Source organism: Salmonella sp. NW645, assembly GCF_051703725.1.
Classification (GTDB): domain Bacteria; phylum Pseudomonadota; class Gammaproteobacteria; order Enterobacterales; family Enterobacteriaceae; genus Salmonella; species Salmonella enterica.
In genome coordinates this window covers 633,423-715,230 of record NZ_JAMMKR010000002.1, presented here as the reverse complement: position 1 = coordinate 715,230, position 81,808 = coordinate 633,423, and the positions used below count along the sequence as shown (strand labels likewise).

Genomic DNA, 81,808 nt, shown 5'->3' with positions numbered 1-81,808 from the left:
AAGTTTGATGCTCAAAGAATTAAACTTCGTAATGAATTACGTGTTCACTCTTGAGACTTGGTATTCATTTTTCGTCCGAGGACGTTAAGAATCCGTATCTTCGAGTGCCCACACAGATTGTCTGATAAATTGTTAAAGAGCAGGTGCGACGCGGCTTTCAGCTCACCGTCGCGAGGTGGCGTATATTACGCTTTCCTCTTTCAGAGTCAACCCTGAATTTCAGGATTTTTCTCTTCAACCGGCCGGCTGTTTGTGTGAAGTGATTCACATCCGCCGTGTCGATGGAGGCGCATTATAGGGAGTCGGTTCAGGAAGACAAGCGGAAAAATGCATTTTTGTTTTAACCGCTCATCTTTTATCCATAACGCTTATTTTTGCTGCTTTTTTATCGCTGATGGCAGGTCAGCAAGGCTGTTTAACACCCAGTCCGCCGCGTTTTCTGCTTCTGCCGTGACCGGTTTGCCCGTACGCACCAGCACTTTTGTCCCGACATTTGCCGCCGCTGCCGCCTGCATATCTTCCAGCTTGTCTCCCACCATATAAGAAGCCGCCATATCGATATGCAGGAAATCACGCGCCGAGATAAGCATTCCTGGATGCGGCTTGCGGCAATCACATACCTGACGGAACTCTTCTATGCTGCCCTGCGGATGGTGAGGACAATAATAGATGCCGTCCAAATCAACATCGCGATCCGCCAACGACCAGTCCATCCATTCGGTTAACGTTTCAAACTGCGCCTCAGTGAATTTGCCGCGCGCGATTCCGGACTGGTTCGTCACCACCACCAGCGCATAGCCCATTTTTTTTAGCTCGCGCATCGCGTCAATAACGCCGTCTATAAACTCAAATGCATCGATTTCATGTACGTAGCCGTGATCCACATTAATGGTGCCGTCACGGTCGAGAAAAATTGCGGGTACAGACTTTGCCACCTTTTATAGCTCCTGAGTAAAGCAAGTGGCGTTAGTATCGCATGTTTCAGCAGGCAAGAAAGTGCTCATCGTATAAAGCCTGATTGATTTAGACGTCTGGATGCCTTAACATCCATTCTGTTGACGGCGTTGACCGTATTAGGCAGACGAAAATGCCTCCGCTCATTTCATTACGATAATAAAGAATCAATGATTAAACTTTCGAATATTACCAAAGTGTTCCAGCAGGGGACGCGCACCATTCAGGCGCTAAATAATGTCAGCCTGCACGTCCCTGCCGGGCAGATTTATGGCGTCATTGGCGCCTCCGGCGCCGGTAAAAGTACGCTTATCCGCTGCGTTAATTTACTTGAACGCCCAACCGAAGGTAGCGTTCAGGTCGGCGGTCAGGAGCTGACAACGCTTTCAGAGTCTGAGTTGACCAAAGCTCGCCGTCAAATCGGCATGATTTTCCAACATTTTAACCTGCTCTCTTCCCGTACCGTGTTTGGCAACGTCGCGTTGCCGCTGGAACTGGATAACACACCAAAGGAAGAGGTCAAACGCCGTGTCACAGAGCTGCTGGATTTAGTCGGTCTTGGCGACAAGCACGACAGCTATCCGGCAAATCTTTCCGGCGGTCAGAAACAGCGTGTCGCGATTGCCCGCGCGTTAGCCAGTAATCCAAAAGTATTGCTGTGCGATGAAGCCACCAGCGCGCTTGATCCTGCGACGACCCGTTCGATTCTGGAATTGCTGAAAGATATCAACCGTCGTCTGGGGTTGACGATTCTGCTTATCACTCATGAAATGGATGTCGTGAAACGTATCTGCGACTGCGTTGCCGTTATCAGTAATGGCGAGCTTATTGAGCAGGATACGGTCAGCGAAGTCTTCTCGCATCCTAAAACGCCGCTGGCGCAGAAGTTTATTCAGTCCACTCTGCATCTGGACATTCCGGAAGATTACCAGGCGCGTTTGAAAGCGTCGCCGGAAACTGACAGCGTGCCGATGCTGCGCATGGAATTCACCGGGCAGTCTGTGGATGCCCCGCTGCTTTCTGAAACCGCGCGTCGTTTCAACGTGAACAATAATATTATCAGCGCGCAGATGGATTACGCGGGCGGTGTGAAGTTCGGCATTATGCTAACGGAAATGCACGGCACACAAGAAGAGACGCAAGCCGCAATTGCCTGGCTGCAGGATCACCATGTGAAAGTAGAGGTACTGGGTTATGTCTGAGGCAATGATGTGGTTACTGGTTCGTGGCGTTTGGGAAACGTTGGCGATGACCTTTGTCTCCGGTTTCTTCGGTTTCGTGATTGGCCTGCCGGTTGGCGTATTGCTGTATGTTACGCGCCCGGGGCAGATTATGGAGAACGCCAGGCTGTATCGCTCCCTCTCTGCGGTGGTCAATATTTTCCGCTCGATTCCCTTTATCATTCTGCTGGTGTGGATGATTCCTTTTACCCGAATAATTGTCGGCACCTCCATTGGTTTGCAGGCTGCGATTGTACCGCTGACCGTCGGCGCCGCGCCTTTTATCGCCCGTATGGTGGAAAATGCGTTGTTAGAGATCCCTGCCGGGCTGATTGAAGCCTCGCGAGCGATGGGCGCCACGCCGCTGCAAATTGTACGTAAAATCCTTTTACCGGAAGCGCTGCCTGGTCTGGTAAATGCGGCAACCATTACACTGATCACCCTGGTCGGTTACTCCGCAATGGGCGGCGCCGTCGGCGCAGGCGGCCTCGGTCAAATCGGCTATCAGTACGGTTATATTGGATACAATGCTACCGTGATGAATACGGTGCTGGTATTACTTGTCGTTCTGGTTTATTTAATTCAGTTATCCGGCGATCGCATCGTCAGGGCTGTCACGCATAAGTAACGTTAAACACAACACAAATACTCATTAAGGAAATAAGCATGGCGTTCAAATTCAAAACCTTTGCGGCAGTGGGTGCTCTGATTGGTTCTCTGGCACTTGCGGGTTGCGGTCAGGATGAAAAAGATCCGAACCATATTAAAGTCGGCGTAATCGTTGGCGCAGAGCAGCAAGTTGCCGAAGTCGCGCAGAAAGTCGCGAAAGAAAAATACGGCCTGGACGTGGAATTGGTGACCTTTAATGATTATGTTCTGCCTAATGAAGCGCTGAGCAAAGGCGATATCGATGCCAATGCCTTCCAGCACAAACCGTATCTGGATCAGCAAATCAAAGATCGCGGCTACAAACTGGTTTCTGTAGGTAAGACTTTTGTCTATCCCATTGCAGGATATTCCAAAAAAATCAAATCACTGGATGAGCTCAAGGACGGTTCCCAGGTCGCTGTGCCTAACGACCCGACCAACCTTGGTCGTTCCCTGCTGCTGCTGCAAAAAGTAGGGCTGATTAAACTGAAAGACGGCGTCGGTCTGCTTCCTACCTCGCTGGATATCGTCGAAAACCCGAAAAATCTGAAAATTGTTGAGCTGGAAGCGCCGCAGTTGCCGCGTTCGCTGGATGACGCGCAGATCGCGTTAGCGGTCATCAATACGACTTACGCCAGCCAGATTGGCCTGACGCCAGCGAAAGACGGTATCTTCGTTGAAGATAAAGATTCTCCGTACGTTAACCTGATCGTGACGCGTGAAGATAACAAAGACGCCGAGAATGTGAAAAAATTCGTTCAGGCTTACCAGTCTGATGAAGTGTACGAAGCCGCAAATAAAGTTTTTAATGGCGGCGCGGTGAAAGGCTGGTAAGTTTTAGGCTGATTCCACAATCTGTAATATTATTCAGGACGGGCTATTGCCCGTCTTGTCATTTATGCAAGCTCCTGATTCAATATCTGGCAATTAGAACATTCATTGAGGAAATATTATGCGTGCTTTACCGATCTGTTTATTGGCACTCATGCTGGGCGGTTGTTCCATGCTAAGCAGATCCCCTGTTGAACCCGTTCAAAGCACCGCAACCCCGCCAAAAGCGGAGCCGGAGAAACCTAAAGCGCCGCGTGCCGCTCCCGTCAGGATTTACACCAATGCTGAAGACTTAGTCGGCAAACCTTTCCGCGATCTTGGCGAGGTTAGCGGCGAATCCTGCCAGGCGACAAATCAAGACTCTCCGCCTAACATTCCAACTGCGCGCAAGCGTATGCAGATTAATGCATCTAAAATGAAAGCCAACGCCGTCCTGCTGCACAGCTGTGAAATTACCAGCGGCACGCCAGGCTGCTATCGTCAGGCGGTTTGTATCGGGTCCGCCCTGAATATTTCGGCGAAATGAGCAGCTTTCAGTTTGAACAAATCGGCGTTATTCGCTCCCCCTATAAAGAAAAATTCGCCGTTCCGCGCCAGCCCGGTCTGGTCAAAAGCGCCTGCGGCGAACTGCATCTGATAGCGCCTTACAACCAGGCCGATGCCGTTCGCGGCCTGGAGGCGTTCAGCCATTTGTGGGTGCTTTTCGTTTTTCATCAGACGATAGACGGCGGCTGGCGGCCAACAGTTCGTCCGCCCCGTCTTGGCGGTAACGCCAGAATGGGCGTTTTTGCCACGCGCTCCACGTTCCGCCCCAATCCGATTGGCATGTCGCTCGTTGCGCTAAAAGGTATCGAGTGCCGGAAAGAGAGCGTAATTCTGAAATTAGGCAGTCTGGATCTGGTGGATGGCACGCCGGTGGTGGATATCAAACCGTATTTACCGTTTGCCGAGGCCTTACCGGACGCCGCCGCCAGCTATGCGCAACAGGCGCCGATAGCTGAAATGCCCGTGAGTTTTACCGCTGAGGTGGCTCAACAGCTTACGACGCTGGAAAGGCGTTATCCGCAGCTACGGACATTTATTTGCGATGTGCTGGCGCAAGATCCTCGCCCGGCTTATCGTAAGGGTGAAGAGACGGGCAAAACCTATGCCGTCTGGCTGCATGATTTTAACGTGCGCTGGCGTGTGGTTAGCACTGGATTTGAAGTGTTTGCGCTGGAACCACGGTAATTTCACTCCCTTCTCTTTTGACATCTCTTGCACGCTGGTAAACTAAATCACTTTTTTTGTATCAGGCTCACATTGAGCCTGTTCGATCGTTCAACTGGAACCGTAACAACATGCGTACTAGCCAATACCTGCTCTCCACTCTGAAGGAGACACCTGCCGACGCCGAGGTTATCAGCCACCAGCTGATGCTGCGCGCCGGGATGATCCGCAAGCTCGCCTCCGGGTTATATACCTGGCTGCCGACCGGCCTGCGCGTCCTGAAAAAAGTCGAAAACATCGTGCGTGAAGAGATGAACAACGCCGGTGCTATCGAGGTGTCGATGCCAGTCGTTCAGCCAGCCGACCTGTGGCAAGAGAGTGGTCGTTGGGAACAGTACGGTCCGGAACTGCTGCGTTTTGTCGACCGTGGCGAGCGTCCGTTCGTACTCGGCCCGACCCACGAAGAAGTTATCACCGATCTGGTGCGTAATGAACTCAGCTCTTATAAGCAGTTGCCGCTGAACTTCTTCCAAATCCAGACCAAATTCCGTGATGAAGTGCGTCCGCGCTTTGGCGTGATGCGTTCGCGCGAATTCCTGATGAAAGATGCTTACTCTTTCCACACCTCTCAGGAGTCGTTGCAGGAAACCTATGACGCCATGTACGCCGCGTATAGCCGTATCTTCAGCCGTATGGGGCTGGATTTCCGCGCGGTACAGGCCGATACCGGTTCTATCGGCGGCAACGCCTCGCATGAATTCCAGGTGCTGGCGCAAAGCGGCGAAGACGATATCGTTTTCTCTGATGTTTCTGATTACGCGGCTAACATTGAACTGGCAGAAGCTATCGCGCCGCAAACGCCGCGCGCAGCGGCGACGCAGGAAATGACTCTGGTCGATACGCCAAATGCCAAAACCATCGCGGAGCTGGTGGAACAATTCAACCTGCCAATTGAAAAAACGGTAAAAACGCTGCTGGTGAAAGCGGTGAAAGACAGCAAGTCTCCGCTGGTGGCTCTGCTGGTTCGCGGCGATCATGAACTGAATGAAGTTAAAGCGGAAAAACTGCCACACGTTGCCAGCCCGCTGACCTTCGCTACCGAAGAAGAGATTCGCGCCGTAATTAATGCCGGCCCTGGCTCCCTCGGCCCGGTCAATATGCCGATTCCGGTCATCATCGATCGTACCGTTGCCGCCATGAGCGATTTTGCCGCTGGCGCCAACATCGACGGTAAACACTACTTTGGTATTAACTGGGATCGCGATGTGGCGACGCCTGTTGTTGCCGACATCCGTAACGTAGTCGCCGGCGATCCGAGTCCGGATGGTCAGGGAACGTTGCTTATCAAACGCGGTATCGAAGTGGGTCACATCTTCCAGTTAGGTACCAAGTACTCAGAAGCGCTGAAAGCCTCCGTTCAGGGTGAAGATGGCCGTAACCAGATCCTGACAATGGGCTGCTATGGTATCGGCGTAACACGTGTCGTTGCCGCGGCTATCGAGCAGAACTTTGACGAGCGCGGCATTGTATGGCCTGACGCCATTGCGCCTTTCCAGGTCGCTATTCTGCCGATGAATATGCACAAATCCTTCCGTGTGCAGGAGCTGGCGGAAAAGCTGTACAGCGAATTGCGCGCGCAGGGCATTGAAGTGCTGATGGACGACCGTAAAGAGCGCCCGGGCGTGATGTTTGCCGATATGGAGCTGATTGGTATTCCACATACTATCGTGATTGGCGATCGCAACCTGGATAACGACGATATTGAGTATAAATACCGTCGCAGCGGTGAAAAATCGCTGATTAAAACCGGCGATATCGTTGATTATCTGGTCAAGGCGATTAAAGGCTAAACGACATTTTGTTGGGGTTGCCCGGCGCCATCCGGCAGATATGTAAAGGCCTCGCACCCTGCGAGGCCTTTTATTAGTGAGTGCAATCTTTACCCGGCGCAAACTTCGCATTTTTATCGGCTATTAGCGTTTTTACCGGCTCGCCCGTGTCCGGGTTCGCGGCAAACACAAAATGCCCTTCTACCGTCAGCAGCACCGGTTTTTCCGCTTCACCTTTCGCCGCCAGATAGCCGCGCTCAAGCTGGGCGTTACTGGCGACCGGCAGCCGTTTTCCGGTCGCGCAATCGGTAAAGGTCGCCGCATCGGCCCTGTATACATACATACCACGCAGCGGCATTGGCGTTACCGGCAGGCTGGCGGTAACAGGCACCAGCGTATAATTAAGCTGCGAAGCCACCGGATTGCCTTCTCTGTCGAGCATCTCCAGCGCATTGCCCTTCGCGCGATAATACGATTTCTCGCCATTGCTGTCGGTTAACACCAGTTTATCCGCCGTCCGCGCCCAGGTACCGTATGACGCAAAAGAGGAAGGTTCTTCGCGCACGCCCTGATAGCGCTCGTTCATCACCCATGTGCCGTCTTTTTCCAGAAATAGTGACGTTTCAATACCTTCACAATCCGCACAGGGCAGCACGCCGCGCCAGCTTTGCTGCATGGGTTTTAATTCCGTCGCCTGCGCAGGTTGCAGGGCGTCAACTTCCGCACGGTTATTACACCCTATCAATGCAAATAGCGTACAGGCTGCCGCTACTGACAATATTGCTGTTCTCACCATAAAATCCTTATGAAATTGCTATTCCTGCCCGTCAATCCAGTGGACGACGAACTTTGCCGCGAAGCGCCTTTACAGAAGATTTTTGCGCCTTTGAGGACAAACGGCGCTCTTTCGAGGCACGCGTCGGACGGGTTGCGCGACGGCTTTTCTGCTCCGCGGTTAATTCTTTTATGACGGCAACCAGCCTGGCGATAGCCGCTTCCCGGTTGAGCTCCTGGCTCCGGAACTCCTGCGCCTTAATGATAATGACGCCATCATCGCTTATCAGATGGTGGCTGGCCGTCAGCAAACGCTGTTTATAATACTCTGGCAGGCCAGAGGCCCGAATGTCAAAGCGCAAATGAATCGCGCTAGAGGTCTTATTTACGTGCTGACCACCCGCGCCCTGCGCGCGAATGGCCGTAATTTCCAGCTCATTATCGGCTATGGAGACCGTCCGGGAGATGGCAATCATGAGGGCTGTTGCCAGGCGGTTAGCTGTATTTCCAGATTATTCCGAGCATCAGAAAGCCAGATTGCGCCGTCCTGAATCGTCGCCTGTAGCGTCATGGTACGATCGGCAAATTCACTGAGCTGCGCCAGTTGCCCGTCATCCAGATACCAGACGGACAGGTTAGCGAACTGCGCGCACTTGCTTTGATGCTGCTGCCACCAGATTTGCGCCGCCCGGGAGTTATAAGCAAAGAGCGCGACGTCGCTCGCCTGAGTACAGGCTTTCTTAATACGGCGCTCATCCGGCAGCCCCAGCTCTATCCAGAGATCGATGCCCAGATGATCGTTGCGCAGCCAGGCCTCCGGCTCATCTTCCGCGCTGAGCCCGCGTGTAAACTGCAACCGTTCATCAGCATATTTTATCCATGCCAACAGGCGCAGCATCATGCGCTCCTGCGTTTCAGAAGGGTGACGCGCCAGCGTCAATGCCGCATCCAGAAACCGGTTGCGATCAAGGTCAGCCACATTGACGACGGCTTTATAAATTGTCGCTTTAAGCGCCATGAGAAAACTCCTTTCGAATCAGGCACCCATTGTAGCGAAAACCGCGCTAAAAGGCTGTTAACGAATCTTTTACCCACTCGCGTCAGGCGCTGATATTGCGCAAATGAGTATGGTATAGTCACCTTGCTAAACAAGATTTAACTTCGTAGGCTTAGACTTGCATCCACGGTTAAGTCAGAATGCTGACAGGAGGGCATGTGGAAAAATATTGTGAGTTAGTACGCAAGCGGTATGCGGAAATCGCCAGCGGAGACTTAGGGTATGTCCCGGATGCGCTGGGTTGTGTATTGAAAGTGCTTAATGAAGTGGCGGCAGATAGCGCCCTTTCAGAGTCGGTCAGGGAAAAGGCAGCTTATGCTGCCGCGAACTTACTGGTGAGCGATTATGTCAATGAATGAAACGTATCAACCCATTAATTGCGATGACTACGATAGTCTTGAGCTTGCCTGCATGCATCATTTAATACTGACGCTAACGTTAAAAGATGGCGAGGTTTTGCAGGCAAAAGCGAACGATTTGATCTTACGTAAAAACGTAGAGTATCTGCTTGCCGAGATTTCCGGCGAGTCTTGTGAACTTCGTCTCGATAAAATCGCCAGTTTCAGCCACCCGGAAATTGGTACCGTGGTAGTTAGCGAATCCTGAGTATTTTGTTGCCGGATGGCGGTGCAAGCACCTTATCCGGCCTACGTTCCATGCGATACGTAGGCCTGATAAGCGCAGCGCCATCAGGCATGCCAAACCAGACTCACCCCTTCTTTATCTTCTGCAGCTCCCTCACGCGTCACAAAAACACCCGCAGCCGCAATCAGCGTTTCGCCGTAAAACAACAGCGGCGTGGTATCTCGTCGCCAGGGCGGGATCCCCTGCTCCTGCCAGATTTTCTTTAATTTACGTCCACCGTGACGTCCCACAATGTGTAGCAACCCTGGCGCCTTAAACCGAATGCTGACGGATTCTTCCTCTCGCGGTCGGCGCAGTTCGCCGCCAGGAACGAGCTGTACCGTCCCTAAGCCGGCAGGCAGCGCCAGCGGTGTTTGCCAGACGGGCCAGGCGACCGTCGTTTCGTGTTGTCCGGCCACGGATTTAATCCACCACAGTTGCGACTGATAACGGCGAATCTCGTGATCGCCAAAGCGTAAACAGGGAGAGGCATCGTCGCGCGCCAGCGCCACCTCCTGCCAGATACGTTCCAGCGCGTCGCGAGAGGGCATCGGCGCATTACGCATCGCCAGCCAGCGACGCAAAATCGCCGCCCGCCGTACATCGCTCATCGACATTAATGGAGAGAGCCGCAATGTTCCCTCCGTCGTGATACAGTCCGTAAGATCGCTGGCCAGAAGCTCGTCCAGCAGCCTTTCTTGCTCGGCGCAGAGCGTCGCGCTACGGGCTACCGCCGCAGGAAAATGCGGCCAGCGCTGCTGCAAGAGCGGAAGCGCGCGCAGGCGTAAAAAATTGCGATCGTAGGCGTCATCCTGATTGCTTTCATCTTCAATCCAGCATAAGCCATGATGCACAGCCCACTGTTCCAGCGTCTTCCGCGTTTCTCTCAACAGCGGGCGAAGAAGCAGAGTTCCGGCAAAAGGCGAGCGTTCTCCCATCGCGGAAAGTCCGGCCGGACCGCTGCCGCGCTTTAACGCCAGCAGGAATGTTTCACACTGATCGTCAAGGTGCTGCGCGGTTGCCAGCACTTCGCCAGGCAATAGTGTCTGTGCGAACGCCCGGTAGCGCGCTTCACGCGCATGGGCCTCGATACCCAGGCCATTATCCGCCAGCGTCACCCGCTCCACTACCAGCGGAACCTGCCAGCGTTCGCATACGGTTTCGCAATGCCGCACCCAGCTATCAGCATGAGGGCTTAAACCGTGATGAATATGGATAGCACGCAGCGTGACGTGAGGATGGCGTTCTCGCCACAACACCAGTTGATGCAACAGCACCGTAGAATCCAGGCCGCCGCTAAAGGCAGCCAGAATACGGCGAGAAGAGAGTAACGAGGTATTCAACGTGAGAGTGGTCATGATCCATGCTTATAGTGACTTAGCCCGGCAACGTTACCTGGCGAGCGTCTTAATGACAAGCCTTACTGCTCATACAGCTCAAGCGGTAAACCGTCCGGATCGTTGAAAAAAGTAAAGCGCTTCCCGGTATACGGATCGATGCGTATCGGTTCGCACTTAACCTGATGCTTTTCCAGATGCGCAACGGCGTTTTCCACATTTTCCACGCTGAAAGCCAGATGGCGCAGGCCGCAGGCTTCAGGTCGGCTTGGACGCGCCGGAGGGAAGGGAAAAGAGAAAAGCTCAATTACATACTGCCCGTTTAGCGCCAAATCGCCCTTCCACGAGTCACGCTCTTCCCGCCAGGCTTCGCTTAGCAGATCGAACCCCAGAATATCGCAGTAAAACGCCTTGCTCACCGCATAGTCTGTCGCAATGATCGCGATGTGATGAACCTGTTTTAATCCCAGCATAGCGTCTCCTTTATTGATTATCAGTACGTTACTCGTCACATTCCCGTCAGGCAAGCTAACAGGCGTGTTTTAAGACTCGTACCTGGTACACCCCGTCTTCATTCCGTTTCGCGCCGTGAATATCCGTTTCAAAACCGGGATAATGCTGGCCAATCGAGCAGAGCATTAGCAGAAAATCGAGCACGGCCCGACTCTGTTGCGTGATCCTCTCGCCGGGCATCAACAGCGGAACGCCTGGCGGATAAGGCAGGATCATATTCGCGGAAACGCGCCCTGGCAGTTGATCGAGCGCCACGGTTTCCACCTCGCCTTTGATCTGACGCTGCCAGGCCTGGTGCGGGGTCATGATCATCTCCGGTAAAACCTCGAACGCCCGCAACATCAGCCCCGGAAGATCGTGCTGGCGGATCAGTTTATGGATCCCCTGCGCCAGATCCTGAATGCGCATATTGCGATAAAAATCCGGATCTTCCGCATACAAATCCGGCAACATATTTTTGACGCGCAGGTTAAGATCGTAGGCCCGTTTAAATTCCGTCAGCCCGCGCAGCAGCCCCATCGCACGGGTCTTATCAATCCCTATGCTGAACAAAAACAGCAGATTATACGGCCCGGTTTTTTCCACCACTACGCCTCGCTCATCGAGGAACTTCGCCACCAGCGCGGCGGGTATCCCCTCTTCGCTCATGTTGCCCTGTTCATCCATCCCCGGCGTCAGGATTGTCACCTTAACCGGATCGAGGAACATATGATCGTCATCAGCATCGGTGAAGCCATGCCAGGTTTCTCCCGGCGTGACCGGCCAGCATTCGGCCTCATCAACCTCTTCCGGCTGCCAGATATCAAAGAACCAGCTATCGGACTCTTCACGTAACCGCTGTACCTCTTTACGAAAATGGAGCGCCCGCTCCACCGAACGATTAATCAATCTTTTCCCTGGATTGCCGCGCAGCATCGCCGCCGCGGTCTCGATAGAGGCGACAATGGGATAGCTCGGCGATGTGGAAGTGTGCATCATAAACGCTTCGTTAAACGTCTCTTCGTCATATTCCCCTTTGATATGAATAAGCGACGCCTGCGAAAAAGCCGCCAGCATTTTATGGGTGGATTGCGTTTCGAAAATCACTTTTCCGGGCACCCGATCGCCGCTCATCCCGCTTTTCCCCTGGTAGATCGGATGGAAATGGGTATAGGGTACCCAGGCGGAATCAAAATGGATCGAGGGAACGTCCAGCATCTGCTTGATCCAGTTAGTGTTATACAGCAGACCATCGTAAGTAGAATTGGTGATAACCGCATGAACCGGCCATTGCGCCTGCGCGGTTTCCGCCACCTTACGCGCAATGCTGTCGCGGGTAAATTCACGCTTAGGAATACCGCCGAGAATACCGAGCGCATTGCGCGTCGGCTTCAACCAGAGAGGCACCACATCGCTCATCATCAGCAAATGCGCCAGCGATTTATGGCAATTACGATCAATAAGTAGCGTACTTCCCGCAGGCGCGGCATACATACCGACAATTTTATTCGAGGTCGACGTACCGTTCGTCACCATATAACTCTGCTCGGCGCCAAAAGTACGGGCGATATACTCTTCCGCTTCCAGATGCGGCCCGGTGTGATCCAGCAGCGATCCCAGTTCAGTCACCGAAATCGACACATCAGCTTTTAAGGTATTGCCGCCAAAAAAGTCATAAAACAGACAGCCTGGCGGGCTTTTCTGATACGCCGTTCCTGCCATATGACCCGGCGTACAAAAGGTATATTTTCCTTCTTTGGCGTAGGTAAACAGCGCTTTGGTAAACGGCGGCGTAATATTATCGAGATATTCGTTTGTATATTGATGAATGCGCGTCGCGATATCTTCAGCCAGCCCCAATGCATACTCAAAAAACCACAGCGCCATGCGCATATCGTGAACGCTAACGTCCAGCGTGGAGTTGGTATTGATAAAGGCGTAGAGAGGAAGGTATTCATTTAGCTGGTTGATTTCGCTACAAAGGTCGAGACTGTATTCATCCCAGTCAAAAATAACGCCGCAGATGCGCGGGTTATGTTCAATAAACTTCAACAAGTCAACGCTATTTTGCGGCCAGATAATTTGAAATCCCAGGGATTGTAATGCACGCTCAAGCTCCTTGATGGGTTCATCTTTATAATAAACCCCGTGCGGCCCCATAATGGCGATGATGTTCATGCTTTCTCCTGAAAAAACCTGAGATAAGCATAGTAACAATCCTGCCGATGCAAAGCACCGACAGGATTTATCTTATTACAATGCGTTCCATGCATCGGTCCAGGCAATCCCTACGCCGGGCTCATAGTAGGCAGGCGCAACATTACACCATGAGCCTTCCGGGAACGGTTTGCACTGGTACAATGCGCCATTATTGTTGACGATGTCGCCCAGATTCCATTTCTGGCTGCTGCTCCAGGCAGGGTAGCTGGTGGTCTTATCTTCGTCATCCGCAGCGGCGGCCTTCGCTTTCACATTCAGCGTATAAACCGCAGTGCTGGAGAGCGTACCGTCGCTAACGGTCAGATTCACCACATACTGGGTGTTCTGAGTGACATCCGGCGCGTTGAAAATCACAACGGCTTTATCCTGGCCGCTCAGCGTTTTGCCATCCTGCGACATCCAGGTATAGGTGAGCTTGTCGCCATTCGCGTCGGTCGATCCTTCCGCGCTGAGTGAAACCGGGCTACCAGCTTCCACCGCCCCGACCGGCCCGGCAATGCGCGCGACTGGCGCCACGTTTTCATCCGTCACTGGCGCCGGAGTTGGCGTGACATCCGGTTCAGTGGTTCCGTTATCATCGACGACATTAACGTTGAAATAATGCTGTACACATTTCGTGTAGTCACCCTCTTTAAAGGCGGTATACGGCGTCTGATATCCCACTAACTGGCAGGAATAGGTTTTACCGTCCGCAGTATCGGCGCTCCAGCCCCAGTCTTGTTCCCAATAGATCGGTAACGCGCCAGCGCCGCCTTCATCGAACTGCTTCATCTTTTTACAGCCCAACACTTCGTCAGCCGGCACCGGCACTTTCAGGTAGTTGGCAAACTCTTTGTAGTAGGCGATACGGTTAAGCGACTGCGCATTCTCATCTGCGCCGCCGCACTCCACGCCGCCATTGATGATTTGAATGGTGACGCCGAAACCTGATACCAGGCCGTTTGCTTTATCGCGATCGTTTGGCTGCCAGGTACCGTCAATCACATGTAGCATAGACGGCTTCGGCGGCTGCGGATACACAAAGAAGAAGACGGCGCTCGCCAGGTTCATCCAGGTATCCGCCACCAGCTCGGGTTTATCCAGCAGAGGGCGAACGTCACCATACATCGCGTCAGAGAAAGGCCCATAGTTGTAGTTATAAGAAAGCTGTTTTGCCCCGCGACCAAAATAGCTGAGGAAATCGCCGTCCTTATCTTTACCGCACGGCCAGGTCTGGCCCTGCCATACATCCGGGTTACATTCGCCGTTGTAGCCGCCTTTCTGCCCTTCTGTCCAGCCGACTTCGCGCAGATAGACCAGCGCCTGACGCCATTCCGGAATGTCACGCCAGCTTTCGTGACCGCCCGTCTCCTGGGCAAAATGCGCAAACATAGTAGCCAGGGTTTTACGGCAGATAGCGTCGCTATCGCGTCCATCGGTGTAGGTACCACAAACCGCCGGGAATTTACCTATCGCTTTCAGGAAGTTAGAGTAAGTATATTCCGGCGCGCGCATCGGGAACAGATAATCCCAGTCGGCCTCTTTCAGAATACTTTCAACGCGTTTTACGTTTGCCGGGTTAGCGGCGCGCCCCGGTTCGATTTGTTCGACCGCGCTGTTATCCAACGTCTGGATAGAGGATTTCACTGCCTCCATTAACGGAAAATCCGTCAGCGCTTTCTCTTTCGCCGCCAGATCGCTGGCGTTAATGGTCATTGGCTCACTACTGCTAAGCAGCGGCGCGGCCTGCGCACCGGATAAGCTCAACATGATTCCTGCCGCCACGGCGCTGAGCGCCAGTGTTTTTTGCAATCCCATAATTTTCTCCTTGAAGGGTAGTTCACTGCCTGCCCTGGCCACACGCCTGGCAGTTGCTACAGTGTCAGGGAGAACATGCCGTTGCGTTTAATCACATCAACTCATCGGCGTCTCATTTTTCCTCGTCCAAAAAAAGAGGCCGGATTATCCGGCCTCCTGGGAAAAATGAGGTAAATGATTAGGCGTAACCGTAGCTCATCAAACGCTGGTAACGACGGTTTTTTAAATCATCGGTGCTTAACACATCGAGATCGGCTAAATCTTCCAGCAGCTGCGCTTTTAGCGACGCCGCCATCGCTTCCGGATTACGGTGCGCGCCGCCCAGCGGCTCCGGAATGATGGAATCGATTAGCTTCAGCTCTTTCAGACGCGGCGCGATGATGCCCATCGCTTCAGCAGCCAATGGCGCTTTGTCGGCGCTCTTCCACAAAATAGAGGCGCAACCTTCCGGGGAGATAACGGAATAGGTGCTGTATTGCAGCATATTCACTTTATCACCCACGCCAATCGCCAATGCGCCGCCGGAGCCGCCTTCGCCAATCACGGTGCAGATGACCGGTACGTTCAGACGAGACATCTCACGCAGGTTGCGGGCGATAGCTTCAGACTGACCACGCTCTTCCGCGCCCACGCCTGGGTAAGCGCCCGGGGTGTCGATGAAGGTGATAATCGGCATGTTGAAGCGTTCAGCCATTTCCATCAGGCGCAGCGCTTTGCGGTAGCCTTCCGGCGCTGGCATGCCAAAGTTACGACGAATTTTTTCTTTGGTTTCACGACCCTTCTGATGACCAATGATCATCACCGGTCGCCCTTCCAGACGCGCGATACCGCCGACGATGGCTTTGTCATCCGCATAGGCGCGATCGCCCGCCAGCTCATCAAACTCATCAAACGCCAGACGGACATAATCCAGGGTGTACGGACGCTGCGGATGGCGCGCCAGTTGGGCTACCTGCCATGCGCCGAGATCGGCGAAGATTTTGCGCGTCAGTTCTACGCTTTTTTCGCGCAGGCGATGGACTTCTTCATCGATATTAATATCCAGTTTCTCATCCTGGCGGCTTACCGCAGTCAGAGAATCGATTTTCGCTTCCAGCTCTGCTATCGGCTGTTCAAAATCAAGGAAATTCAGACTCATAGTATTCCTGTATTAGTCAAACTCCAGTTCCACCTGCTCCGAACCAATGAGGCCACGCAGATCGTTAAGTAAACGATCGCTCGGAGAGACACGCCACGTTGCGCCAAAACGCAGCCGCGCACGCGCATCCGCCCTCTGATAGTAGAGATGTACTGGAATGGTCCCCGAGCGGTGGGGTTCCAGAGACTGACGGAGTCGGTTTAAAAGCTGGTCATCAATTTGCCTGTCCGTCAGCGAGATAGCAAGCCCGCGAGCGTATTTTTCGCGAGCTTCGTCAATATCCATCACTTCGCGGGCGGTCATTTTAAGCCCCCCGCTGAAGTCATCAAAGCTGACCTGTCCGCTGACGATAAGTATGCGGTCTTTTTCCAGCAACTGCTGGTATTTATCCAGCGCGTCGGTAAATAACATCACTTCCAGACGCCCGGAACGGTCATCCAGCGTACAGATGCCGATACGATTGCCGCGCTTGGTGACCATAACCCTTGCGGCAATCACGAGCCCCGCAGCCGTGGTGACTTTACCACGTTCTGTCGGATGCATGTCTTTGAGCCTTACCCCGCCGACATAGCGCTCAATTTCTTTTAAATACTGATTGATAGGGTGGCCCGTCAGGTACAGCCCCAACGTTTCACGTTCCCCATCTAACACCACCTGCTCCGGCCACGGCTGGCAGCTGGCATAGGATTGTTCGATTTGCTCCGGCTCTTCCGCCAGTACGCCGAACATATCCGCCTGACCGATAGCTTCCGCTTTGGCGTGCTGGTCGGCGGCTTTCAGCGCATCGCCCAATGAGTTCATCAGCGCGGCGCGGTGCGGCCCCAGGCGGTCGAACGCCCCGGACATGATCAGCTTTTCCAGCACCCGGCGGTTGAGCTTTTTGGTGTCGGTCCGCGCGCACAGATCAAACAGTTCGCGGAAATAGCCGCCCTGATTACGCGCGTCGATGATCGCTTCGATCGGCCCTTCGCCGACGCCTTTGATCGCGCCGATGCCGTAGACGATCTCGCCCTCATCGTTAACGTGGAAATGGTACAATCCGGAGTTAATATCCGGCGGCAGAATTTTCAGTCCCATCCGCCAGCACTCGTCCACCAGGCCGACGACCTTCTCGGTGTTGTCCATATCGGCAGTCATCACCGCCGCCATAAATTCAGCCGGATAGTGCGCCTTTAGCCATAGCGTCTGATAAGAAACCAGCGCATAAGCGGCGGAGTGCGATTTGTTAAACCCGTAACCGGCGAATTTCTCCACCAGGTCAAAGATTTTCATCGCCAGTTCGCCGTCGATACCGTTCTTTTTCGCGCCCTCTTCAAAAACGGAACGCTGTTTGGCCATCTCTTCCGGCTTTTTCTTACCCATCGCACGACGCAGCATATCCGCGCCGCCGAGAGTATACCCGGAAAGTACCTGGGCAATCTGCATCACCTGTTCCTGATACAGAATGATGCCGTAGGTCGGCTCCAGTACCGGCTTCAGGCTTTCATGCTGCCACTGAACGTCCGGGTAAGAGAGTTCTTCACGACCGTGCTTACGGTCGATAAAGTTATCTACCATCCCGGACTGCAACGGACCGGGACGGAACAGAGCCACCAGCGCGATCATATCTTCAAAGCAGTCCGGCTGCAGACGTTTGATCAGATCTTTCATGCCGCGCGATTCAAGCTGGAAGACCGCCGTGGTTTCCGAGCGCTGCAGCATGTCGAAGCTTTTCTTGTCATCCAGCGGAATGGCGGCGATATCCAGCGGCGGCTCGCCGTTTTTCTCGCGCCGCTTGTTGATCATCTCCAGCGCCCAGTTGATGATGGTCAGCGTACGCAAACCGAGGAAGTCGAACTTCACCAGCCCGGCATATTCCACGTCGCTTTTATCAAACTGGGTAACCGGATGCTTGCCCTCTTCATCGCAGTACAGCGGCGCAAAGTCGGTAATTTTGGTCGGCGCGATGACCACGCCGCCAGCGTGTTTACCGGCGTTACGCGTGACGCCTTCAAGCTTACGCGCCATATCGATCAGCGCTCTGACCTCTTCATCCGCCTCGTAAATTTCCGGCAGTTGCGGTTCCGCTTCAAAGGCTTTTGCCAGCGTCATGCCCGGATCGGGCGGCACCAGCTTCGAGATACGATCGACAAAACCGTACGGATGCCCCAGCACTCGGCCCACATCGCGGATAACGGCTTTCGCCGCCATCGTACCGAAGGTGATAATTTGCGATACCGCATCACGCCCGTACATGTCTGCGACGTGCTCAATCACCTGGTCGCGTTTCTCCATACAGAAGTCAACGTCGAAGTCAGGCATCGAGACACGTTCCGGGTTCAGGAAACGTTCGAACAGCAGGTCAAATTCCAGCGGATCAAGGTCGGTAATTTTCAGCGCGTAGGCCACCAGCGAACCGGCCCCGGAGCCACGTCCCGGCCCTACCGGCACGCCGTTATCTTTTGACCACTGGATAAACTCCATCACGATGAGGAAGTAGCCAGGGAACCCCATCTGGTTGATAACTTGTAGTTCAATATCCAGACGCTCGTCATATTCCGGGCGACGCTTTTTGCGCTCTTCTTCGTCCGGAAACAGGAAAGCCAGACGTTCTTCGAGCCCCTCTTTCGATTTTTTGACCAGATAATCTTCGGTGGTCATATCGCCGGTCGGGAACTGCGGCAGGAAATATTCACCCAGACGCACCGTTACGTTGCAGCGTTTGGCAATCTCCACCGTATTTTCCAGCGCCTCCGGAATATCGGCGAACAGTTCGCACATCTCATCGATGCTGCGCATATATTGCTGCGGCGAGTAATTGCGCGGACGCTTAGGATCGTCAAGCGTGAAACCGTCGTGGATCGCGACACGAATTTCATGGGCGTCAAAATCATCGCTTTCAAGAAAACGGACATCGTTTGTCGCGACAACCGGCAAACCACGTGCCTCAGCCAATTCAACCGCAGCATGGAGATAGGTCTCTTCATCCTGTCTGCCGGTACGGATCAGTTCCAGAAAGTAGCGATCGGGAAAATGCGCTTCATAGAAAGCAACGCACTCCTCCACCAGCGCCTGGTTGCCGCGTAGCAGACAGCGGCCTACGTCGCCCATGCGCCCGCCGGAAAGCAGGATCAAACCTTCTTTAAGCTCTACCAGCCAGTCGCGCTCGATAATCGGGCCTGCCGCGCCGTAGCCGCGCTGATACGCTTTCGAGATCAGCAACGTCAGGTTCTGGTATCCCGTATTATTCGCCGCCAGTACCGTCAGATGAGTCAGCTCATCTCCCAGCAGTTCGTTGTGAACGTTAAAGTCCGCCCCGACGATGGGTTTAATGCCCGCGCCATGACCCGCTCCGTAGAACTTCACCAGACCGCAGAGGTTGGTAAAATCGGTGATCGCCAGCGCAGGCATACCTAATGAGGCCGCCTTTTTCACCAGCGGCCCGGTCTTCGCCAGCCCATCGATCATAGAGTAGTCGCTGTGCACCCGCAGGTGAACGAAACGTGGTTCAGACATCTTTAGATTTCTCGATACAAGAATCAGGACACAAGTCCCAGAGCGCGTTTAACAGGCGCAAAACTGCGTCGGTGGTGCGCCGTCGCGCCATACTGTGCCAACTTTTCCAGATGAAAAGCGGTTGGATAGCCTTTGTGCTGCGCAAAGCCATACTGAGGAAAAACGATATCCAGCGCCGCCATTTCTGCGTCGCGGGTGACTTTCGCCAGAATAGACGCCGCGCTAATCTCCGCCACGCGGCTGTCGCCTTTCACCACGGCCATTGACGGCACAGGCAGCGCCGGACAGCGATTGCCGTCGATCAGCACATATTCTGGCGCAATATGCAGACCAGCGACAGCGCGCTGCATGGCGAGCATGGTGGCGTGCAAAATATTCAGCTCATCAATTTCATGCGCTTCCGCGCGTCCCAGACTCCAGCTTAACGCCTTTTCTTTAATCTCGTCATACAATGACAGACGACGCTTTTCAGACAATTTTTTGGAATCATTCAGACCGACGATCGGACGAGCCGGATCGAGGATCACGGCGGCGGTCACTACGGCGCCCACCAGCGGGCCACGGCCCACTTCATCCACACCCGCCACTAAATGGGTGTGTGGATAAACAAATTCGATCATTGTGCTAACTCCAGGACGGCATCTGCCGCCTGCTCATCGGCATTACAGCGGATCTGCTGATGCAGTTCACGGAAGGTGTCGTGCATCGCATGGCTGGTTTTACCGTTCGCCAGTAGCGGCAACAGCGCTTCGGCGAGTTTTTGCGGTTCGCACTCTTCCTGCAACAGCTCTTTGACTAATTCTCTTCCCGCCAGCAGGTTAGGCAAAGACACATACTCCGTTTTCACCAGACGTTTCGCCAGCCAGAAAGTGAAGGGCTTCATACGATATCCCACTACCATCGGGCATTTTGCCAGCATACACTCCAGCGCCGCCGTGCCTGAGGCCAGCAGAGCCGCGTCGCTGGCGATCATCGCCTCGCGCGCCATGCCGTCCAGCAAATGAACGGCGAGATCCGGCGCAACCTCCGCTTTAATTTTTTCAAACTGCTCGCGGCGTTTCGCGTTCACCAGCGGCACTACCACTTCCAGATCGGGATAGCGCTGTCGCAGCAATTGTGCGGTTTTCAGGAAGTCGGCGCTGAGCATTTCCACTTCCGCGCCACGGCTGCCAGGCAGTAGCGCCAGACAATGGGCGTCATGCGGGATACCCAGCACGTCGCGCGCCGCATTTTTATCCGGGTCCAGCGGCATGGCATCCGCCATGGTGTGACCGATAAAGCGGCACGGGACGTTAAATTTATCGTAAAACGCTTTTTCGAAAGGCAGAAAAGCCAACACCATATGGGTGGATCTGCCTATTTTGAAAACGCGTTTCTGTCGCCAGGCCCAAACAGACGGGCTGACATAATGAATGGTCTTAATCCCTTGTTTTTTCAGATTACCTTCGAGGGTAATGTTGAAATCAGGGGCATCAATCCCGACAAAGACATCGGGCTTGAGTTCGGTAAAACGACGGGTCAGATCGGCGCGGATATGCAACAAACGGCGTAAACGACCGAGCACTTCAACAATGCCCATGACCGCCAGCTCTTCCATTTCGTACCAGGCTTCACACCCTTCGGCCTGCATACGCGGCCCCGCAACGCCCACAAAGCGGGCGTTGGGTACGCGCGCTTTCAGCGCACGAATTAAGCCTGCGCCAAGAATATCGCCGGACGTTTCACCGGCGACCAGGGCAATCGTTAAAGGACGCTGTGCCGCCATTAACGAATCGGACCGCGCGTTGAACGCTCAAAGAACTCGGTAAACGCCTTCACTTCCGGATGCTTTTCAGCAAGTTCAGCGATTTCCAGCTTCGCTTCGTCGAGCGTTTTACCACTGCGGTACAACAGTTTGTAGGCATTACGAATCGCCACCAGCCCTTCACGGCTAAAGCCGCGACGCTTCAGCCCTTCGATATTTACCCCGAACGGCGTCGCATGGTTACCCTGCGCAATCACATACGGAGGGACATCCTGCGCCACGCCGGAGCAGCCGCCGACCATCACATGCGCACCGATAATGCAGAATTGATGAACTGCCGTCATACCGCCGATGATCGCAAAATCATCGACTGATACGTGCCCCGCCAGCGTGGCGTTGTTGGCGAGGATACAGCGATTACCTACCGTACAATCATGTGCGACATGCGCATTGATCATCAGCAGGTTATCGCTACCCACCTTCGTCAACCCACCGCCCTGCACTGTACCACGATGAATGGTGACGCTTTCGCGGATGCGGTTACGATCGCCAATTTCCACACGGGTCGGCTCACCCGCATATTTCAGATCCTGGTTCACTTCACCGATAGAGGCAAACTGATAAATCTCGTTGTCGCGGCCGATTTTGGTTTGACCATTCACGACCACATGAGACTTCAGTACGGTTCCCTCACCAATTTCGACCTGCGGCCCAACAATACAAAAGGGACCAATGTGGGCATTAGCGCCAATTACAGCGCCGTCTTCCACAATGGCGGTAGGATGAATAAAGGCGGATTTATCAATCACGAATCAGGCCTCCCGGCTACGAGCACACATCATGGTTGCTTCGCACACAACTTTACCGTCGACCAGCGCAACCCCTTTAAAGCGGGTCAGGCCACGGCGCGTTTTCTCGAAAGTGACTTCCATGATCATCTGATCGCCTGGCACCACCGGACGCTTAAAGCGCGCTTCATCAATACCCGCGAAATAATACAGTTCGCCAGGTTCCAGTTTACCAACGCTTTTAAACGCCAGAATACCGGTTGCCTGCGCCATCGCTTCCAGAATCAACACGCCTGGCAAAATCGGTTTGCCCGGGAAATGCCCCTGGAAAAACGGCTCGTTGACGGAGACATTTTTCACCGCACGCAGAAAACGACCTTCTTCAAAGTCCAGCACGCGATCGACCAGTAAAAACGGAAAACGGTGCGGCAGAAGCTCTAAAATCTCTTCAATCTGCAGAGTATGAGTGTTAGTAGTCAAAATACTCTTCCTGTCCAAATATACAAAAAGGCAATAATAACACGGCCTGCCGCAATCGTATGAATGTGACAGGCCGGAAAAGAATGGCAACTACAAGGCGGAACGTTAGTCTTGTTGATTAACCTTGCGCTCAATCGCTTTGAGACGCTTGCTCATATCATCAATGTTCATCACCAGTGCAGCAGTTTTACGCCATACTTTGTTGGGTTGCAGCGGAATGCCTGAGGAGTAGACGCCCGGTTCCGTGATGGGACGCATCACCATACCCATGCCAGTTACCGTGACTTTGTCGCATATTTCCATATGCCCATTGATCACGCTGGCGCCGCCAATCATGCAGTAACGGCCAATCTTCAGGCTACCCGCCATAATGACGCCACCGGCAACTGCCGTATTGTCGCCAATCACGACGTTATGTGCAATCTGGCACTGATTATCAATAATCACGCCATTGCCAATAACAGTATCATCCAACGCGCCACGGTCAATGGTGGTACAGGCGCCGATCTCGACACGATCGCCAATAATGACCCGGCCCAGTTGTGGGATCTTCACCCAGTTGCCACGATCGTTAGCGTAGCCAAAACCGTCCGCGCCGATCACCGTACTGGACTGGATCAGGCAATTCTCACCGATCTGAATGTCGTGGTAAATCGTTACGTTCGCCCACAAGCGTGAACCCGCCCCGATTTTGGTATTTTTTCCGACGAAACAGCCTGCGCCGATAACCACGTTATCGCCCAGTTGTACGCCAGATTCAATCACCGCATTCGCGCCGACTGAAACATTGCTACCCAGCGTTGCCGTCGCATCAATCACGGCGCTTGGCGCGATATTCTGCGCGGGCTGCGGCGTAGTATCTAAAATTTGCGCCATGCGCGCGTAGGTCAGGTAGGGATTTTTAACTACCAGCGCCGCGCTCTTAGCAAAAGGAAGATCGTCCTGCGTCATGACAACCGCAGAAGCCTGGCATAAACCTAAGTGTTCACGGTACTTAGGATTTACCATAAACGTAATGTGGCCTGTTGTTGCAGATTGCATGGACGCAACGCCGGTGATGACGATATCGCCATCACCGTGTAATTCTGCATCCAACTGTTCTGCTAAGTCAGCCAGTCGAATTGAAGGCATTACTTATTTAACCTGTTTCAGTACGTCAGCGGTGATGTCTTTCACATCGCTGCTGTTGTAAGCAACGGTGTTTGCGTCTACCACCAGATCGATACTCTGGTCGTTAGCCACTTTTTTCACTGCAGTCTGGATACGAGTCACCAGTTTGTTGCGTTCTTCGTTGGAACGACGAGCGCGATCTTTCTCAAAAGCCTGCGCTTTTTGCGCGAAAGTCTGGCGCTGAGACATCACGTCTTTTTCCAGCTTAGTACGATCGCTACCTGCTTTCATGGATTGCAGACGCTGCATTTTAGATTGCAGATCGGTTTCCATTTTTTGCAGTTCAGCCGCACGGCCTTTAAATTCGTTTTCCAGTGTATTGGATACACCCGTCTTCTGCGCAACCTGTTGGAACAGATTACCCATGTTGACGATTGCAATTTTGTCAGCAGCCTGTGCGGACGTTACCATCGCCAAACCAAGACCTGCAGCTAATAACCACTTTTTCACAATAAACTCCTTACCATCCCATTTGCACCCGAAGGTACAGCTCTTTGCGTGGCCTGGCGATCCCTGGGGGCATCGCCAAAAGTCATCGCTACACTACCAATGCATTCCTTTGCAGTGAACAATTACCAGGTTTTACCAATGTTAAACTGGAACTGCTCGGCTTTGTCTCCATCGTACTTTTTAAACGGCTGGGCGTAGGAGAAGACCAACGGCCCCAATGGGGACATCCATTGTAATGCGATACCCGCGGACATACGGATGTTGCTCGGATCGCTGTAGTCCGGATAACCAGAATACTGGCTGGAATCCCAGTTAGTATCCCAGACGGTCCCCATATCCCAGAAGAAAGAAGTACGGACCGAATTAGCATATTTCTCGCTGATAAACGGCGTCGGCGTGATAAATTCCAGGCTGGCGACCGCCATCGCGTTCCCCCCTACCGCATCATCCGACTTACACATATCTTTTGCGCCGTCCTGCGTCGCGCAATCGTAGTCTTCATCAGCATCGTAATTTTTAGGGTTATAGGGATAATAGACCGCCTTAGGACCAATGGTATTGGACTGGAAGCCACGAACGGTACTGGAACCACCGGCATAGAAGTTCTCATAGAACGGCATTTCTTTACCGCCTAAACCATCGCCATAACCAAAGCGGGTACGGCCCAGAATGACCCACTTATGATCGTTATCGATCGGTACATAGGTCGCGGTATCCAACGTCGCTTTATAGTATTCGTTATCCGATCCCGGAATCGTCACCTTACCCGTCAGGTTGATACGCGTACCTTCCGTCGGGAAGTAACCACGGTCTAGTTTGTTGTAGGTCCAGCCGTAGTTAAAGGTGAAGTCATCAGTGCTAAAACTATTATCCTGATCATTAGTACTCGGATACTGACCCATTGATGCCAGATAACGCCACATTGCAACCTGCGGTTCCATATTGGACAGGGAGTTATGCACATACCCTAAACCAGCACGCAACGTGTTGTACTCGTTGATGGGGAAGCCAAGCGTCACATCCGTACCGTAACTCTTGTTGGTATAGTCGGATAGATCCGCATCGTCCGCCTGGAAGTCGTTATAGAAGATACGACCACCGAGGCTCACGCCGTCAACGGTAAAGTATGGGTTAGTAACGGACAGTTCGCTGTAGGTCTGGTAGTCGTTTTTGGTGCCGTTAATCCCCACGGAATAACCGGTACCTAACCAGTTGTCCTGCTGAACGCCGGCCTGGAAGCTCACGCCGCTTTCTGTACCGTAACCGATACCGAAGTTGAAGCTACCGGTATTACGCTCTTTCACCTTGTACACCACATCAACCTGATCCGGGCTACCCGGAACGCGCTGCGTGTCGGTGTCGACGGTTTCAAAGAAGCCGAGACGGTTCAGACGCTCTTTACCCTGGTCAACCAGGTCGCTGCCCAGCCACGCCCCTTCCATCTGGCGCATTTCACGGCGCAGAACGGAATCTTTTGAGGTATCGTTGCCTTCAAAGCGGATCTTACGCACGTAGAAACGGTTGCCCGCATCGACGTTCACGCGCAGTTTTACGGTTTTGTCAGCATCGTTAATTTCAGGCTGTGACTGCACGCGCGGATAGGCGTAACCATAGCGACCCAGAAGCTTTTTGATGTCATCTTCCATTTTGGTCACTTTGGTGCCGTTATAGAGCTCGCCCGGTTCAATTTTCGTCAGGTTCTCAATTTCAGCGGAATGTCCGGCCAGGTTACCGCTTACCTGAACCCCGGAAAGCTTGTACTGATCGCCTTCGGTGATATTGACGGTGATGTAGATCCCTTTCTTATCCGGCGTCAGACTCACTTGCGTGGAGTCAATATTGAAACGCGCGTAGCCGCGATCCAGATAGTAGCTGCGCAAGGTTTCAAGGTCGCCCGCCAGCTTCTGTTTCTGGTATTTACGATCGCCGACGACGTTCCACCACGGCACTTCGTCACGCAACTGGAAATGAGAAATGAGTTCTTCGGTGCTAAAGGCATGGTTACCGACGATGTTGATCTGTTGGATCTTCGCCGATACGCCCTCCTGGAACACCAGTTTAAGATCAACACGGTTGCGCGGCAGCGGCGTGACGACCGCCTTAACGCTGGCGCTGTATTTACCTACGCTATAGTAAAAGTCTTCCAGACCTTTTTCGATATCAGACAGCGTGGTGCGATCCAGAGACTCGCCAACACGTACGCCAGACGCTTCGAGGTTTTGCTTGAGCATGTCATCTTTCACCGACTTGTTCCCGGAGAAAGTGATGCTGGCAATGGTCGGACGTTCTTTTACCTGAACCAGAAGGGTATTACCATCGCGCAGGACGCGGACGTCCTCAAAGTTGCCGGTGGCGAACAGAGCGCGAATGGTGTTACTGATATCTTCATCATTAACCGTGTCGCCTGTGCGCACCGGCATACTGAGGAGAGCCGCACCAACGGCGACTCGCTGCAGGCCTTCGAAATGAATGTCCTTCACTACGAACCCTTCAGCACCGTATACGGTGGCGCTGCTGAACAGCAGCGACGCTATGAGCAACTTTTTCATCGCCATCGTTATTATGCGTTCTTCCTAACTAACTCTCTTACAACCGAGAGAAATCATTGAAAAGTGCAAGCCCCATTAACAACACCAGCAAAATCGAGCCAATGCGATAACTAAAGTCTTGAACCCGCTCGGATACCGGCCCGCCCTTAAGCTTTTCAATCGCCAGGAACAGCAGATGACCCCCGTCAAGAACGGGCAGCGGAAACAGGTTGATTATCCCTAAGTTCACGCTGATTAGCGCAAGGAACATCAGGTAATAAATCACCCCGAACTCCGCTGACATCCCAGCCCCCTGAGCGATAGAAATCGGCCCACTGAGGTTGTTCAGTTTCACATCACCGGTTATCAATTTACCCAGCATACTGACCGTCAGCTTCATCAACTGCCACGTCTTATCCGTGGCTTCGAGGATGGCGCTAAAAGGCCCATACTGGCGTATAGTCTTGTACTCTTCCGGCAGAGGAATAATTTTAGGCACCACGCCTGCAAACCCTTCCGCCTTTCCGTTAACCGATTTCGTATCCGGCGTTAACGTCAACGACAAGGCGCTCCCCTGCCTTTCAATCTCTAACGCTAACGGCTTACCGGGATTATCGCGTACAAACGTCACGAATTTCATCCACTGCGTTAACGGCTGACCATCGACTTTAACGATCCTGTCGCCCGCTTGCAAACCCGCTTTACTGGCTGCGGAATTCGCCTGCACTTCTGACAGTACCGGTTCAATCTGTGGCCCGCGGGGCCGAATCCCTAAAGAAGATACAGGATCTTGCTTATCAGGCTCAAATGCCCAGTGACGTAAATCAAGCGTTTTGTCCTGCCGCTGGTCGCTGCCAAACGGCGCGACGCTCACCGTCGTCTGCTGATCGCCAATTTTGGACACCAGTTGTAAACGCACGGCATCCCAATCAGGGGTTTCGATACCATCAACGGCTTTAAGTTCCGTACCAGGCGCAATTTGCGCCTGCGCAGCAATCGAGTTGGGCGTTATTTCGCCAATGACCGGACGAACGCCAGGGACGCCGATGATAAAGACCAGCCAGTAAGCAAAGATAGCAAAAATGAAGTTCGCAACCGGACCTGCGGCAATAATTGCAGCGCGCTGGCCCACCGTTTTGTTATTGAAGGCGTGACGACGCAATTCCGGCGCTACCGGTTCGGCGCGTTCATCCAGCATTTTGACGTAGCCGCCCAGCGGGATCAGGGCGATGACATACTCGGTGCCGTACCGATCGGTACGACGCCAGAGCGCTTTGCCAAAGCCGATGGAAAAGCGCTCAACTCGCACACCGCAGCGCCGGGCAACCCAGAAATGACCAAATTCATGCACAGTGATCAGCACGCCCAGTGCGATGATGAATGCAGCCAGATTCCAGAGAATACTCAGCATAAAACCTTCCGTTAGAGCGTCCTGAACACCAGTAACAACAGGCAAGCAAAGACCGGTACGGCAGCCGTCAGGCTGTCAATTCGGTCCAGAATGCCGCCATGGCCTGGAATCAAGTGGCCGCTATCCTTAATTCCTGCTTCGCGCTTAAACATACTCTCGGTGAGGTCGCCCAGTACAGAAGCCAGAGCCGCCACCACAGAGCAAATCAGCAAGATAACAGGCGCAACATTCAGATTCGCCCACATACCGTAACCCCATGAGATCACGGCAGCCGTAGCAAGCCCGCCGATAAACCCTTGCCAGGTTTTACCCGGGGAAACCTTCGGCGCCAGCTTATGTTTGCCAAACAATTTACCAAACATATACGCGCCAGAGTCCGCTCCCCAGACCAGGATCATGACATAGAGTAGCCATATTGCGCCACTGTAATGATTCTCGTCATAGTGCCAGGCGCGCAGCGCCAGCATGCCCCAGAAAAATGGCACGATAGTTAACAAACCGAAAATGAGACGCAATGTTTTTGAGTTGCGCCAGATTGCCGCCGAACCGGGATAAAATAGCACCAGCAGTAGCGCGACAACCCACCATCCTAACGATGCCCAAAGCGACATCTCAACCAGTGGTTGACGAATGTTGTGATGATACTCAGGCAACAAAAATAGCATCAGCGCCAATAACAGACCACACAGCACCGCCAGCCAAACCCGCTGTGAACGCGCGGCGAAACCGCTTAACTGTCCCCATTCCCACGCGGCCAGCATACAGACAACCAGCGTAATAATGGCGAACCCCACCGGCGGCAATAAAAAAAGCGCAGCGATGACCGCGGGTATTAACACAAAAGCAGAAATCAGGCGATACTTCAGCAAAAGCAACCCCCATCAGGCTTTGTCATCACCAGGCTCGGTACCGCCGAAACGACGCTCTCGATTAGCAAAGGCATGCAGCGCACCTTCAAAGTCTTGTTCATCGAAATCGGGCCAAAGAACATCCGTAAAGTAAAGTTCGGCATAGGCAATTTGCCAAAGCAAAAAGTTACTAATGCGATGCTCTCCCCCAGTCCTAATTACTAAATCCACAGGCGCCAGCTCATGCATACAGATTTGCTGGCCTAGTCTCTCTTCATCAATCTGATCGGGGCGCAGCACTCCAGCCTGCACCTGTTCCGCCAGTTGTCGGACTCCCTGGACAATATCCCAACGTCCGCCGTAATTCGCAGCGATATTCAGCGTTAGACCCGTATTATGGGCGGTAAGCGCTTCTGATTTGCGAATACGTTCTTGTAAACGTGAGTTGAATCGGCTGATATCGCCGATAATACGCAGGCGAACGTTATGGCGGTGCAGGCTTTTGACTTCGCTATCCAGCGCCCACACAAACAGCTCCATTAACGCGCTCACTTCCTGCGCCGGTCGGTTCCAGTTTTCACTACTAAAGGCATACAGCGTTAACGCATCAATACCGTTATTGGCAGCAAAAGAGACCGCTCGCCGGACGGACTTCGCCCCGGCTTTATGCCCAAAGGCCCGGATCTTCCCTTGCTTTTTCGCCCAGCGACCATTGCCATCCATAATTATTGCAACATGACGGCAGCCATGCGCTGGCAAATTTTCGCTTACTGGTTGAGTTGCAGACAACATAACGCGTTTTTTGTCCCTGAAAGGATTTAGCGGTACTCAGGAATACTGAAGCCTTTATACACATTCTCTTCGGTCCGCTTCGCGGATGGCTGCGCGTCATCGCCCCTGTCGTGCGCTGTCTGCGCACGCCGGGAACGTATTCACCTGCCGTCCCGATGCGTCCTGAATGATTTTGTGTATCCACAAAAAAGCCGTGTAAAACCACGGCTAACCTGACCGAAAAAAGCCAAAAACCTGCGATCAGGTGGCGCAGACTATATCACCGAAGCCCAACGCTAACAAATAGCACGATCTTCTGTCGCGGGATAATCGTCAGCGTGAGAGCCGTATCACTTGTTTTCTGGCTACTTCACGCGCGATGGCGTCAACCTGCAATACGTCCTCAACGCTTGCCGGTTCCTGTAAATCCATCCTCTCCAGCACCGCTAAATTGAGCCCGGCGATATCGGTAAAACGAATCTGTTGCGCCAGAAACGCGGCAACGGTGATTTCGTTTGCCGCATTGAGCGCCGTCGTTGCCGCCTGACCTTGCTCAAACGCCTCCATCGCCAGCTTCAGGCATGGATAACGCTGATAATCTGGCGCGCTAAACGTCAGCGCGCTGAGTTTGCAAAAATCGAGCGGCTGCGCGCCGGACGCGACGCGATTCGGCCATGCCATCGTATGCGCAATAGGCGTACGCATGTCAGGTTCTCCAAGCTGCGCCAGGACGCTGCCGTCCTGATAACGCACCATCGAATGAATGACCGATTGCGGATGGATCAACACTTCCATCTGACGTGCGCTGGCATTAAATAACCAACGCGCTTCAATGTATTCCAGACCTTTATTCATCATGGTGGCGGAGTCGACGGAGATTTTCCGCCCCATCGACCAGTTCGGATGACGACATGCCTGATCCGGCGTCATCGCTGCCAGATCGCACATTGGCGTTTCACGAAACGGGCCACCAGACCCGGTAAGCAAAATCGACGTTACACCATTTTGCTCAAGGTCAGCGTATCCCAGATTATGCTGAATAGATTGCGGCAAACTCTGAAAAATCGCGTTATGTTCGCTATCGACGGGTAAAAGCCGGGCGTTGCTGCGTTTTACTTCGTCCATAAACAGCCGCCCGCAGGTCACCAGCGATTCTTTATTCGCCAGCAGAATCGTCTTCCCTGCGCGAATCGCCGCCAGGGTCGGCAGTAAACCAGCCGCGCCCACAATGGCCGCCATCACATGCCCGACCTCATCAAGCGCCGCCATCTCACAGGCAGCCTGCTGACCGCTCAGAACCTCGGTGCGGCTGCCATGCTGCTGAAGCATTATTTTGAGCTGTTCTGCGCTCGACGTATCGTCCATCACGGCATAACGCGGCGAGAATTCCAGGCACTGCTCCGCCATGCGGGCGACATTTTTACCCGCCACCAGCGCGATAACGCGGAAGCTATCAGGATTATGGCGCACTACGTCCAGTGTGCTGCAACCAATAGAGCCGGTCGAGCCCAGAATGGTTAATTGCTTCATGAAACGTCCAGAAGTGTTGAAACGGAATAAAAAGCAAAACGCCGCACAGGAGACCTGATAATGTCTTCTGCGCGGCGCTTTGTACACCACTCATCCGCCAGGTTTAGCGGTGGAATGAGTTTATATCTGCGTACAGATCAATCAGAACTGCATCAGTTCTGCTTCTTTATCTGCCAACGCCGCATCCACTTTCTTAATTGCCGCGTCGGTCATTTTCTGTACTTCTTCCTGAGAGCGACGATCGTCATCTTCACTGATCGCTTTATCTTTCAGCAGAGCTTTTACTTTATCGTTCGCATCACGGCGGACGTTACGAACGGCGACACGCGCCTGCTCCGCTTCGCCACGGACAATTTTCGTCAGATCTTTACGACGTTCTTCGGTCAGCGGCGGCAGCGGAACGCGAATGTCGGTGCCCGCAGAGCTTGGATTCAAACCGAGGTCTGACGCCATGATCGCTTTTTCAACGGCTGGCCCCATAGAACGGTCAAACACGTTAATTTTTAAGGTACGGGAGTCTTCTACCGTTACGCTTGCCAACTGGCGCAGCGGGGTCGGAGTGCCATAGTATTCTACGACAATACCATCCAGCAGGCTGGGAGAAGCACGACCCGTGCGCACTTTGCTGATTTGGGTTTTGAACGCTTCAACGCATTTTTCCATGCGTACTTCAGCATCTTTTCTGATATCGCTAATCACGTTACGAATCCTTGAAAACTAGTCTCAGTCAGACCAGACGGTCACACAATACAAAGATGTGCTAAGTATAGTCTCGTTTAATTTCTGCCAGGTAATAAGACCCGTCAATAGAACAGAATCTTACCCGTATTTGGCGCTCACGGGAATTATTCCGTGATTAACGTCCCTTCTTTTTCGCCCATCACCACACGACGCAGCGCGCCCGGTTTGTTCATGTTGAAAACACGAATCGGCAGTTTGTGGTCACGAGCCAGCGTGAACGCCGCCAGATCCATCACTTTCAGCTCTTTATCCAGCACTTCGCTGTAGGTCAGCTGATCGTACATGGTCGCGGAAGGATCTTTTGCCGGATCGGCAGTGAATACGCCATCCACTTTGGTCGCTTTCAGTACGACATCCGCTTCAATTTCGATCCCGCGCAGACAGGCCGCAGAGTCGGTAGTGAAGAACGGGTTACCCGTACCTGCAGACAGAATCACAACACGGTTATTACGCAGCAGGCTAATAGCCTCGGCCCAACTGTAGTTGTCGCATACGCCGTTTAAAGGAATTGCCGACATCAGGCGGGCGTTCACATAGGCGCGGTGAAGCGCATCACGCATTGCCAGGCCGTTCATGACGGTGGCCAACATGCCCATGTGGTCGCCCACAACGCGGTTCATCCCCGCTTTTGCCAGACCTGCGCCACGGAACAGGTTACCACCGCCAATCACCACACCAACCTGAATACCCAGTTCAACCAGTTCTTTGATCTCCTGAGCCATACGATCCAGTATGCTTGCATCAATACCGAAGCCTTCCGTACCCTGCAGAGCTTCGCCGCTTAATTTAAGCAGAATGCGTTTATAGACGGGTTTTGCATTGGTAGCCATGTTTCTTTCCTGAGACTGTCAACGATTGATATGAGTTAATTCCGGCGACATTGTACGTCGCATTTCAGCGCAGACGCCAGGCGTCGGCTGATTTTACAAGAGAGGCGCAAAAAGAAGCCGCCCTCAGGCGGCTCCTCAGGAAAATCAGGACTGCTTAGACATCGCAGCAACTTCTGCTGCAAAGTCAGTCTCGACTTTCTCAATGCCTTCGCCCACTTCAAAGCGGATGAAGCCAGTCACGTCAGCGTTGTGCTCTTTCAGCAGTTGGCCAACAGATTTGCTCGGTTCCATGACGAAAGGCTGACCAGTCAGAGAAACTTCGCCGGTGAATTTCTTCATGCGGCCTTCAACCATTTTCTCTGCGATTTCTTTCGGCTTACCGGACTGCATCGCGATGTCCAGCTGTACCTGGTACTCTTTCTCTACCACGTCAGCAGACACGTCTTCCGGCTTAACGAATTCCGGCTTGCTTGCCGCAACGTGCATCGCCAGCTGTTTAACCAGCTCTTCGTCAGCGCCTTTAGCAGCAACCAGAACGCCGATGCGCGCACCGTGCTGGTAAGAACCCAGAACGTCGCCTTCCAGGGAAGCTACGCGACGAATGTTGATGTTCTCGCCAATTTTCGCTACCAGAGCAACGCGCTCTTCTTCGAACTGCGCTTTCAGGACTTCTACGTCAGTGATTTTGCCAGCAACAGCGGCGTCCAGCACTTTGTCAGCAAATGCCTGGAAGCCAGCATCTTTAGCCACGAAGTCAGTCTGGCAGTTAACTTCCAGAATGAAAGCGACGTTACCGTCGATTTTGGTTTTGATTACGCCGTCAGCAGCCACGTTGCCTGCTTTTTTCGCCGCTTTGATAGCGCCGGACTTACGCATGTTTTCGATTGCCAGCTCAATGTCGCCATTCGCTTCAGTCAGCGCTTTTTTGCAATCCATCATGCCTGCGCCAGTACGCTCACGCAGCTCTTTTACCAGGGATGCGGTAATTTCAGCCATTCTAAAATCCTCGAAAGATTTGATCTGCCCGGCATCAAACCGCACAGATATAAAAGTGAAAAAGGGGGCCATATACAGGCCCCCTAACCAAACGTGATACTACCTGGTCTATAAGGGCTCTCCCCTTCATATTTCGAGCCGCAGGTGCGTTGCCTTCACTCGCTCATCCCGGTCACTTACTGATGTAAGCTCCCGGGAATTCTCGAGCTTGCCGCCTTCCTGCAACTCGAACTATTTTAGGGAGTTATCAAGCCTTATTACTCGGCTTCTACGAAGCTTTCTTCCGCCTGGGAAGCCAGATCCTGAGAACGGCCTTCACGAACGGTTGCAGCGACAGCGCCCAGGTACAGGCTAACAGCACGGATTGCGTCATCGTTACCCGGGATAACGAAGTCAACGCCGTCCGGATCAGAGTTGGTATCAACGATAGCAAATACCGGGATACCCAGGTTGTTCGCTTCTTTGATAGCAATGTGCTCGTGGTCAGCATCGATAACGAACAGAGCGTCCGGCAGACCGCCCATGTCTTTGATACCGCCCAGGCTGTTTTCCAGTTTCTCAAGCTCACGAGTACGCATCAGCGCTTCTTTCTTGGTCAGCTTTTCGAAAGTACCGTCCTGAGACTGAGTTTCCAGGTCTTTCAGACGTTTGATGGACTGACGAACTGTTTTCCAGTTAGTCAGCATACCGCCCAGCCAGCGATGGTTCACGAAGAACTGGTCGCAGCTGTTAGCAGCTTCTTTCACCGCTTCGCTTGCAGCGCGTTTAGTACCAACGAAAAGGATTTTACCTTTACGAGCAGAGATCTTGTTCAGTTCAGCCAGAGCTTCGTTGAACATCGGTACAGTTTTCTCAAGGTTGATGATGTGAACTTTGTTACGCGCGCCGAAGATGAACGGCTTCATTTTCGGGTTCCAGTAACGGGTCTGGTGACCAAAGTGAACACCAGCCTTGAGCATATCGCGCATGGAAACAGTTGCCATGATTTAAAACCTCTATAGATTAAGTTGGGGTTATGCCTCCACGTATCCCATATTACCGACCCCAAAGGGCACCCCGGAATATGTGCCGATACGTGTGTGTTGTTACACAAAGTGAGATTGGTCGCTCCCGTCCATCGTGTGTAGTCTTCGAATGGATCGGAAGTCCGGCGCGCTTTATACCACAAATACGCCACCGACACCAATAATTGTTGGCACTCAGTGCTGAATTGAACGATGAATTTCGTGTTACAAGCAGGCGGCAAATTTTTGCATCCCCTGGAGCTTACGGCCAGTAAGTGACTGGGGTGAAAAAATGTCGCCAACGCACTTGTGGCACGAAAGGCGAAGTTCAGAATGATTCTCAATTTGGCAGGGTACACCCCTGACTGATACCATTGTCAGCACTTACACAATTATTGCCGAAATCATCGGCACTGATGGACAGAATTCATGGCTATCTCAATCAAGACATCTGAAGACATCGAAAAAATGCGCGTCGCGGGCCGTCTGGCAGCCGAAGTGCTGGAAATGATCGAACCGTATATCAAACCGGGCGTCACCACCGGCGAACTGGACCGTATCTGTAACGATTACATCGTTAACGAACAACACGCGATCTCCGCCTGCCTCGGCTACCACGGCTATCCGAAATCCGTCTGTATCTCTATTAATGAAGTGGTGTGCCACGGCATTCCGGATGACGCTAAACATCTGAAAGATGGTGATATCGTCAACATCGACGTGACCGTGATTAAAGATGAATTCCACGGCGATACCTCGAAGATGTTTATCGTCGGCAAACCGACCATTCTGGGCGAGCGTCTGTGCCGCGTCACGCAAGAGAGCCTGTATCTGGGCATCAAAATGGTGAAACCGGGCATCCGCCTGCGCACCATTGGCGCCGCCATCCAGAAATATGCCGAAGGCGAAGGTTTCTCCGTGGTACGTGAATACTGCGGACACGGTATTGGTCGCGGCTTCCATGAAGAACCGCAGGTGCTGCATTATGATGCAGACGATGGCGGCGTCGTGTTGCAGCCTGGCATGACCTTTACCATTGAACCGATGCTGAACGCCGGGGATTACCGTATCCGCACCATGAAAGACGGCTGGACGGTAAAAACCAAAGACCGCAGCTTGTCTGCTCAGTACGAGCATACTATTGTGGTAACGGAAAACGGCTGTGAAATTCTGACGCTGCGTAAAGATGACACCATCCCGGCGATCATCACACACGACGAATAATGTTTTGCCTGATGGCGATGCCTTCGCATCTTATCAGGCCTACAAATTACACCTTTACTCAAAATCATTCGAGTTGCCTCAAGGCGGCAAGAGAGTGAATCTTCAGGAGCGTACATAAGTACGTGACTGGAGTGAACGAGCGCAGCCAACGTAGAAGCAACTTGAAGGATGAAGAGTAAATACGTAGGCCGGATAAGGCGTTCACGCCATTATCCGGCTTTTTAATGGGTGGCGCATATGAATACTCTTCCTGAACAGCACGCGAATACCGCACTCCCCACCCTCCCTGACCAGCCGCAAAACCCTGGCGTCTGGCCGCGCGCTGAACTGACCGTCGCCGGTATCAAAGCCCGCATCGACATCTTTCAACACTGGCTGGGCGAGGCATTTGACAGCGGCATTTGTGCTGAACAGCTTATTGAAGCCCGAACCGAATTTATCGACCAGTTGTTGCAACGCCTGTGGATTGAGGCCGGTTTCGGTCAGATTGCCGATCTGGCGCTGGTCGCCGTCGGCGGCTATGGACGCGGCGAACTGCATCCGCTTTCCGATATTGATCTGCTCATTTTAAGCCGCAAAAAGCTGCCCGATGAACAGGCACAAAAGGTCGGCGAGCTGCTGACTTTATTATGGGACGTCAAGCTGGATGTCGGGCATAGCGTACGTACGCTGGAAGAGTGTCTGCTGGAAGGTCTGTCTGATTTAACCGTTGCGACAAACCTCATCGAAACGCGCCTGCTGATCGGTGATGTTGCTCTGTTTCTGGCACTGCAAAAACATATTTTCAGCGAAGGTTTTTGGCCGTCCGACAAATTTTACGCCGCCAAAGTAGAAGAGCAGAACCAGCGCCACCAGCGCTATCACGGTACCAGCTATAATCTGGAGCCGGATATTAAAAGCAGCCCCGGCGGCCTGCGCGATATCCATACATTGCAGTGGGTCGCCCGACGTCACTTCGGCGCTACCTCGCTCGATGAGATGGTGGGATTCGGCTTTTTAACCCCCGCAGAGCGCGCGGAACTCAACGAGTGCCTGCATATCCTGTGGCGCATTCGCTTTGCGCTACATCTGGTGGTCAGCCGCTACGATAACCGCCTGCTGTTCGACCGCCAGTTAAGCGTCGCTCAACGCCTTAACTACAGCGGCGAGGGCAATGATCCGGTTGAGCGGATGATGAAAGACTACTTCCGGGTTACGCGCCGGGTGAGCGAACTTAATCAGATGCTGCTTCAGCTATTTGACGAGGCGATTCTGGCGCTGCCTGCGGATGAAAAACCACGTCCTGTTGACGATGAGTTTCAACTGCGCGGCACGCTCATTGATCTGCGTGACGACACGCTGTTTATCCGCGAACCGCAAGCGATCCTGCGCATGTTTTATATGATGGTGCGCAATAGCGCGATCACCGGCATCTACTCTACGACGTTACGCCACTTGCGCCACGCCCGCCGCCACCTGAGCCAACCGCTGTGTTACATCCCGGAGGCGCGCACTCTGTTTCTTAGTATGCTGCGCCATCCCGGCGCGGTCAGCCGCGGCCTGCTGCCTATGCATCGCCACAGCGTACTGTGGGCTTATATGCCGCAGTGGTCGCACATCGTCGGACAAATGCAGTTTGACCTGTTCCACGCATACACGGTGGATGAACACACCATCCGCGTAATGCTCAAACTGGAGAGCTTCGCGAAAGAAGAGACGCGCCAGCGCCATCCGCTATGCGTCGATCTCTGGCCGCGGCTTCCCCATCCGGAACTGATCCTGATCGCCGCGCTGTTCCACGATATTGCGAAAGGACGCGGCGGCGACCATTCGGTACTGGGCGCGCAGGATGTACTCACCTTCGCCGAACTGCACGGTTTGAACTCACGCGAAACGCAACTGGTCGCCTGGCTGGTGCGCCAACACCTGCTGATGTCAGTCACCGCCCAGCGCCGCGACATCCAGGATCCGGAAGTCATCAAGCAGTTTGCCGAAGAGGTGCAAACCGAAACACGGCTGCGTTTTCTGGTCTGCCTGACCGTCGCGGACATCTGCGCGACCAACGAAACCTTGTGGAATAGCTGGAAACAGAGCCTGCTGCGCGAGCTGTACTTCGCCACTGAAAAACAGCTCAGACGTGGAATGCAAAATACGCCGGATATGCGTGAGCGCGTGCGTCACCATCAGCTTCAGGCGCTGGCGCTGCTGCGAATGGACAATATTGATGAAGCCGCGCTGCACAAAATCTGGACCCGCTGTCGCGCTAACTATTTTGTTCGTCATAGTCCAAATCAGCTCGCCTGGCACGCACGCCATTTATTGCAGCACGATCTGAGCCAACCGTTAGTGTTGCTCAGTCCGCAAGCCACGCGCGGCGGAACCGAAATTTTTATCTGGAGTCCGGACAGACCCTATCTGTTTGCCGCCGTCTGCGCCGAGCTGGACAGGCGTAATTTAAGCGTCCATGACGCGCAGATCTTTACCACTCGCGACGGCATGGCAATGGATACGTTTATCGTTCTGGAACCAGACGGCAGCCCGCTGGCGGCGGATCGCCATGACGTTATTCGCACCGGTCTTGAACAGACCATTACGCAGCGTAGCTGGCAGCCGCCGCAGCCGCGTCGGCAACCGGCAAAGTTACGGCACTTTACGGTCGAAACGGAAGTCAATTTTTTGCCCACCCATACCGACAGAAAATCATTCATGGAATTGATCGCGCTCGATCAACCTGGTCTGCTGGCCAGGGTCGGACAAATTTTTGCCGATCTGGGAATTTCGCTTCATGGCGCCCGAATTACAACCATTGGTGAACGAGTAGAAGATTTATTCATAATCGCCACAGCGGATCGGCGCGCACTTAATAATGTGCTGCAACTTGAGGTGCAACAACGGTTGACAGCGGCCCTCAATCCAAACGATAAAGGGTAGTGTGTTTATTTATATGAAAGAGTTTAACAATGCAGCAGTTACAGAACGTTATTGAGACCGCTTTTGAGCGCCGCGCCGATATTACGCCGGTTAATGTAGATACCGTGACCCGAGAGGCGGTAAACCAGGTCATTTCTCTACTTGATTCCGGCGCGCTGCGTGTCGCAGAAAAAATCGACGGTCAGTGGGTCACTCACCAGTGGTTGAAGAAAGCGGTTCTGCTCTCTTTCCGTATTAACGATAACCAGGTTATCGACGGTGCGGAAAGCCGCTACTTCGATAAAGTCCCGATGAAATTCGCTGATTACGACGAAGCGCGTTTTCAGAAAGAAGGCTTCCGCGTCGTTCCGCCTGCAGCCGTTCGTCAGGGCGCATTTATCGCCCGCAACACCGTGCTGATGCCGTCTTACGTTAACATCGGCGCCTACGTTGACGAAGGCACCATGGTTGATACCTGGGCGACGGTGGGTTCCTGCGCGCAGATTGGTAAAAATGTTCACCTTTCCGGCGGCGTGGGTATCGGCGGCGTACTGGAGCCGCTGCAGGCTAACCCGACCATCATTGAAGACAACTGCTTTATTGGCGCGCGTTCTGAAGTCGTGGAAGGCGTCATTGTCGAAGAAGGTTCCGTCATTTCCATGGGGGTATACCTCGGCCAGAGCACCAAAATCTACGATCGCGAAACCGGTGAAGTTCACTATGGCCGCGTACCGGCGGGCTCCGTGGTCGTTTCCGGCAACCTGCCGTCAAAAGACGGTAAGTACAGTTTGTACTGCGCGGTGATCGTGAAAAAAGTCGACGCCAAAACGCGTGGCAAAGTGGGCATTAACGAATTACTGCGCACTATTGATTAAGCGAGTGAAAAGCGGGGGCGACAGCCCCCCTTTGCATTACGGCGAATGCGGTAACACGGTTTCCGGCGCAATCTTTGCCGCAAATGCCGAAGCCAACGCAGTCAAAACGACATAACCGGCAACCAAAGTCCAACTGTTATCATAGACTGCGCTTAACGCTTTAGCGATAAACGGCGTGAATCCCCCTGCCACAACCGCCCCCAACTGAGCGCCAATTGATGAACCGCTGTAGCGTACAGGCGGATGAAACAGTCCGGCGAAAAAAGAAGGTTGCACGGCATTCAGTGAATTATGACCAATGTTAATAAGCAGAACGTAGCCCATTGTCATCAGTATGAGCGAACGGCTTTCCAGCAGCCAGAAAAAGGGAAAAGCCATTGCCGCGACAAAAAGCGCGCCGAAAATATACACCTGACGGCAGCCACGCCGATCCGACATGATGCCAAATAGCACGTGCATGGGATACGCCAGCAGACAGGTGAACATTACAATGTACAGAATAGTCAGGCTGGCAATCCCAAGCTGCGTCGTCGCCCAGGAAACCGCGAAGACGGTGGCAAGAAAAAAGGGAACGCTTTCCGCAAAACGTAGAATTATAATCAGCAAAATGCTGCGCCATTGCTCTCGTACCACTTTGACCACCGGCCTTTCTTCTTTTTGCTGCCTATGATTAATGGCCTGCTGCTTTTTAAACGCACGGAAGACAGGCGTCTCATCCAGACGATGACGCATATATAATCCAGGCAGCACCAAAAGCGCACTGAGCAGAAAAGGAATACGCCATCCCCACAATAACAACGCCTCCTTCGGTAATTGGGTCACGACTATAAATGCGCCTGTCGCCAATAATTGTCCCGTGAGTCCTCCTGTTTGCGATAGCGCGCTTAACCGCCCCCGGTGCTTTCCAGCAGCATATTCCACGACCATTAACATGGCGCCTCCCCATTCGCCTCCAACCATAAATCCCTGCAGAAAACGCAGAATAACCAGTAAGGCAGGCGCCAGCGCGCCAATACTGGCGTAAGAAGGCAGGCAACCGATGAGAAACGTGACCGCGCCCATCCCCCCTAACGTGATTAATAACGTGTTTTTACGCCCAAGCGTATCTCCCCTGTTGCCAAAAAATAGCGCGCCCAGCGGCCGGGAAATAAATCCCACGCCGAAACTGGCAAAAGAAGATAACGTTGCAGTCAATGGGCTGGCGCCAGGGAAAAAAAGCGGGCCAAATACCAGCGCGCTTGCCAGGCCGTATAATAGAAAATCATAATATTCAATGGAGTTTCCTATCCAGGCGGAAATCACCACCCGGCGAATAGTAGCATTATACGTTCCGGACATAGACTCCGCCTCTCAAGGTTATCGACCACTACCTCCGGTCAATTTTCCACACTGACCTCAAACGCTTTCTCTATAAACGGAATATCGCGTTGAATTACTTAAACTATCAATAACCACCGCCCTTTTACTCATGACGTTGCCGAGACGTCTTCTGCGATCAACCGCGCTTTTTTTGTATCCATTGGTGGCGAAAAACCAACTTTTCGTTAATTATTCAAAAGTTATAGTGTGATGAAGGATACCGCTATGTATGACAATCTAAAAAGTCTGGGCATTACCAATCCTGAGGAAATCGATCGTTACAGCCTGCGGCAAGAAGCCAATAACGATATCCTGAAAATCTATTTTCAAAAGGATAGAGGTGAATTCTTTGCTAAAAGCGTGAAGTTTAAGTATCCACGCCAGCGTAAAACGGTGGTGGCCGATGGCATCGGTCAGGGTTATAAAGAAGTACAGGAGATTAGCCCTAACCTACGCTATGTGATTGACGAGCTGGACCAAATCTGCCAGCGCGACCGCTCAGAACTCGATCTCAAACGTAAGATCCTCGACGACTTGCGCCACCTGGAAAGCGTCGTCGCGAATAAGATCAGTGAAATCGAAGCCGATCTGGACAAGCTTACCCGCAAATAAAAAAGCTGCCGGGGCTTCATTTCGGGCCCCTCTCACTCTGCTGCTCCCTCTCATCCACCTCACGGCTACCACCATTTTTCATCACTATGCCTCACAGCGGCTCAATACATATCATTTCGTTATCCTGCTGTATTTATTAATAAAAATAAAAAGCTATGTTCATCCTCCCTATTTATGGAGGTTATATGACTCAGGAAATCACGCTAACATGTTATTCGCTGCCTGCGGCCCCCGGACTGGATAACATCAAATTTGAAAAGGGGCGCGAGCACGACCGCCAGGTGCTGGGATTTATTCTGCCAGCGAATACGCAGCTGCAAATCCGCCAGCCAAATAACAACGCCGGTAACGCCAGACTCCGTCTGCTGTGCAATGACTCAGCGTGTGAGAAATCGCTTACGCTGAACGGCAACTGGCAAACGATCAGCACAACGGTCGATTCCGTTCCCTTTATTGATACCCTCTTTTTTGCGCAGGGCGGCGAGTTTTCGGTGATCTACCGACAGCCAACCAGCAATAAAAATTTGCCACACTGGCGTAAGGGGCAATCCGAAGACGCTTTTTTCCAGACCTGGGAAGAACAGGCGTCGCCTTTTGCCCTGCTGGAACTGGACCGCGTGCGTTTTCTGCTGCCCTGGGCGGATCGCGCTAATGTCATCAACGCCGGTATCACCGCGCTGGATGCGTACTATACGCGAGTGATCGACGCCTATAATGACTGGACTGGTCTCAGCGATAGCCCTGCTTCGCCGCTTAATCAAAATGTCGCTAACCGCTATTTTATTAAAGCGGATAAACACGGCGTCGGCGCGGCTTATTATCTCCCCTGGTGGTGCGCGCAAACGGCTGCAACATTAAGCCAGGGGTGGATCGATAATGTCGCCACGCAGTGGACGATTCTGCATGAAATCGGTCACGGCTATCAGGGCGTCTTTATGAATGACGTCGACCTGCCAGTCGGTGAGGTGTGGAACAACATTTACGCCGCGTTTTTCCAGCAGCTTAATCTGAACCAGGGGAACCATCTTTATACCGACGGCTGGCTCTACAATTACGGACGGCAGTCTGAGCAGGAATTGCAATTCATTACCTATCTGCGGAATCGCACGCCGGTTAGCGCCTGGGGCGTCCGCCCCCGCCTGCAATTTCTGATGCTGATGTTATTTAAAGGCGGAACAGAAGCCTTCCGGGTGTTTAACCAGAACTACCGCGAGCTGGGTGCTGACGAAAACTTTTTGCCCTGCGAGCATCGCCTGACCGATCTGCTGGCGGACGCCATCGCCACAGCCTCAGGTTATGACGTCGCGCCGTTTATTCAGCTGTGCGGCTTACCGGTCGATGCGTTCACCCGCGAGCAGATCGCCGCACAGGCGGTAAAACCCGTCTGGCCGCTTTACGATCTGCTGCCGGAGCGCGAATGGGAAAGCGCGCGCCAACAGTTAGGGCTGGACTCTTTTGTCTGGCTGGTTGAAAACGCCGAGCTGGCGGCGCTGAACAAAACGGGAACGCTCACGCTAACGCTGAATATCGATCAGCCGGAGCAACTTTATGGACGCGTCTTAACGCTACACGACAACGCCGGCAGCACATATACATTGCCCGTCAACGACAGTACGCTCACGTTAACTCCCCTGCCCATTGGCATTTACCATCTCACCCTGCCCAAAGGGCGATCGCAGAAATACCGCCCGGACACGGACTATGTGGTTATCCGCGAAGGGGAAAACGCACTTACCGTTAATTTCACCGCCTTGCAGGACAGCGCCGCGCATAACGAGCAGTTGATTTTCCTCGGCTACGGTGACATGCCCTTCGCCCGTTTAGCCGTGGATCATGAGGCCAGACAATTAGTTCTGGATATCACGAACGCCACGCCGCACAGCTACTTCGCGAATACGTTATACGCCAGCATAACGGTGTTAACCGCCAGCGGCGAAAAGGTTTTTGAACGTAAGATGAACGGAACAAACTGCGCCACCGGAAAAATTGTGGTGCCGTTTAGCGACCACTACCACCTTTATCTTTATCATGCCGAGCCTGGCCGCCTGAAAGCCTCGCCGGGCTATCTGACATTGGTCTCGTCGACGAAATATCAGTTACTGCGTCTTGATAGCGAAGGGCTTTATCATTTTTCGCTCAACAACGATCCTGTCGCAGATCTCCAGGCTATGTTCAGCCATCGCGCAGATGCTATCCGCGCCTGCCCTTTATTAATGGCGCAACCTTATGCCGCTTGCAAAAACGATCTCTGGCTGATGCTCTCCCACATTGAAGAGCCGACCCGTAGCGCGTTAATGCGCGACAGCGTTGATGTGCTGCCGGCGGATAACAGCGAGCCGGGCGAAGGCATCGGTAAAGGCGTGACGTTGCAGTTACGCGGACAAGGCGACAGAACGTTTTGCCAGCTTGCTTACGATAATCGGCAACAGCGCATGACAATAGAAACACAGGCCGATCAGCCTCATCCTTACTATACCGCGACATACAGCACGCTCACGGTGAAGGAGGAGTCCGGCGAGGTTATCTATAGCCGTCATTATGATGGCATCACCCACTATCCAGCCGATAGCGATACGGTTGTTTTGCAAGCGGGAATGTACATTGAGCTCTTCCATGACGAACCTTACCGTTGCAGCGCCATCAATGAAACGACCGGGCAAAACGTCACGCTGAAAAAACACAACCGCTGGCGCGTGGTGAGCGATGGGCTGGAGGTCGACTCACCGGAACAAACGGAAGAGAAAAATACCTCCGATGCTGCCGCATTATATGGCGATAAATTCAGCTGGCAGCTTATTGGCAAGGAAGAAAATGGTTTTGCCAGTATGGAAATAGACATCCGTGCGCAACAATTTATCTTTACCGCATACCCAATTGCGCCGCATAGCGACTTCGCAACGGAATATGCGGCAGTGACGATTTATAATACGCGCGGTACGGTGGTTTACCGTCAGTCGATAAAAGGTTCGGTGCAGCTTGGCGGCTATACTGACGTCTGCGGGCTGGATGAGGATTATACGATTGAGGTCTTTCATGCCGAGGGCGCAGACCAGTCGGTTATCCGCAACCCGCTCAATGGCGAAAGCTGGCCGCAGCCGCAACACGTGATCTGGCAGGTCACGGCGCGGGGATTGCAGCGCCTGACCACGAATTAACCCCACCCCATCACAGCGTCTTCGGGCGCTGTGAGATTACGTTGTCGAATGGCGGTTTTGCCTAATCCGGCCTACTACTTCGCCCAAGTCCCCTGGTCTGGTCAGCGAAGCGCCGCCGGACTTAACGCTGTTCATCCAGTTGTAGCGCCACATACAGCAACAGCCGATCGTCAAAATTTCCCAAATCCAGCCCGGTCAGTTCCGAAATACGATTTAGCCGATATTCCAGCGTGTTACGATGAATAAACAGCGCCTTAGAGGTCGCCAGCGGCTGGACATTATGGCGAAACCACGCCGTCAGCGTCCGACGTAATAATCCGTTGTTATCCATCGCTTTGAGTTTTACCAGCGGGCGCGCCAGCTCATTGGCCTGCCAGCCGCCACGCAGGCTATCTAACAGAACCGGCAGCATCAAATCCTGATAAAAATAGCTGCGGCTTTCTGGCATCCGCTGTTTGCCGACCATCATCGTGGTGCGCGCCGTGCGGTATGAGCGTGCAATACTGCCCGGCCCGGTAAAGTAATTGCCCAGCGCCACGCGAAAACGTAGCTGACCATTCTCTTTCATTCGCGAGATAAGCTGCTCTACGCGCTTACGATGATCTTCAGCATCCCAACGACCAAACGAGTTTAAAGCGGGTTTGAGCACCACCATCTCGGTGAGAGACACAATGGCTATCAGGTTGTTACGCTCCGGCGTGGTAAGCGCATTCTGCAACTGCTGAAGTTCCGCCATTGCGCTATCGACGCCAAGCTGGCCGCTATCGACTTCCACCACCGCCGCCACACGTGGCTGGTTCAAATCGATCCCCAAACGCTGCGCCCATTCCACCAGCGCCGGCGTATTTTCTTCGGCCTGAATCAGGTTCATCACCAGCTCTTCGCGCAAACGGCTATCCTGCGCCAAAAGGTGCATTAACCGCGACTGCTCCAGCATCATTTCGGCAGTCATACACACCAGTTCGCCATATTTACGCAGATGCTCTGGTTCGCCGGTGAGACCGATCACGCCGACAATTTCGCCCTCAAGGCGTAAGGGAAGATTAATCCCCTGACGTACCCCGTGCAGGTGTCGCGCCACGGCGTCGTCGATATCCACAACCCGGCCCTGCGACAGCACTAACAGCGCGCCTTCGTGCAATTCACCAATACGTTCCCGATCGCCGCTGCCGATAATACGCCCGCGGGCATCCATTACGTTGATATTGGTATCGATGATGCGCATAGTGCGCGCCACGATATCCTGCGCCATTTTGGTATCAAGATGCCAGCCAGCCATAAATCCCTCCTGTGAGCAGAGCACAAGCATAAGGAAGATGACAAGTCTCGACATTGTGCAAATGCACAAAACGGTGCAAATAAGTATGGAGTTGTGGGGGGTTTCACAGAAAAGTGTTGCCCCCTTCCATGGCGGAAGGGGACAAAGGTGATTACTGCATCAGCAAATAAATAGAACTATCACCACGCTGAATATTCAGCGCCAGCACCGACGGCTTGCTGTCGAGAATTTTACGCAGCTCGGCGATATTTTTCACCGGCTGCTGGTTAGCGCCGATAATGACATCGCCTTTTTTGAGGCCAATTTGCGCGGCGGGTGAATTCGCTTTCACGCTGCTCACCACAACGCCTTTATCCTGGCCTTTATTGCTCATTTCAGCGCCTTCAATCCCGCTGAAGATGGTGCTGGAATCAACCTGACTCTGGCTGCTCTGCTGCAGTTCCAGATTAACCGTAATCGCTTTACCTTCACGCAGCAGACCGAGGCTGATTTTGCTGCCGACCGGCATAGTGCCGACCTGAGCGCGCAGCGCCGCAAAGCTGCTGATCGGTTTACCGTTCAGCGAGGTAATGACATCCCCGGCTTTGATACCCGCTTTCGCCGCGGACGAATTCGGCATCACCTGGCTGACGAACGCGCCACGCTGGGCGTCGACTTTCATCGCTTTCGCCAATTCGGAATTCAGCTCAGTCCCCATGATCCCCAGTTCGCCGCGTTTCACCTGGCCGTATTCCACCATCTGCGACGTCAGGTTTTTCACCATGTTACTGGGGATAGCGAAGCCGATACCGATGTTGCCGCCGTCCGGCGCCAGAATCGCGGTGTTAATACCGATCAGCTCACCGTTCAGGTTCACCAGCGCGCCGCCGGAGTTACCGCGGTTAATCGCGGCGTCGGTCTGAATAAAGTTCTCGTAATTTTCTACGTTCAGGCCGCTACGCCCCAGCGCCGAAACGATACCTGACGTCACCGTTTCGCCCAGACCAAACGGGTTACCAATAGCGACGGTATAATCCCCCACGCGCAGCGCGTCGGAGTCCGCCAGCTTAATCGCCGTCAGGTTCTTCGGATTCTGAATTTGAATCAGCGCGATATCAGAACGTGGATCTTTGCCCACCACTTTAGCATCGAATTTACGTCCATCGCTAAGCTGTACTTTAATCACGCTGGCGTTATCAACCACGTGGTTGTTGGTAACGACGTAGCCCTTTGCGGCGTCAATAATTACGCCGGAGCCCAGCGCCATGAATTTCTGTTGTTGACCGCCGTTGCCGCCGTTACCGCCGCCCTGGCAGAACGGAGAATTCTGGAACGGAGAACCGTCCTGGCAGAACGGGGAGTCATCGCCAAAGAACTGCTGGAAATTACGCGGCATACGCGGCGTATTCACCGTGGTGCTACCTTCTACATTAATACTGACCACCGATGGCATCACTTTTTCGAGCATCGGTGCCAGGCTTGGCATCTGCTGGGCAGTCATTGCTGAAGAGGACGTTTCAGCCGCCGTGGCAGACAGAGGCGACAATGCCAAACCTAAACTCAGAGCCAGTGCACTCATTGCTAATGTGGTTTTTTTCATGTGTTTCAATCTCGATTAACAGGTAACGCAAAATTGCTGTGTACGTCAGATTCATTTTATAACGCGAAGTTCCGGAACAAAGTTTCTGGAAAAAGTAAAAATTTATTGTCCATCTTTACAAAAGTCCATTTACTGTTCGACCGCCATCAAACGCCGATATTCATCCCATGCGTAAAGGTCAGTCATCCCGCTGATATAATCCTGAATCAACCGACAGCGATAATAATATTCCAGTACCGGGTACTCCGCCGAATCCGTAGGTAATTTACTGACGACTTCCACGTAGGCCAAACGATGGCGCGTAGAAAGTTTCTGAAATAAGCGCGATTCTATGGGGAAGCGTTTCAACCGTTCTTTTTCCACCAGCTCGCGAAAGTCGTTAAGCGACAAACTTAATAGCGGCTGATAGATATCTAATAACCCGCTGATCACCCGGTATCCCTGTAGTTCAAGCTGTTCTACATCCGGATGGCTAAACACATGTTCAACCGCCACATTCTTATAGAGTTCAAGCAGGCGGCTAAAACCGCTGGCATCTTCCAGCAACGCCTGATTGAAGGTACCGGCAAAAATCTGCGGCAAATTATCAATAAAACGCTGAGCGGCATAGGGCACCAGTTTATTTAATGTATTTACCCGTAAATACATAAAAAACTGATCTTCGGTACTGCGGCTTAATGTATTGGCGCGTGATTTTTCCCACGCATTTCCTACCACCAGCTCAAACAGCGAATCCTTCTCATGGTGGCCCCACGCGTGATATAAATGGTGGTAAAGCTGCTCAACGCTAAAGATTCTTTTCTCTACCGCGTCTTCAAGATCGGCAACACAATAAGAAATATCATCTGCGGCTTCCATAATCCACGTTAATGGAAAGCGACTGTAAGGCGCTAACTGCAGTTCTTTACGTAACCTCGCAATATACTTCTCTTCAGAAAGATAATAGCCCGGTTTCTTCATTAAATAGCGATGGGAATCCGGCACCGGCCCTCGCCACCATGCCGGACGGGTATATTTTAAAATTCCGCCAACCTGCGCCCAGGTAAGATTCATCCGCATGAGCGTATGTACCAGACGAATTCCCTGTGCATTGCCTTCAAAATGGCAGATATCCTGACGTACCTTGCGGCGAATATCGTTCAGATTTTCTTCGCCTTCCTGTAACCGTAGCGAGGAAACCACACAGCGATCATGCGTGAGCGGCTGACTTTCCGCATCTTCCGGATGCAGCCGCTGACGAAACCAGTCATTGATCGCCGCCTCGCCAAAATGACCGAACGGCGGATTACCGATGTCGTGCATCAGGCAGGCCATTTCCACAATACTTTCAAAGGGACCGGTCAGCGCATCCAGACCGTACTCCTCCAGTCGGTTTTGCTCTTTCAGGCGGCTTAAAATCTCTTTCGCGATATAACGCCCTACCTGCTGCACCTCCATCGAATGCGTCAGGCGAGTACGCACCGCGGCATTGCGCTCCAGCGGGAAAACCTGCGTTTTTTGCTGCAAACGGCGTATAGCCGGAGAGTTGATAATCCGCCCGCGATCGCTTTCAAAAATCCGCAGGATCTCATGTTCCGTCTTTACGCCCTGCGGTGAACGATAACGACGATGCCAGTTAATTTTATTTCGGAAATCGATCGATGCCATATCCTCTCCCCGCCTGAGAAATGCGCTTCCCCATAAGCGCATGATAAACTATGCCCTCAAAACTGACTTATCGCGAGTAAATCTATGAAAATCGGCATCATTGGCGCAATGGAAGAAGAAGTTACGCTGCTGCGTGACAAAATTGACAACCGTCAGACGATTACTCTGGGCGGCTGCGAAATTTACACCGGCCAGTTGAACGGCACCGAAGTGGCGTTGCTGAAATCTGGTATCGGTAAAGTCGCGGCGGCGCTGGGCGCAACGTTGCTTCTGGAGCACTGCAAACCGGACGTGATCATCAATACCGGTTCCGCAGGCGGTCTGGCGTCCACGCTGAAGGTCGGCGATATCGTCGTCTCTGACGAAGCGCGTTACCACGACGCTGATGTGACCGCTTTCGGCTATGAATACGGGCAATTACCGGGCTGTCCGGCCGGATTTAAGGCCGATGATAAACTGATCGCCGCCGCGGAATCCTGCATCAGAGAGCTGAATCTGAACGCGGTACGCGGCCTTATTGTTAGCGGCGACGCGTTTATTAACGGCTCCGTCGGGCTGGCAAAAATTCGGCATAACTTCCCCGACGCGGTCGCCGTAGAGATGGAAGCCACCGCTATCGCACACGTCTGCTATAACTTCAACGTGCCGTTCGTGGTGGTACGCGCTATTTCTGACGTGGCCGATCAGCAATCGCACCTCAGCTTTGACGAATTCCTCGCGGTGGCGGCGAAACAGTCGACTCTGATGGTCGAGACGCTGGTACAGAAACTGGCGCATGGCTAAGCAAATGTTCAGGGCGCTGGTCGCCCTGCTGCTTACGCTCCCGGTGTGGCTTTACGCTGCGCCGCGCGTCATTACCCTCTCTCCCGCCAATACGGAGCTCGCTTTTGCCGCCGGGATTACGCCCGTTGGCGTCAGCAGCTATTCCGACTACCCGCCCGAAGCGCAAAAAATAGAACAGGTCTCTACCTGGCAGGGAATGAATCTGGAACGCATTGTGGCGCTGAAGCCGGATCTGGTCGTCGCCTGGCGCGGCGGTAATGCGGAACGCCAGGTAAACCAACTGACGTCATTAGGTATTAAGGTCATGTGGGTGGACGCGGTAACCATCGAACAGATCGCCGACACGCTCCGTCAACTGGCCGCCTGGAGCCCGCAGCCGGAAAAGGCTCAGCAGGCAGCGCAGACATTGCTAAACGAGTACGCCGCGCTCAACGCCGAGTATGCCGGTAAAGCTAAAAAGCGCGTCTTTCTTCAGTTTGGCATGAATCCTCTGTTTACCAGTGGTAAAGGGTCTATTCAACATCAGGTTTTGACGACCTGCGGCGGAGAAAACGTCTTTGCTGACAGCCGCGTGCCGTGGCCGCAAGTCAGCCGTGAGCAGGTGCTGGCAAGGCATCCCCAGGCTATTATCGTGGCCGGAAAAGCGGGCGAAATTCTCAAAATTGAACAATACTGGGGAAACCTGCTAAAAATTCCGGTTATTCCGCTTAACAGCGACTGGTTTGAACGCGCAAGCCCGCGTATTATCCTCGCCGCAAAACAACTCTGTAATGCGCTTTCACAGGTGAATTAGAGCCTGTCTTACCAGGCTCCCAGTGGGGATTCGACAATGCTCGTCTATTGGCTGGATATTGTAGGCACGGCTGTATTTGCTATCTCTGGCGTGTTGCTGGCCGGGAAATTACGTATGGACCCGTTCGGCGTCCTGGTGCTCGGCGTCGTTACTGCCGTCGGCGGCGGGACAATCCGCGATATGGCGCTGGATAACGGCCCGGTATTCTGGGTTAAAGATCCTACCGATTTGGTCGTCGCCATGGTCACCAGTATGCTGACCATCCTGCTGGTTCGCCAGCCAAGACGTCTGCCGAAATGGATGTTGCCGGTACTGGATGCGGTCGGGCTGGCGGTGTTTGTCGGCATTGGGGTGAATAAAGCCTTCCTCGCTGAAACGGGGCCATTAGTGGCAGTCTGTATGGGCGTGATTACCGGCGTCGGCGGCGGGATTATTCGCGATGTTCTGGCACGCGAGATTCCCATGATCCTACGCACCGAAATCTATGCCACGGCCTGTATTATCGGCGGGATTGTTCACGCCACCGCGTTTTATACGTTTTCAGTACCGCTGGAAAGCGCCAGCATGATGGGTATGGTCGTCACGCTGTTCATTCGGCTGGCGGCCATTCGCTGGCATTTGAAATTGCCGACGTTTGCACTGGATGAAAACGGACGTTGATATTGTTTTGCCCGATGGCGCTACGCTTATCGGGCCTACAGGAAAGATGTTGTAGGCCGGATAAGACGCTCGCGTCGCCATCCGGCACAACGAACAGCAATCAAATGCTGAAGGAAGAGCCACACCCGCAGGTACTTTTCGCATTCGGGTTGGTTACAATGAAGCGGGAACCTTCCAGACCTTCGGTATAATCCACCGAACCACCCACCAGATACTGCAAACTCATCGGGTCAACCACCAGGCCAACGCCCTGTTTTTCGATGGTCATATCCCCTTCGTTCACCTGATCGTCAAAGGTAAAACCATACTGGAAGCCGCTGCAACCACCGCCGGTGATATACACGCGCAGTTTCAGATTCGGATTATCTTCGTCAGCGATAAGACTTTTTACTTTATTCGCTGCTGCGTCGGTAAACTGCAGCGGCAGCGCTACGTCATCACTCATATTTTGCTCCAAACGACATCGGTAATTGGATAAATTTTCACCCAATATTGGCAGTCATTATCTAATACCCTGGTAATTCGTTCAAGTATTCTCGCCCGCAGGCGCATTCTGGTTTTTCGCCGCCTGTTCCGCATCCTGCTTCGCCAGAGTGCGCGCCAGGATGGTTGAGTATAACGGTTTCCCGCCCAAAAACTGGGCTAATAGTGTCGCGCCAAGACAGGTGATAATCATTGGCAAAATGAGCTGGTAGTTATCGGTCATCTCCAGCACCAGCACAATCCCCGTCAGCGGGGCGCGCACCGACGCCGCCATCAGCGCCCCCATCCCGGCAATCGCAAAGGTACCGGCCTCCAGGTGATACTGCGGAAAAAGCACTGCCGCCGCCATACCGAAGGCCGTACCAAGCAGCGTTCCCAGCGCCAGCATCGGGGCGAAAATGCCCCCCGGCGCGCCGGAAGAAAAGCAAAGCAGCGTCGTGACCACCCGGGTAATAAAGATGAACAGCAGTAGCCCGACGCTAAAATTACCTGCCGCGGCGATAGGAATAAGGTTAAATCCGCCGCCTGCCGCTTCCGGCTCAATCAACCCCAGAATACCGCACAGGCCGCCGATCGCGCCGCCCATAAGCACCCATTTTTTAATTTCGCCGCCATGAAAGCGCTGAAACATATCCTGGGTACGCAGCACCAACGAATTAAATACCGGCCCGACGCAGCCAAAAATAATACCGAGGATAAGGTATAACCACAGCGTGTTAACCGGCGCATCAGACAGTTTGCCGACTTCAATAATCGGCGCTTCGCCGTTAAATATGCGGAACACAATGCTCGACATGATGACGCCGGTAAACACCGCTTTAATCGAAATCAGGTTGTAGCGAAACTGCGGGCGCATCTCTTCAATAATAAACAGGATACCTGCCAGCGGCGCGTTAAACGCCGCAGAGAGCCCCGCCGCCGCGCCGGTCGCCAGCAACGTATGCCGCGCTTCGGCGCTGCGCATACGAAAAACATCCAGCACCATGCGCCCCAGGTTGCCCCCGATTTGTACCGTTGGCCCTTCGCGCCCTAATACCATTCCTGCGCCCAACGTCCCCATCCCGCCGATAAACTTCACCGGCAACACGCGCCACCAGCGCACCGGACGTAACTCCTCCAGCGCGCCTTCAATTTCCGGGATACCCGAGCCGCCGGCTTCCGGCGCAAATTTTCGTACCAAAAAGTAGCCGACCATCGCCAGTAACGCCGAAAGGATAAAGGCCAGCGGCCAAAGCAAAAACGCATGGTCCGCGACCTGAACCAGCGCGCCAATGCGCATGTTTTGTACCCAGGAAACCGCCTTTTCAAAGGCGACGCCAACCAGTCCGGTAAGCGTGCCGACAACGGCCGCCATGAACAGGATGGCCAGCGGCGTTTTATCCCGCTGCATTAACCGGCGAATCTGATCTCTGCGCCGTAAGCGCACAATTTGCTGAGCTAAAAAGGTGGAAGTGTCTGTTTTCATCAGAAGATCATTAATTGGTAATACAAATCTAAAGTCGGCATTCTACTCGCCAACGCCGTGAAAATCCCCTGCAAATCGTATTGTTTCAAATGCGTAAAACTTTCATAACCTTCTCTGAATAACTTAGAATAGCGGGTATTCACTTTTTCTACGAACCAGGAATCTTTCCATGAGTAAGTCTGAAAATCTCTATAGCGCGGCCCGCGAGCTGATCCCCGGCGGTGTGAACTCCCCTGTTCGCGCCTTCACTGGCGTGGGCGGCACCCCGCTGTTTATCGAAAAAGCGGACGGCGCGTATCTGTACGATGTCGATGGCAAAGCGTATATCGACTATGTCGGTTCCTGGGGGCCAATGGTACTGGGGCATAACCACCCGGCTATCCGCAATGCGGTGATCGAAGCTGCGGAGCGCGGTTTAAGCTTCGGCGCGCCAACCGAAATGGAAGTGAAAATGGCGGAACTGGTCACCAACCTGGTGCCGACCATGGACATGGTGCGCATGGTGAACTCCGGTACCGAAGCGACCATGAGCGCTATTCGCCTGGCGCGTGGTTTTACTGGCCGCGATAAGATTATCAAATTCGAAGGCTGCTACCACGGCCACGCAGACTGTCTGCTGGTCAAAGCCGGTTCTGGCGCGCTGACGCTCGGTCAGCCGAACTCACCGGGCGTGCCGGCAGATTTCGCGAAACATACGCTGACCTGCACTTATAACGATCTGGCGTCAGTGCGCGCGGCGTTTGAACAATATCCGCAGGAAATCGCCTGTATCATCGTCGAGCCGGTGGCGGGCAATATGAACTGCGTCCCGCCGCTGCCGGAATTCCTGCCAGGTCTGCGCGCCTTGTGCGATGAGTTCGGCGCGCTGCTGATTATCGACGAAGTGATGACCGGTTTTCGCGTAGCGCTGGCCGGAGCCCAGGATTACTACGGCGTCGTGCCGGACCTGACCTGTCTGGGTAAAATCATCGGCGGCGGGATGCCGGTAGGCGCGTTTGGCGGTCGTCGCGATGTAATGGATGCGCTGGCGCCGACGGGCCCGGTTTACCAGGCGGGCACCCTTTCCGGCAACCCGATTGCGATGGCGGCCGGTTTCGCCTGCCTGAATGAAGTCGCCCAGCCCGGCATTCATGAAACGCTGGATGAGCTCACCACCCGTCTGGCGGAAGGTTTGCTGGAAGCTGCCGAAGAAGCGAATATTCCGCTGGTCGTCAACCACGTCGGCGGCATGTTCGGGATTTTCTTCACCGACGCTGAGAGCGTAACCTGCTATCAGGACGTGATGGCGTGCGACGTTGAACGCTTTAAGCGTTTCTTCCACCTGATGCTGGAGGAAGGCGTGTATCTGGCGCCATCGGCGTTTGAGGCGGGTTTTATGTCGGTCGCACACAGCATGGACGACATTAATAGTACTATTGACGCCGCGCGCCGGGTGTTTGCGAAATTGTAAAGGATGAATTGCCGGGTGACGATTACCCGGCCTACATTCTACGCCGTAGGCCGGATAAGGCATTTATGCCGCCATCCGGCAAACTCAGCGGCTCTGTTTACGTAGCAAATAGATAAAGTACGGCGCGCCAATAAAGCTTGAAAGCAGTCCCGCCGGGATCTGATACGGAAATAGCGCCATCCTGCCGCACCAGTCGGCAAAGACCAGTAAAACGCCCCCTGCCAGCGCCGAGATGACCATATGCGGCATCGTCCGGCGAAAACCGAGCATCCGCGCAATATGCGGCGCCATCAGTCCAACGAAACTCAGCGGCCCAATGGTCATCGTCGCAGTTGCCGTCAAACAAGCCGCCAACGCCAGCAGCGCGATACGCGACGGCGTAAGCGCCATGCCCACCGCGCGCGCGGCATCGCCGCCCAGTGGCAAAATCGTTAACCAGCGGCGACACAACGGCACAATTGCCAGCAAAATCACCATCACGATCGCGGTTCGCGTAACCTGCCCGCCAGTGGCGTTATAGGTAGATCCTGCGATCCAGGTCAACACTTCCGCCATCCGCGGGTCGCCGCTCGCCTGGAGCATCATTAGCAGCATGGTAAACGCGGTGCTGAGCGCCATCCCCGCCAGCAACATCCGTTGTGGCGAGAAACCGCCGCGTCCGGCGGCTAACATAATAATCAGCAGTGTCGCCGCCGCGCCCAGGCTTCCGGCGGGCAGTAGCCAACCGAAGGCATTCCCCGGCACCAAAAACAGCATCAACACCACGCCAAACGCGGCTCCGGAACTGATCCCCAGCACTTCCGGACTGGCCATTGGATTACCGGTCAGACGCTGAATAATGCAGCCCGCCACCGCCAGCATGACGCCCGCCATTAACGCCGCCAGTATCCGCGGCCAGCGCCACGGCATCAGTTCCTCAAGCAGCGTTCCGCTCGCCCACGTCCAGCCGTGCGCGTCGCGACCAAAAGAGAGCGCGACCCATGTTGCCAGTAGCAGGAGCGCGCCACCGGCAACGGCAAAAGCGAGGACATGCCGACGTTCCGCCGCCACACGATCGCTGGCGTTCATATCCGGCGTGCTCATGCTTTTAAGCCGCGGCAGCAGCCACAGGAGCAGCGGCGCGCCGATTAGCGCCGTCACTGAACCGGTGGAAACTTCCATCCATACGCGGGTGAGCCAAAGGATAATCTGATCGGATAGCCACAAAATAAGCGCCCCAATGAGCGGCGCCAGCATCAGGCGCGCCAGCAGACGTCTTGCGCCAAGCATTTTCGCCAGCAGCGGCGCAAACAGGCCGATAAAACCGATAATGCCCACCGCGTTGACCAGCAGCGCGCTCAACACAATCGCCAGCGACAGCGCCGCCAGACGCGCTAAAGACAGCGCCAGCCCCAGATTACGCGCAACGCCGTCATCCAGCCCCATCAGCGTCATCGGGCGTAACAACAATAACGTGAGCATCACACCGCCCAGCAACTGCGGCCACAGACGCTGCACGCCGCTCCAGTCGGTTTGCGTCAGCGTTCCGGTGCTCCATAAAAACATGCTTTGCAACTGATCGTGGTGGAAAATCACCAGTAACTGGTTGATTGCGCCACAATAGAGGCTAACCACCAGCCCGGCGAGGATCAGGGTCACTGGCGACAGACGTTTGCCCCACGCCACGCCGAACACCAGCGCGCCGACGATACAGGCTCCCGTCAGGGCGGCAAACTGCGTCGCCAGCGCGCCGGGAATCGCCCATAGCGTAGTCACCGTGATCCCCAATTGCGCGCCGGTCGCCACGCCCAGCGTGGTCGGTTCCGCCAGCGGGTTACGCAATACTTGCTGGAACAGGACGCCTACCAGCCCAAGCCCCGCGCCCACCAGCAGCGAAATCGCCAGTCTTGGCAACAGGCTGTAATGAAAAATCATCTGCTCAATGATGTCGATATCCGGTGACCAGATAGCCTGTTGCCACTGACTGCGCGGTAGCGCAACGGAGAAGTTACCCCATGTTAGCCAGCAAGCGGCAACAAACAGCGCCAATAACAGCAACGCCGGATGGCGGCTTCGCCTTATCCGGCCTACAAAGCGCCCGAACCGTAGGTCGGATAAGGCGCTTTTCGCGCCGCCCTCCGGTATTTCACGTTTTCTGCTCACGCTTTGCCTCCCAACACGTTATCCAGGATGCGGACAAAATGCATCGTGGAGAGGGTCGCGCCATAGAACCAAACGGCGGGCACCCGGTGAAAGCGCCCGGCGCGGACAAACGGCATGGCCTGCCACAGCGGCGTTGCCATCAGCGCGTTCATATCGGTGCTATTCCCGTGATCGAAGCAGATCACATCCGCTTCTTTATACATCGCCAGCCGATCGATGCTGACCGCCGTACTGCCCCAAAAGTTGGTTTCACCCTGCCAGGCATTGACAATGCCATACTCGTCCAGCACCTCCTGGAACAGGCAATTCGGGCCGAGCACCAGCATATGCCGTGGATCGATAAGCGTCGTCATCAGTAACGGACGCCCCCCGCGGCGGATAAAATGCGGCTTCTGGCTGGCGATGAAGCGATCGTATTGCGCCAGATGTTTTTCTGCCGCAGCTTCCAGATTCAGCGTCTGCGCCAGTTCAACCAGCGAGCGTCGGGCCACCGCCAGCGGCTTTTTGCCGTCGCTAAAATCGAACCCGCGCCCCGGCGCGATCCGCGCCAATTTTTCCGGCGAGGGTCCGTAACCTGCCGACCAGACCATAAACGACGGCTTCATCTCTGTCAGCAGTTCGAGATTGGGTTCAGTACGAAGACCCACATCAATCACCGAATCCGGCAACGGCGGTTCGCTAACCCACAGCTTATAATTTGGCACGTCCGCCACGCCATAAGGCGTAATACCGAGCGCCAGCAGCAGCTCAACCGGCAGCCACTCCAGCGCCACAATCCGGCGGGGATCGATAGCGGCAGCCTGCGCCGTATTCATTTGCCACAGCAGCGGCGAGAGCGCCATCGCCGTTAATAAACGGCGGCGAGTAAGAGGATATAAATCACGCATTAATACACAAAACTCACAGGTGCCGCGCCCGCTGGATGCGGAAGGATACCCATCGGGATACCGTAAATCTGCTCCAGCGTGTCACTGCGCATCAGTTCCGCAGGCGTTCCTTGCGCAATCATTTCACCGCCGCGTAGCGCGACTAAATAATCACAGTAGCGGGCCGCCATGTTGATATCGTGCAGCACCGCAACCACCGTCAGCCCGCGCTGCTGGCTTAAACGATGCACCAGCGCCAGCACGTCAACCTGATGGGCGATATCCAGCGCTGACGTCGGCTCATCCAGCAGCAGACAACGGCTGTCCTGCGCGACCAGCATGGCAATCCACGCGCGCTGGCGCTCGCCGCCGGAAAGACTGTCTACCAGACGATGCGCCAGCAGTTTTAAGCCGACCAGCGTAATCGCCTCGTCTACTTTTTCCCGGTCCGCGACGCCAAAGCGCCCCAGCGCGCCGTGCCACGGATAGCGGCCAATCGCTACCAGTTCGCGCACCGTCATTCCTTCCGCCTGCGGCAATTGTTGAGGCAGATAGGCAACTTTGCGGGCAAACGCCTTGCTGCTCCAGCTCGCCAGCGGCTGATTGTCGAGCAGAATATCCCCTTCGGAAGGCGGCTGATGGCGGCCCAGCATTTTTAACAGCGTGGATTTACCGGAACCATTATGGCCGATAAGTCCGGTGACGCGACCTGCGGGAAACGTTAACGAGAGAGGGTGTAAAAGCGTGCGGCCCGGCACACGAAAGGCGACGCTTCGCAGCGCAAAGGTGGTATCGGAATGAATGTGGTTTTCCTGCATCGCAGCCAACTTGTAAAACGGGCACGGCAAGCCGTGCCCAAAAAGAAATTAGAAACGGAAGGTTGCCGTTGCAACGACCTGACGTTCTGCGCCCCAGAAACAGCCGTAGGTCTGGAAGCAGCTGGCGACGTATTCGCGGTCGAGCAGATTATTAACGTTAACCGCAATGCTGGAGCCCGCCATACCAAAACGCGCCAGATCGTACTTGACGACCGCATCCATCACCGCTGCGCTGCCTACCTTGAAGCTATTGGCCGGATCGCCGTAACTGGAACCAATAAAACGACCGCCTGTTCCCAGCGTTAAACCTGACAACGGACCGTCGTTGAAGGTGTAATCGCCCCACAACGACGCCATGTGTTCAGGCACCTGCTCTGGCGTATTCCCTTTCAGATTAGTGTCTTTCGTGTATTCAGCATCAGTATAAGTGTAAGACGCCGTCATATTGATGTTAGCCGTCAATGCTGCTTTGGCTTCCAGCTCTACACCTCGCGCACGAATTTCGCCTGCCGGCACCTGCGCTAATGGGTTGGTTGGATCGGCGGTCAGGTTATTGGTTTTGGTCAGCTGATAAACGGCACCCGTAACAACAACCGGCATGTCTTTCGGTACATATTTCACCCCTGCTTCATATTGCTCGCCTTTTGACGGCTTGTAAGAAACGCGTGGGGTGCTCCACAAATCGAAGGCGCTTGGCTCGAAAGATTGGCTATAGCTGAAGTAAGGTGAAATTCCATTATCGAATACGTAGTTTACGCCACCGCGCCAGGTGAACTGGTGGTCATTACGTTCAATATATCCTTCTGTCGGCGTAGTGGAATTCTGACGCACCGTTGTCGCTTGTTTAGACCAGTCATAGCGGCCGCCGAGAGTAAATACCCACTTATTCCATTCCGCCTGATCCTGAACATAGAGGCCTGTTTGTTTACTTTCGTTCATCTGGTACGGCTCAGCGCCGCCGAAAGCAAAGTATTCAGGATGGTAATTGTTATAGAGATCGATTGACGGCGCGCTACCAAACGTCGCGTTAATATCATTACGCATACGCATGAAATCGACACCCGTCAGCAACGTATGATCAATATCGCCGGTCGCGAATTTACTTTCCAGTTGTGTATCTACGCTGAAATTCTGTAAACGCTCGTTGTCAACGATAGTACCGCGGTTAAGCGTATGGCCGTCCGCCGCAATCCCCGTGCCATAGACGCTTTTTTGCGCGGTTTTCATTTCGACAAAACGTAAATTCTGGCGCACGGTAAAAGTGTCGTTGAAGCCATGCTCGAAACTGTATCCCACCATTTTCTCGTTACGAGAATAGGTGTTGTTTGACGCCCCTTCATTGAAATCTGTTGGCAAGCGTTTACCATTCGGTAACGGTTCAACCGTTCCCTCTTTCGGCAGCCAGCCGTAGTAGCCGGTCTCTGGTTCGTTCTGGAAATAAGAAAGGAACGTAAAATTCGTTTTCTCATCAGGACGCCAGGTAAAAGAGGGCGCAATCGCATAGCGCTGCGACTCAGAACTCTTTTGCTGTTCGTTTGTCGAACGCGCCAGTCCCGTCAGACGATATGAGAACTCACCGTTGTCATCCAGGGAATCACTAAAATCAAAACCGGTCTGGAACAAATTGTCCGTCCCCATTTTGAATTGAATTTCTTTCAGCGGCTCAGTAGTCGGCCGCTTGCTAACCATCGAAATGATACCGCCCGGGTTGCTCTTACCGTAGAGAACGGACGTTGGGCCACGCATCAACTCAACACGCTCAAGCATGTAGGGATCAATAACCGCATCGTTGTAGAAGTTACCCTGCAATTTCAGGCCATCCAGATAGTTATTCTGGCTCAGGCCGACGGAAGAGAAGCCACGGATAATCACGAAGTCATAGGTATTGGAAGCGCCGCGGCTGCTTACCGTTACGCCCGGCGTGTAACCCAACGCTTCTTTTACTGACTGGAATTGATGCATCTGCATCTCTTCGTTAGTGACCACCGAAACCGACTGTGGCGTTTTTTCGATAGGTGTATCAGTTTTGGTGGTAGTGGCGGAACGCTTCGCGGCGATGGTCGGAGCCGGTCCCCAGGCGCTTTCCTGCGCGGCAGGCGCTGCGGTTACGGTAATGGTTTCTTCTTTCGGTTGAACCGCCGCCTGTGCATAGACAGACATGCCGCTAACCGCTGTGGCTACTACAACTGCGATTTTACGCAGTGAGGAGTTTGGCTGAGCAGTTTTAAGACGCGCCATTGGTATATCTCTGATGAAAGTGAATGATAACGTAAACGATAATTATTATTATAACCGCAGCATGATAGGCGAAATATCGTCGCAATGGCAAGCGATACGCGGCCCTACGAAAACTAAGGGGTTAAGAAACAACCAGATGAAAAGGAAGGGTTAATAAATTAGACTGAAATGTTATTTATAGGGGATTTGCCGGATGGCGACGTAAGCATCTTATTCGGCCTACGTCGCGCGTAATGGAGTCGTAACGGTGTAGACCGGGTAACCACAGCGCCACCCGGCACTATTACCGTGATTAATTGCCGCCGAACATCTCCTTAATCCAGCCGGCAACGCCGTCGCTCTTCTCTTCTTTCGGCGGCTGTTGCTGCGCAGGCTGTTGCGGCTGAGACGACTGATCGAACGGATTGCCTGACGGCTGCTGTTGCTGCATCATCTCGCCCTGCTGGCACAGCGTATTTGGATCGTCCGTCCAGACCGGCAGAGTGCGCATACCGCCGCTACAGACAAAATTACCGTCGTAATCAACGCCCATATCCACCACATCTTCCGGCGGCGTCAGAACTAAAGGCGTCGGCGTCTGGTTCGCCAGATAGCGCTGGTAAATCGCCATCGCGCCGCTGGCACCGTACAATTTCGTCGGCTGGTTGTTATCACGGCCTACCCAGGTGATAGTCACCTGGCTGCCGTCGATACCGGCAAACCAGGTATCGACATTGTTGTTTGTCGTCCCGGTTTTACCCGCCAGATGCAGACCCGGATATTTCGCGCCAAGCTGACGCCCCGTACCACGCTGGACGACCTGCTGCATTGTCCATAGCGTCAGGTAAGCCGCCTGTGCCGGTACGGCGCGTTCAGCTTGCGGATAACTTTGGTACAGCACCTTACCATCTTCCGCAATAACCGAACGCAGCGCTGATAACGGCGCGCGATTTCCGCCGCTGGCGATAGTCTGGAACGCTTGCGCCACTTCGATCGGCGTCAGGTTCAGCGCCCCTAACAGCATCGCCGGAACCGGATTGAGCTGATCTTTCGGCACGCCGAGCTTCGTCCAGGTATCGGTTACCGCCGGTAAACCTAACGCCATCCCCAGATTGACCGTCGGTACGTTCATTGAGCGAGTTAACGCATCCACCAGCATCACTTTCCCGCTTTCGCTGTAGCGACGATCGTCGTTCTGCGGCGACCAGACCTGACCATTCGGCTGGCGCAGAGAAATCGGCGCATCGGCAATCCAGGTGTTCAGACGGTATAAGTTCGGCTGACTTAACGCGGTCAGATAGGTCGCCGGTTTCGCCAGCGACCCGATGGAACGGCGCGCCTGCATGGCACGGTTATAGCCGGCATACTGCGGCTCCGCCCCGCCAACCATCGCGCGCACCTCGCCGCTAAAGCGATCCACTACCACCATCGCGGTTTCCAGATCGCTCAATTTACGCTGTTTCTTCAACGCCGGAATGCCTTCGACAACGGCTTTTTCTGCGGCATCCTGCGCCACGGAGTCAAAGGTGGTGAAGATCTTCACGCCGGAGAGATCTTTAATTTTATCCCCCAGCTTCGCCTGCAGTTCCTGACGAACCATCTGCATAAACGCTGGCTGCGGTGAAATAACGCCGCCGCGCGGCTGTACGCCAAGCGGACGCGCGCTCAGCATGTCATAGAGTTCCTGATCGATGATTTTCTGCTGCTGTAACAGGCGTAACACCAGGTTACGACGCTCCAGCGCCAGTTTCGGGTTGCGCCACGGGTTATAAATCGACGCCCCTTTAACCATCCCAACCAGTAACGCCTGCTGATCGAGGCTCAGTTCCTCTACCGGACGACCAAAGTAATACAGGCTCGCCAGCGGAAAACCGCGAATTTCATTGTCCCCGCTTTGACCGAGGTAGACCTCGTTCATGTACAGCTCAAGAATACGATCTTTACTGTAACGGGCATCCATGATCAGCGCCATGTAGGCTTCATTCGCTTTACGCCAGTATGATCTTTCGCTGGAGAGGAACAGGTTCTTCACCAGCTGCTGGGTTAGCGTACTGGCCCCCTGCACCGTGCGTCCCGCCGTCAGGTTGGCCAGCACCGCACGCCCGATAGAGTAAAGACTAATGCCATCATGCTCATAGAAATGACGGTCTTCCGTCGCCAACAGCGTATCGACCAGCAGATCCGGGAAACCGCTGCGCGGGACGAATAAACGCTGCTCGCCATTTGGCGAAGAAAGCATGGTGATAAGCCGCGGATCGAGACGGAAGAAGCCAAACTGGCGGTTGTTATCCAGATTGACGATGGTTTCCAGACGCCCGTCACTGAACGTCAGCCGCGCGCGCACCTGCCCTTCTTTGCTGTCCGGGAAGTCAAACGGACGACGGATCATCTCAATGCTATTGGCCTGCACGGTAAATTCGCCGGGACGGGTCATCTTCGTCACCAGACGATACTGCGTCGCTTCCAGCAATTTCACCATCTCGTTTTTGCTGACAGGCATGTCTGGCTCAAGGTTCACCATCCGGCCATATACCGCCGCCGGAAGCTGCCAGACCTTGCCATCAATACGGCTGCGGATTTTTTGATCCAGATAGACGCCGTAAATGGCGAACAGCACCACAAAAACGATAAACAGTTTTAGTAATAGCCACAGCCAGCCGCGCTTGCCACGAGGCTTACGCCCTTTGCCCTTACCTTTACGCGGCATCGGTTCTTCATCCTCATAGTCATCATCATAATCGTCGTCATGCTGCCGACGACGGCTCACCTTTTGTTTCACAGGACGTGACGGTTTCCCCTTACGTCCAATCGGCTCGCGGTCATTCCCCGCCATGCTTTTTCTCCGCAACATACAGGCGCAAAGGCCCGATTCTCTATTCTTCCGCCAGACGACAGAAGAAGAAATCTCTCAATTTACCCTTTTGCCGGATGGCGATTAACGCCTTATCCGGCCTGGAGGCAACGTATAACACGTCACGAATACTTCTTCGTGCGCCGCGTTGGGGCCGTATTCGCCGGATCGTCCGGCCAGACATGTTTGGGGTAACGACCCTTCATCTCTTTTTGCACTTCGCGATACGCCCCCTGCCAGAAAGCGCTTAAATCGCGCGTAATCTGTAGCGGTCGCTGCGCAGGCGAAAGCAGTTCCAGCACCAGCGGCACGCGGCCCTGAGCGATGGTTGGGGTCTTCGCTTCGCCAAACATTTCCTGCATTCTGACCGCCAGAGCGGGCGGGTTATCTTCATGATAACGAATCGTTATTCGGCTTCCCGTCGGCACAGTGTAATGCCCAGGCAGTTCACTATCCAGACGTTGCAGCATGGCATAGTCAAGCAGTCCCCGTAACGCCTGAGTCACATTCAGAGATTTCAGACTCCGTAACGACTGTACGCCTGTCATGTGCGGCAGCAACCAGTTTTCCAGAGTCGCCAGCAGCGACGCCTCATCCACGGCAGGCCAGTCATATTCCGGCAGCCATTTCGCCGCACAGTGCAGACGCAGACGGAACTGCTCCGCTTCCGGCGTCCAGTTAAGGACGGCCAGACCTTTATCGCGGATGCCGTTCAGCATCGCCTGATGAAGCTCCTCTTCAGACGGCTTCGCCAGTGGCTGAACGTTAACCGTCAACTGTCCAATACGCATTCTGCGCCACGCTTTCAACGTTCCCTGCGCTTCGTCCCATTCAACCGTGTCAGACTGGCGCAGTAAATCAGGACACGCCTGAATCAGCGAGGCAATATCCAGCGGCTGCGCCAACAATATTCGGGCGTCCGGCGAGGCGCTACCTTGCAGCAACAGCGGCGCGATCAGCCATTCATGACGTCCCAACGCGTCATCCGCATCTAGCATCGCGCCCATACCATTGGCTAACTGATAGCGCCCTTCCTGACCACGACGCCGCGCGATGCGGTCGCTAAACGCTCTGGCCAATAGCGGCATAATAAGCGCGCTATCCGGCTCGCCATTACGCACCTGCAGCCGTTTTAAAAGCTGCTGGCTACGCTGCTGCCAGCCCGGCTGTCGCCGCGAAAATAGCACGCTTAAATCCGTACCGCCGCCGCGCGGCGGGTCCTCAAGGATGGCCGCGAGCATGGCGGCGGTGGCGGCGCTATCGCCCTCGCCGGCGTTGACTAACATCGCCGCCAGGCGCGGATCGTTACCCATTGCCGCCATTTTCCGCCCCCGCGCGCTTAACCGCTCGCCCTCCAGCGCGCCTAACATCAATAATAAACGGCGGGCGGCCTGAAGATTCACCTCCGGCGGCCTGTCCAGCCAGAAAAGCGATGCCGGATCGTGACATCCCCACTGCAACACCTCCATCAACAAACCGGAGAGGTCGCTGTGTAAGATTTCCGGATCGCTTTGCGCCGCCGCCCGCTCCGCCTGTTCTTTTGCCAGCAGATGTAAACAGATACCCGGCGCCAGTCGTCCGGCGCGCCCCGCGCGCTGCGTCATTGACGCCTGACTGATACGCTGCGTAACCAGCCGCGTCAGTCCCGTTCGCGCATCGAATCGCGCCACGCGCTCCTGAGCGCTATCGACGACCAGACGAATCCCTTCAATCGTCAAACTGGTTTCGGCAATGTTAGTCGCCAACACCACTTTACGCATCCCGGCGGGTGCGGGAACAATCGCTTTGCGTTGCGCTTCCAGAGACAATGCGCCATACAGCGGACAAAGCAGGACATCACTCCCTACCCGCGACGCCAGATGTTCATGAACGCGCTGTATTTCGCCTACGCCGGGTAAAAATAGCAGCAGCGAACCGTTTTCATGGCGCAGCAGTTCCGCTGTCGCCATCGCGACGGCTTCATCAAAACGCAAATGCGCCGCGAGCGGCTGATAACGTCGCTCTACCGGGAACGCGCGCCCCTCCGAGACGATCGTCGGCGCATCAGGCAGTCTCTGACAGAGCCTGTCGTTATCCAGCGTCGCAGACATGATTAACAGCCTGAGATCGTCACGAAGCCCTTGCTGGATATCCAGCAACAGCGCCAACGCTAAATCCGCCTGTAAACTGCGCTCATGAAACTCATCCAGTATCACCAGCCCCACGCCGCGTAATTCGGGATCGCGCTGAATCATTCTGGTCAATACGCCTTCTGTCACTACTTCCAGCCGGGTACGCGGCCCCACGCAGCTTTGCGCGCGCATCCGGTAACCTACCGTTTCGCCAGGCTTTTCATTCAACGCTTCCGCCAGACGCTGCGCGACATTACGCGCCGCCAGACGACGCGGTTCAAGCAGGAGGATTTTTCCAGCAACCGGACCTTGTTGCAGGAGTTGCAACGGCAGCCAGGTGGATTTCCCCGCCCCGGTAGGCGCGGACAACAAAACCTGCGGCGCGGTTTTTAGGGCTGTCAACAATTCAGGCAATACGGCGGCAACGGGCAATGACGTCACAAACGGCTCCACGGGGTTAACTTTCTTTGCGCCGCATTGTAGCATCGTGTTAATCCATAACCGAGTATCCCTATGTCTGAGCCAAAACGGCTGTTTTTTGCGATTGACTTACCCGACGACGCGCGCACGCAAATTATCGCCTGGCGCGCCGCTCATTTTGCGTCTGAAGACGGACGCCCCGTCGCAGCGGCGAACCTGCACCTGACGCTGGCCTTTTTAGGCGACATCAGTAACGATAAGCAGCGCGCGCTTGCGCAACTGGCCGGACGAATTCGCCAGCCGGGCTTTACGCTACATCTGGATGACGCCGGTCAGTGGCTGCGTTCACGCGTGGTGTGGCTGGGGATGCGCCAGCCGCCGCGCGGGTTGTTGCAGTTGGCTAATATGCTGCGCGCGCAGGCCGCCCGCAGCGGTTGTTACCAAAGCCCGCAGCCTTTTCACCCGCATATTACGCTGCTGCGCGACGCCAGCCATACGGTGGCTATCCCGCAGCCGGGCTTTTGCTGGTCATTTCCGGTTACGTCATTTGCGCTTTACGCCTCTTCGTATGGGCAAGGCCGTACCCGCTATGCCGAGCTGCAGCGCTGGACGCTGGGCGAATAATAATGAAGGAATGTCGATGCTATTCTCCCCCCCTTTACAACGCGCTACGTTGATTCAGCGCTATAAACGTTTTTTAGCCGATGTGATCACCCCTGACGGTACGACGCTTACGCTGCACTGTCCTAATACCGGCGCAATGACCGGCTGCGCCACGCCAGGCGATACCGTTTGGTATTCGACATCAGAAAATACTAAACGCAAATATCCGCATACCTGGGAATTGACTGAAACGCAATCCGGCGCATTCATTTGCGTGAATACGCTGCGGGCGAACCAGCTAACGAAAGAAGCGATTCAGGAGAATCGCCTGCCGGCGCTGGCGGGGTACAATATTCTGAAAAGTGAAGTCAAATATGGCGCCGAGCGCAGCCGTATAGATTTTATGTTACAGGCAGATTTCCGCCCGGACTGCTATATTGAAGTGAAATCGGTCACGTTAGCGGAAAAAGAAAACGGTTATTTTCCCGACGCCATCACCGAACGAGGGCAAAAACATCTTCGGGAGTTGATGGGCGTTGCGGCGGCAGGTCATCGCGCGGTGGTGGTGTTCGCGGTGCTGCACTCCGCCATTACACGTTTTTCACCCGCACGTCATATCGATATAAAATACGCGCAGCTATTGAGCGAGGCTCAGAATAAAGGCGTGGAAGTTTTAGCTTATAAAGCAGAACTTTCAGCCCAAAAAATGGAACTGAACGAACCAGTACCCATAACGTTGTAGTGGAATAACAGCCTGATTATTAAGTATTCTGGCCGCGTGCGTAAATACGCTTTTCCTCACAGGGTTGTCAAGTGTTACGTTTAGATAATTGCTATCCGGAAAAGCATCTGCTATTTATAGCGACCTGATTTTCCCCCGAACATGGGGATCGATAGTGCGTGTTAAGGAGAAGCAACATGCAAGAAGGGCAAAACCGTAAAACATCGTCCCTGAGTATTCTCGCCATCGCTGGGGTGGAGCCGTACCAGGAGAAACCGGGCGAAGAGTATATGAACGAAGCCCAGCTATCGCACTTCAAGCGTATTCTTGAAGCATGGCGTAATCAACTCCGGGATGAAGTCGATCGCACTGTGACGCACATGCAGGACGAAGCCGCCAACTTCCCCGATCCGGTCGATCGCGCCGCGCAGGAAGAGGAGTTTAGCCTGGAGTTACGTAATCGTGACCGTGAGCGCAAACTGATCAAAAAGATCGAGAAGACGCTGAAGAAAGTGGAAGATGAAGACTTCGGTTATTGCGAGTCCTGCGGGGTGGAGATTGGTATCCGCCGCCTGGAAGCGCGTCCAACAGCCGATCTGTGCATCGACTGCAAAACGCTGGCTGAAATTCGCGAAAAACAGATGGCGGGTTAATCCCGTTCGTTTCTACCCTATTTATGACAGGCGGGAGTTTTCCCGCCTTATTCTTTATTGCCCGCAGCATGACTGACTCACACTATATTGGCCGTTTCGCGCCGTCGCCATCCGGCGAACTGCATTTCGGCTCGTTAATCGCCGCCCTCGGCAGCTATCTACAAGCCCGTGCGCAACGCGGAATTTGGCGCGTTCGTATAGAGGATATCGACCCCCCACGTGAAGTTCCCGGTGCCGCAGCGACCATTCTGCGCCAGCTGGAACATTACGGCCTGCACTGGGATGGCGAGGTCTTATGGCAATCACAGCGTCATGAGGCTTATCGCGAGGCGCTGGCCTGGCTTCACGAGCAGGGACTGAGCTACTACTGCACTTGCCCCCGCTCGCGCATTCAACGTCTGGGCGGTATTTACGACGGCCATTGCCGGACGTTATACCACGGGCCGGAGAATGCCGCCGTCAGGATTAAACAGCAGCATCCGGTGATGCGTTTCCATGATGCCTTGCGCGGCGATATTCAGGCTGACCCACAGCTGGCGAGCGAAGATTTTATTATCCACCGCCGCGACGGACTGTTTGCTTATAATCTGGCCGTGGTGGTCGACGATCATTTTCAGGGGGTGACGGAGATCGTCCGCGGCGCAGATTTAATCGAACCCACTGTCCGACAACTTTCGCTGTATAAACAGTTTGGCTGGCGTGCGCCAGGTTACGTGCACCTTCCGCTGGCGCTCAACGAACAAGGCGCTAAACTTTCCAAGCAAAATCATGCCCCTGCGCTTGCGACAGGCGATCCGCGCCCGGTACTGGTCCAGGCATTGCGCTTTTTAGGCCAACGCGCCGTCGTAGCGTGGCAGGAGATGTCTGTTGAGGAGTTGCTGCGCTTTGCGGTGGAGCACTGGAGGCTTGCAGCCGTACCCACATCGGCTAATGTAAATCCGGCATTCTCAAATGCGTCTCGCTGAGCTATGATTAGCCGCTATTTTTGCTCATCGTCTTTCGCATTGCTGCGGCGTTAATGATGCTTACAGCCCAGGTCGCGTTGTTCTCTTACGCCCGTCTGCCGTAATGCGAAAGACATAGAGTAAGTTGATCTTATTAATGTATGACACTACCGAGGTGCGCTATTTTTACCCGAGTCGCTAATTTTTGCCGTAAGGTGTTAAGCCGCGAGGAGAGCGAGGCAGAACAAGCCGTCGCCCGTCCACATATGACGATTATCCCGCGTGAACAGCACGCTATCTCCCGCAAAGATATCAGTGAAAATGCCCTCAAGGTACTGTACAGGCTGAACAAAGCGGGCTATGAAGCCTACCTGGTCGGCGGCGGCGTCCGCGATCTCCTGCTCGGCAAAAAGCCGAAGGATTTCGACGTGACCACCAACGCAACACCGGATCAGGTACGGAAATTATTCCGCAATTGCCGTCTGGTGGGGCGTCGTTTCCGCCTGGCTCACGTGATGTTTGGCCCGGAAATTATCGAAGTGGCAACGTTTCGTGGTCATCATGAAGGCAGTGAAAGCGACCGTACGACCTCCCAGCGTGGGCAAAACGGTATGCTGCTGCGCGATAATATTTTCGGCTCTATCGAAGAAGATGCCCAGCGCCGCGATTTCACCATCAACAGCCTTTACTACAGCGTGGCGGATTTTACCGTGCGCGATTACGTCGGCGGGATGCAGGATCTGCAAGAAGGCGTGATTCGCCTGATCGGCAATCCGGAAACGCGCTACCGCGAAGATCCGGTTCGAATGCTGCGCGCCGTGCGTTTCGCTGCGAAGCTCAATATGCGTATCAGCCCTGAAACGGCTGAGCCAATCCCGCGTCTGGCAACCTTGCTAAACGACATTCCTCCCGCGCGCCTGTTCGAAGAGTCGCTGAAGCTGTTGCAGGCGGGGAACGGTTTTGAAACCTATCAACAACTGCGGGAATACCACCTCTTCCAGCCGTTGTTTCCTACCATTACGCGTTATTTCACCGAAAACGGCGACAGCGCAATGGAACGCATCATTGCGCTGGTGTTGAAGAATACGGATAACCGCATCCGTAACGAAATGCGCGTTAATCCGGCATTTTTGTTTGCCGCCATGTTCTGGTATCCGCTGCTGGAAATGGCGCAAAAAATCGCTCAGGAGAGCGGTCTGGCCTATTACGACGCTTTCGCGCTGGCCATGAATGACGTGCTGGATGAAGCCTGCCGTTCGCTGGCGATCCCGAAACGCCTTACCACGCTTACCCGTGATATTTGGCAGCTTCAGTTACGGATGTCCCGTCGTCAGGGCAAACGCGCCTGGAAGCTGATGGAACATCCCAAATTCCGCGCCGCGTTTGATTTGCTGGAGCTGCGCGCTCAGGTGGAAAATAATACTGAGCTGCAACGTCTGGCGCAGTGGTGGGCCGAGTTTCAGGCTTCCGCGCCGCCGGAACAAAAAGGAATGCTCAACGAGCTGGACGACGAGCCTGCTCCACGCCGCCGCCGTTCACGTCCGCGCAAACGCGCGCCGCGCCGCGAGGGCACCGTATGACGATCGCGTATATCGCGCTTGGCAGTAATCTGGCCTCTCCTCTGGAGCAGGTCAATGCCGCCCTGAAGGCTATCGCCAACATTCCCGATAGCCGTATCGTCGCGGTTTCTTCGTTTTACCGCACGCCGCCGCTTGGCCCACAGGATCAGCCCGATTACCTGAACGCCGCGGTGGCGCTGGATACCGCCCTCATCCCCGAAGAATTGCTTAACCATACCCAGCGCATTGAGCTGCAACAGGGCCGGGTGCGCAAAGCGGAACGCTGGGGGCCGCGCACGCTGGACCTCGACATTATGCTGTTTGGCGATGAAGTGATTAACACCGACCGTCTGACGGTTCCGCACTACGACATGAAAAACCGCGGTTTTATGCTGTGGCCGCTGTTTGAGATCGCTCCAAAACTGCGCTTCCCCGACGATGGCGTCGCGCTGACGCAGCTTGTTCATCAACATACCCCCGCACCAGCATACTGGTAATTTTTAATTAATATTATTTTTAAGAAACCTGTATTATTACTTCGCTCACTAATTAATGGAATAAATCCAATCGTTATTTTCACTTAAAAGATTGTTTAGCAAAAATGAATGTCATTTATATGTAAAATTATTAAATTGATTCAGTGAATTCATTAACATCCCTCTCCCCCTAAAGCCGCTTTTTTTGCAGATTTAATGTACTATCTTGTTTTTAAACATCATTAAAAAACATATAAATCTAATCAGCATTTTTGCTTTTGAAAAAAAAATTCACCACAAATATCGTTTAAACAAACATATAATATTTCGTTATTTTACATAATGAAATATACGCATAAAATGTGCCGTCCCTCTTTAATCTTATTGAAGTGGTACATTTATCTCATTTTGTAAGGATGCAAGTATGAAAAAAGTTCTCCTGGCGACAGCCGTATTTATGGCTTTAGGCTCTTCTTCCGTTATGGCTGTCGAAGGTGGTCGTATTAATTTTGAAGGTCTGGTCAGCGCTGAAACCTGTAAAAAAGTCGTCAGCTCCGCTGTTGGTAATAGCAATATCGACGGTACGGTTACTCTGAAAACCGCACACGTTAGCGATGTTACCGCAGAAGTTCAAAACAGCACCGCAGGCGTAAACGCAGAAGATTTCTCCATCATTATCGACTGCTCCGATGCTGGCGCAGGCCTGGTGAAATCACATCTGACGATGTCCTCCTCTTTTAGCAATACGAAGGGCACCCTGGATAACGACGAAACGCTGACCCGCAGCGGTATCGAGGCGGCGAAAGCGGTTGATATCGCGGTTCACCATGTTGACGATGCCAACGCTCTCTCGCTGGTGAAAATCAACGATCCTTCTAACACGATGGAAGAAAGCTTTACCAACGGTATCGCAACCTACAACTTTAAAGCGTCTTACGTGAAATCGTCTGATGCAGGTGCCAGCGTGACAACCGGTCTGGTCTCCACCAATGCGATTTATACCTTTACTTACGAGTAATAGTCGCCTCTCAGATTGCTGACAACGCTATTGGTGCTGTTTAATGTTGGGCTGCGTCTTGCCCCATAAAACCAATAACTCAATGAATATAAATGAGTTAATTTTTACGGGTTAAATAAAACCCAACATTTATTCAGCTTCGGTGTTTGTCATCAGTCTCGCTGTCTTTAACAGACAGTATTACAGACGATGCACATTGCAGGGTAGTAGCAAATTTCGGCGCTACTTACCCTGTTTCGGATATTCAATACAGCAAGGACGGCTTATGTCTCACTCTTTAAAGTTTACTTTGTCTGCTATCGCTCTGACCGGGGCATTATTTAGCTCTGCCAGCCAGGCCGATATTATTATTTCTGGCACGCGTATTATTTATGATGCAAATAAAAAAGATGTCAGCGTGCGTCTGGAAAATAAAGGTAAAAGCCCATTATTAGTTCAGAACTGGATAGATCTCGGCAATGATAATGCCGAGCCGGGCAGTATTAAAGCGCCCTTCGCCGCCACGCCGCCGGTATCACGAATAGAACCTAAGCGCGGGCAGTCGATAAAAATTATGTATACCGCCACAGAATCGCTACCGAAAGATCGCGAAAGCGTTTTCTGGTTCAACGTGCTGGAAGTTCCACCGAAGGCAAATACCAACCAGGAAGAAAATAAGAATTTGCTCCAGCTGGCGTTTCGCACCCGCATCAAACTATTTTATCGCCCGACGGGTTTACCGGGCGCCCCGGCAGAAGCGGCAAAACAGCTGAAATGGCAGGTCGCCAGCGAACAGGGCCATGCCGTTCTTCGCGCCGATAACCCGACTCCGTATTACGTCTCCTTTAACTCTGCCACCTACACCAGCGGCGGAAAACGCTATGACGTCGACGCGACCATGGTTGCCCCCTTTGGCAAAGCCGCCTTCACGGTGAAAGGACTGCAAAACGCCAGCGCAGGCAAACTGGAATTCCAGTCCATTAATGACTACGGCGGCATCATCGCTGGCTCAGCTTCACTGTAATGACGTTATCACAAAGCAGGATGAAAAAGACGGTGCAAAACGTTTCCACAACCAGGACCATGCCAAAAAAGACGTTGCTCGCGATGTGCTGTGCGTTGTTTTACAGTCAGCCCGGCCTGGCTGCGGACATCGTTGAATACGACAGCACATTTCTGATGGGCGATGGCGCTACGTCTATTGATGTCAGCCGCTATTCTAATGGCAACCCCACGCCAGCGGGAACGTACACCGTGAGAGTGTTTGTCAATGAGAAGGCCGTCGCCAGCCAGACCATCCCGTTTATCGATATCGGCAAAAAAAGCGCCGAGGCCTGCCTGACCATGAAAAATCTGGCGCAGCTACACATTAAGTCGCCGCAAAACGTCGGCGAAAAAGCCATTTTGAAGAAAGGCGACGACGAGAGCAGCGATTGCTTAAACCTGCCAGCGCTGATTGAACAATCCAGCGTGACGTTTGATATGGGCGACCAGCGCCTGGATATCGTCGTGCCTCAGGCATGGATTAACAAAAGTTATGACGGCTATGTGGAACCGTCGCTATGGGAAAACGGAATCCCGGCCGCGCTCCTCTCCTACAACATTAACGGCTATCACAATACCAATCACGGTGTCGATAACGACAATATGTACGCCGCTTTCAATACCGGTATTAACCTCGGAGCATGGCGTTTTCGCGCCAACGGTAACTATAACTGGAACAATAACAGCGGCAGTAACTTCGATTTTCAGAACCGCTACATCCAGCGCGATCTCACTGCGCTGCGCTCGCAACTGATGTTAGGCGAGGCGTACACCACTGGCGAGACTTTCGACTCGGTCAGCATTCGCGGGGTGCGTCTGTACAGTGACTCCCGTATGCTACCGTCACAGCTTGCCAACTACGCCCCTGTGATCCGCGGCGTCGCCAATACCAACGCCAAAGTCACCATTACCCAGGGCGGCTACAAAATTTATGAATCAACGGTGCCGCCAGGTCCGTTCGAGATTAACGATCTCAGCCCTTCTGGCTACGGGAGCGACCTCATCGTCACTATCGAAGAGGCCGACGGCAGCAAGCGTACCTTTAGCCAGCCCTTCTCCTCGGTAATGCAGATGCAAAAACCCGGCGTCGGGCGCTGGGATGTCAGCGCCGGGGAAGTGAATGACGACGATCTTCACGATAATCCGTATGTCGCGCAGGGTACCTACTATTACGGTTTGAACAACTATCTGACCGCCTATACTGGCGTTCAGGCTACCGATAATCACTACCTGGCGGGGTTGCTCGGCATGGGCCTCAACACGCCGTTTGGCGCCATCGCGCTGGACGTCACCCACTCCCGCGCGGAGATCCCTGACGATAAAACCTATCAGGGGCAGAGCTACCGCTTAACGTGGAACAAGCTGATTGAAGCCACTGATACCTCGTTTAACGTGGCGGCCTACCGCTATTCAACCCAGAATTATCTGGGGCTGAACGATGCGCTTCAGTTGATCGACGAAGCGAAATATGGGGATGACGACCAGCGCAACACCATGAATAACTTTGCGCGCCTGAAAAACCAGATCACCCTCAGCATCAGCCAGCCGTTACAGTATGGCGAAACGGATTACGGTTCCTTTTATCTCTCAGGCTCCTGGACCGATTACTGGGCGACGGGCGACAGCCGCAGCGATTATACGCTGGGCTACGGCAAAGGCTTCTCATGGGGCAGCATGAGCGTCAACCTGCAACGCACCTGGGATGAAGACGGTAAAAAAGATGATTCGCTCTATATCAACCTAAGTATTCCGCTCGCCAACCTGCTTGGCGGGGAGAGTCGCCGTTCCGGTTTTAACACCCTCTCCACGCAGATGCGGACGGACTTTAACGGTGGCCATAACCTGAGCATGAACAGCAGCGGTAGCAGCAAAGACAATATGCTGAACTATAGCGTAAATACGGGTTATACCATGCAGAAAGAGGGCAAGAGCATCTCTGATATCGGCGGCTATGCCAGCTATCAATCCCCGTGGGGAGATATTTCGGCCTCAGCCTCTGCCAATAACGATAGCAGCCGACAATATTCGCTCGCGACAAACGGGGGCTTTGTCCTGCATGGCGGCGGCCTGACGTTCACTAACGATAACTTCGGTAATAGCGATGCCATCGTGCTGGTAAAAGCCCCCGGCGCGAAAGGCGCACGCATCAATGGTGGCAACAGCACCATCGATCGCTGGGGCTACGGCGCGACAAACTCGCTTTCCGCCTACAGAGAAAACCTGGTCAATGTCGATATCGACACACTGGAAAACGACGTTGAGCTTAAGAGCACCAGCGCAACTCTGGTGCCGCGCGATGGCGCGGTGGTCTTAGCCAGTTTTGAAACCGACCAGGGACGCTCGGTCATTCTTAACATGTCCCGCAATGACGGCAAAGCTCTGCCGTTTGGCGCAGAAATCTACGAGAACGATGTGCAGATCGGCAACATGGGCCAGGGCGGACAGGCTTTTGTTCGCGGTATCAGCGATGCGGGCGAACTCTCAGTACGTTGGTTTGAAGAAAACCAGCCAGCAACTTGTTCAGCAACCTTTGCGTTGCCTGCAACGCAACAAACGGTAGGGTCCAGCCAGACCTTACTGTTAGACCACGTAACCTGTCGTGTTAATAACCTTAAATCAAATGGAATAGACAATGAGAAGGAATAAGCACCTTTTAGCAGCCTCTGTGCTCGCGATGATATTTCCACTGACCAGTCAGGCGGAAGATATCAACGTTGACTTTACCGCTACCGTGCTGGCCACGACGTGCAGCATGTCGATTGCGGCGTTAGATGGCTCGAACGTATCGGGTGATGCTACCAGCGGCTATACGCTGAATGTCGGCGATGTCGGGTTGGATAAAATCATAAAAAAATCAGCGGAATCGCAGAAAAACTTTAAGTTTGTGGCGAAAGATTGCAGTGCCGCCCTGACGAAAATTACCACCGCACTCGGCAGCTCTGCGGATGCCAGCGGCAACTTTATTAAAAACCAGTCTGCGGCGTCCGATGCGGCCAGCAATATTGGTATGGGCTTTAAGCGTAAGAGCACCACCGATGAAACCTATTTCACGCCAGGCTCCGGTTCAATTACCTGGACTGACGACGAGCGCACAGCAAACGAAGTAGAGATGACGGTTGCGCTGCGTGAACTGACCGACGGCGCGGGTACCATGGGTGCCTTCAGCTCTACCGCTACGTTTAACTTCACTTATCAATAACAGGGACGATGATAATGAAAAAGCAAGTATTGCGCGGCGTAATCTTAGGCGCACTGGCGACCATGACCGCGGGCGTATCAACAATGGCGCAGGCCGATGGCACCGCCAGCCTGGACTTAACGGTAAATGCCAACATCACGGCGGGAACCTGCTCCGCATCGGTGCTGGACGGTGAAACCGCCACCGATACTATCGCATTTGGCAACGTCTACATTTCGGAAGTTTTTGCCAAAACAAAAGTCAAAAGCTTTAAACTGCGCTTCAGTGACTGCGCGGGATTAAAAGATAAAAAAGCCTCTTTGGTCATTGCGCCAAGAGATGCAGGTTGCGCAGGCAGCGATTCGACTAACGCAGAATTTGCCAACGCCTCCACAGCGACGTCTAAAGCACAGAGAACCGCTGTTGAACTCTGGACAACAGATACCCCGGAAGGTTCTAACAGCGTCCAGTTCCACTGCCGTAACAAAAATGCGCAAGAGATTGATCTGAGCAGTGCAAGTTCAACCACACCGGTTGATTATCCGTTAAGCGCTCGCATGGTGCCGGTTACCGGTTATGCAATCACTGCGCTAACAGCAGGTGACTTCTATTCCCCCACCACCTTCACCATCACTTACCAGTAATGGTGATACCAATGAGACGTTTGCGCAGACTCATGCTCGCCACGTTATTTTCAGGGCTGGCAACAGCCCTGTTTATCGCGCCGCTGTATGCCGACACCAACGTGGATTTTACCGCCACCGTGCAGAAAGATACCTGCCAGATTGAAATTGACGGTAATGGTACAGTCAGTTTAGCGACCGTCGGGCCGAGTTACTTTGCCGATGGCATCACGGCGGAAACGGACTACGGGGGCGGCAAGGAATTTCTGATTAAGTTGATAAGCTGCCCGGTTAGCGGCGGCGCAATCACGAACGTCACGTTTAACTTCTTACCACAGAGCGGGCAGTTCGTTACCGGTAATAAGCAGGTGTTTGCCAATGATTTAGCGACCAGCACAGACGGTGCCTCCAACGTCGGCGTAGTGATTTTTACCACCGAGTCACCCCGCCATAACGTTCTGAACACCGATGGCTCCTCGCGGGCAACCTTTGCCGCGACGACATACAGCGATACCTCATGGACGTTTTATGCCCGGATGCAGAAAGTCCTCAGTAACGACGTGGTCGTCCCCGGCAAACTCAGCAGCCGCGTGCTGGTAAATGTTGAATACGAATAACGTGAGGACCAGTTAACTATTATGATAACAAAATGCGTTCACCGACTGATGCTATTAAACACTCAGAGACTAAAGAGTGTCGTTAAAATCATATCATTATTACTGTTATCTTTCGTTTCTTTTGTGACGCCTTCGTATGGCTGGTCACTATATGTAGGCCAATATACAAAGAATGAAGGGGGAAACGTATGGGGAGCGGTGCAGGATTTTACAAAATCCTATGCGCCCAAAAACATGCTTAATCCAATAGCTATTCATAACGGCTCAGGACTGCGTGAAATCTCCGTATCGAATGATGCGACAGAGCTCGACCCCACTACTGGGCTAAGTTGTAACAAAGATCATGATAACCATGTCCTGACACTGTATCATGGCTACAAGAACTCCGGTAAAACCTACAACGGTAATATGTTATGGGAAACTAATACTCCTGGTATGTACATGGGTATCGAAGTCACCAATATCAACTTTGGCGGCCAATACTGGGGTGAAAAATTCTGGATAAACTGGAGCAACGGAGAAACGTCCGGCGCAAAAAAATTTGATTTAACAAATATCATGCCAAAGGATGGTCGTTTCGAACTCTGTCAGAGGCCAACCAACTGGACCTATTTTGGATTAGGCGGTATTGTTCTGTGGGTTAAATATCATTTGTATATTGATGACTCTTTTAATCCTGCCGGAGCAACTTCGTTATCTGTCTCGCTACGAAAAGAACAATCGTATGATTATCAATTTGCTTCATCACCAGCCTTCTCAGGCTCACATAATGTATATTACAATATAGCACCAAATCAGTTGACGATTAACTATCCTACCTGCCAGGCCAATGCGGTCACAGGCGATGGGGTAACAAATTCAACGGTTCCATTTGGGGAACAGAATGCCAAAGACATTTCGGCGAATACCATTAACCGCAAATTTTCCATAAAGCTCAGTAATTGCGCTTACGTTAAAGAATTGAATGTTACGTTAAGTTCTGCAACGGTAGGAGGACAGGATAACACCTTGCTCGGTAATACACTTACCGGCAGTGAAGCGGCTGGTGGCATTGGTGTTATGATCGAAGGGGAGAAAAATCCAAACAGCCCTGCTGACTGGACCTTACTTAAGCCAAACATCAGCAGTTCTATTTATTCTTTTACTAATTCCCCGGATTACGAAAATAGCGAAATTGGGAATGCTGAGCAGGTAATGAATTTCCAGGCGACCCTGAAACAGGATGGTAACAAAGCGATAACCCCAGGAAAATTCAAAGCTACGGGTAAATTCACCATTACTTATCCCTGATGTTTATTCCGGCAGACCTCCTCTGCCGGTTTTTTCCTTTCCCACAAAGCGCTAACACTTTCTTCGATCATTCCCCTACAATGCGGCCATTCTATTCATCAATATTATGGCCGGAGAGGTTATGAGCAAACCCACCACTATCTCACTGCTGCAAAAATGCAAACAGGAAAAGAAGCGCTTCGCGACAATCACCGCCTACGACTATAGCTTTGCCAAACTGTTCGCCGATGAAGGCATCAACGTGATGCTGGTGGGCGACTCCCTGGGCATGACAATTCAGGGGCACGACTCCACCCTGCCGGTCACCGTGGAAGATATCGCCTACCATACCCGCGCCGTTCGCCGTGGCGCGCCGAACTGCCTGCTGCTCTCCGACCTGCCGTTTATGGCTTATGCCACGCCGGAACAGGCGTTTGAAAACGCGGCCATCGTGATGCGCGCCGGGGCCAATATGGTCAAGATCGAAGGCGGCGCCTGGCTGGTTGATACGGTGAAAATGCTCACTGAACGCGCCGTGCCGGTGTGCGGCCATCTGGGGCTGACGCCGCAGTCGGTGAATATCTTCGGCGGCTATAAAATTCAGGGGCGCGGCGACGCCGGGCAGGTGCTGCTGGATGACGCGCTGGCCTTAGAAGCGGCGGGCGCACAGCTGCTGGTGCTGGAATGCGTGCCGGTTGAACTGGCGAAGCGCGTCACGGAAGCACTGTCGATTCCGGTGATCGGCATCGGCGCGGGCAACGTTACCGACGGGCAGATCCTGGTAATGCACGACGCGTTCGGCATCACCGGCGGCCATATCCCTAAATTTGCGAAAAATTTCCTTGCCGAAACGGGCGACATGCGCGCAGCTGTACGGCAGTATATAGCTGAAGTGGAGTCCGGCGTTTATCCGGGCGAAGAACACAGCTTTCACTAATTTTTCTAACCGTGCCGGATGGCGACGCGACGCGTCTTATCCGGCCTACAGATCCTCAACGGATGTAGGCCTGATAAGCGCAGCGCCATCGGGCAGGATCATCAGGCAACTCAAGGAGTCTTGTTGTGCTAATCATTGAAACCCTGCCGCTGCTGCGCCAGCATATCCGTCGTCTGCGTCAGGAAGGCAAACGCGTCGCACTGGTTCCCACCATGGGCAATCTGCACGACGGTCATATGAAGCTGGTCGATGAGGCAAAAGCCCGGGCTGATGTGGTGTTCGTCAGCATTTTCGTCAATCCGATGCAGTTTGACCGGCCGGACGATCTGGTGCGTTATCCGCGCACGCTGCAGGAAGACTGTGAAAAGCTGAACAAGCGCAAAGTCGATTATGTCTTTGCGCCAGCCGTTGAGGAAATTTACCCGCAGGGGCTGGAAGGCCAGACGTACGTTGATGTTCCCGGCCTCTCCACCATGCTGGAAGGCGCCAGCCGTCCGGGCCACTTCCGCGGCGTCTCGACCATCGTCAGCAAGCTGTTCAACCTGATCCAGCCGGATATCGCCTGCTTTGGCGAGAAAGATTTCCAGCAACTGGCGCTGATTCGCAAAATGGTGGCGGATATGAGTTATGACATTGAGATCGTCGGCGTGCCGATTATTCGCGCCAAAGACGGTCTGGCGCTCAGCTCACGTAACAGTTATCTGACCGCAGAGCAGCGCAAAATTGCGCCAGGTCTACACAACGTGATGAATAGCATCGCTGAAAAACTGATTGCGGGTAATCGTGAGCTGCAAGAGATTATTGCCATTGCCGAACAGGAATTGAATGAAAAAGGCTTCCGTGCCGACGACATTCAAATCCGTGATGCCGACACGCTGCAGGAGCTGACGGAAACCAGCAAACGCGCCGTGATTCTGGCCGCCGCCTGGCTGGGTCAGGCGCGTCTGATCGATAATCAAAGCGTTACATTAGCCCAGTAGACAGGGGTTAAAAATCGGGCAATACTGCCTGAGAATTTCCAAAGCAGGCCACAAGCGCCTGCTTAGCCAAGATAAACGACAGGGTATAGATGTTATGATTCGCACCATGCTGCAAGGCAAGCTCCACCGCGTAAAAGTCACGCAGGCGGACCTGCACTACGAAGGTTCCTGTGCCATTGACCAGGATTTCCTCGATGCCTCCGGTATTCTGGAAAACGAAGCGATTGATATCTGGAACGTGACCAATGGGAAACGTTTCTCAACCTATGCGATTGCGGCTGAACGCGGCTCCAGAATCATCTCGGTGAACGGCGCGGCGGCGCACTGCGCTGAGGTTGGCGACATTGTGATTATCGCCAGCTTCGTCACCATGTCTGATGAAGAAGCCCGGACATGGCGGCCGAAAGTGGCCTACTTTGAAGGCGACAACGAAATGAAGCGTACCGCGAAAGCCATTCCGGTCCAGGTTGCCTGATAGTCCTTACCCCTGCGGCTGGTTGCTGATCAGCCGCGACATGGTTTCCAGCGAATCCGTGCGTAAAATATACAGCCTTTTGAGCAGCATCGGATTATCTCCCGGCTTCACCTTCCCTCTCACCGTGGTGACCGCCAG

71 protein-coding genes (1 of these 71 running past the window's edge) are annotated in these 81,808 nt (G+C 53.6%); 33 read left to right on the top strand and 38 right to left on the bottom strand.

Annotated features, from left to right (window positions below; translation table 11 throughout):
* Positions 1-368: 368 nt before the first annotated feature.
* Entirely contained in the window at positions 369-935 is a 567-nt protein-coding gene (gene gmhB, locus NA389_RS07160; protein ID WP_001140158.1) for a D-glycero-beta-D-manno-heptose 1,7-bisphosphate 7-phosphatase, read from the bottom strand.
* Between the two features lie 189 nt (positions 936-1,124).
* Here gmhB and metN point away from each other — a divergent pair, with 189 nt between their 5' ends.
* The 6 genes from metN (at position 1,125) to proS (ending at position 6,712) form a co-directional block, all read left to right on the top strand.
* Entirely contained in the window at positions 1,125-2,156 is a 1,032-nt protein-coding gene (metN, locus tag NA389_RS07155; protein ID WP_000594023.1) for a methionine ABC transporter ATP-binding protein MetN, read from the top strand.
* Positions 2,149-2,802 (top strand): methionine ABC transporter permease MetI, encoded by a 654-nt coding sequence (locus NA389_RS07150; protein WP_001287486.1) that lies wholly within the window; start codon positions 2,149-2,151, stop codon positions 2,800-2,802. Before metN ends, NA389_RS07150 begins: the two co-directional genes overlap by 8 nt.
* Positions 2,803-2,840: 38 nt before the next feature.
* Entirely contained in the window at positions 2,841-3,656 is an 816-nt protein-coding gene (gene metQ / locus NA389_RS07145) for a methionine ABC transporter substrate-binding lipoprotein MetQ (RefSeq protein WP_000874215.1), read from the top strand.
* Between the two features lie 118 nt (positions 3,657-3,774).
* Entirely contained in the window at positions 3,775-4,179 is a 405-nt protein-coding gene (gene rcsF, locus NA389_RS07140) for an Rcs stress response system protein RcsF (RefSeq protein WP_001202315.1), read from the top strand.
* Complete coding sequence (gene tsaA / locus NA389_RS07135) at positions 4,176-4,883, top strand: tRNA (N6-threonylcarbamoyladenosine(37)-N6)-methyltransferase TrmO (protein ID WP_000093982.1); 708 nt, start codon at positions 4,176-4,178, stop codon at positions 4,881-4,883. Before rcsF ends, tsaA begins: the two co-directional genes overlap by 4 nt.
* Positions 4,884-4,993: 110 nt before the next feature.
* Entirely contained in the window at positions 4,994-6,712 is a 1,719-nt protein-coding gene (gene proS / locus NA389_RS07130) for a proline--tRNA ligase (protein WP_001260683.1), read from the top strand.
* A gap of 73 nt (positions 6,713-6,785) precedes the next feature.
* On the opposite strand, the gene nlpE is transcribed toward proS, so the two are convergent.
* The 3 genes from nlpE to NA389_RS07115 are packed head-to-tail and all read right to left on the bottom strand — an operon-like array spanning position 6,786 to position 8,483.
* Positions 6,786-7,487 (bottom strand): envelope stress response activation lipoprotein NlpE, encoded by a 702-nt coding sequence (nlpE, locus tag NA389_RS07125; RefSeq protein ID WP_000252582.1) that lies wholly within the window; start codon positions 7,485-7,487, stop codon positions 6,786-6,788.
* A 31-nt stretch (positions 7,488-7,518) separates the two neighbouring features.
* Positions 7,519-7,941 carry an alternative ribosome rescue aminoacyl-tRNA hydrolase ArfB gene (arfB, locus tag NA389_RS07120; RefSeq protein ID WP_000560527.1) on the bottom strand — a complete coding sequence of 141 codons (423 nt, stop codon included), beginning with the start codon at positions 7,939-7,941 and terminating at the stop codon, positions 7,519-7,521.
* Complete coding sequence (locus NA389_RS07115) at positions 7,938-8,483, bottom strand: YaeQ family protein (protein ID WP_001185319.1); 546 nt, start codon at positions 8,481-8,483, stop codon at positions 7,938-7,940. The genes arfB and NA389_RS07115 overlap by 4 nt, the downstream gene beginning before the upstream one ends.
* Positions 8,484-8,680: 197 nt before the next feature.
* On the opposite strand from NA389_RS07115, the gene NA389_RS07110 reads away from it, so the two are divergent.
* Both NA389_RS07110 and rof read left to right on the top strand, forming a co-directional pair.
* Positions 8,681-8,881: a YaeP family protein gene (locus tag NA389_RS07110; RefSeq protein WP_001518678.1), complete on the top strand. Its 201-nt coding sequence runs from the start codon at positions 8,681-8,683 to the stop codon at positions 8,879-8,881.
* Positions 8,868-9,128: a Rho-binding antiterminator gene (gene rof / locus NA389_RS07105; protein ID WP_000062329.1), complete on the top strand. Its 261-nt coding sequence runs from the start codon at positions 8,868-8,870 to the stop codon at positions 9,126-9,128. The genes NA389_RS07110 and rof overlap by 14 nt, the downstream gene beginning before the upstream one ends.
* A gap of 83 nt (positions 9,129-9,211) precedes the next feature.
* On the opposite strand, the gene tilS is transcribed toward rof, so the two are convergent.
* The 21 genes from tilS to rpsB form a co-directional block, all read right to left on the bottom strand.
* Positions 9,212-10,504, bottom strand: coding sequence for a tRNA lysidine(34) synthetase TilS (gene tilS, locus NA389_RS07100; protein ID WP_000210074.1), 1,293 nt, complete (start codon positions 10,502-10,504; stop codon positions 9,212-9,214).
* A gap of 62 nt (positions 10,505-10,566) precedes the next feature.
* A complete protein-coding gene (locus NA389_RS07095) occupies positions 10,567-10,956 on the bottom strand; it encodes a VOC family protein (protein ID WP_000901086.1) in 390 nt (129 codons plus the stop codon).
* A 55-nt stretch (positions 10,957-11,011) separates the two neighbouring features.
* Complete coding sequence (ldcC, locus tag NA389_RS07090) at positions 11,012-13,153, bottom strand: lysine decarboxylase LdcC (protein ID WP_001021044.1); 2,142 nt, start codon at positions 13,151-13,153, stop codon at positions 11,012-11,014.
* A gap of 75 nt (positions 13,154-13,228) precedes the next feature.
* Entirely contained in the window at positions 13,229-14,992 is a 1,764-nt protein-coding gene (locus NA389_RS07085; protein WP_000524166.1) for a chitinase, read from the bottom strand.
* A 178-nt stretch (positions 14,993-15,170) separates the two neighbouring features.
* The gene (accA, locus tag NA389_RS07080) at positions 15,171-16,130 is read right to left on the bottom strand and encodes an acetyl-CoA carboxylase carboxyl transferase subunit alpha (RefSeq protein WP_000055753.1); all 960 of its coding nucleotides are present in this window, start codon (positions 16,128-16,130) and stop codon (positions 15,171-15,173) included.
* A gap of 12 nt (positions 16,131-16,142) precedes the next feature.
* Positions 16,143-19,625: a DNA polymerase III subunit alpha gene (gene dnaE / locus NA389_RS07075; RefSeq protein WP_001294832.1), complete on the bottom strand. Its 3,483-nt coding sequence runs from the start codon at positions 19,623-19,625 to the stop codon at positions 16,143-16,145.
* A gap of 23 nt (positions 19,626-19,648) precedes the next feature.
* Positions 19,649-20,245, bottom strand: a complete 597-nt coding sequence (gene rnhB / locus NA389_RS07070; RefSeq protein WP_000569411.1) for a ribonuclease HII — start codon at positions 20,243-20,245, stop codon at positions 19,649-19,651.
* Positions 20,242-21,390 (bottom strand): lipid-A-disaccharide synthase, encoded by a 1,149-nt coding sequence (gene lpxB / locus NA389_RS07065; protein WP_000741216.1) that lies wholly within the window; start codon positions 21,388-21,390, stop codon positions 20,242-20,244. Before lpxB ends, rnhB begins: the two co-directional genes overlap by 4 nt.
* Positions 21,390-22,178, bottom strand: coding sequence for an acyl-ACP--UDP-N-acetylglucosamine O-acyltransferase (gene lpxA / locus NA389_RS07060; RefSeq protein ID WP_000565950.1), 789 nt, complete (start codon positions 22,176-22,178; stop codon positions 21,390-21,392). The genes lpxB and lpxA overlap by 1 nt, the downstream gene beginning before the upstream one ends.
* Positions 22,179-22,181: 3 nt before the next feature.
* Entirely contained in the window at positions 22,182-22,637 is a 456-nt protein-coding gene (gene fabZ / locus NA389_RS07055) for a 3-hydroxyacyl-ACP dehydratase FabZ (protein WP_000210741.1), read from the bottom strand.
* A 105-nt stretch (positions 22,638-22,742) separates the two neighbouring features.
* Entirely contained in the window at positions 22,743-23,768 is a 1,026-nt protein-coding gene (lpxD, locus tag NA389_RS07050) for a UDP-3-O-(3-hydroxymyristoyl)glucosamine N-acyltransferase (protein WP_001139266.1), read from the bottom strand.
* Between the two features lie 3 nt (positions 23,769-23,771).
* The gene (skp, locus tag NA389_RS07045) at positions 23,772-24,257 is read right to left on the bottom strand and encodes a molecular chaperone Skp (RefSeq protein WP_000758966.1); all 486 of its coding nucleotides are present in this window, start codon (positions 24,255-24,257) and stop codon (positions 23,772-23,774) included.
* A gap of 122 nt (positions 24,258-24,379) precedes the next feature.
* Positions 24,380-26,812: an outer membrane protein assembly factor BamA gene (gene bamA, locus NA389_RS07040; protein ID WP_001240936.1), complete on the bottom strand. Its 2,433-nt coding sequence runs from the start codon at positions 26,810-26,812 to the stop codon at positions 24,380-24,382.
* A 31-nt stretch (positions 26,813-26,843) separates the two neighbouring features.
* Positions 26,844-28,196, bottom strand: a complete 1,353-nt coding sequence (rseP, locus tag NA389_RS07035) for a sigma E protease regulator RseP (protein WP_000949017.1) — start codon at positions 28,194-28,196, stop codon at positions 26,844-26,846.
* Between the two features lie 11 nt (positions 28,197-28,207).
* The gene (cdsA, locus tag NA389_RS07030) at positions 28,208-29,065 is read right to left on the bottom strand and encodes a phosphatidate cytidylyltransferase (RefSeq protein ID WP_000922422.1); all 858 of its coding nucleotides are present in this window, start codon (positions 29,063-29,065) and stop codon (positions 28,208-28,210) included.
* Positions 29,066-29,077: 12 nt separating this feature from the next.
* On the bottom strand, positions 29,078-29,836 hold the full coding sequence (gene ispU / locus NA389_RS07025; protein WP_000947413.1) for a (2E,6E)-farnesyl-diphosphate-specific ditrans,polycis-undecaprenyl-diphosphate synthase: 759 nt from the start codon (positions 29,834-29,836) through the stop codon (positions 29,078-29,080).
* 312 nt (positions 29,837-30,148) lie between these two features.
* On the bottom strand, positions 30,149-31,345 hold the full coding sequence (gene ispC / locus NA389_RS07020) for a 1-deoxy-D-xylulose-5-phosphate reductoisomerase (protein ID WP_000811899.1): 1,197 nt from the start codon (positions 31,343-31,345) through the stop codon (positions 30,149-30,151).
* 141 nt (positions 31,346-31,486) lie between these two features.
* Positions 31,487-32,044, bottom strand: a complete 558-nt coding sequence (gene frr, locus NA389_RS07015; protein ID WP_000622423.1) for a ribosome recycling factor — start codon at positions 32,042-32,044, stop codon at positions 31,487-31,489.
* 146 nt (positions 32,045-32,190) lie between these two features.
* Positions 32,191-32,916, bottom strand: coding sequence for a UMP kinase (gene pyrH, locus NA389_RS07010; protein ID WP_000224567.1), 726 nt, complete (start codon positions 32,914-32,916; stop codon positions 32,191-32,193).
* A 144-nt stretch (positions 32,917-33,060) separates the two neighbouring features.
* Positions 33,061-33,912, bottom strand: a complete 852-nt coding sequence (tsf, locus tag NA389_RS07005) for a translation elongation factor Ts (RefSeq protein ID WP_000808106.1) — start codon at positions 33,910-33,912, stop codon at positions 33,061-33,063.
* Positions 33,913-34,169: 257 nt separating this feature from the next.
* Positions 34,170-34,895 carry a 30S ribosomal protein S2 gene (gene rpsB / locus NA389_RS07000; RefSeq protein ID WP_000246886.1) on the bottom strand — a complete coding sequence of 242 codons (726 nt, stop codon included), beginning with the start codon at positions 34,893-34,895 and terminating at the stop codon, positions 34,170-34,172.
* A gap of 450 nt (positions 34,896-35,345) precedes the next feature.
* Between rpsB and map the strand changes: the two genes are divergently transcribed.
* The 3 genes from map to dapD all read left to right on the top strand — a co-directional run bounded on the left by map (position 35,346) and on the right by dapD (position 39,904).
* Positions 35,346-36,140 carry a type I methionyl aminopeptidase gene (gene map, locus NA389_RS06995; protein ID WP_001018214.1) on the top strand — a complete coding sequence of 265 codons (795 nt, stop codon included), beginning with the start codon at positions 35,346-35,348 and terminating at the stop codon, positions 36,138-36,140.
* 237 nt (positions 36,141-36,377) lie between these two features.
* Entirely contained in the window at positions 36,378-39,050 is a 2,673-nt protein-coding gene (gene glnD / locus NA389_RS06990) for a bifunctional uridylyltransferase/uridylyl-removing protein GlnD (protein WP_001094523.1), read from the top strand.
* Between the two features lie 29 nt (positions 39,051-39,079).
* Positions 39,080-39,904, top strand: a complete 825-nt coding sequence (gene dapD, locus NA389_RS06985; RefSeq protein WP_001186676.1) for a 2,3,4,5-tetrahydropyridine-2,6-dicarboxylate N-succinyltransferase — start codon at positions 39,080-39,082, stop codon at positions 39,902-39,904.
* Between the two features lie 36 nt (positions 39,905-39,940).
* Here dapD and NA389_RS06980 read toward each other — a convergent pair whose 3' ends face one another.
* Positions 39,941-41,242 (bottom strand): MFS transporter, encoded by a 1,302-nt coding sequence (locus tag NA389_RS06980; RefSeq protein ID WP_000017177.1) that lies wholly within the window; start codon positions 41,240-41,242, stop codon positions 39,941-39,943.
* Between the two features lie 246 nt (positions 41,243-41,488).
* Between NA389_RS06980 and NA389_RS06975 the strand changes: the two genes are divergently transcribed.
* Complete coding sequence (locus NA389_RS06975) at positions 41,489-41,875, top strand: DUF3461 family protein (RefSeq protein WP_000272193.1); 387 nt, start codon at positions 41,489-41,491, stop codon at positions 41,873-41,875.
* A 185-nt stretch (positions 41,876-42,060) separates the two neighbouring features.
* The gene (locus NA389_RS06970) at positions 42,061-45,030 is read left to right on the top strand and encodes a putative mucin/carbohydrate-binding domain-containing protein (protein ID WP_000191150.1); all 2,970 of its coding nucleotides are present in this window, start codon (positions 42,061-42,063) and stop codon (positions 45,028-45,030) included.
* Positions 45,031-45,151: 121 nt separating this feature from the next.
* On the opposite strand, the gene cdaR is transcribed toward NA389_RS06970, so the two are convergent.
* From cdaR to dgt, 3 genes are all read right to left on the bottom strand, one after another.
* Positions 45,152-46,309, bottom strand: a complete 1,158-nt coding sequence (cdaR, locus tag NA389_RS06965; RefSeq protein ID WP_000929420.1) for a DNA-binding transcriptional regulator CdaR — start codon at positions 46,307-46,309, stop codon at positions 45,152-45,154.
* 151 nt (positions 46,310-46,460) lie between these two features.
* Positions 46,461-47,888 carry a serine endoprotease DegP gene (gene degP, locus NA389_RS06960; RefSeq protein ID WP_000753958.1) on the bottom strand — a complete coding sequence of 476 codons (1,428 nt, stop codon included), beginning with the start codon at positions 47,886-47,888 and terminating at the stop codon, positions 46,461-46,463.
* A gap of 129 nt (positions 47,889-48,017) precedes the next feature.
* Positions 48,018-49,535 (bottom strand): dGTPase, encoded by a 1,518-nt coding sequence (gene dgt, locus NA389_RS06955; RefSeq protein WP_000146450.1) that lies wholly within the window; start codon positions 49,533-49,535, stop codon positions 48,018-48,020.
* Positions 49,536-49,619: 84 nt separating this feature from the next.
* Between dgt and mtnN the strand changes: the two genes are divergently transcribed.
* The 3 genes from mtnN to NA389_RS06940 are packed head-to-tail and all read left to right on the top strand — an operon-like array spanning position 49,620 to position 51,771.
* Entirely contained in the window at positions 49,620-50,318 is a 699-nt protein-coding gene (gene mtnN, locus NA389_RS06950; RefSeq protein WP_000689822.1) for a 5'-methylthioadenosine/S-adenosylhomocysteine nucleosidase, read from the top strand.
* The gene (gene btuF / locus NA389_RS06945; protein WP_001118843.1) at positions 50,311-51,111 is read left to right on the top strand and encodes a vitamin B12 ABC transporter substrate-binding protein BtuF; all 801 of its coding nucleotides are present in this window, start codon (positions 50,311-50,313) and stop codon (positions 51,109-51,111) included. The genes mtnN and btuF overlap by 8 nt, the downstream gene beginning before the upstream one ends.
* A gap of 36 nt (positions 51,112-51,147) precedes the next feature.
* Positions 51,148-51,771 carry a TRIC cation channel family protein gene (locus tag NA389_RS06940; protein WP_000964234.1) on the top strand — a complete coding sequence of 208 codons (624 nt, stop codon included), beginning with the start codon at positions 51,148-51,150 and terminating at the stop codon, positions 51,769-51,771.
* Positions 51,772-51,871: 100 nt separating this feature from the next.
* On the opposite strand, the gene erpA is transcribed toward NA389_RS06940, so the two are convergent.
* Positions 51,872-52,216, bottom strand: coding sequence for an iron-sulfur cluster insertion protein ErpA (erpA, locus tag NA389_RS06935; RefSeq protein WP_001278668.1), 345 nt, complete (start codon positions 52,214-52,216; stop codon positions 51,872-51,874).
* 81 nt (positions 52,217-52,297) lie between these two features.
* Positions 52,298-53,719: a H(+)/Cl(-) exchange transporter ClcA gene (gene clcA, locus NA389_RS06930; protein ID WP_000845430.1), complete on the bottom strand. Its 1,422-nt coding sequence runs from the start codon at positions 53,717-53,719 to the stop codon at positions 52,298-52,300.
* Between the two features lie 169 nt (positions 53,720-53,888).
* Here clcA and hemL point away from each other — a divergent pair, with 169 nt between their 5' ends.
* Positions 53,889-55,169: a glutamate-1-semialdehyde 2,1-aminomutase gene (gene hemL, locus NA389_RS06925; RefSeq protein ID WP_000045251.1), complete on the top strand. Its 1,281-nt coding sequence runs from the start codon at positions 53,889-53,891 to the stop codon at positions 55,167-55,169.
* Between the two features lie 84 nt (positions 55,170-55,253).
* Here hemL and fhuB read toward each other — a convergent pair whose 3' ends face one another.
* From fhuB to hrpB, 6 genes are all read right to left on the bottom strand, one after another.
* Positions 55,254-57,293 carry a Fe(3+)-hydroxamate ABC transporter permease FhuB gene (fhuB, locus tag NA389_RS06920; RefSeq protein ID WP_089082205.1) on the bottom strand — a complete coding sequence of 680 codons (2,040 nt, stop codon included), beginning with the start codon at positions 57,291-57,293 and terminating at the stop codon, positions 55,254-55,256.
* A 14-nt stretch (positions 57,294-57,307) separates the two neighbouring features.
* On the bottom strand, positions 57,308-58,198 hold the full coding sequence (fhuD, locus tag NA389_RS06915) for a Fe(3+)-hydroxamate ABC transporter substrate-binding protein FhuD (protein ID WP_001205358.1): 891 nt from the start codon (positions 58,196-58,198) through the stop codon (positions 57,308-57,310).
* A complete protein-coding gene (fhuC, locus tag NA389_RS06910; protein ID WP_001157202.1) occupies positions 58,198-58,995 on the bottom strand; it encodes a Fe3+-hydroxamate ABC transporter ATP-binding protein FhuC in 798 nt (265 codons plus the stop codon). The genes fhuD and fhuC overlap by 1 nt, the downstream gene beginning before the upstream one ends.
* Positions 58,996-59,043: 48 nt before the next feature.
* The gene (fhuA, locus tag NA389_RS06905) at positions 59,044-61,233 is read right to left on the bottom strand and encodes a ferrichrome porin FhuA (RefSeq protein WP_000113219.1); all 2,190 of its coding nucleotides are present in this window, start codon (positions 61,231-61,233) and stop codon (positions 59,044-59,046) included.
* 292 nt (positions 61,234-61,525) lie between these two features.
* Entirely contained in the window at positions 61,526-64,045 is a 2,520-nt protein-coding gene (gene mrcB / locus NA389_RS06900) for a bifunctional glycosyl transferase/transpeptidase (RefSeq protein WP_000918126.1), read from the bottom strand.
* Between the two features lie 140 nt (positions 64,046-64,185).
* Positions 64,186-66,615 (bottom strand): ATP-dependent helicase HrpB, encoded by a 2,430-nt coding sequence (gene hrpB / locus NA389_RS06895; protein ID WP_024134619.1) that lies wholly within the window; start codon positions 66,613-66,615, stop codon positions 64,186-64,188.
* 72 nt (positions 66,616-66,687) lie between these two features.
* On the opposite strand from hrpB, the gene thpR reads away from it, so the two are divergent.
* From thpR to panD, 16 genes are all read left to right on the top strand, one after another.
* The gene (gene thpR / locus NA389_RS06890) at positions 66,688-67,218 is read left to right on the top strand and encodes an RNA 2',3'-cyclic phosphodiesterase (protein WP_001294184.1); all 531 of its coding nucleotides are present in this window, start codon (positions 66,688-66,690) and stop codon (positions 67,216-67,218) included.
* 16 nt (positions 67,219-67,234) lie between these two features.
* The gene (sfsA, locus tag NA389_RS06885; RefSeq protein WP_000899412.1) at positions 67,235-67,939 is read left to right on the top strand and encodes a DNA/RNA nuclease SfsA; all 705 of its coding nucleotides are present in this window, start codon (positions 67,235-67,237) and stop codon (positions 67,937-67,939) included.
* A gap of 176 nt (positions 67,940-68,115) precedes the next feature.
* A complete protein-coding gene (dksA, locus tag NA389_RS06880) occupies positions 68,116-68,571 on the top strand; it encodes an RNA polymerase-binding protein DksA (RefSeq protein ID WP_001155232.1) in 456 nt (151 codons plus the stop codon).
* Between the two features lie 68 nt (positions 68,572-68,639).
* Positions 68,640-69,536: a tRNA glutamyl-Q(34) synthetase GluQRS gene (gene gluQRS / locus NA389_RS06875; RefSeq protein ID WP_001666944.1), complete on the top strand. Its 897-nt coding sequence runs from the start codon at positions 68,640-68,642 to the stop codon at positions 69,534-69,536.
* Between the two features lie 161 nt (positions 69,537-69,697).
* Positions 69,698-71,095, top strand: coding sequence for a polynucleotide adenylyltransferase PcnB (gene pcnB, locus NA389_RS06870; protein ID WP_204247451.1), 1,398 nt, complete (start codon positions 69,698-69,700; stop codon positions 71,093-71,095).
* Positions 71,092-71,571, top strand: a complete 480-nt coding sequence (gene folK / locus NA389_RS06865) for a 2-amino-4-hydroxy-6-hydroxymethyldihydropteridine diphosphokinase (protein ID WP_000150781.1) — start codon at positions 71,092-71,094, stop codon at positions 71,569-71,571. Before pcnB ends, folK begins: the two co-directional genes overlap by 4 nt.
* Positions 71,572-71,974: 403 nt before the next feature.
* Positions 71,975-72,568 (top strand): fimbrial protein, encoded by a 594-nt coding sequence (locus NA389_RS06860; RefSeq protein ID WP_000756783.1) that lies wholly within the window; start codon positions 71,975-71,977, stop codon positions 72,566-72,568.
* A gap of 265 nt (positions 72,569-72,833) precedes the next feature.
* On the top strand, positions 72,834-73,571 hold the full coding sequence (locus tag NA389_RS06855; protein WP_000019793.1) for a fimbrial chaperone: 738 nt from the start codon (positions 72,834-72,836) through the stop codon (positions 73,569-73,571).
* Between the two features lie 59 nt (positions 73,572-73,630).
* Positions 73,631-76,237: an outer membrane usher protein gene (locus NA389_RS06850; RefSeq protein WP_001125001.1), complete on the top strand. Its 2,607-nt coding sequence runs from the start codon at positions 73,631-73,633 to the stop codon at positions 76,235-76,237.
* On the top strand, positions 76,224-76,790 hold the full coding sequence (locus NA389_RS06845; RefSeq protein ID WP_001549988.1) for a fimbrial protein: 567 nt from the start codon (positions 76,224-76,226) through the stop codon (positions 76,788-76,790). The genes NA389_RS06850 and NA389_RS06845 overlap by 14 nt, the downstream gene beginning before the upstream one ends.
* Positions 76,791-76,804: 14 nt before the next feature.
* On the top strand, positions 76,805-77,413 hold the full coding sequence (gene staE / locus NA389_RS06840; protein ID WP_000745164.1) for a fimbrial protein StaE: 609 nt from the start codon (positions 76,805-76,807) through the stop codon (positions 77,411-77,413).
* An 11-nt stretch (positions 77,414-77,424) separates the two neighbouring features.
* Complete coding sequence (locus NA389_RS06835; protein ID WP_023892065.1) at positions 77,425-78,009, top strand: fimbrial-like protein; 585 nt, start codon at positions 77,425-77,427, stop codon at positions 78,007-78,009.
* A gap of 21 nt (positions 78,010-78,030) precedes the next feature.
* Positions 78,031-79,299: a fimbrial-like adhesin gene (locus NA389_RS06830; protein ID WP_071645729.1), complete on the top strand. Its 1,269-nt coding sequence runs from the start codon at positions 78,031-78,033 to the stop codon at positions 79,297-79,299.
* 121 nt (positions 79,300-79,420) lie between these two features.
* A complete protein-coding gene (panB, locus tag NA389_RS06825) occupies positions 79,421-80,215 on the top strand; it encodes a 3-methyl-2-oxobutanoate hydroxymethyltransferase (RefSeq protein ID WP_000043005.1) in 795 nt (264 codons plus the stop codon).
* Positions 80,216-80,340: 125 nt separating this feature from the next.
* Positions 80,341-81,195 carry a pantoate--beta-alanine ligase gene (gene panC, locus NA389_RS06820; protein ID WP_000905341.1) on the top strand — a complete coding sequence of 285 codons (855 nt, stop codon included), beginning with the start codon at positions 80,341-80,343 and terminating at the stop codon, positions 81,193-81,195.
* Between the two features lie 94 nt (positions 81,196-81,289).
* Positions 81,290-81,670 (top strand): aspartate 1-decarboxylase, encoded by a 381-nt coding sequence (gene panD, locus NA389_RS06815; protein WP_000621526.1) that lies wholly within the window; start codon positions 81,290-81,292, stop codon positions 81,668-81,670.
* 6 nt (positions 81,671-81,676) lie between these two features.
* Here panD and NA389_RS06810 read toward each other — a convergent pair whose 3' ends face one another.
* On the bottom strand, positions 81,677-81,808 hold the final stretch of the coding sequence (locus NA389_RS06810; RefSeq protein WP_000245325.1) for a polysaccharide deacetylase family protein. 1,098 nt of this gene lie beyond the right edge of the window; the window shows 132 of its 1,230 coding nt (coding positions 1,099-1,230); the start codon falls outside the window, past its right edge; it ends in the stop codon at positions 81,677-81,679.

Bases quoted from the DNA above. Each gene is read 5' to 3' on its own strand.
- metN (WP_000594023.1), top strand. From the start codon at position 1,125: ATGATTAAACTTTCGAATATTACCAAAGTGTTCCAGCAGGGGACGCGC.
- NA389_RS07150 (WP_001287486.1), top strand. From the start codon at position 2,149: ATGTCTGAGGCAATGATGTGGTTACTGGTTCGTGGCGTTTGGGAAACG.
- metQ (WP_000874215.1), top strand. From the start codon at position 2,841: ATGGCGTTCAAATTCAAAACCTTTGCGGCAGTGGGTGCTCTGATTGGT.
- rcsF (WP_001202315.1), top strand. From the start codon at position 3,775: ATGCGTGCTTTACCGATCTGTTTATTGGCACTCATGCTGGGCGGTTGT.
- tsaA (WP_000093982.1), top strand. From the start codon at position 4,176: ATGAGCAGCTTTCAGTTTGAACAAATCGGCGTTATTCGCTCCCCCTAT.
- proS (WP_001260683.1), top strand. From the start codon at position 4,994: ATGCGTACTAGCCAATACCTGCTCTCCACTCTGAAGGAGACACCTGCC.
- nlpE (WP_000252582.1), bottom strand. From the start codon at position 7,487: ATGGTGAGAACAGCAATATTGTCAGTAGCGGCAGCCTGTACGCTATTT.
- arfB (WP_000560527.1), bottom strand. From the start codon at position 7,941: ATGATTGCCATCTCCCGGACGGTCTCCATAGCCGATAATGAGCTGGAA.
- NA389_RS07115 (WP_001185319.1), bottom strand. From the start codon at position 8,483: ATGGCGCTTAAAGCGACAATTTATAAAGCCGTCGTCAATGTGGCTGAC.
- rof (WP_000062329.1), top strand. From the start codon at position 8,868: ATGTCAATGAATGAAACGTATCAACCCATTAATTGCGATGACTACGAT.
- tilS (WP_000210074.1), bottom strand. From the start codon at position 10,504: ATGACCACTCTCACGTTGAATACCTCGTTACTCTCTTCTCGCCGTATT.
- NA389_RS07095 (WP_000901086.1), bottom strand. From the start codon at position 10,956: ATGCTGGGATTAAAACAGGTTCATCACATCGCGATCATTGCGACAGAC.
- ldcC (WP_001021044.1), bottom strand. From the start codon at position 13,153: ATGAACATCATCGCCATTATGGGGCCGCACGGGGTTTATTATAAAGAT.
- NA389_RS07085 (WP_000524166.1), bottom strand. From the start codon at position 14,992: ATGGGATTGCAAAAAACACTGGCGCTCAGCGCCGTGGCGGCAGGAATC.
- accA (WP_000055753.1), bottom strand. From the start codon at position 16,130: ATGAGTCTGAATTTCCTTGATTTTGAACAGCCGATAGCAGAGCTGGAA.
- dnaE (WP_001294832.1), bottom strand. From the start codon at position 19,625: ATGTCTGAACCACGTTTCGTTCACCTGCGGGTGCACAGCGACTACTCT.
- rnhB (WP_000569411.1), bottom strand. From the start codon at position 20,245: ATGATCGAATTTGTTTATCCACACACCCATTTAGTGGCGGGTGTGGAT.
- lpxB (WP_000741216.1), bottom strand. From the start codon at position 21,390: ATGGCGGCACAGCGTCCTTTAACGATTGCCCTGGTCGCCGGTGAAACG.
- lpxD (WP_001139266.1), bottom strand. From the start codon at position 23,768: ATGCCTTCAATTCGACTGGCTGACTTAGCAGAACAGTTGGATGCAGAA.
- bamA (WP_001240936.1), bottom strand. From the start codon at position 26,812: ATGGCGATGAAAAAGTTGCTCATAGCGTCGCTGCTGTTCAGCAGCGCC.
- rseP (WP_000949017.1), bottom strand. From the start codon at position 28,196: ATGCTGAGTATTCTCTGGAATCTGGCTGCATTCATCATCGCACTGGGC.
- ispU (WP_000947413.1), bottom strand. From the start codon at position 29,836: ATGTTGTCTGCAACTCAACCAGTAAGCGAAAATTTGCCAGCGCATGGC.
- ispC (WP_000811899.1), bottom strand. From the start codon at position 31,345: ATGAAGCAATTAACCATTCTGGGCTCGACCGGCTCTATTGGTTGCAGC.
- pyrH (WP_000224567.1), bottom strand. From the start codon at position 32,916: ATGGCTACCAATGCAAAACCCGTCTATAAACGCATTCTGCTTAAATTA.
- tsf (WP_000808106.1), bottom strand. From the start codon at position 33,912: ATGGCTGAAATTACCGCATCCCTGGTAAAAGAGCTGCGTGAGCGTACT.
- rpsB (WP_000246886.1), bottom strand. From the start codon at position 34,895: ATGGCAACTGTTTCCATGCGCGATATGCTCAAGGCTGGTGTTCACTTT.
- map (WP_001018214.1), top strand. From the start codon at position 35,346: ATGGCTATCTCAATCAAGACATCTGAAGACATCGAAAAAATGCGCGTC.
- glnD (WP_001094523.1), top strand. From the start codon at position 36,378: ATGAATACTCTTCCTGAACAGCACGCGAATACCGCACTCCCCACCCTC.
- dapD (WP_001186676.1), top strand. From the start codon at position 39,080: ATGCAGCAGTTACAGAACGTTATTGAGACCGCTTTTGAGCGCCGCGCC.
- NA389_RS06980 (WP_000017177.1), bottom strand. From the start codon at position 41,242: ATGTCCGGAACGTATAATGCTACTATTCGCCGGGTGGTGATTTCCGCC.
- NA389_RS06975 (WP_000272193.1), top strand. From the start codon at position 41,489: ATGTATGACAATCTAAAAAGTCTGGGCATTACCAATCCTGAGGAAATC.
- NA389_RS06970 (WP_000191150.1), top strand. From the start codon at position 42,061: ATGACTCAGGAAATCACGCTAACATGTTATTCGCTGCCTGCGGCCCCC.
- cdaR (WP_000929420.1), bottom strand. From the start codon at position 46,309: ATGGCTGGCTGGCATCTTGATACCAAAATGGCGCAGGATATCGTGGCG.
- degP (WP_000753958.1), bottom strand. From the start codon at position 47,888: ATGAAAAAAACCACATTAGCAATGAGTGCACTGGCTCTGAGTTTAGGT.
- dgt (WP_000146450.1), bottom strand. From the start codon at position 49,535: ATGGCATCGATCGATTTCCGAAATAAAATTAACTGGCATCGTCGTTAT.
- mtnN (WP_000689822.1), top strand. From the start codon at position 49,620: ATGAAAATCGGCATCATTGGCGCAATGGAAGAAGAAGTTACGCTGCTG.
- btuF (WP_001118843.1), top strand. From the start codon at position 50,311: ATGGCTAAGCAAATGTTCAGGGCGCTGGTCGCCCTGCTGCTTACGCTC.
- NA389_RS06940 (WP_000964234.1), top strand. From the start codon at position 51,148: ATGCTCGTCTATTGGCTGGATATTGTAGGCACGGCTGTATTTGCTATC.
- erpA (WP_001278668.1), bottom strand. From the start codon at position 52,216: ATGAGTGATGACGTAGCGCTGCCGCTGCAGTTTACCGACGCAGCAGCG.
- clcA (WP_000845430.1), bottom strand. From the start codon at position 53,719: ATGAAAACAGACACTTCCACCTTTTTAGCTCAGCAAATTGTGCGCTTA.
- hemL (WP_000045251.1), top strand. From the start codon at position 53,889: ATGAGTAAGTCTGAAAATCTCTATAGCGCGGCCCGCGAGCTGATCCCC.
- fhuD (WP_001205358.1), bottom strand. From the start codon at position 58,198: ATGCGTGATTTATATCCTCTTACTCGCCGCCGTTTATTAACGGCGATG.
- fhuC (WP_001157202.1), bottom strand. From the start codon at position 58,995: ATGCAGGAAAACCACATTCATTCCGATACCACCTTTGCGCTGCGAAGC.
- fhuA (WP_000113219.1), bottom strand. From the start codon at position 61,233: ATGGCGCGTCTTAAAACTGCTCAGCCAAACTCCTCACTGCGTAAAATC.
- mrcB (WP_000918126.1), bottom strand. From the start codon at position 64,045: ATGGCGGGGAATGACCGCGAGCCGATTGGACGTAAGGGGAAACCGTCA.
- thpR (WP_001294184.1), top strand. From the start codon at position 66,688: ATGTCTGAGCCAAAACGGCTGTTTTTTGCGATTGACTTACCCGACGAC.
- sfsA (WP_000899412.1), top strand. From the start codon at position 67,235: ATGCTATTCTCCCCCCCTTTACAACGCGCTACGTTGATTCAGCGCTAT.
- dksA (WP_001155232.1), top strand. From the start codon at position 68,116: ATGCAAGAAGGGCAAAACCGTAAAACATCGTCCCTGAGTATTCTCGCC.
- gluQRS (WP_001666944.1), top strand. From the start codon at position 68,640: ATGACTGACTCACACTATATTGGCCGTTTCGCGCCGTCGCCATCCGGC.
- folK (WP_000150781.1), top strand. From the start codon at position 71,092: ATGACGATCGCGTATATCGCGCTTGGCAGTAATCTGGCCTCTCCTCTG.
- NA389_RS06860 (WP_000756783.1), top strand. From the start codon at position 71,975: ATGAAAAAAGTTCTCCTGGCGACAGCCGTATTTATGGCTTTAGGCTCT.
- NA389_RS06855 (WP_000019793.1), top strand. From the start codon at position 72,834: ATGTCTCACTCTTTAAAGTTTACTTTGTCTGCTATCGCTCTGACCGGG.
- NA389_RS06850 (WP_001125001.1), top strand. From the start codon at position 73,631: ATGCCAAAAAAGACGTTGCTCGCGATGTGCTGTGCGTTGTTTTACAGT.
- NA389_RS06845 (WP_001549988.1), top strand. From the start codon at position 76,224: ATGAGAAGGAATAAGCACCTTTTAGCAGCCTCTGTGCTCGCGATGATA.
- staE (WP_000745164.1), top strand. From the start codon at position 76,805: ATGAAAAAGCAAGTATTGCGCGGCGTAATCTTAGGCGCACTGGCGACC.
- NA389_RS06835 (WP_023892065.1), top strand. From the start codon at position 77,425: ATGAGACGTTTGCGCAGACTCATGCTCGCCACGTTATTTTCAGGGCTG.
- NA389_RS06830 (WP_071645729.1), top strand. From the start codon at position 78,031: ATGATAACAAAATGCGTTCACCGACTGATGCTATTAAACACTCAGAGA.
- panB (WP_000043005.1), top strand. From the start codon at position 79,421: ATGAGCAAACCCACCACTATCTCACTGCTGCAAAAATGCAAACAGGAA.
- panD (WP_000621526.1), top strand. From the start codon at position 81,290: ATGATTCGCACCATGCTGCAAGGCAAGCTCCACCGCGTAAAAGTCACG.